The organism is Scytonema sp. UIC 10036, assembly GCF_009725235.1.
In genome coordinates this window covers 57672-173014 of record NZ_WJFC01000001.1, presented here as the reverse complement: position 1 = coordinate 173014, position 115343 = coordinate 57672, and the positions used below count along the sequence as shown (strand labels likewise).

Annotated in this window: 108 protein-coding genes and 3 pseudogenes (2 of these 111 cut by a window edge); 57 read left to right on the top strand and 54 right to left on the bottom strand. The window is 41.4% G+C overall.

Features of this window, described 5'->3' with window-relative positions; translation table 11 throughout:
• Nucleotides 1–2811: the 3' portion of a translocation/assembly module TamB domain-containing protein gene (locus F7734_RS00825; RefSeq protein WP_155742934.1), read on the top strand. 2745 nt of this gene lie to the left of the window's left edge; the window shows 2811 of its 5556 coding nt (coding positions 2746–5556); its start codon lies beyond the left edge, outside the window; its stop codon occupies nucleotides 2809–2811.
• Between the two features lie 155 nt (nucleotides 2812–2966).
• Here the strand turns inward: F7734_RS00825 and F7734_RS00820 are convergent, their stop codons facing one another.
• The 3 genes from F7734_RS00820 to F7734_RS00810 all read right to left on the bottom strand — a co-directional run bounded on the left by F7734_RS00820 (nucleotide 2967) and on the right by F7734_RS00810 (nucleotide 4832).
• Nucleotides 2967–3512 carry a hypothetical protein gene (locus tag F7734_RS00820; protein WP_155742933.1) on the bottom strand — a complete coding sequence of 182 codons (546 nt, stop codon included), beginning with the start codon at nucleotides 3510–3512 and terminating at the stop codon, nucleotides 2967–2969.
• A gap of 637 nt (nucleotides 3513–4149) precedes the next feature.
• Nucleotides 4150–4599, bottom strand: a complete 450-nt coding sequence (locus tag F7734_RS00815; RefSeq protein WP_166481655.1) for an HNH endonuclease signature motif containing protein — start codon at nucleotides 4597–4599, stop codon at nucleotides 4150–4152.
• Between the two features lie 2 nt (nucleotides 4600–4601).
• Entirely contained in the window at nucleotides 4602–4832 is a 231-nt protein-coding gene (locus F7734_RS00810; RefSeq protein ID WP_155742932.1) for a hypothetical protein, read from the bottom strand.
• Between the two features lie 232 nt (nucleotides 4833–5064).
• On the opposite strand from F7734_RS00810, the pseudogene F7734_RS00805 reads away from it, so the two are divergent.
• Nucleotides 5065–5250, top strand: a pseudogene (locus F7734_RS00805) (CHAT domain-containing protein); the annotation flags it as partial.
• A 435-nt stretch (nucleotides 5251–5685) separates the two neighbouring features.
• On the opposite strand, the gene F7734_RS00800 reads toward F7734_RS00805, so the two are convergent.
• Genes F7734_RS00800 through F7734_RS00790 form a run of 3 tightly spaced genes read right to left on the bottom strand, consistent with a single transcriptional unit; the run spans nucleotide 5686 to nucleotide 6786 of the window.
• Nucleotides 5686–5865 (bottom strand): hypothetical protein, encoded by a 180-nt coding sequence (locus F7734_RS00800; RefSeq protein WP_155742931.1) that lies wholly within the window; start codon nucleotides 5863–5865, stop codon nucleotides 5686–5688.
• A 50-nt stretch (nucleotides 5866–5915) separates the two neighbouring features.
• The gene (locus tag F7734_RS00795; RefSeq protein WP_243146600.1) at nucleotides 5916–6245 is read right to left on the bottom strand and encodes a type II toxin-antitoxin system antitoxin SocA domain-containing protein; all 330 of its coding nucleotides are present in this window, start codon (nucleotides 6243–6245) and stop codon (nucleotides 5916–5918) included.
• Nucleotides 6238–6786, bottom strand: a complete 549-nt coding sequence (locus F7734_RS00790) for a dihydrofolate reductase family protein (protein WP_155742930.1) — start codon at nucleotides 6784–6786, stop codon at nucleotides 6238–6240. Before F7734_RS00790 ends, F7734_RS00795 begins: the two co-directional genes overlap by 8 nt.
• Nucleotides 6787–7128: 342 nt before the next feature.
• Between F7734_RS00790 and F7734_RS00785 the strand changes: the two genes are divergently transcribed.
• On the top strand, nucleotides 7129–7512 hold the full coding sequence (locus tag F7734_RS00785; RefSeq protein ID WP_207713964.1) for an SH3 domain-containing protein: 384 nt from the start codon (nucleotides 7129–7131) through the stop codon (nucleotides 7510–7512).
• Nucleotides 7513–7720: 208 nt separating this feature from the next.
• Here F7734_RS00785 and mutS read toward each other — a convergent pair whose 3' ends face one another.
• Together mutS and F7734_RS00775 are read right to left on the bottom strand one after the other, a co-directional pair.
• Nucleotides 7721–10396 carry a DNA mismatch repair protein MutS gene (gene mutS / locus F7734_RS00780; RefSeq protein WP_155742929.1) on the bottom strand — a complete coding sequence of 892 codons (2676 nt, stop codon included), beginning with the start codon at nucleotides 10394–10396 and terminating at the stop codon, nucleotides 7721–7723.
• 221 nt (nucleotides 10397–10617) lie between these two features.
• On the bottom strand, nucleotides 10618–10902 hold the full coding sequence (locus tag F7734_RS00775; RefSeq protein ID WP_155742928.1) for an acyl-CoA dehydrogenase family protein: 285 nt from the start codon (nucleotides 10900–10902) through the stop codon (nucleotides 10618–10620).
• A 266-nt stretch (nucleotides 10903–11168) separates the two neighbouring features.
• Here F7734_RS00775 and F7734_RS00770 point away from each other — a divergent pair, with 266 nt between their 5' ends.
• Entirely contained in the window at nucleotides 11169–11780 is a 612-nt protein-coding gene (locus tag F7734_RS00770; RefSeq protein ID WP_155742927.1) for a hypothetical protein, read from the top strand.
• Between the two features lie 218 nt (nucleotides 11781–11998).
• Here the strand turns inward: F7734_RS00770 and F7734_RS00760 are convergent, their stop codons facing one another.
• Nucleotides 11999–12550 carry a cyclic nucleotide-binding domain-containing protein gene (locus tag F7734_RS00760; RefSeq protein WP_347566104.1) on the bottom strand — a complete coding sequence of 184 codons (552 nt, stop codon included), beginning with the start codon at nucleotides 12548–12550 and terminating at the stop codon, nucleotides 11999–12001.
• A 25-nt stretch (nucleotides 12551–12575) separates the two neighbouring features.
• On the opposite strand from F7734_RS00760, the gene F7734_RS00755 reads away from it, so the two are divergent.
• Complete coding sequence (locus tag F7734_RS00755; protein WP_155742924.1) at nucleotides 12576–12962, top strand: hypothetical protein; 387 nt, start codon at nucleotides 12576–12578, stop codon at nucleotides 12960–12962.
• Between the two features lie 128 nt (nucleotides 12963–13090).
• Here the strand turns inward: F7734_RS00755 and F7734_RS00750 are convergent, their stop codons facing one another.
• From F7734_RS00750 to F7734_RS00730, 5 genes are all read right to left on the bottom strand, one after another.
• The gene (locus tag F7734_RS00750; protein ID WP_155742923.1) at nucleotides 13091–13237 is read right to left on the bottom strand and encodes a hypothetical protein; all 147 of its coding nucleotides are present in this window, start codon (nucleotides 13235–13237) and stop codon (nucleotides 13091–13093) included.
• Nucleotides 13238–13385: 148 nt separating this feature from the next.
• Complete coding sequence (locus F7734_RS00745) at nucleotides 13386–14558, bottom strand: AAA family ATPase (RefSeq protein WP_155742922.1); 1173 nt, start codon at nucleotides 14556–14558, stop codon at nucleotides 13386–13388.
• Between the two features lie 30 nt (nucleotides 14559–14588).
• Entirely contained in the window at nucleotides 14589–15707 is a 1119-nt protein-coding gene (locus tag F7734_RS00740; protein ID WP_155742921.1) for an AI-2E family transporter, read from the bottom strand.
• Nucleotides 15708–15766: 59 nt separating this feature from the next.
• Nucleotides 15767–16213, bottom strand: a complete 447-nt coding sequence (locus tag F7734_RS00735) for an NUDIX hydrolase (protein ID WP_155742920.1) — start codon at nucleotides 16211–16213, stop codon at nucleotides 15767–15769.
• 124 nt (nucleotides 16214–16337) lie between these two features.
• Nucleotides 16338–16745, bottom strand: coding sequence for a hypothetical protein (locus F7734_RS00730; protein ID WP_155742919.1), 408 nt, complete (start codon nucleotides 16743–16745; stop codon nucleotides 16338–16340).
• A gap of 292 nt (nucleotides 16746–17037) precedes the next feature.
• Here F7734_RS00730 and folD point away from each other — a divergent pair, with 292 nt between their 5' ends.
• The 3 genes from folD (at nucleotide 17038) to F7734_RS00715 (ending at nucleotide 19569) form a co-directional block, all read left to right on the top strand.
• Nucleotides 17038–17916: a bifunctional methylenetetrahydrofolate dehydrogenase/methenyltetrahydrofolate cyclohydrolase FolD gene (gene folD / locus F7734_RS00725; protein ID WP_155743037.1), complete on the top strand. Its 879-nt coding sequence runs from the start codon at nucleotides 17038–17040 to the stop codon at nucleotides 17914–17916.
• 151 nt (nucleotides 17917–18067) lie between these two features.
• Nucleotides 18068–18994 (top strand): geranylgeranyl diphosphate synthase CrtE, encoded by a 927-nt coding sequence (gene crtE / locus F7734_RS00720; protein ID WP_155742917.1) that lies wholly within the window; start codon nucleotides 18068–18070, stop codon nucleotides 18992–18994.
• 101 nt (nucleotides 18995–19095) lie between these two features.
• A complete protein-coding gene (locus F7734_RS00715) occupies nucleotides 19096–19569 on the top strand; it encodes a divergent PAP2 family protein (RefSeq protein ID WP_155742915.1) in 474 nt (157 codons plus the stop codon).
• A gap of 107 nt (nucleotides 19570–19676) precedes the next feature.
• Here the strand turns inward: F7734_RS00715 and F7734_RS00710 are convergent, their stop codons facing one another.
• The 6 genes from F7734_RS00710 to F7734_RS00685 form a co-directional block, all read right to left on the bottom strand.
• The gene (locus F7734_RS00710; RefSeq protein WP_155742913.1) at nucleotides 19677–20339 is read right to left on the bottom strand and encodes a hypothetical protein; all 663 of its coding nucleotides are present in this window, start codon (nucleotides 20337–20339) and stop codon (nucleotides 19677–19679) included.
• 59 nt (nucleotides 20340–20398) lie between these two features.
• Nucleotides 20399–20728 (bottom strand): MgPME-cyclase complex family protein, encoded by a 330-nt coding sequence (locus F7734_RS00705; RefSeq protein WP_155742911.1) that lies wholly within the window; start codon nucleotides 20726–20728, stop codon nucleotides 20399–20401.
• 36 nt (nucleotides 20729–20764) lie between these two features.
• Complete coding sequence (locus F7734_RS00700) at nucleotides 20765–21427, bottom strand: SnoaL-like polyketide cyclase (RefSeq protein ID WP_155742909.1); 663 nt, start codon at nucleotides 21425–21427, stop codon at nucleotides 20765–20767.
• Nucleotides 21428–21567: 140 nt separating this feature from the next.
• Entirely contained in the window at nucleotides 21568–22287 is a 720-nt protein-coding gene (locus tag F7734_RS00695; protein WP_155742908.1) for a pyridoxine 5'-phosphate synthase, read from the bottom strand.
• 37 nt (nucleotides 22288–22324) lie between these two features.
• On the bottom strand, nucleotides 22325–22780 hold the full coding sequence (locus tag F7734_RS00690) for a hypothetical protein (RefSeq protein ID WP_207713963.1): 456 nt from the start codon (nucleotides 22778–22780) through the stop codon (nucleotides 22325–22327).
• A 259-nt stretch (nucleotides 22781–23039) separates the two neighbouring features.
• Nucleotides 23040–23357 (bottom strand): hypothetical protein, encoded by a 318-nt coding sequence (locus F7734_RS00685; protein WP_155742906.1) that lies wholly within the window; start codon nucleotides 23355–23357, stop codon nucleotides 23040–23042.
• Nucleotides 23358–23645: 288 nt separating this feature from the next.
• On the opposite strand from F7734_RS00685, the gene F7734_RS00680 reads away from it, so the two are divergent.
• The 3 genes from F7734_RS00680 (at nucleotide 23646) to F7734_RS00670 (ending at nucleotide 24714) form a co-directional block, all read left to right on the top strand.
• Nucleotides 23646–23783: a hypothetical protein gene (locus F7734_RS00680; protein ID WP_207713962.1), complete on the top strand. Its 138-nt coding sequence runs from the start codon at nucleotides 23646–23648 to the stop codon at nucleotides 23781–23783.
• Nucleotides 23780–24202 (top strand): hypothetical protein, encoded by a 423-nt coding sequence (locus F7734_RS00675; protein WP_155742902.1) that lies wholly within the window; start codon nucleotides 23780–23782, stop codon nucleotides 24200–24202. The genes F7734_RS00680 and F7734_RS00675 overlap by 4 nt, the downstream gene beginning before the upstream one ends.
• 200 nt (nucleotides 24203–24402) lie before the next feature.
• Complete coding sequence (locus F7734_RS00670) at nucleotides 24403–24714, top strand: hypothetical protein (RefSeq protein ID WP_155742900.1); 312 nt, start codon at nucleotides 24403–24405, stop codon at nucleotides 24712–24714.
• 300 nt (nucleotides 24715–25014) lie between these two features.
• Here the strand turns inward: F7734_RS00670 and F7734_RS00665 are convergent, their stop codons facing one another.
• Nucleotides 25015–26484, bottom strand: a complete 1470-nt coding sequence (locus F7734_RS00665; RefSeq protein ID WP_155742898.1) for a mechanosensitive ion channel domain-containing protein — start codon at nucleotides 26482–26484, stop codon at nucleotides 25015–25017.
• A gap of 271 nt (nucleotides 26485–26755) precedes the next feature.
• Between F7734_RS00665 and F7734_RS00660 the strand changes: the two genes are divergently transcribed.
• The 3 genes from F7734_RS00660 (at nucleotide 26756) to F7734_RS00650 (ending at nucleotide 32554) form a co-directional block, all read left to right on the top strand.
• Nucleotides 26756–27268 (top strand): chemotaxis protein CheW, encoded by a 513-nt coding sequence (locus tag F7734_RS00660; protein WP_155742897.1) that lies wholly within the window; start codon nucleotides 26756–26758, stop codon nucleotides 27266–27268.
• Nucleotides 27269–27570: 302 nt separating this feature from the next.
• Nucleotides 27571–30855, top strand: a complete 3285-nt coding sequence (locus tag F7734_RS00655; RefSeq protein WP_155742895.1) for a cyclic nucleotide-binding domain-containing protein — start codon at nucleotides 27571–27573, stop codon at nucleotides 30853–30855.
• Nucleotides 30856–30880: 25 nt separating this feature from the next.
• Nucleotides 30881–32554, top strand: coding sequence for an FAD-binding oxidoreductase (locus F7734_RS00650; RefSeq protein ID WP_155742893.1), 1674 nt, complete (start codon nucleotides 30881–30883; stop codon nucleotides 32552–32554).
• A 426-nt stretch (nucleotides 32555–32980) separates the two neighbouring features.
• Here F7734_RS00650 and panD read toward each other — a convergent pair whose 3' ends face one another.
• The 8 genes from panD to F7734_RS00610 form a co-directional block, all read right to left on the bottom strand.
• Nucleotides 32981–33424, bottom strand: coding sequence for an aspartate 1-decarboxylase (gene panD, locus F7734_RS00645; RefSeq protein WP_155742892.1), 444 nt, complete (start codon nucleotides 33422–33424; stop codon nucleotides 32981–32983).
• A gap of 18 nt (nucleotides 33425–33442) precedes the next feature.
• Nucleotides 33443–35905: a non-ribosomal peptide synthetase gene (locus F7734_RS00640; protein ID WP_155742890.1), complete on the bottom strand. Its 2463-nt coding sequence runs from the start codon at nucleotides 35903–35905 to the stop codon at nucleotides 33443–33445.
• Nucleotides 35906–36026: 121 nt separating this feature from the next.
• A complete protein-coding gene (locus F7734_RS00635; RefSeq protein WP_155742888.1) occupies nucleotides 36027–36509 on the bottom strand; it encodes a hypothetical protein in 483 nt (160 codons plus the stop codon).
• A 98-nt stretch (nucleotides 36510–36607) separates the two neighbouring features.
• Nucleotides 36608–37798 (bottom strand): multidrug effflux MFS transporter, encoded by a 1191-nt coding sequence (locus F7734_RS00630; RefSeq protein WP_155742887.1) that lies wholly within the window; start codon nucleotides 37796–37798, stop codon nucleotides 36608–36610.
• Entirely contained in the window at nucleotides 37788–39167 is a 1380-nt protein-coding gene (locus tag F7734_RS00625; RefSeq protein ID WP_155742885.1) for an aminotransferase class I/II-fold pyridoxal phosphate-dependent enzyme, read from the bottom strand. Before F7734_RS00625 ends, F7734_RS00630 begins: the two co-directional genes overlap by 11 nt.
• A gap of 189 nt (nucleotides 39168–39356) precedes the next feature.
• Nucleotides 39357–40463, bottom strand: coding sequence for a hypothetical protein (locus tag F7734_RS00620; protein ID WP_155742884.1), 1107 nt, complete (start codon nucleotides 40461–40463; stop codon nucleotides 39357–39359).
• Nucleotides 40464–41322: 859 nt separating this feature from the next.
• Nucleotides 41323–42081 (bottom strand): MBL fold metallo-hydrolase, encoded by a 759-nt coding sequence (locus F7734_RS00615; RefSeq protein WP_155742882.1) that lies wholly within the window; start codon nucleotides 42079–42081, stop codon nucleotides 41323–41325.
• Nucleotides 42082–42109: 28 nt separating this feature from the next.
• Entirely contained in the window at nucleotides 42110–43606 is a 1497-nt protein-coding gene (locus F7734_RS00610; protein ID WP_155742881.1) for an adenylate/guanylate cyclase domain-containing protein, read from the bottom strand.
• 500 nt (nucleotides 43607–44106) lie between these two features.
• Here F7734_RS00610 and F7734_RS00605 point away from each other — a divergent pair, with 500 nt between their 5' ends.
• The 4 genes from F7734_RS00605 (at nucleotide 44107) to iscB (ending at nucleotide 49215) form a co-directional block, all read left to right on the top strand.
• On the top strand, nucleotides 44107–45765 hold the full coding sequence (locus F7734_RS00605; protein ID WP_155742879.1) for an urea transporter: 1659 nt from the start codon (nucleotides 44107–44109) through the stop codon (nucleotides 45763–45765).
• Between the two features lie 54 nt (nucleotides 45766–45819).
• Complete coding sequence (locus F7734_RS00600) at nucleotides 45820–47301, top strand: bifunctional UDP-sugar hydrolase/5'-nucleotidase (RefSeq protein ID WP_155742877.1); 1482 nt, start codon at nucleotides 45820–45822, stop codon at nucleotides 47299–47301.
• Between the two features lie 46 nt (nucleotides 47302–47347).
• Complete coding sequence (locus F7734_RS00595; protein ID WP_155742876.1) at nucleotides 47348–48343, top strand: nucleoside hydrolase; 996 nt, start codon at nucleotides 47348–47350, stop codon at nucleotides 48341–48343.
• A 380-nt stretch (nucleotides 48344–48723) separates the two neighbouring features.
• Nucleotides 48724–49215, top strand: a complete 492-nt coding sequence (gene iscB / locus F7734_RS00590; protein WP_155742874.1) for an RNA-guided endonuclease IscB — start codon at nucleotides 48724–48726, stop codon at nucleotides 49213–49215.
• Between the two features lie 430 nt (nucleotides 49216–49645).
• Here iscB and F7734_RS00585 read toward each other — a convergent pair whose 3' ends face one another.
• Genes F7734_RS00585 through F7734_RS00565 form a run of 5 tightly spaced genes read right to left on the bottom strand, consistent with a single transcriptional unit; the run spans nucleotide 49646 to nucleotide 57395 of the window.
• The gene (locus tag F7734_RS00585) at nucleotides 49646–50668 is read right to left on the bottom strand and encodes a chemotaxis response regulator protein-glutamate methylesterase (protein ID WP_155742873.1); all 1023 of its coding nucleotides are present in this window, start codon (nucleotides 50666–50668) and stop codon (nucleotides 49646–49648) included.
• A 29-nt stretch (nucleotides 50669–50697) separates the two neighbouring features.
• The gene (locus F7734_RS00580) at nucleotides 50698–53595 is read right to left on the bottom strand and encodes a hybrid sensor histidine kinase/response regulator (RefSeq protein ID WP_243146598.1); all 2898 of its coding nucleotides are present in this window, start codon (nucleotides 53593–53595) and stop codon (nucleotides 50698–50700) included.
• A gap of 21 nt (nucleotides 53596–53616) precedes the next feature.
• On the bottom strand, nucleotides 53617–54318 hold the full coding sequence (locus F7734_RS00575) for a chemotaxis protein CheW (RefSeq protein ID WP_243146597.1): 702 nt from the start codon (nucleotides 54316–54318) through the stop codon (nucleotides 53617–53619).
• 16 nt (nucleotides 54319–54334) lie between these two features.
• Entirely contained in the window at nucleotides 54335–56098 is a 1764-nt protein-coding gene (locus tag F7734_RS00570; protein ID WP_155742871.1) for a methyl-accepting chemotaxis protein, read from the bottom strand.
• Nucleotides 56099–56129: 31 nt separating this feature from the next.
• Nucleotides 56130–57395, bottom strand: coding sequence for a protein-glutamate O-methyltransferase CheR (locus F7734_RS00565; RefSeq protein ID WP_155742869.1), 1266 nt, complete (start codon nucleotides 57393–57395; stop codon nucleotides 56130–56132).
• Between the two features lie 813 nt (nucleotides 57396–58208).
• Between F7734_RS00565 and F7734_RS00560 the strand changes: the two genes are divergently transcribed.
• Together F7734_RS00560 and F7734_RS00555 are read left to right on the top strand one after the other, a co-directional pair.
• The gene (locus F7734_RS00560) at nucleotides 58209–58823 is read left to right on the top strand and encodes a hypothetical protein (protein WP_155742867.1); all 615 of its coding nucleotides are present in this window, start codon (nucleotides 58209–58211) and stop codon (nucleotides 58821–58823) included.
• A 405-nt stretch (nucleotides 58824–59228) separates the two neighbouring features.
• Nucleotides 59229–59660 carry a nuclease A inhibitor family protein gene (locus tag F7734_RS00555; protein ID WP_155742866.1) on the top strand — a complete coding sequence of 144 codons (432 nt, stop codon included), beginning with the start codon at nucleotides 59229–59231 and terminating at the stop codon, nucleotides 59658–59660.
• Here the strand turns inward: F7734_RS00555 and F7734_RS00550 are convergent, their stop codons facing one another.
• Complete coding sequence (locus tag F7734_RS00550; protein WP_155742864.1) at nucleotides 59661–60506, bottom strand: DNA/RNA non-specific endonuclease; 846 nt, start codon at nucleotides 60504–60506, stop codon at nucleotides 59661–59663.
• 281 nt (nucleotides 60507–60787) lie between these two features.
• Between F7734_RS00550 and F7734_RS00545 the strand changes: the two genes are divergently transcribed.
• Both F7734_RS00545 and F7734_RS00535 read left to right on the top strand, forming a co-directional pair.
• A complete protein-coding gene (locus F7734_RS00545; RefSeq protein ID WP_347566103.1) occupies nucleotides 60788–61087 on the top strand; it encodes a hypothetical protein in 300 nt (99 codons plus the stop codon).
• 515 nt (nucleotides 61088–61602) lie between these two features.
• Nucleotides 61603–61785, top strand: a complete 183-nt coding sequence (locus F7734_RS00535) for a hypothetical protein (RefSeq protein ID WP_243146596.1) — start codon at nucleotides 61603–61605, stop codon at nucleotides 61783–61785.
• A 290-nt stretch (nucleotides 61786–62075) separates the two neighbouring features.
• Here F7734_RS00535 and F7734_RS00530 read toward each other — a convergent pair whose 3' ends face one another.
• Nucleotides 62076–63068, bottom strand: a complete 993-nt coding sequence (locus F7734_RS00530; RefSeq protein WP_155742862.1) for a DUF932 domain-containing protein — start codon at nucleotides 63066–63068, stop codon at nucleotides 62076–62078.
• Nucleotides 63069–63538: 470 nt separating this feature from the next.
• On the opposite strand from F7734_RS00530, the gene F7734_RS00525 reads away from it, so the two are divergent.
• The 6 genes from F7734_RS00525 to F7734_RS61620 all read left to right on the top strand — a co-directional run bounded on the left by F7734_RS00525 (nucleotide 63539) and on the right by F7734_RS61620 (nucleotide 67915).
• On the top strand, nucleotides 63539–64249 hold the full coding sequence (locus tag F7734_RS00525) for a response regulator transcription factor (RefSeq protein WP_166481654.1): 711 nt from the start codon (nucleotides 63539–63541) through the stop codon (nucleotides 64247–64249).
• 12 nt (nucleotides 64250–64261) lie between these two features.
• Nucleotides 64262–66223 (top strand): CHASE2 domain-containing protein, encoded by a 1962-nt coding sequence (locus F7734_RS00520; protein WP_155742861.1) that lies wholly within the window; start codon nucleotides 64262–64264, stop codon nucleotides 66221–66223.
• Complete coding sequence (locus F7734_RS00515; RefSeq protein WP_155742859.1) at nucleotides 66220–66969, top strand: DUF928 domain-containing protein; 750 nt, start codon at nucleotides 66220–66222, stop codon at nucleotides 66967–66969. Before F7734_RS00520 ends, F7734_RS00515 begins: the two co-directional genes overlap by 4 nt.
• A gap of 278 nt (nucleotides 66970–67247) precedes the next feature.
• A complete protein-coding gene (locus F7734_RS00510) occupies nucleotides 67248–67481 on the top strand; it encodes a hypothetical protein (protein ID WP_155742857.1) in 234 nt (77 codons plus the stop codon).
• Nucleotides 67469–67711: a hypothetical protein gene (locus tag F7734_RS61625; RefSeq protein ID WP_207713961.1), complete on the top strand. Its 243-nt coding sequence runs from the start codon at nucleotides 67469–67471 to the stop codon at nucleotides 67709–67711. The genes F7734_RS00510 and F7734_RS61625 overlap by 13 nt, the downstream gene beginning before the upstream one ends.
• 9 nt (nucleotides 67712–67720) lie before the next feature.
• Entirely contained in the window at nucleotides 67721–67915 is a 195-nt protein-coding gene (locus F7734_RS61620; RefSeq protein WP_347566102.1) for a PIN domain-containing protein, read from the top strand.
• A 29-nt stretch (nucleotides 67916–67944) separates the two neighbouring features.
• Here the strand turns inward: F7734_RS61620 and F7734_RS00500 are convergent, their stop codons facing one another.
• Entirely contained in the window at nucleotides 67945–70662 is a 2718-nt protein-coding gene (locus tag F7734_RS00500) for a CHAT domain-containing protein (RefSeq protein WP_166481653.1), read from the bottom strand.
• A gap of 547 nt (nucleotides 70663–71209) precedes the next feature.
• Here F7734_RS00500 and F7734_RS00495 point away from each other — a divergent pair.
• The 6 genes from F7734_RS00495 (at nucleotide 71210) to F7734_RS00470 (ending at nucleotide 80361) form a co-directional block, all read left to right on the top strand.
• Nucleotides 71210–71437 (top strand): hypothetical protein, encoded by a 228-nt coding sequence (locus F7734_RS00495; RefSeq protein WP_155742856.1) that lies wholly within the window; start codon nucleotides 71210–71212, stop codon nucleotides 71435–71437.
• Between the two features lie 75 nt (nucleotides 71438–71512).
• The gene (locus tag F7734_RS00490) at nucleotides 71513–77701 is read left to right on the top strand and encodes a filamentous hemagglutinin N-terminal domain-containing protein (protein WP_155742854.1); all 6189 of its coding nucleotides are present in this window, start codon (nucleotides 71513–71515) and stop codon (nucleotides 77699–77701) included.
• 406 nt (nucleotides 77702–78107) lie between these two features.
• Nucleotides 78108–78254: a hypothetical protein gene (locus F7734_RS00485; protein ID WP_155742852.1), complete on the top strand. Its 147-nt coding sequence runs from the start codon at nucleotides 78108–78110 to the stop codon at nucleotides 78252–78254.
• A gap of 119 nt (nucleotides 78255–78373) precedes the next feature.
• A complete protein-coding gene (locus F7734_RS00480; RefSeq protein ID WP_155742850.1) occupies nucleotides 78374–79426 on the top strand; it encodes a metal-dependent hydrolase in 1053 nt (350 codons plus the stop codon).
• A gap of 195 nt (nucleotides 79427–79621) precedes the next feature.
• Nucleotides 79622–79867 carry a UPF0175 family protein gene (locus F7734_RS00475; protein WP_155742849.1) on the top strand — a complete coding sequence of 82 codons (246 nt, stop codon included), beginning with the start codon at nucleotides 79622–79624 and terminating at the stop codon, nucleotides 79865–79867.
• Nucleotides 79864–80361 carry a DUF3368 domain-containing protein gene (locus F7734_RS00470; protein ID WP_166481652.1) on the top strand — a complete coding sequence of 166 codons (498 nt, stop codon included), beginning with the start codon at nucleotides 79864–79866 and terminating at the stop codon, nucleotides 80359–80361. Before F7734_RS00475 ends, F7734_RS00470 begins: the two co-directional genes overlap by 4 nt.
• A gap of 213 nt (nucleotides 80362–80574) precedes the next feature.
• Here F7734_RS00470 and F7734_RS00465 read toward each other — a convergent pair whose 3' ends face one another.
• Nucleotides 80575–81288, bottom strand: coding sequence for a filamentous hemagglutinin N-terminal domain-containing protein (locus F7734_RS00465; protein ID WP_155742847.1), 714 nt, complete (start codon nucleotides 81286–81288; stop codon nucleotides 80575–80577).
• Nucleotides 81289–81775: 487 nt separating this feature from the next.
• On the opposite strand from F7734_RS00465, the gene F7734_RS00460 reads away from it, so the two are divergent.
• From F7734_RS00460 to F7734_RS00445, 4 genes and pseudogenes are all read left to right on the top strand, one after another.
• Complete coding sequence (locus F7734_RS00460) at nucleotides 81776–82093, top strand: hypothetical protein (RefSeq protein WP_155742846.1); 318 nt, start codon at nucleotides 81776–81778, stop codon at nucleotides 82091–82093.
• 207 nt (nucleotides 82094–82300) lie between these two features.
• On the top strand, nucleotides 82301–83185 hold the full coding sequence (locus F7734_RS00455; RefSeq protein ID WP_155742844.1) for a Uma2 family endonuclease: 885 nt from the start codon (nucleotides 82301–82303) through the stop codon (nucleotides 83183–83185).
• A 54-nt stretch (nucleotides 83186–83239) separates the two neighbouring features.
• Nucleotides 83240–83635: pseudogene (locus F7734_RS00450) on the top strand (Uma2 family endonuclease); the annotation flags it as partial.
• Between the two features lie 718 nt (nucleotides 83636–84353).
• Nucleotides 84354–86987, top strand: coding sequence for an ABC transporter substrate-binding protein (locus F7734_RS00445; RefSeq protein WP_166481651.1), 2634 nt, complete (start codon nucleotides 84354–84356; stop codon nucleotides 86985–86987).
• A 2-nt stretch (nucleotides 86988–86989) separates the two neighbouring features.
• Here F7734_RS00445 and F7734_RS00440 read toward each other — a convergent pair whose 3' ends face one another.
• Together F7734_RS00440 and F7734_RS00435 are read right to left on the bottom strand one after the other, a co-directional pair.
• Nucleotides 86990–88144: a DUF1822 family protein gene (locus tag F7734_RS00440; protein WP_155742841.1), complete on the bottom strand. Its 1155-nt coding sequence runs from the start codon at nucleotides 88142–88144 to the stop codon at nucleotides 86990–86992.
• 30 nt (nucleotides 88145–88174) lie between these two features.
• Nucleotides 88175–88993 carry a hypothetical protein gene (locus tag F7734_RS00435; RefSeq protein WP_155742839.1) on the bottom strand — a complete coding sequence of 273 codons (819 nt, stop codon included), beginning with the start codon at nucleotides 88991–88993 and terminating at the stop codon, nucleotides 88175–88177.
• 541 nt (nucleotides 88994–89534) lie between these two features.
• On the opposite strand from F7734_RS00435, the gene aroF reads away from it, so the two are divergent.
• The 15 genes and pseudogenes from aroF to F7734_RS61610 all read left to right on the top strand — a co-directional run.
• Nucleotides 89535–90629 (top strand): 3-deoxy-7-phosphoheptulonate synthase, encoded by a 1095-nt coding sequence (gene aroF, locus F7734_RS00430; RefSeq protein WP_155742838.1) that lies wholly within the window; start codon nucleotides 89535–89537, stop codon nucleotides 90627–90629.
• A 95-nt stretch (nucleotides 90630–90724) separates the two neighbouring features.
• A complete protein-coding gene (locus tag F7734_RS00425; protein WP_243146595.1) occupies nucleotides 90725–92422 on the top strand; it encodes an aromatic amino acid ammonia-lyase in 1698 nt (565 codons plus the stop codon).
• 119 nt (nucleotides 92423–92541) lie between these two features.
• Nucleotides 92542–94065, top strand: coding sequence for a long-chain fatty acid--CoA ligase (locus F7734_RS00420; RefSeq protein ID WP_155742834.1), 1524 nt, complete (start codon nucleotides 92542–92544; stop codon nucleotides 94063–94065).
• A gap of 121 nt (nucleotides 94066–94186) precedes the next feature.
• Nucleotides 94187–95971: a thiamine pyrophosphate-binding protein gene (locus F7734_RS00415; protein ID WP_155742833.1), complete on the top strand. Its 1785-nt coding sequence runs from the start codon at nucleotides 94187–94189 to the stop codon at nucleotides 95969–95971.
• A gap of 11 nt (nucleotides 95972–95982) precedes the next feature.
• A complete protein-coding gene (locus F7734_RS00410; protein WP_155742831.1) occupies nucleotides 95983–97125 on the top strand; it encodes a 3-oxoacyl-ACP synthase III family protein in 1143 nt (380 codons plus the stop codon).
• Between the two features lie 201 nt (nucleotides 97126–97326).
• Nucleotides 97327–98388: a DUF5602 domain-containing protein gene (locus tag F7734_RS00405; protein WP_155742829.1), complete on the top strand. Its 1062-nt coding sequence runs from the start codon at nucleotides 97327–97329 to the stop codon at nucleotides 98386–98388.
• 114 nt (nucleotides 98389–98502) lie between these two features.
• Entirely contained in the window at nucleotides 98503–99165 is a 663-nt protein-coding gene (locus tag F7734_RS00400; protein WP_155742828.1) for a PEP-CTERM sorting domain-containing protein, read from the top strand.
• Nucleotides 99166–99287: 122 nt separating this feature from the next.
• Nucleotides 99288–99929, top strand: a complete 642-nt coding sequence (locus tag F7734_RS00395) for a PEP-CTERM sorting domain-containing protein (RefSeq protein ID WP_155742826.1) — start codon at nucleotides 99288–99290, stop codon at nucleotides 99927–99929.
• A 63-nt stretch (nucleotides 99930–99992) separates the two neighbouring features.
• Nucleotides 99993–100622: a PEP-CTERM sorting domain-containing protein gene (locus F7734_RS00390; protein WP_155742825.1), complete on the top strand. Its 630-nt coding sequence runs from the start codon at nucleotides 99993–99995 to the stop codon at nucleotides 100620–100622.
• 228 nt (nucleotides 100623–100850) lie between these two features.
• A complete protein-coding gene (locus tag F7734_RS00385; RefSeq protein ID WP_155742823.1) occupies nucleotides 100851–101993 on the top strand; it encodes a prephenate dehydrogenase/arogenate dehydrogenase family protein in 1143 nt (380 codons plus the stop codon).
• 3 nt (nucleotides 101994–101996) lie between these two features.
• The gene (locus tag F7734_RS00380) at nucleotides 101997–103283 is read left to right on the top strand and encodes a glycosyltransferase family 4 protein (protein WP_155742822.1); all 1287 of its coding nucleotides are present in this window, start codon (nucleotides 101997–101999) and stop codon (nucleotides 103281–103283) included.
• Nucleotides 103284–103606: 323 nt separating this feature from the next.
• Nucleotides 103607–103819: a type II toxin-antitoxin system Phd/YefM family antitoxin gene (locus F7734_RS00375; RefSeq protein WP_155742820.1), complete on the top strand. Its 213-nt coding sequence runs from the start codon at nucleotides 103607–103609 to the stop codon at nucleotides 103817–103819.
• The gene (locus tag F7734_RS00370) at nucleotides 103820–104077 is read left to right on the top strand and encodes a type II toxin-antitoxin system RelE/ParE family toxin (RefSeq protein WP_155742818.1); all 258 of its coding nucleotides are present in this window, start codon (nucleotides 103820–103822) and stop codon (nucleotides 104075–104077) included. It begins immediately after the preceding gene.
• 28 nt (nucleotides 104078–104105) lie between these two features.
• A complete protein-coding gene (locus F7734_RS61615; protein WP_207713960.1) occupies nucleotides 104106–104321 on the top strand; it encodes a hypothetical protein in 216 nt (71 codons plus the stop codon).
• Nucleotides 104240–104422: pseudogene (locus F7734_RS61610) on the top strand (type II toxin-antitoxin system HigB family toxin); the annotation flags it as partial. The gene F7734_RS61615 and the pseudogene F7734_RS61610, both read left to right, overlap by 82 nt.
• Nucleotides 104423–104516: 94 nt before the next feature.
• Here F7734_RS61610 and F7734_RS00360 read toward each other — a convergent pair.
• The 11 genes from F7734_RS00360 to F7734_RS00310 all read right to left on the bottom strand — a co-directional run bounded on the left by F7734_RS00360 (nucleotide 104517) and on the right by F7734_RS00310 (nucleotide 110600).
• On the bottom strand, nucleotides 104517–104684 hold the full coding sequence (locus tag F7734_RS00360; RefSeq protein ID WP_166481647.1) for a hypothetical protein: 168 nt from the start codon (nucleotides 104682–104684) through the stop codon (nucleotides 104517–104519).
• A complete protein-coding gene (locus F7734_RS00355; RefSeq protein ID WP_155742817.1) occupies nucleotides 104681–104947 on the bottom strand; it encodes a hypothetical protein in 267 nt (88 codons plus the stop codon). The genes F7734_RS00360 and F7734_RS00355 overlap by 4 nt, the downstream gene beginning before the upstream one ends.
• A gap of 49 nt (nucleotides 104948–104996) precedes the next feature.
• On the bottom strand, nucleotides 104997–105194 hold the full coding sequence (locus F7734_RS00350; RefSeq protein WP_155742815.1) for a hypothetical protein: 198 nt from the start codon (nucleotides 105192–105194) through the stop codon (nucleotides 104997–104999).
• A gap of 123 nt (nucleotides 105195–105317) precedes the next feature.
• Nucleotides 105318–105647 (bottom strand): hypothetical protein, encoded by a 330-nt coding sequence (locus F7734_RS00345; protein WP_155742814.1) that lies wholly within the window; start codon nucleotides 105645–105647, stop codon nucleotides 105318–105320.
• 3 nt (nucleotides 105648–105650) lie between these two features.
• Nucleotides 105651–105962 carry a putative toxin-antitoxin system toxin component, PIN family gene (locus tag F7734_RS00340; RefSeq protein ID WP_347566101.1) on the bottom strand — a complete coding sequence of 104 codons (312 nt, stop codon included), beginning with the start codon at nucleotides 105960–105962 and terminating at the stop codon, nucleotides 105651–105653.
• A 97-nt stretch (nucleotides 105963–106059) separates the two neighbouring features.
• Nucleotides 106060–106299 carry a hypothetical protein gene (locus F7734_RS00335; protein ID WP_155742812.1) on the bottom strand — a complete coding sequence of 80 codons (240 nt, stop codon included), beginning with the start codon at nucleotides 106297–106299 and terminating at the stop codon, nucleotides 106060–106062.
• Nucleotides 106300–106431: 132 nt separating this feature from the next.
• On the bottom strand, nucleotides 106432–106650 hold the full coding sequence (locus F7734_RS61605) for an addiction module protein (protein ID WP_166481665.1): 219 nt from the start codon (nucleotides 106648–106650) through the stop codon (nucleotides 106432–106434).
• A 33-nt stretch (nucleotides 106651–106683) separates the two neighbouring features.
• Entirely contained in the window at nucleotides 106684–107340 is a 657-nt protein-coding gene (locus F7734_RS00325) for a Uma2 family endonuclease (protein ID WP_155742810.1), read from the bottom strand.
• Between the two features lie 106 nt (nucleotides 107341–107446).
• Complete coding sequence (locus F7734_RS00320) at nucleotides 107447–107773, bottom strand: hypothetical protein (RefSeq protein WP_243146594.1); 327 nt, start codon at nucleotides 107771–107773, stop codon at nucleotides 107447–107449.
• Nucleotides 107774–108023: 250 nt separating this feature from the next.
• Nucleotides 108024–109808 (bottom strand): hypothetical protein, encoded by a 1785-nt coding sequence (locus tag F7734_RS00315; protein ID WP_155742808.1) that lies wholly within the window; start codon nucleotides 109806–109808, stop codon nucleotides 108024–108026.
• Nucleotides 109809–110294: 486 nt separating this feature from the next.
• Complete coding sequence (locus F7734_RS00310) at nucleotides 110295–110600, bottom strand: hypothetical protein (protein WP_155742806.1); 306 nt, start codon at nucleotides 110598–110600, stop codon at nucleotides 110295–110297.
• A gap of 141 nt (nucleotides 110601–110741) precedes the next feature.
• On the opposite strand from F7734_RS00310, the gene F7734_RS00305 reads away from it, so the two are divergent.
• Entirely contained in the window at nucleotides 110742–111482 is a 741-nt protein-coding gene (locus F7734_RS00305) for a vanadium-dependent haloperoxidase (protein WP_243146593.1), read from the top strand.
• Nucleotides 111483–111920: 438 nt separating this feature from the next.
• On the opposite strand, the gene F7734_RS00300 is transcribed toward F7734_RS00305, so the two are convergent.
• On the bottom strand, nucleotides 111921–112178 hold the full coding sequence (locus tag F7734_RS00300) for a UPF0175 family protein (protein WP_347566108.1): 258 nt from the start codon (nucleotides 112176–112178) through the stop codon (nucleotides 111921–111923).
• A gap of 115 nt (nucleotides 112179–112293) precedes the next feature.
• Between F7734_RS00300 and F7734_RS00295 the strand changes: the two genes are divergently transcribed.
• Nucleotides 112294–112860, top strand: a complete 567-nt coding sequence (locus F7734_RS00295; RefSeq protein ID WP_155743032.1) for a Uma2 family endonuclease — start codon at nucleotides 112294–112296, stop codon at nucleotides 112858–112860.
• Nucleotides 112861–113013: 153 nt separating this feature from the next.
• Here F7734_RS00295 and F7734_RS00290 read toward each other — a convergent pair whose 3' ends face one another.
• Nucleotides 113014–113331, bottom strand: coding sequence for a hypothetical protein (locus F7734_RS00290; protein WP_155742803.1), 318 nt, complete (start codon nucleotides 113329–113331; stop codon nucleotides 113014–113016).
• Nucleotides 113332–113836: 505 nt separating this feature from the next.
• Between F7734_RS00290 and F7734_RS00285 the strand changes: the two genes are divergently transcribed.
• Both F7734_RS00285 and F7734_RS64990 read left to right on the top strand, forming a co-directional pair.
• Nucleotides 113837–114364, top strand: a complete 528-nt coding sequence (locus tag F7734_RS00285; protein ID WP_155742801.1) for an S-layer family protein — start codon at nucleotides 113837–113839, stop codon at nucleotides 114362–114364.
• 60 nt (nucleotides 114365–114424) lie between these two features.
• Nucleotides 114425–114556, top strand: coding sequence for a hypothetical protein (locus F7734_RS64990; protein WP_279239639.1), 132 nt, complete (start codon nucleotides 114425–114427; stop codon nucleotides 114554–114556).
• 238 nt (nucleotides 114557–114794) lie between these two features.
• Here F7734_RS64990 and F7734_RS00280 read toward each other — a convergent pair whose 3' ends face one another.
• Nucleotides 114795–115343 carry the 3' portion of a dihydrofolate reductase family protein gene (locus F7734_RS00280; protein WP_155742799.1) on the bottom strand. Its footprint extends 132 nt past the window's final position, so the window shows 549 of its 681 coding nt (coding positions 133–681); its start codon lies off the right edge, out of view; it ends in the stop codon at nucleotides 114795–114797.

Sequence of the window (115343 nt, the reverse complement as noted above, 5' to 3'; positions counted from 1 at the left end):
AAGGTGAATCGTTTGGCGTTTGACCCTGTGTTAGCTGGGAGAGTTAATTTTCAGGGAGGACAAGGTGGAGAACTACAACTTGCAGGTCAGCAAGACCAAATTGCAGTGACCTTGAATTCAAATTATCGCCCATCATCATTTCTTGTTCGTCTAAATAACGCTGTCGCAACAGGGAGAACGGAGGGAGAGGCTCTCCTCGTTAACGTCCAAAGTTTTCCTGTTGCTCTTTTGGAAGGGTTTGTCCCCAACAATAATTTCAATTTAAAACCTCTATCTGGGGAGATATCTGGAGATTTAGCAGTTGACTTAGAGGAGTTTGCTGTTGTAGGAGACGTGGCGATCGCTAAACCTCAAGCGGGTAGAGTGGCTGCAGATTCGTTTCAAGGAAGCATTAGTTATGCCAATGGAACGGCTTCTTTAAACAACGGACAATTAAGAATAGGTGACAGTGTTATAGCTGTAAGCGGTAATGTAGAAACAGGCAATAATCCTAAATTCCAAGCACAAGCTAGTTTTGAGCAACTTAACATCCAAAGAGTCTTACAAGCAGCTAATATTTTTGGTTTCCAAGACTTTGCTTCTGGATTGCAAACTCCGGAATTTGCAGGGGCAGAAGTTCTTCAAACAACACCTGTGGAGTTGCCTAACGCAGATTTATTAACACAATTAGAATATTTTGCGAAAATTGAAGCTCGAATAGCACAACAGGCGCAAGAGCGTCAAGAAACTCAAACTTTGCCCACTCTTGCAGAATTACAAGGTGCTTTGAACGGAAAAGTTGAGGTGGCTGGTTCTTTACAGTCAGGATTGAATGCTAGTTTCAATTTTCAGGGTGCTAACTGGCTGTGGGGTGAGTATAAATTAGAACAAATTATTGCCCAAGGCACCTTTGCAGATGGAGTCGTGACACTAGTACCAGTGCGCGTGGATTTGGGTGAAGGTTTGTTGGCTTTTACAGGACAGTTAGGAACCGAAGAACTATCGGGGCAATTGCGTGTTTCTGACTTTCCTCTATCATTATTGCAGTCATTTATACAACAAAATCAAGTAGATGTTACAGGTCAAGTAGATGCGATCGCAACTCTAGCAGGTACTTTAAAAGACCCCAGTGCTATAGGAGAAGTGACGCTAGAAAATGCAACTTTAAACCAGCAACCAGTGCAAACAGCACAACTCAGCTTTAACTATGACAATGCACGTTTGAATTTTGCCAGTACCTTATTGGTTACAGGAACACAACCGCTTGAAGCACAAGGGAGCGTACCGATTCCTTTGCCTTTTGCTTCCGTACAACCAGAGAGCAACCTCATTGACGTTACAGCTAACGTTCAAGATGGAGGCTTAGCACTATTAAACGCGTTTACCGATGTAGTCAGTTGGGTAGACGGTCAAGGACAAGTCAATGTAAAAATTGGGGGTACTTTAGACCAACCAACTCTTACAGGAACTGCTACAGTAAATGATGCCACTTTTCAAGCCCAAGCCCTACAAGATCCATTAACTGGTGTGACAGGAACACTAGAATTTAATGGCAATAGGGTAGATGTCCTAGGCATTCAAGGGCAGTACAATCAAGGAAATTTGACAGCTGAGGGGAGTATTCCGATTTTTACAAGCCAACAGAGCACCACACCGCAAGCAGCAACAAATCCCCTCACCGTATCTCTGGAAAATTTGAATTTGAGCGTTCAAAATCTCTATCAAGGCGGTGTCAGTGGTAATGCTGTTATTAGGGGAAGTGTTTTGAACCCCGACATCAGTGGTAAGATTGTGTTAAGTGATGGTCAAGTCAGGATTGGACAACAAGCTGCTGGTAATACTCCACAAGGAGGTCGTACAAAAAGTAATGCAGTCTCAGCCACCACAACAGCTCAAAATACAGATGGTTCAAAAGGTTCTGCTGCACCCGCACTTACCGATTCTCCTATCGAGTTTACCAATTTACGGCTTGTTTTAGGCGATGATGTTCGGATCACCACGCAACCCCTTTTTGGTAATTTTATACCTTCCGCAGCAGATCCAACACAATCTATATTCAGCTTTGTCGCTGAGGGAGGCCTCAATATCAATGGCACTTTAGCAAAACCCATACCTAAAGGAACCATTCGTCTCACTGGTGGACAGGTTAATTTATTTACAACTCAGTTTACCTTAGTGCGAGGTTACGAACACACAGCACAATTTACTCCCAGTCGAGGACTCGACCCAACTCTAGATGTTCGGATGGTAGCTTTTGTACCAGAAGCAAGTGGAAGTAGGATTTTAACTTCTCCTGTCATTTCTTCGGAGATTAGTGACGTTCCTTCAACAAGTATTGGAACTTTAAGAACGGTACGCGTTCAAGCAAGAGTAGAAGGACCAGCCAGTCAATTAGCTGATAATTTGCAATTAACAAGCGAACCCCGTCGCAGCGAACCAGAAATTATTGCTTTATTGGGTGGATCGATTATTAATTCATTGGGTGGATCGGATCCAGCTTTGGGACTTGCTACTTTTGCAGGTTCTACAGTGTTGGGGGGATTGCAAGGAAGTATTAGTGCGTTAGGACAAGCGATCGGATTTAGTGAATTTCGCATATTTCCCACAAATGTTGCTAACGAAGCATCAAGAGCTTCTGTATTGGGTTTAGCTGCAGAAGGTGTATTCGATATTAATAGAAGTTTCTCTGTTTCCCTCTCTAGAGTTTTCTTAACAAATGAACCTTTCCGTTACAACGTGCTTTACCGAGTCAATGACAACACCCTCGTGCGAGGTTCCACAGATTTAGAAGATGAAAGTCGATTGGAATTTGAGTATGAAACACGATTTTAAATCCAATACCCGTGAATGAAATTCTCAAGCCACGTAGGTTGGGTTGAGGAAGGAAACCCAACATTTACAAGCATTTGTTGGATTTGCCCAACCTACAAAAATTCGAGAGCCCTTAGTGCTGTACTTTATTTACTTACAATCTGTTGTATATTCGTTTATACAGTAATTGCTTGGCTTTCATTTACCTGATACATAACTTGTTTGCGTATTTCTTCGGCTGCTGATAACGCGATCGCCTGCCAATCTGACTCAGTTAACAAGACTTTGAGGAGCGATCGCAGGACTTCGCTATTCCTGATAAATTCCTCACCATACAAATCATCTTGTAGTAAAACCGCTTGCAGACGTTGTTCAGCTTCTTGAGTGGGAGATTGTAAACGTTGTTTAATGTGTATTCTTGCAGTTGTAGTAGCAATTTTTGTACCGATACCTAAGTTCCATGTTTCAATTAAAAGACGTGCTTCAAGATTGAGGGAGACACGCAAAGTTGTTAAACGACCAAATAAAGTAGAGTTAAGCATTAATTTTGGCATAGCATTACCCCAATCTAAACCTGCACCAATCGTGTCAACTTCTGCTTCATCTTCAATTTGTACGGCTCTTTCAAGAGAACCTTCACCAAAAAGTAGTTCCATAGCCCTTTGAGGGGTAATAGCATCGTCGTCAAAAAGTGTAGTATCCGAATTTTGTACCTGGCTCATAGCTTCTCCTCAATTTTATTTTGATAATTCTCTGTAAACACTGGAACATCCGATCAAGTTTTTTTTGATAGCGAAGCCCTACACTAACAGTAAGGCTTCATTATTTCACTAAAAAACCGGGAGTCTTGTTGCTATTCTAAGTTTGATGTCGAGGAGATTCCCGTAACATGACTTCAGTTAAATCTTTCAATGCTGTTTGTTGTAATGCTTCAAACGAAAATTTTTATCATTTGAAGAAAGTCTTCATAAGTTCAATAACCATCGCAGAAGTCTCTATTAATCGGAAGTAAGAGACCCCTACTTCTATAAGTAGTTTGTTTCAGTATAGATTTAAATCCTATACTGAAACATTCACAAACAAGTTATGAAGTTAAGTGTAAAGTTTTTTATCTAACACTTGATATAAGCTGAAGAAATTGTATAAAGGCTAGGAATAATTTACTAATCAGATAATACTGGGGATAAGTGCTTAATTTGTCACCTATACTATGCGCCCAAAAAAGCTTACTCTGGGTATTGTTGCTCTTGGAAGTGCTGTTTCAACTGCTTTTGCGTTGAATTTTCCAGCACCGTTTTTTACGCAATTTTTACTTGTCATGAAAAAAGTTAGGAAACAATATAACCAGTCAAGTTTTTATTAATCTTGACATGGATCGTCAATAGGTGGATGCCAACCTGCTCTTATCCAAAGAAAACGAGCATTTAGAATAAAACCATCATCATGGTCTCGATCGTTAAAATCAAAACGACTACAAGTTGCACGACCTATAGAAGTGGTTCCAAGAATTTCTAACCCATTTTTTGACCATACAAAATGCTCAGACCAATTTTGGTTCCTAGGATTAAATAATGGAACTTCTGTTTGTGTTTCTGGATCTATTCCAGTTGTAAAGTTATACCGTCTTTGATTACAACGATGACAAGCTAAAGCTAGATTATTAATATCATCTGAACCTCCTAAAGATAGAGGAATGATATGGTCTATAGTAAAGGGAGTTGCGTTCGAGCGTTCTGGTGAGTGGCAATACTCACACAAGTACTTTGCTCTTTTACGGACTTGTAAGCGAATAAAATTATTGATAGCCACAGTTAAGAAGCAAGTTTAGCATTGATAAAACTGAAAATTTTCTCTAATTCTAATAAACCAGCTAATTCTGCTTGTTCATCAGGATTTAGTAAACGTTCTTTATTCTTTTCTAATAGTTCTTCTAAACGAATTTGTAATTCTTCGCTAAAGGAAAAAGGACGAAACTGATCGGCAAGATTCAGTTTTATTCCATCTGGTAACCAAGACGAAGGCTGCTTCATTAATTCTTTCATAAGAATCTCCTTAATTGAGCATTTGAGTCAATAGGGTGGCTAGGTTTCATGTTTGAAATGTTTAGAAAATTGACAAGAGACAGATTTATGATTGGTAGACTTTAAGTCAAGAAGAATGATGGTATGAAGTGGTGAACATTATCTGGTTGAACAAATTACATACCAATTATCTATTATACTCATTTTTTTCTTAAAAATCTAGAAGCGATCGCTACAACAAGCCCCTAACAGTTTACTAACTGCAAGCGAAATCTTTGACCTGAAGTTAAACGCCGAGTTAGTTGTTTTAAGTGCTTGCAATACGGGAGTCGGGAGAATTACAGGTGACGGGGCGATTGGTTTATCGCGTTCTCTGATTAGTGCAGGTGTCCCCAGTGTGATTGTTTCTCTGTGGTCGATACCCGATGCTCCCACCGCATCACTGAGATTATTATCATAGGGCATCCAATAAAGAAGTATCCAATCGTACATCTGCTGTTTTTTTTGTAATAAAGCTACAGAATGATTTAAATGTAACCAATTGAATTGTAAGAAAAATGAAGTACTATACAATAACCCATTTTGAATAATTTTTCTCCTTCTTATGCTGAAAATTTTTGGTAGTTTCTTATTCATTATTACCTTAATGAAAGAATTTAGAGATTTTAAATACTATTTGCTTCTTACCTATGAGTACCTCTTGCTACCATATAATACTTGCTACAAAAGCGCAAGTTATAGTCGTGCAAAGTATATTTAGGATGCGAATTACGGTTTAAATGTGTAGCGTTCATTAAGATAAATGACTGAAAGCTGTAGTGATTCAGGTTGTTCAGACTCAAAGTGCATGATTGTTGAAGTAGGGCAGTAAAACTTAATTTTCTAGGTTACTCACCTCACTTACATGGGTATCTTGTTGTCTTCCATTGGTAACAACAGGACTTACGCAACTGTCATCAGCGATGAGGCGGCGTTGCCGCACCAAGCTCCCAGCAACTAGACGATAAACATAGGAATCGCCGGACGTTTTAGTTGCTGGATTAAATAAATCCATAGTTTACTTGTATTACTTTTAACTGTAAATCGTAGGATGCAAACTCATATTCAGCACCCTGAAGGTTTTTTCATGTTAAGAGTTTGCTTATTATATTTTGAAAAATCAATATCGTCAGGAATAGGAATTGCACCTGAAGCATAATGTTTGTATGCGCGATATAATTCAGGCACAACTGGGCCATGTGTCCACGCCTCTATAGGTTCAGCAAATAGAGGTTCGTCATACAACGCCAAGTGAAATCCTTGAGCGTAGTAGACTAATTTTTGAAGCTTAAGATTAGAAATCAAATCCCCAGCTTCTTCGTCAGTTTGAGCTAGAAAATATTTTGCAACATCATGACAGCTAAGCATTCGTGTTTGCTTCCATATTTTATTCATAATTTAACTTATAGGTTAATAGCAATACCCCAGTTTGGTAAGTTTTGGAATTAATTAAGGACAAATTAATTGATTTGTTGCTCTTTCCAAAAAGTTTTATGCCGCTACCAAGGATAATAGGATAAAGTTTGATGATGAGTTCATCAATGAGTTCGTTGTCTAACAGAAAACCTGCAAATGTTCCACCTCCACACAAATAAATATCTGTGCCATCGGCTTCTTTTAATTGCTTGATAACTTCTAGTTCGTTATGAGCGATGATTTTGACTTGCTCATCTGGTTCTGTATCGAATCTTAAGGTCTTTGAAAATACATAATTCTTCATATGAGGATATGCAGGTTCTCCTGGCTTTTTGCCGTATTGATAACCAAACTCATATGTTGCTTTACCCATGACTGTAGTATCGTATGCCTTGAGGCTTTCAAAGTATTCTGTTACGTGTTCTCCCTCTGCAAACTTTAAGAAGCCATCAATTGAACCATCTTCATGAGCAATATAACTATCAAGAGTTGTACCTACGTGATAAACAAGTTTTCTCATTTTGGTTTTTCTTTCAGTGATTTTTCATTATAGATTGTTTAATAGTTACTGACTCAAATCACTGATAAAAAAAGGTACACTTAGCTGCACTTAACAGCTATAGCGATCGCACGTGGGTTTAGGTATTTCTTTGGCTAAAGTCACTTTCTCATCCACCAAAACTTCATAATTAGGTTGAATCGGGCTGAATAGCGAAGTTGGAAAGCATTATCTTCGTATCTCTAACTTCACTAAATTTTTAAAAGCTTTTTCTGGAATAACTAAAGGTTGTGGAGTAGAACATAAATAGAGATAAAAAATTCCTCCAAAATCTCAAATTATTAATTAGGAGAAAAAATAGAAATGATTCAGCGTGTTTTTTCAGGCAGAACTCAATTAGTTGCCTTGAGTGGACTAATTGCAACTTTGATAGTATCAGCACTTCCAGCATCTGCACAACAATCAAGAATTGCTCGGTCTGAGATGTCTTTTTGCATGGCAACCTTGATTGGACAAGAGTATGGCTCGCGAATTAATTTGCGTTCCGGACCTGGAACAGATTTTCCAGAGAAAGGTTACGGACTTGTAGGCGATCGCGTTCACATTCTTAGAAAAGCAGGTGGCATCCCTCAAGACTTAGCAGCCGTGGAACGCCGAGGATCTGTTTGGTATAGAGTTGGCTTTCCAAAAAGTGGGGCGCGTGGTTGGGTTCGTGAAGATTTTATATCCCCTGAATGTTCCAATTAATAATGTTGAACGCACCACCAACCAAATCAATAGATTATTGTTGGGGATTCTTACACTATGAAGCACTCAGTCCCCACAATGTCCCCAGCGTTATCGGCGTTCGCGATGTATTCGTGGAACTTCTGTCCTCGAATACTAAGTGAGAAGGTTTTGTCACCTATTAACGAGCAATACCAATATCTAGCGGCGATTACAAAAAAGGCAGGTTTTATTCCAAATTTTGCAAACCTAGTGCAATCTTACTGTGCTTTTCAATCTGTCCCATAACTTGTCTTGCTCGTTGAATAACTACTTTTGGTAAACCTGCCAATCTTCCTGCTTCAATACCATAAGATTTATCAGCACCTCCAGGCTGAACTTGGTGCAAAAAGATAATTTGGTCTGGTAATTCTTTGACAGTGACCTGATAATTAGCAACATTCGGTAACAACGAAGCTAATTCGTTCAATTCATGGTAATGTGTCGCAAAAATAGTTCGCGAGCGAATTTCTGTTGCTAAATACTCTGCGACAGCCCAAGCAATAGAAAGACCATCAAAAGTCGCTGTTCCCCTACCAATTTCATCTAACAGCACTAATGATTTTGATGTGGCATGGTTGAGAATATTTGCTGTCTCATTCATCTCCACCATAAAAGTAGATTGACCCGTTGCCAAATCATCTACCGCACCTACACGAGTGAAAATGCGATCGCACACTCCCAATTGCGCTTCCCGTGCTGGTACAAAGCTTCCTATTTGTGCCATCAGTTGAATTAATCCCACCTGTCTGAGATAACAACTTTTACCACTTGCATTTGGTCCAGTAAGGATAACTAAATCTGGTTTGTCATTAGTCAAGTGTCCTTTGTCATTAGTCAAGTGTCCTTTGTCATTAGTTATTTGTCCTTTGTCATTGGTCAAGTGTTCTTGGTCATTTACAGATGACGAATGACCAATGACTAATGATTCTTGCCCTAAAAAAGTAGAATTAGGCACAAAGAAACCTGGAGGCAAAGACTGTTCCACCACAGGATGACGCCCATCAATAATTGTAATTTCTCGCCCTTCCACCATAGACGGCCGACAATAACCCTGATAGATTGCCAACTCAGCCAATCCACACAATACATCTGCTGCTGCGACTGCACGGGAAATATTGCGAATGACTTCCGCCTCCCTACCTACCTCCTCTCGCAAAGCAACAAAAATTTCGTATTCTAACTGGTTCAAATCATCTCGTGCTGTTAGAATTCTAGCTTCCCGTTCCTTTAATTCAGGAGTGATATAGCGTTCTTCATTAACCAGCGTTTGCTTGCGGATGTAATTCGATGGTACTTGGTCAGCTTTTGCACGAGAAATCCCAATAAAGTAACCAAAAGTTTTATTAAATCCCACCTTTAAATTGGCAATTCCCGTTCTTGCTCTTTCATCCACTTCCAAATTAGCAATCCATTTCTGGTCATCTTCAACAGTGGCACGTCGTTCATCTAATTGAGCATCAACTCCAGAACGAATCAATCCCCCTTCTTTAATATGTAAAGGCGGTGACTCTACTATATAAAGGCGAATTTTTTGTGCTAACTCTTCCATTCCTGATGGCACTTTTTGCAAAGCTTTCAGGAAGGGAGAACGAGCCACAGAAACCAAATTTGCTATTTGAGGCAAACGAGATAGGGAATCGGCTAAAGCTAATAAATCTCTTGCATTGGCAGTACCAGAACCAGCACGTCCTGTCAGTCGTTCTATATCATAAATTTGACGCAATAACTGTCGCAGGTCTTGACGCAGGGAATTGTTATCAACAAGTTCTTGAATCGTGTCTTGTCTGGCTCGAATACCTTTAATATCAAGCAGTGGTTGCAACAACCATCGCCGTAAAGCACGACTACCCATTGGTGTAGAAGTTTTATCCAACGCCCAAAGCAGAGAACCAATAAAAGTGCCATCACGTACAGTTTGGGTTATTTCTAGGTTCCGCCGTGTTTGATGGTCAATAATCAGAAAGTCGGTGAGAGTGTAAGTCCGTAGCGTTTGTAGGGGGATAGAGTTTTCTTTCTGTGTATCTTCCAAATATTCCAGCAGCCCACCAGCCGCACGCACGGCTAGTGCAAGGTGTTCGCAACCCAATCCTTCCAAAGAACGGAGTTTGAACTTTTGTAACAATCTTGCTCTGGCTTCATTTTGGGAGAAGGGGAATTGCGATCGCAAGCTATAACAAAAAGATGGAGGCAAACATTCTGGCAAATGTTCCGAGCGCTCTCCCGGACGCAATAAACTTCCTAAATCCGGGGCGTTAGTGGGAACAAGTACCTCAGCAGGCTGCAAGCGCATGAGTTCCTGTGTCAAAAGTTCTAGATTACTACCTTGAGTGGTTAGGAATTCACCTGTAGAAATATCTGCATAAGCCAAACCCCAATAATCACCTGCAATAACCACAGCCGCCAAGTAGTTATTCCGGCTTGACTTGAGCATTCCTTCTTCCAATAACGTACCGGGGGTCAGAATGCGCGTCACTTCACGACGAACTAAACCTACCGCTTCCGAAGCATCTTCTACCTGGTCGCAAATAACAACAGCATAGCCCTTTTCTACCAACTGAGTTGTGTACCGTTCCCATGCATGATGCGGTACACCCGTCATGCGTACCCTACCAACCTCTCCTCCGTGTTTGCTAGTTAGAACCAGTTCCAGTTCTCTGGATACAACAATAGCGTCTTGAAAAAATGTTTCAAAAAAATCTCCTACCCGATACAGCAGTAGAGCATGAGGATACTTTTCCTTCACCTCCACATAGTGCTGGTACATCTTGCTGAGTTTGCTGCGGTCTACCATACGGTAGTCGCCGATTGGCTCATTCGGGTTACTCGGTTCAGTTGTTTGGGGTGTCGAGTGAGAAGCGGTCATGAATATCTACCAATACACAAGGCTGCCTGCCAATATCCGATGATAACGTGATGTTGGAGTTACTCACAAATTGTTTACGGTTTGTTAAGTACTTCAATTAGCATCCTCTATGTACTTGTTAACTTTTAGGCATTACTTGAACTATGACAACCTAAGTAGCTTGCAACATTTCTGCTGCTCTATCGGCGAGCAAAACTGCTGCCTCTAACTGCATCCAAAATTCACCATAGTGATGCAGAACGTAAGGGTCTTGAAGTGGCGATTGATAATGAACTAACAATAGATGTGTGATTGCCAAACAGTTGACCGAGCGATCCATCAGCTTTGGAAATTTTGCGAATCAGTCTAAAGATTTTCACCCAAGAAGTTTCTTCTAGTCCCCCATAAATGGTGGGAATCACTAGGTTGAGTAAACCACTTTGGCGCAACTGCTCAATCTCATGAATGGGACGCGTGCTACCGTTGCGATCGCATGGCAGCGCCGCCTCCCCCGGCTTATCGCGCACTGCACGCGCACTTTTTGAGATCCAAACGATGTCGCTTTCTTGCCGAACGATTTGATATTATAGTGATTCTCACTTGAATGAAGTACAGATTTATCTGTTACGGGCTGCGTGCATCTGCGGTTCCATAACTTTTTTATGTATTGCACCCAATTGAAAAGCGGTATATTTGTCCAAAGGGGCTTTGTCTAAGTTCTATTAAAATAGGAAATAGGATTGCTATATACGTTCAGTAAACCAAAAATACTCTTCAGAATCAAACAAAAATTATGGCTTATTCAGACTTCAACGATTTACCTAGTGTAATCAATCAATTTCAACTAGAGTTAATTCAAGAAACACCACATTTATTTTCAGATGCTCCCCCAATACAACCCAGCAATTTACTTAATGAAATTCTCAGAAGAAACGCGACAAGAGTTGTTCTAGAATTGAGAAGTGAAAAAGAAAAAAGCGAACGAGTCATCAGTCCCATATTAACAGAACTGCAAGAAATTTCCAGTACCCCTATTAACGTGTTTTCAGGAGAAACGTTTAATGTAGACAAATCAAGTGGTTTAACCGGTGTGTGCGACTTCTTAATATCAAAAAGTCCGATCAGTATTACAATCGTTAAACCCGTAATAACCGTAGTTGAAGCCAAAAAGTCAGATCTAGCTTTAGGCTTACCTCAATGTATTGCTGAAATGGTGGCTGCCAATAAGTTTAATAAAGATATGCAACCAGTTTTTGGTGTAGTTACTACAGCAACACAGTGGACTTTTTTGAGTCTAAGAAATAATGCAGTCACCATTGACCCAACCATATATTTGTTTCCACCTGTAGATAAAATTTTAGGAATCTTGGTGGCAATGGTAACTAGTACAAATGATGAAGCTTAGAAAAACGATTCACCCTTATGTACAGAGCGATCGCTTTCAGAAGCGCTGATTTTACTGGTGCTAACTTAAAAGGTGCAAACTTCAGCTATGCCCTAGCTGGATTGCAAAAGTAGTTAAAATGATTGTGTGATTAATGAGAGTGGAAAGTTCGAGCACATGAAAACAAATTGATTAAACGCAACATGAGTGCTAGTTACCCTCGTCGCAAACTTTACATCTTATGACAATATTTTCAACCGCCTAAGCATCCAGTTAAATCTAGCACCGCCTAGGGTGAGGTTATCCATAACAGCAGAGTCAATTTCGTCATCATATTTACAGTTTTGCGATAACCTCTGCCCTATGCGGTAAGTACCTCTGCCATATCCGAGGTGACTAATTAACCCTTGAAGCCTAGCAGAAAGCAACATTGCGATCGCACGGTAAAACCGAGACGCAAAATTTAAGTCTTGTTGGAGCCTGACTAGGAGTTTTTGGCAGGGTAAGGCTAGAACGAGTGAATTTTCTTGTGCTTTCACCGCTGTTGCAGAGGGGCTGATATTGAGAAAAGACATTTCACCGAGTACCTCACCCGTGGAGAAGTTAGCAATTTCTTGCTCTAAGTCATTGTCATCCTCAAGAGCAGCAAAAATGCTAGCCAATGCACTCTCTTGATTTCTCTTAATTGTTGCACTAAGAGTCCCATCAAGAACAATATATAAGTTATCGGCATAGCTTTGTTGTCGAATCAGTACACTGCCAGAGGATACTTGCTGTTGAATGGATAGCACCGGAGGATTTAGAAAAGGAGGACACATGACCAACGCAGGACAACCACCAACCACTGAGGAACGACTCAGCCGCCTAGAAACTCTGTTTGCCAACGTTGGCGAAACAGTGCTAGCCCAGAATGATGCCATTGCTGCTATGAGTGCTAACATCAACGGTCAAAGTAACACCATTGACGTTCTTGTCGCTAACATCCAGCAACTTACCGAGAATGTAGCCGCAGTCAACCAAAGAGTAGACGCACTGACTATCAATGTTGTTGAAGTAACCAACCGTGTAGATTCTTTAGCAGCCGAAGCAGCCCAAGACCGACAGCAAGCAGCTATCGATCGCCAGGAATTCCGTACCGAGATTAGGCAGATTTGGGAATATTTGCGCGACAGGAACGGTGGTAGCAGTCCACCTACAAGTTAGCGCTAATCAGCGCTAACTTCCAAATGCTTTGTTTGGGTTCGAAATAATAGCTCTTTGGGGGCGATCGCTAGTTCTAGGGCTGGACTTCAACCGATGGGCTGATAGAGTCAGCCAATAAATAGCTTTTTTTAAATCGTGCGTAAAGTAACTTTGCCAGTTCCCAAATCAGTGAGGTACGTTGGTAGGGGCGCAAGGCATTGCGCCCCTACAATTGGGTTTGCTACAGGCAAATGAGAACTGCTATTCTCGCGCTCTACACTGGTTCTTTCGTACATAGCGTGCTAAATTTTCATTAAAATCTACAAGTATGCTTGTATTTACAAGGCTTACAGGCACTTATAATTTCAATTTTAACAAGGAGTAACATTTTGAAACTAATAATAGCTGTAAGCTAAGCCCAGCAATAGTTTTAAGCTTATTTTTCTACAATTTTAGCACGCTAAGTACGCAAGAGCCCCAATTTTTTAACTTCTCTGGTTCAAGACGATGTAAATGAGTTCCTTTATCATCTCTTTCACAAACCAACACCGATTCCGGTGGAATTGCAGAAACTAAAGCATCAGAATGAGTTGTGACAATCAGTTGTGTTCTTTGAGATGCTTCAATAAGCATCTCAGCAATTGTAGGTAGAATATCTGGATGCAGACCTATTTCTGGTTCTTCAATACAGATAAGAGGTGGTGGAGTTGGATCGAGAAGTAAAGCCATTAAAAATAAATACCGTAATGTTCCATCAGATAAACGATTTGCGGGAATTGGTTGAGTCAGTCCTTCCTCACGGATAAATATTTGTACTGTACCACCATATATTTTTATACTAATCTCTTCTACGGCATTATAAAATTTTTTCAGTTTATCAATAATTTTTCTACTTCCTAACTGATGTTGTAAATTATTTAGAACAAGTCCCAAATTACTTCCATCTTCTAAAACAGGATGTTCGGGTAAATCAACTTTTTGAGGACTCCTTAATTCACTAGAACGACCTGTTAGTAATTCACGATATAAGCAGATTTTTGAAAATTGTTTTTGAAGATATCCTATCTCAGGGTATTTACGTGGTTCTTGTAATTGAGATAATATTGATTGGTTGTTGCTGAATGACACACCAGTTCCTTGATTATACCATTTTTCGTCATCCGATTTTGGTGCTATCCTCCTAGTCATTAAAATTGGTTCATCTATACCAAAGCGATAGTAAAAAAAACTTTCATCTCTGATATTATTATTAATAGATGCACTGGCAATGGCTTCATCAAGCAACTCAAGTTTTTGTCCAACTATAGTAAAGTTTAACCAATATCGTAATGATTCGATATCTTGATGTTTGTTAATAATCGCTTCTATTTTTGCCGAGGAACTATTCTTATCACCTTTCCAAAAAAACTCACTAATACCTCCTCCTTGACGAAATGGAACTAGTAGGTCTGTAGGTGTAGCCTTTAAAATGTTCAGTGCTTCAATCAAATTCGATTTACCAGATGCATTAGAACCAATTAATACATTCAATGGTTGTAATTCAATTTCTTCTGCTTCACTTCCATAAGATAAGAGGTTTTCCAATCGCAAGCTGTGGATAAATCTTTTACCTTCCATCTGCATCCCCTCGATTATTTATCATCTAAATTATCGCTCCAAAACTACATTTGCCGATTTTCCAGACGGCACGCCGTCACTTGAGACGTTCTCAGTAAGTGGATCTCTAAAGCCTCCATTACGCCAGCTATCTACTACATCTTTGATAAAACTAGCTATGGGTATAGCAACCAACAAACCTAATAATCCTCCAAGTTTTGCGCCTACCAATAAGGAAATAACAACCCAAACAGGGTTCAAGCCTGTCAAATTCCCTAAAATTCGAGGAGCTACAAAATTAGTATTAATTTGATCCACAAGTACAGCAACAGCTAAAACTTCTACCCCCAACCAAAAATTTTGCAATCCAATTAATAGGCTGACTATTGCAATCCCTATACCCGTACCAAAAGGAAAGAGGGAGAAAAACCCAATTCCAATTCCAAAAAGTAAAGCTAGGGGAATTCGCAGTGCCAAAAAGATGAGTATGAGTATCACTGCTAGCAATGCACCTAAGATTGCTTGACCAATAAAATAATTTTGGAAATCTTCACGTAATAATTGCCTGACTGGTGAGCTAATGTAAGGAGGAAACCACTGAAAAATTCCATCCCAAAGTTTTTCTCCATTAAGTATTAAATAGATGGTGATAACGACTGTCAGCAGTACATTAACTAAACTACCAATCGTATCCACTGCAAAACCAAGGATTTGACCTGTTAATGACTGAAGTTGGTTGGAAAATCTATCTAACAGTTGAGTGACTAAATTACTTAAATTAACCGGGAGTTCTTGGGTTGCGGCTTGGGTAGCAATCCAGGTTTGAAAGGCTTGAATTTGTTGTGTTCCAGAATCAATCCAATTGGGCAAAAAATTCACTAGTTCGTTGAGCTGTTCCAGAATCAAGGGAACTAAGGTAACAGCCAAAGCCCCAACAATTATTACAGCTAACAGCAGAACACTGACAATAGCAAAGTTACGATTTATGCCTTGTTTTTGGAAAAACCGAATTGGATAATCTAAAACAAAAGCTAGCAAGAGGGCGGCAACAAGAATGCTGACTAGGGGTTGGAAGTACTGTACAACCTGAAGCAACACCCAAGCGTTGAGGATCGCGAGGGGAAACGCTAAGCCCAGACTTAACCATTGTGGTAGTTTGTTTGTATTCATTAATGATTTGCTAATGGCTAATGGCTAATGGCTAATGGCTAATGGCTAATGGGTGTTAATTATTCAGCATTAGCGATCGCCATAGGTTTTTTCTTTATAAAATCTAACAGAATACGTTGATGGACTGCTCCTATTGGTCTAACTTCTCCTGCAACTGCTGAGTAGCAACTCCCTTGCTGAACGTATTCTGGCGCTACTAAACCCATGTCCCAACCTTCATTCAGAACTAATCGATCTAATTCTACTAATAGCGGTGCATGGAAAACGTGACGAAGGGCTATTTCATCAGAATAGCAGCCGAACTTGGAAAAGGTTGGTGGTAAAGTGTAACCTATTTCTTCTAAAATTTCTCGCTGTACTGCTTCCTCTGGGGTTTCGCCCGGTTCCATATGTCCGCCAAAAAACGCCCAGTGTCCCGGATAGAGAAGATTGGGTTTGTTATCCCGCAATTGCATGAGAAATTTATTTTCTCGGTAGAGTATCGCGATCGCAACTTGTACTTGCATGGTTAGTTGTTGGTTGTTGGTTGTTGGTTGTTAGTGGTTAGTTGTTGGTTGTTGGTTGTTGGTAGCTACTAACCACTAACCACTAACCAATAACCACTAACCACTAACCAATAACAAATTATACTTACTCTTCCTCTAAATACACTTCTCCGTACTCTTTCCCTGCAATGAGGATAGACTGGTAGCGTATTTTACCTTTAAAAACCACTTTATCTCCCTCTTTTATACCAGTTTCATTGCTAATTACCCACACTTTACCTGTAGAGTCGTTAATTTGATATGCTAGCCGCTTTAACAATGAGACTCGTTTCTCGACTTTTCCTTGTATGTAGACTGTCGCATCATCCTCTTTTTGTGGTTTGATTTCCTGAATGGGGGTAATATTGGCTCCTATTGTGTTCCAGCCATACCGACTCAAATTCGTGCAACTGAACACCCCTGTCAGAAGGAGAACTGTCAATCCCAAGCGTAAGGATAAAACTATGCCGTGCTGATACAAAAACAATATATTTAAATTTTTCATTTTTTGCATAATCAATACCTGTCCTTGCCAATTTTGGCATCAGGGATCGGCTAGTGACAATTTATATCTTGGGGCAATGGGCAATGGGCATGGGGAATTGAATAGCTTTCAACAATGCCCGATGCCCGATGACCAATTCCCAATCCAGCTATTGTTACATTTCTTTACAGAGTTGGTTTTATCTTTGCCTACCTACTTACAAGCAATCTGAGAAGATATTGAATGTGGTGTTTAAGCGCGAATGCGAATTGTGCATTATATGGCAATGCCACTGCGTAGCGTTCTTCTTCTAAGAATCGTGATGGATACAAAAACAGCCAAACTTCTTGATGGTAAAGCTAAGGCAGAAAAAATTCAGCAAGAGCTTTCTGCTGTCATTAAAGAAGCTCAACCCAAAATAGGACGCCCGCCCGGATTGGCAGTGCTGATGGTGGGTGATAATCCGGCATCAGCAGCGTATGTACGTGGAAAGGAACGCGCCTGTAAGAAGATTGGTATTGCGTCTTTTGGTAGGCATTTTCCTACAGAAACGACTGAAACTGAACTGGAGGAAGTTATTGCTGCACTCAACGATTCGGAGCAAGTGGATGGTATTCTTATACAACTGCCTCTCCCCAATCACTTGAATGCCCAGCACTTATTGTATCAAATTGCTCCAGATAAAGATGCTGACGGCTTGCATCCCGTAAACTTGGGACGGCTGGTGCGGGGTGAAACGGGTTTACGCAGTTGCACTCCTGCTGGCATCATGAGTTTACTGGAAGAATATAAAATTCCCGTACAAGGTAAGCAAGCAGTGGTAGTGGGACGCAGCATTCTAGTGGGTAAACCTTTGGCTTTAATGCTACTGGAAGCAGATGCTACCGTGACAGTCGCTCATTCGCGATCGCAAAATTTACCTGCCATCGCAAAGAATGCTGATATTCTAGTTGCAGCAGTAGGTCGTCCAGAATTCATTACTGCTGACATGGTAAAACCGGGTGCTGTTGTGGTAGACGTAGGGATCAATCGCGTGACAGACTCAAGTGGTAACAGTCGCCTTGTAGGTGATGTTCACTTTGAAGGAGTTGCTGGAGTTGCGGAATTTCTCACACCAGTTCCTGGCGGCGTAGGTCTAATGACTGTAGCTATGTTGATGCAAAATACTGTCAACAGCTACAGGCAAAATTTACAAAATTAGTCATTAGTCCTTTGTCATTAGTCATTTGTTCTTGGTCATTTACAAACAACAAATGACACTTGACGAATGACTAATGACACTTAACGAATGACAAATGACGCTTTCCCGTAAAATTGTTACGTAGACAACGGAACATCAAGGATAATTAAGGATGGTAGCAGCAGATAATATTCAGACAACTGCACAGGAAGGTAAATTTGACCTGTTAGCTTATCTCAAAGAGAAAAAACAGCTTTGTGATGAAGCTTTGGATAAGGCTGTACCCGTGCGTTATCCAGAAAAAATATATGAAGCCATGCGCTATTCCCTACTTGCTGGTGGGAAGCGCTTGCGCCCAATTCTATGTCTGACTACCAATGAGATGCTTGGTGGTACTATTGAAATGGCTCTGCCGACTGCCGTTGCTGTGGAGATGATCCACACGATGTCGTTAATTCACGACGATTTACCCGCAATGGATAACGACGACTATCGACGCGGTAAGCTGACTAACCATAAAGTGTATGGCGAGGATATTGCGATTTTAGCTGGAGACGGTTTACTCGCCTATGCTTTTGAGCATGTTGCAGACCAAACTCAAAACGTTCCTGGAGAACGGGTGTTAAGGGTTATTGCTCGATTGGGTCAAGCAACTGGAGCAACTGGATTAGTAGGCGGTCAAGTGCTTGATTTGGAATCGGAGGGTAAAACGGATACTCCTCTGGAAACATTAAATTTTATTCACAGCCACAAGACGGGTGCTCTTTTGGAAGCTTGTGTCGTTTGTGGTGGGATTTTGGCAGGAGCAACAGCAGAAGAAGAGCAACGCCTATCTCGCTATTCCCAAAATATTGGGCTGGCTTTTCAAATTATCGATGACATTCTAGATATCACTGCGACGGCTGAGCAATTAGGGAAAACGGCTGGCAAAGACCTAAAAGCTAATAAAGTTACATATCCCAGCCTTTGGGGAATAGAAGAATCTCGCGCAAAAGCTCAACAACTGATTGAAGAGGCTTGTGCTGAACTGGAACCTTTTGGCGCAAAAGCACAAGCATTGATTGCGATCGCACACTTTATAATAACACGCGATCGCTAGATAATGAAAATGAATGATGAAAGACGACTTTACAAGTCACCATTTATCATTCATATTTCTTTTCATAATTCATAATTCATAATTCATAATTCATAAATACTATGCAAGACATAAGTGACATTTTAGAAAACCGAGTGCTGTTCGTAGCTCTAATATCTAGTTTGATTGCTCAAGGGCTGAAGTTGGTTATTGAGTTAGTGAAAAATCGCAAACTTAACATCAATGTTCTTGTAACTACAGGAGGAATGCCGAGCGCTCATTCAGCTTTGGTTACAGCCCTAGCAGCTGGTATCGGACAAACTTTAGGTTGGGCTTCTTCCGAATTCGCAGTTGCCGTTGTTTTTGCCATCATTGTCATGTACGATGCAGCCGGAGTGAGACAAGCTGCAGGCAAGCAAGCTCGCATCCTCAATCAAATGATTGATGAATTATTTCACGAACACCCCAATTTTAACGGCGATCGACTCAAGGAATTGTTGGGACATACACCCGTTCAAGTTATAGCCGGTTCAGCGTTAGGTATAACCATATCATGGTTAGCTAGGTCTACCGGCGTACTAGTTGTTAATCCTTAATCAGTGACAAGGGGGACAAGGGGGACAAGGGAGACAAGGGAGACAAGGGAGACAAGGGAGACAAGGGAGAATAATTCATAACAAACGACAAATGACAAATGACAAATTTACTGCAAGCGTACAGCTGAGCGTAACAGCAACACTTTTCGACTATCTACCAGTACAGCAGAAAAGCCTTGTTCGCTTAGCTTTTGTAATGTAGTGTATGCATCTTTTTGATTACTTGTGTAAACAGCTAATAAGTAAGGACGTTGTCCGTAGGTAGCAAAACCTACATCTCTTCCTACCACTTCCTGGACTTGATTGGCAACTTCTGGGCGGTTATAGTAATCAACTAATACAGCATAACCCTCTCCCAATTGTTGGGGTTTATAGCTGACGCTTTGGTTATCGTTTCGAGATGGTGCGCCATCTGCTGGTCGAGTTGTGATGATAGCAGATAGCCCGACAACGGTGCTGATGTACCTAGCCCAGCGATTAGCATCGTCTATGTTGCGAAATCCACCTATCCGCGTTACTACCGTATCTTTTAAATACCTGCAAGTGATTGTCTTAAGTTCTCCTGGTAATGCACTACGCAACTGATTTTGATTACTTGATGTGGGACTAATGACCAATAAAAGATATTCACCAGCACCGGGAGATTGACAGATCGGTAAATTTTGTGACTGAGCAATGGCGGCATCTACACCAGCAATCAAGCCGCTAAATGCTAGCAATAAACTACTGATTAAAGATTTTGTAAATGTCCGGGCAATAGCTTGATACATGATTTTATTCTTTTTTTCTAATTTATAGTGTAAAGACGCGCCATAGCGCGTCTCTACATTTAGGATACGGTAACAACAGATGCTAAAGCATCAGGGATTTCTGGGGAAGGAGCTTGAAATTCGCCAGTGATGACGTACTCCAATCGTAGTTTCAACCAGGTAATAAATTGGGAATCAGTAGAAATAATTGCCACTGCGGGTTGGGGACATTTTGCCTTGATTGCTGCCATTTGAGGCGCTTCTAGAAAAGCTGGTTGCTTAACCACCCAAAAATCTATTTCTTTTTCTTGTTCGTGATAATGACGGGTGCGTTCTTTGAGAACTTCCTCCATGGGTTCTTCTTCAAGTAAAAATCGTTGACTTGCCAACACGTAATAGTATTTTTGCATTTTTCGTCTTCTCGCGATCGCAGTTAATCATGAATACTAAGTCGTTGTTTGTTTTTTAGCAACAGTTAACTTTTTCAGAAACTGACTGTTGTCAAAATAGTGTTCCACCGAAAGAATTTTTAAATCATCAGTGACACGGGCTACGCTCATACCGACTATCTCCACTGTCTCCCCTGTTGACGCATAATCTTTGTATGAACCGCTAAAAGTTCCCCAATGCCGCCATTTAAATGTTACGTTGGGGGGACCGGAGAAAACCTCTAAGACTTCCCACAAAAATCCTTTAGGAAATGCCGTGCGGAAGAGTTTACCCGATGATTCAAAAGTTTCTTCCGAAGCTTTGTAATGTTCTGTATCCGGCATAAATAGATTATAAGTGCCTGCCTTTATCACATCTGATGCTGTGTATTCTGCACCTCCATTGCTACTCATGCGGAAGTGCTCGTTGACAACAGATAACCACTGAGAGGGGTTTGTCTTGAAAGAGGCTTCCATCTCAAAAGTTCTCACCAAATTTTGAACAATCGCTTCGAGCGAACCTTCAATATGCTTGGCTTTGCTTTCTTTTGCAAGCCCTTCTTCAGACTCAGAGTAATCTGGTGGAGTTTGAGAACGCCATTCAGCGTTACCACTATTTGCGATGACTGTGTCTCTGTCCTGTACCCAAAGAGGAAGGTTGTTAGATTGTTCCGCGTTCATAGAAGTTTAAATTCCGATTTAACTTGTGAAATACGAACAAGTTTTTGGATTTTCGCATTGACAACCCCTCTATTTCAGTTATCAGTTGTCAGTTGTCAGTTGTCATTGGTCACTGGTCACTGGTCACTGTTCACTGTTCACTATTCCCCTCGCATGGCTAGTTTCATTTCACGGACTGCTCTTTCCATACCTACTAACACAGCGCGACTGACAATGGTATGCCCGATGTTGAGTTCTTCCATACCAGGAAAAGTAGCAACTGGGAAGACATTCCAATAAGTTAGCCCGTGACCGGCATTCACTCGCAATCCTGCTTGTATTGCTTGCTCGCACCCTTTAGCCAGGAATGTTAACTCCTGTTGACGAGTTGTTTCATTTTTAGCTTCAGCGTATCGCCCAGTATGAAGTTCAATAAACTGTGCTTGAATCTTGACAGAAGCTTCAATTTGTGATGGTTCCGCATCGATAAACAAACTGACTGGAATACCAGCGCTTTGCAATTTATCGACAACTGCTTCCATTCTATCAATTTGACCAACGATATCCAGCCCACCTTCTGTGGTGACTTCCTCCCGCTTTTCTGGAACGAGAGTGACATAATCGGGTTTAATATCTAGGGCAATAGCAACCATTTCATCTGTAGCTGCCATTTCCAAGTTGAGATGAGTTCTTACTGTTTGACGCAATAAGCGCACATCTCGTTCTTGAATATGCCGTCTGTCTTCGCGCAGATGCACGGTAATGCCATCTGCACCCCCTAATTCTGCGAGTACCGCCGCAGCTACGGGGTCTGGTTCCACTGTCCGCCGCGCTTGTCGAATGGTGGCAATGTGGTCTATGTTTACACCAAGTGTAGCCAACCTGAGTCTCCCTGTTTACAATCCTCAGGTCTTGATTTTACTGGAAATTGTGATTTGTGGTTTTATCAATATGCTCAACTAAGGCATTCAGCCTTCGCATCAACCGCAAGCGCAGCCAAGGGCGCAATAAAAAATTACTTGTGATGAATCTTTGTTGCAAACGCTGTAACTGATTAATCTCTGTAGCAATGTATTCTTCATCTGCTGTCCATTTATTCAACAGATAAAATACCTGGTCTTCTGGTGTTAAGGAAGAGGTGATTTGTTCGAGTAACTGATTTGTCGATGCTGTTAAAGCTTCTATTTCGAGGGGTGGATAATTTAACCTAGTACGACACCAAATCACAATCCGTTGTACCTGCCAAAGATCTGGTTTTAAACCCATTTCCTCTAATTGAAGACAGACTTCCTCTAAAATTTGATGCGCTTGATTAATCTTACTGATGTCATTGCTGTCTGTGCCTTGATAGTAAGTAAATATGCCTTCTAACATACGTATTTGTACTTCAATTAGATGGGAATCGGTAGACTTGAAGACTTGTTTAATATGCTGGAGTAAATCGCTTGCAGTTTTCAGGTCGAGGTTGCTTAACTGCCATTGAAAGGCTAAGGCGCGATCTTCAAACCAAGTTAGATAATTAGGGGATTGAGTTGAGATGTGCTGGTTTGGGCGTACACTACTCCCAAAGCTACGGGAGATGCAGCAATAAGAGTAATGCTTAAGCAATCAAAAATTTTTCTGATACTCATGGCTATTTCTCCTGTACAGTTGCGGTTTTCTGTAATTCTTTATAGAGTTGTAAATATTTCATATCTGCTTGTTTGAGTTGCGCCTCTGGCTGCTGGAAAACCCAACGTACCAAGGACTCTTCGTAAATTTTTATTACCTGTACCATCCGTTCATCTTTGCTAAGGAAGGGTTCATTCTGAAAAAATTGTTGAGATGCTTTTAGCGCTGCCTCATCGTTTTGTACTTGCTTCGCTGCCAGAATTGTTTGATAAGCATTCTCTCGCTCTGCAAAAGTCGTTTTTTCTCGGAGTGCGATATAACCAGTCGTAACTATCAGCACGCTTGCAACTACCCCTCAAGCAGTCACTCTGATTTTCGGTTGTCAAGGTTCAGACTACAAACATTCCATACCCGTGCGAAAGTGTCACGAGCACGCAGTGTTGTCGTGGGCTAAAATCTTTGTGTGGAGAGCGTTTTAGTTGTCTTTTCCCTCCACACTTGCTATAGTATTAGCAAGTACTAGCAAGTATCAACCCCTGCCAAAAAAAACTTCATGGGGTGATAATTACTGATAAGGGATAGCACTTATATGTACTTGCTAGTAATGCCAAGCAAAAAGCCAAAGTTAATGATTTATCTAGATCAAGAGAAACTTAATTTTCTTAAGGGATGGGCGGAGTCAGAACATCGCTCTGTCAATAACTTAATAACAATGCTGCTTGACCAAGCCATCACAGCCAAGCAGGGAGATAAGGAGGATAAATGACCAACGCAGGACAACCGCCAAGCATTGATGAACGACTCAGCCGCCTAGAAACTCTGTTTGCCAACGTAGGCGAAAAAGTTGTAGAACATGATGCCACTATTGCTGCCATGAGTGCTAACATCAACGGTCAAAGTAACACCATTGACGTTCTGGTTGCTAACATCCAGCAGCTCACCGAGAATGTAGCTGCAGTCAATACAAGAGTAGATACACTAACTGTTAGCGTTAATACTATTGCGGCACGAGTAGATTCTTTAGCAGCTGAAGCAGCACAGGATCGGCAGCAAGCAGCCATTGACCGCCAAGCTTTTCAGCAACAGGCAGAACGCGATCGGCAAGAATTCCGAACCGAGATTCGACAGATTTGGCAGTACTTGCGCGACAGAAACGGTGGTAGCAGCCCGCCAGCTGCTAGTTGATGGGAATTGTAAAGCTGTCAATTTTTATTCCGCAAAATTTGACAGCACATAACCCGAAATCGTATTGAGATGCACCAAAAGTCCCCATGCGGTTGGTAACTATTCATAGTTATGAACCAGTAGACCAGGCAGCTTGGGTATGAAGTCGCAATTGCAGGTCAGAACGAGCTTTAAGATAGTAAAAAACAGCACCTTTGAATATGAATAAAGAAATAGTAAGAGCAGTAAATGAACAACAAGTATTAAACGCAGTAAATAAACTGGTTCCCTCGCTCCAAAGTGTTGAATCGGCGATTCAAAGACCCCTGTCACTTGGAGAAAAACAGATCGTTTCGCGAGCTTTTGAATGTCAAAGGATAGGCATTCATTGGTTCATAAAACTTGAATGGCACTCGAAATACAAAATTCCAGCTAGCAAAGAAATAGCTAAATTAATAAAACCAAGGGGTGAGCTATTACAACAAATTTTTTCATTGTGTAAAAATGTACACTGCATACCCCAGATGGCTTGAGAAAATTTTCAAAAATGCATAAAAATAGAGTTGTCATCAGGAGAGGTAATCAAAGGCGTTCAAAAGAATCAAATTGACAGTTTCTTTGCGAATCAACTCCAGATTTATCTCTCGATAATTCCGAAGCGCAAAGCGCACGCTGCGTGATGCCGCAGACTATGCCCGCAAGAGCTATTTGAGCCGGAAGACGCTGTATGGATTGGCGATGTTGGTTTGCTCCCAAGTGCAACCAAACAAGGAAATCGCCAACCAAAATGTCTAATTAAACGAATTCTGTTCGTTGGAAGCTCATGTTAAAATTTAAATTTTGAAAAGGTTTTTTAACCGCTTCCTTACCCAATCCAAAGGATTTTGGTCATCTTCTGTGGTATCAACTAAACCCATGTCTCGTAGCTGTTGTTGACGCTCTGCAAGTTCTTCTTGATTTTTTGCTAACTCTTCTACAATTTGCTCATATAACTCTGGATTATCTCTTAAGAGTTTTTGAAAACCGTTTTGGTTAATGACAAATAATACTGTCTCTTCTATTGCTCTAATTGAAGCAGTACGAGGAATTCCTAGCATCAAAGAAATTTCCCCAAAAAATTTCCCAGCTTGTAGGTTGGTGAGATGTTTGTTAATTTTTTCTACATACACCTCTACAGCACCTGAAAGAATTATGTAGAAGGCATCTCCTGGGTCATTTTCACGAAACAAAACCTCCGATGTTCGCAAGCGTTGTCGGTATCCATTTTCTATCAATTGCCGTAATTCTGGGTCAGAAAAGTTTCCAAAGTACTTTATCTGACGCAGTAAATTACTGAGAGAGAACTGTTTTTGAGTTGATAATGCAACGGGCGATTTTTGGTTATTTTTCTCTTGATTACTATCTGTATTTTGAAGCAATAAGTACGGATCTGTTATAGATAAGCTAATTCCTTGTTGACGGAAATTATACTCGATTTCAAAATTCAAAGAACTTTTAATAACTTCTCTTTCATTGGGTCGGTCAATCCAAACCAAAAGTTCAAATTTAAAACAATTCTCCCCAAATTCTACAAACAAAACTTTAGGATTTGGATGACTAAGAACTGCTGATTCCATGTATGCAGCGTTTAATAGAGCTTCTGTGACTGCCAAAGGATCGCTATCATCTGGAACTCGTACAGGTATTCTCAAACAACAACTTGAACTTTCATAGCTCCAGTTAACAACTTTGTTATCAATCATGTCACTATTTGGAACAATGACAGATGAATTATCAAGAGTTTTGATGATGGTAGACCGAATAGAAATGGCTTTGACTGTTCCACTTAAACCATCTAATTCAACATAGTCTCCTACCTTGACAGGTCGGTCTAATAAGAGTGTGAGACCGCTCACAAAGTTAGTTGTCAAATCCTGGATACCGAAGCCAATGCCTACTCCCAAACCACCTGCTAAAACGACCAAAGAGCCGAGATTAAAGCCAATACTTTGCAGAACAATAATGATGCCCAAGCCAACTGACAAATAACGAACAACAACAGCGATCGCCTCCCGGTTACCTTCGTCCATTCCCACTTTAATGAGTAGTCTATTTTTGAGAAAATTACTGAGAGTGCGAGAAAGGAAAATAACTAATACGACCGCCAGAATGAAGACAATAATTGACTGAAAGGATACACTACTATCGCCAATTTTAAATAATGTCAATTTCCACAACTTTAATAATTCTGTCCATAGTGCTTGGACAAGGACAACTATTGTTACTAGTTGATTGTGGCTGGAAATTTGCTCATTTTGTATCAAAATATACCTCTAATTGTGACTTCAACGTTTTTTAAGGCTACGGTAAGGCTTTGCCTATAAAATGAATAACGTACATAAGTTAGGAACTGATACAATGCTTCACTAGGCAATCAAAAGTATCAAACTAAGCATAAACACAAGTATAATAAGATTGATTGTTTAAGTTAATATCTATCTCATAAAAAATCCCAATTTGCGGAAAGCTTGGAAATTGACACGGAAAGCAAATCCACTCTTGACCATCACTAAATGCAACTGATTATCTGAATCTATGTTAATGTTACTTTTCTATATCAAAAATGACCGTTATGCCTTGGAAAGTAAGCGTGTTGTAGAGGTAGTGCCTAAAGTAGTACTGAAAACTCTACATCATGCGCCTGATTATATCGCTGGTGTATTTAACTACCGGAATCGTCTTGTACCAGTGATTGATTTATGCCGTTTAATTCATGGTACTCCTTGCCGTCCTCTATTCAGTAGTAGGATTATCTTGGTGAATTACGACTGCAACGATAATTCTCTTACGGAAAGCCGCTATCATACACAGACGCAAGAGGCGAATGCCTCTCAACCATCGCATATTTTAGGATTGATGGCAGAGCGAGTAACCGACACATTCCGCAAGCAAGAAACTGAGGTTTTTGTGACAGGAATCAAAGTTGATACTGCTCCCTATTTGGGAGAAATGATTAATGATGCACAAGGAATGATTCAATGCCTTCAGTTGGATAACATTTTGCCAGAACGAGAGCGAATCCTGTTACCTCAACAGCAGAGTTATTAACTAAAAAAGTACCCAGAACTCAGTAATCAAAATGAAAAAACCATATTTGAGTATAAATTGCTTCTCTTCGGTCGCTGCGGGCAGTAGAATTGTAAATTTTATCACTACAAGACCCTGTTGTCAGAAATTTACTTTTTATAAAAAAATAACAAAAAAGAGAAGAACTAGAGAAAAAGTGTATATTTTATAATGATCGCTCAAAGATTATTTGAGTCAAGCAGTTCAGTAACTTTGATTTTTACTGTATATATATAAGCTCACATATGTGTTTTCACAACAATTATCATCAGGATTAGGTTGACATGTTTCACCGCGTGCCAGAAAAACGGATGCATTTTGTGAGATGGCTGCTTGTTAGTGGCTGGCTTTTACTCATTGTTTCGTTATTCTACGACCCGATTTCGCCCTACCTAACACAGCCTACGACGGAATGGAGCATTTTTCGTCTTAATCCGGATTTGTTAGATCCGGTGCAATGCAAACAGGTTGCGACAGTACAAGGAAAGTGTGTTGATGTCAAACCTTTTGCTATTGGGGCAAAAATCTTCTGGGGAATTGTGATCCCTTGCGGTGTCATGATTCTGTTAGTTTTTGGTCATGAAACATGGCGACGCATTTGCCCGTTGTCTTTTCTATCACAAATTTCTAGGGCATTAGGAAAGCAACGTCAACGCAAAATTACCAATCCCCGTACAGGAGCGGTGCGCTATGAACTGGCTAAGGTATCAAAAGATTCTTGGCTGGGACGCAATCATTTATACTTCCAATTTGGATTTCTCTGCATTGGTCTTTGCTTGAGAATTCTCTTCATTAACTCAGAACGTTTGTTTTTGGGGTCTTTTGTGCTCCTCACCATCCTATCAGCCATATTAATAGGTTACCTATTTTCTGGTAAAACTTGGTGTCAGTATATCTGTCCTATGGGTCCGGTGCAGATGGTATACAACGGACCAAGAGGATTGTTTGGAAGTGAGGCACACCAAGGACAGAAACAGATTATCACTCAATCTATGTGTCGGGCAGCGGACAAAGAAGGTAAAGAGAAAAGTATCTGTGTGAGCTGCCAATCTCCTTGTATGGACATTGATGCAGAACGATCTTATTGGGAAGTTTTCAACAAGCCAGGTCGCCGATTTGTTCAGTACGGCTATGTAGGATTAGTCGTTGGATTTTATCTCTATTACTTCCTGTACTCCGGCACTTTAGATTACTACTACTCTGGAGTTTGGAGTCACGAAGAAAATCAGTTAGCAACTCTTTTCGCTCCGGGATTTTACATTTTTGGTCAGTCAATTCCTATTCCTAAATTGCTTGCTGTTCCGCTCACGATAGGGGCTTTTGTAACAGTTAGCTATTTCTTATTTTCCAGGATAGAAAAGGCTTATAAGGCTCATCGGCAACGCATTAATAAACCTCTGAGTCAACAACAAGTACAACACATAATTTTTTCAATTAGCACGTTTCTAGTCTTTAACATTTACTTTTTGTTTGCTGGGCGACCGATACTCAAACAGCTACCAACTTTTGTTGAGCTAGGATTTAACGCTTTGGTCATCCTTGTCAGTACAGTGTGGCTTTATAGAACGATTGCTCGTAGCGCAGAAACCTATTCACGAGAAAGCCTTGCTGAAAGTCTGCGTCGTCAGTTGAGCAAACTCACGGTTGACTTCTCCAAATTCTTAGAAGGTCGAACAATGGAGGAACTCAAACCTGATGAGGTTTATGTTCTTGCCAAAGTACTGCCCAGTTTTAGTAAAGAATCCAGTTTTCAAGTCTACAAAGGGTTACTAAGGGAAGAATTGGAACAAGGAAATATTGACCCTGCCAATAGCTTGGAAGGACTCAAGCAAATTCGCCTGGAACTGGGGATTAAGGACGAAGAACATTATAATATCCTCACAGAACTGGGAGTGGAAAACCCAGATTTGCTCGACCCAAGCAAGCGAAGAAGCCGGGAAAACCAATTACGGATTGAAAATTATCGCCAAGCCCTAGAACTGCAACTTCTGGACTTGATGGAGATGGGTGTTCCTCTGCGTCAAGCACTCCAACGCAGAGAAAAGCAAATTCAAGCTTTGAAGCAGGAGTACGGAATTACGGCGGAGGAACAAGCACAAATCTTGGGACAGATAACTGATGAAAACAGTGCTATTCTCCGCAAGGCAGAAATGCTGTTAGAGCAGTTAAAGCAACTAACTGTCCGTGACCAAATACTGAGCAATTTGGTTCCTAACCCCTCTGCACCTGTGTATATTTTGCTGCGATTGGTTGCCATTCATAATAAAGAACAAATTGTCACCAAGCAACTGCTGAATATTCTAGAAGTTTTGGGAGATGCACCTGAAGCTGTGAAAATTGCCAGTGCGATGGGAGTACTCGCAGACAATGTCTTGCCAAAAATATTTCAAGAATCTACTGAGACTAACCAGTGGCAAAAACGACTCAGTGCGAAGGCGATCGCCATACTACAATCAGATGAGTTAGAACCAGCAACCCTTGATACTCAAGCACAGATGGTTGATGACGAAATACCAACTCAGATCTTCATTGCTGGACAACCGATACCAAAAGTCACATCAGCAAAACGTCAGACTTCTGTGATTGAAGTCCTCAAGGAACTTCTGCAAGAGCTAGAGCCACTTGTCCAAGCAGCAGCACTTCATGCACTTGCTCAACTCGATCCTCAACAAAGTCGGCAATATGCACATCAGTTACTCAATTCGACGAAGCCCGGAGATTGGCTGGTAAAGGAAACAGCAGAAAATATTTTGGGTCTTTCCAACGCACAAGCGCCCACTTTGGTGCAAACTTTAATCGTCCAGGTGATGGTAGGAGACACAAAAGAACAGCTTTTCTTCCAGCAACCAGCTATCCAAATAGGACGAAGCGTGACAAATAACATCATCTTGCCAAATCCGAAAGTCTCCCAACAGCACGCCATTCTTCACCTTGACGAGCAAGGAGCCAGCTTGACTGTGCTCAAAAGTGCTTATGGTTTGCGGATTCATGACAAACGCGTGCAAAACAGTACAGTACGGCTTAATCAGGGAGATGTGATTCGGTTTAGTCAAGCGGAGGAACCTTCGATAACCGTCAATTGGAAAAAGCAAGCGTCGATACAGTCCGTCGCACCCTCTGAAAGGTTAAGCACTCTAGAAAAGCTATTTTTGTTATTTGAGACCAGCCTCCTGAGAACTGTCAAGCCGGAAGCACTTATTGAATTGGCTCGTCAGGCAGAGATTCGAGTTTATACTCAGGGTGAAATGATGTGCAAGGCAGGAGAACCATCCAATGAACTACTCCTGTTAATTGATGGTGAAGCTGATGTCACGGTTTTGCGAGGGGAGAGTGAGGTTGTTATCAATATGGTTCGGACAGGTGAAACCATCGGTGAGATGGGAGTCCTCAGCCGCCAGCCACGTTCAGCAAACGTAGTCGCTAAAGCCGAGAGAAATCGAGCATTGATGATTGAGACTAAGGATTTTGAGACAGTGTTACGTAACGATCCTGAAGTGTCGAGGAGCCTTTTGCTCAACACAATTGGTCGCCTGCAAAGGCTAACAACAAAAGTTACGTCTCAGTCTTAATTATATAAAGTTGGAAAATAAGGCAATGCTCAAACTCAAGCTTTTCAACTCAAAAGCACCCACAGAGGGCAAAGAGCTAGAAATAAACCCAGAAATGCTGATCAATGGTGAGTGTTTCATTGGGCGATCGCGCAATTGTGGTATCGTTCTCCCCAGTTCTGAGGTGAGTCGCATTCATGGAAGTTTGCGCCGTGAGCAAGAACAATATTACTTTAGTGACCTTGCCAGCCTTGGTGGTTCTCGAATTAATGATGAAGTGGCAAATGTCAACCAAAAGTATCTCCTCAAAAATAATGACATTATTCGGATTGGTGAATTTATCCTTACAGTTGAAGCAACTTCATCAAATGGACACCACCTCACGCAAACCGAGGAAGTTCAAACTCAACCTTCAACTCAGAAGAAATCAGCAAACATCACCATCTCTGTTCCCCATCAACAAGTTGAGTCTACCCGTCACCCTAGTGAGTATATGCCGGTTGCACTTGTACCACCAGACCAGATGAGTCGATGGATGAAAGGGGATGTGATGGTTCGCTGTGTGGCGGTGATTGACGAAACCCATGATGTCAAAACTTTTCGCTTTGCTGCTGAAGCATCGTTGTTATTTACCTACCAACCAGGTCAGTTTATAACCCTAAATTTGGAAATCAATGGCAAGCCAGTCAAACGCTCTTACTCAATTTCTTCCACCCCTTCACGACCCCACACTCTGGAAATTACAGTTAAGCGTGTCCCATCCCCACCAGATGCTCCTGATATTTCACCAGGATTAGTGTCCAACTGGTTGCACGACAACTTAAGAGTCGGTCATGAAATCAAAATCAGCGGTCCGTTGGGAAAATTCACTTGTTTTGCCAATCCTTCCGAGAAAATGTTGATGATTTCCGCAGGAAGTGGCATAACGCCAATGATGTCTATGTCACGCTGGGTTTTGGATACTGCTGCTGATTGTGATATCATCTTTTTTCATTGCGCTCGCAGTCCCCGCGATATTATTTTCCGCCAGGAATTGGAGTTGATGTCTTCGCACAATCCTAAGTTTCGTCTAGCTTTCTCCATCACTCGACCAGAACCTGGTCAACCTTGGTGGGGCTTTACTGGGAGACTCAACGAACAATTGCTATATGCGATCGATCCAGACTTTTGGCAGCGTACAGTTTACGTCTGTGGTCCCAATTCCTTTATGCAAGGTGTCAAAACCATGCTGGAGCAAATCGGTTTCCCGATGCAAAACTACTACGAAGAAAGTTTTGGCGGAGCGAAAAAAGCAAAATTGCCGCCATCATCAACCCCAGTGTCCCCTGCTGCAAATCCTCCCATTGCTCCTACTGTTGCTCCTCCCCCATCCGTTGAACCAGTTGCCGAGGTAACGCCAACAGTAGCACAACCAGTAGTTTCAACCGTAGTTGCGGCAAAATTGCAGACAGCAGGTTCTGTAATTTTGGTCTTTTCCAAATCAGGTAAAGAAATCACCTATGGAGGAGAAGAGCCGATTTTGGATATAGCAGAGGAAGAAGGAGTCAATCTTGATAGTAGCTGTCGCAGCGGAGTTTGTGGCACCTGTAAAATTCGGAAGCTACAAGGCGAGGTAAAGTATACAGGAGAGCCTGAGGCACTTGATGAGAGCGAGCAAGAAGAAGGGTATATTTTGACTTGCATTGCTTACCCAACAGGGAAAGTTCTCATCGACGCTTAGGACTCATTTTTGATGATGTATCATAGGACTTACGCACCGTACAAATTGGCTGTTATGTGCATTAAAGATATTTGGTGGTCTCAGAGTGTTGGCGATACGGCTTCAGCCGTTAGCGAAGCTATCGCGCTTGTGCTGGCTCGCCAGTCCAAACACAAACAAGCTAGGACTTGCACATTGACAAAATCAATATGATATGCTTTTAGAATGAGACGATTTTCTCCAAGTTGTTCAGATCAAGGAATTGAGCCGCTAAATTATCAATAATAAAAGAGCGGACGACTTCTATCTAATGGTGAAGCTCTCATGCTTTAAAAATACACTATTTTACGATCGCACCTGCGGAATGTGGGATGTATACTTGTATTATGGTTAATTTCCCGGACATGATACGATCGCAAATAATCTGCTGTTTTTCGGAAGAAAATTTCAGGAATGGGTTGTTGCTGTTATTTGAGTTACCTCGGCATGAAATAGGAGTTTACTCTGACAGGGTTCTAAAATCTGAGAGAAAAACTTTTTGCAGCGATTGTGTTCATCGGCAATCACCACTCGCGCCTCATGTCCGGTGCGGAATACCTCAGCGCGATCGCGTTCTTCATAGGCTGCAATAATCACAAAATCTCCTGGCATACACAAATGTGCAGCTGCACCATTAAGACAAATGACACCACTTCCAGGCTTTCCTGGCAACACGTAGGTTGACAAGCGGTTGCCATTGCTAACATTCCAAATTTCCACCTCCTGCAAAGGCAGAATTCTTACCTTATCAATTAATTCACTGTCAATGGTGACACTGCCTACATAATTAACATTTGCATCCGTTACACGTACTTGATGTAGCTTGGCGTGCAGCAGTCTAATTCTAGCCATGATTTTTTACTGTATATGTCAATTGAATGATAGTTTTTCAAGCACTTTTTCAAACAGCACTGCTTCTTTATAAGGGGCAGGAACATTAGAAAAAACTCGCTTACCCTCAAACTCAAAAGACTCGTACTGCACGGCATATTTTCGTTGATATTCCAACTCTTGAGCAATATAAGTCGTAACCAGATGCGTACAAGTTGTCACAGCACGCTTATAGTTTAAACTTACCGCTACTTCAAGTATCTTCTTTTCCAAAGCTAAGGCAATAGCAGCACCGTTTGAATGGAAAGACGTACCTGACATAAATACATGGACAATTTCTCCTACTTTCACCTCCCCATAATTTTTGATGTACAGCTGCTCTAAAGAATTCAATAGTGCAAAAATTGGATTCAAGAACTCAGGGATCTCAAATTCCCCCGCCTGGGATCTAGCAAAATCTTCACTCAAACAAAATCCTACAACATTTCCAGAAAGCCGATGGAACGCAACGAAGGATAAATTCTCCAAGAGGCAGTTTCTACAAATTTGTTCAGAAAAGACATTGAACTGTTCTTTCTGAAGACCCAAACTGACTCCCAAGGGTTCTCTTAAGGTGAAGGATTCGCTGACTAATGCCACAGTCTGTTCTAAATATTGCTTCTCGAACGGAACAATTTCAACATCACTCAAATGCACCTCAACCAGTGTCCAAGGCTTTCTCTGTTTGTATTTGTCGAAAAGCTTTGCTAAAGATGCGAGGGACGGCTCATTGACAAAGTTGGAAAGGGGAATGTATACCCCAAATTCCTGCTTTAGTTTTTCCAGCAAGGATACAACGGACAAAGAGTCCCCACCTAGGTGAAAGAAATTATCGTCTTTGCTAATAGGAGAAACATGAAACATCTGCTGCCAAATGTCTGCTAGCAACTTTTCTGTTTCGGTTTGAGGATGCTTTTTTGAATCAATAACCCTGAATCTCCACCCACTCATGCCAGACAAAGCTTGGCGATCAACTTTACCATTGGGAGTTAGGGGTAGTTCATCTACAGCAACGAGTCTCATTGGCACCATGTAGTGGGGGAGCTTGGCGAGGGCGTACTGTTTTATCGCATCCAAATTAACTGTAGAAGGAACAACAAATGCCGTTAAATGTTTTGTTTCTGGTGTCTCCTCGTTTTCCTGAAAGATAACGGTGACATTAGATATTTCTGGGTGGAACTGCGCCAAGACCTTTTCAATTTCCTCAAGTTCTACTCTAAATCCCCGAATTTTTACCTGATTGTCAACCCGACCTATATAATATAGTACGCCATTATTGTCTGTGGTTACTAGGTCTCCTGTTTTAAAAAGAATACTATTACCAGACCAAGGATTGGGGATGAATCGAGCTTTGGTTTCTTGAGGCTTGTTGTGGTATCCGCGTGCTAGCACGATACCTCCTATCCACAGTTCGCCTACCTCACCTGGGCGAACTGGCTGTAAATTTTCATCCAAGATATGAATCTCGGCATTGAGGATGGGTTGACCAATTGGCACATCCCGTTCTAACTTTCTTATATCCCCCGCAAACTCAGCCCAAGTGACGTCACCTGCGACCTCGGTACTTCCGTAAAGATTCAGCAAAATCCCATGAGGCACGCTTGCTCTGAATTTCTGCAACAGATTTCGCGTCAGTCGCTCTCCGCTGACCGTCCAAATTTTGAGAGCAGGGAGGGCTTCTCCCAAATCTGGACGAGTCTTGAGCAGCGCTTGTAGTAAGGAAGGTACGAGGATGATGCGAGTCACTTTGGCTTCGTGAAGGAAACCAATTATTTCTTGAGGATTGGCACTGGAGGAGTGGGGAAGAATGACGACTTTTAATCCTTTGAGCAATGCCCCAAAAATCTCCCAAACCGAGTCCACAAAGTTGAGGGTGGTTTTGTGACAGCACACTTCGTTAGAGGTAAAAGGGTACTGATTCCACATCCAAATGCAGCGATTAACAGTGGCTCGGTGAATTCCACAAACGCCTTTGGGGATGCCAGTACTGCCGGAGGTGTACAAAATGTACATTAAGGCATCGGGAGTAACGGCAACGTCTGGGTTGCTGCTGTCTTGTTTCGATAGAGATTTGTTGTCTACCAGGAGAATCTCCTCCTCAAAGAAGGGAAGAGTATTTAGAAGTGACTTTTCTGTTATCAGAACTTCACAACCAGAATCTTCAATAATGTACTGTTTTCTAACTTCTGGGAAGTCTGGATCTACAGGAACGTAAGCGCCACCTGCTTTTAAGATTCCCAGAATGGCGACCACTGCTTCTGGCGAGCGTCGCAGGCAGATGCCTACTGGAGTTTCTAACCCTACTCCAAGAAATCGCAGTGCGTTTGCTAGCTGGTTCGCTTGCTCGTTTACTACTGAGTAGGTGAGCTTTCTGTCCCCCATTACAAGGGCGATTTTTTCGGGGGTTTTGGCAGCCTGTTCTTGGAAGAGATGGTGAATGCACTGGTTCGATAGACTATCCATCTTTTGTAGATTTTTCTACCATAAAGCTTAAATAAGTAAACATCTCCGGTAAGAAATGTAGAGACGTTTTATCGAATATCTCTACATTTTTTTCGCAGATGTCTAGTGGTGAAAAATAGGTTTAGTAAGGCTTACCTTCCGGGTAGAGTAACTCAATTTCTTGTTGTCGCAACTTTTTAATTTGAACAACTGACTGTTCGATCTGGTTAACTACATCCTCAGAAACATTGAGTTGTTTAGCTAATTTAAGAAGAGTTTCACGTTCCGCACTATTATATTCACCATCAGCACTAGCTGCCTGAATTGCATCGCGGATAAGCGCACGACCTGCATATTTAATATCTAATGTTGGATCAGCAGCGAGCAAACTATTCAAATCATCGTTGCCGGAATATTTATGCAATTCTTCAATTACAGATTCTGACGCTCCTCCTGCGGCGGCGAAACCAACAATCCAGTTACGCTCTTTTTCTGATATCATACCATCACCATTAGCAACAACAAAAAGTGCCTTGAAATAATTCCGAACTACTTCTGGTGAGACGGGTTGAGTAAAACCATAAAACTCTTGAGCTATCCAGCTATCCCCAAGATTATTGCTCATGATGTTTTTACAAAAAATACGCACTAATTAGTTATTATACAGGGTAAGGGTATCTAAATTTCTAGGTGATGATACAGATTGAACAAAAGCAAGGATATTTATTTGTGAAATTGTAGTTGAATATATGTAGCAAGTGCAGCGAGCGCAAATAATGCCATTACCTCAGACATAACATTAACGGTATGTCCATCAAAGAAAAATCCAACCAGGAAACTTGCCAACGAACCGCCCAACATGTCCAGAAATCCTATTACGGCGGCAGCACTACCAGCCATATCTTCTACTGAGTGAAGTGCATAATGGATAGCATTGGGCGCGATGAGTCCATAACAAAAGGTATTAATGATGAGTAGAGGTAATAGTGTGAGTAACTGAGCAGCACCCGTTACCGAAACTAATACAAGTGCAATAGCTGAGGTAGCAGCAATTACTAACCCAAAGCCCAGTAATCGTGCTGATGATACACCACGAGTGTTCAATACTCCACTTAGGAAAGACCCAGCTAAAATACTAATAGCAGTTGAGGCAAACAGCAATCCATAAGTTGTTGTTGAGATATCCAGAACATTGAGCATTACAAGTGATGAACCTGCAACGTAGGCAAACATACATCCAAAACTGAGCGCATTGACAAGAGCATATCCAATGCAAACTCGGTTACTCAGAACACGCAGATAATTTCCGATCAGCCGATGTGGTTTGAGAGCATTGATATCCCGACGTTTAATTGACTCGTCAAATCCGATCGCAATAGTCAGCATAAGTATCAGTCCTACTACAGCTAATATCACATAGATAGCTCGCCAGTTAGCGATCGCCAATACTCCCCCACCAATTGTTGGTGCGATTATTGGTGCTATGTTGATCGTTAGGTTAATGTAGGAGAGTTGGGTGCCAGCAGTAGCACCTTCAAACAGATCGTGAACCATTGCCAACATCAGCGTCATACCAGCACCAGCACCAGCACCCTGAAAAAACCGCCAAGCCACGAGGGCATTAATTGATGGGGCGATCGCACAAGCAGTACTGGCAAATGCAAAGAGTCCGCAGCCTGTTAGTAAGATGGGTTTGCGCCCGTAGCGATCAGAGAGTGGACCAAAGACTAGTTGCGATGTAGCATAGCCAGCCATAAATAAACTGAGTGTTAGTCCTACAGCCGCAGGAGAGGCATTTAGTGAAGTGCCAATCGATGGAAATGCTGGTAGTCCCATATCTATTGATAGCGGTAGCAATGCAGCCAGCACACCAAGGATTACGGTAAAGCCTACGGAGTTAGGTTTAAACTGCATATAGTATTGACACAGCCCCTATCACTACCTTTGTCGTTACTGAGTCAAGTGTTTGCCAAATTCGGTCTAGCCAATCTAGATGTTCGGGTTTCATCAAACAAGAACGCAGACAGGTAATAGAGTCCTGATCCCAATTGATTTCTTCCCCAGTCTCTAAAAATAACTCTTTGGGCAGATTAGTTATGGCTAGGTGGAGATTCTCCTCTGCCGCCGCTTTAAAAATCTCCTTTGCCAGTCGTGAAGATTCACTTGCACTTTGAGATTTTACCACCCAAACAACAATGTCCAGTTGCGGCGGGGACTGTATCAGAAATCGCGAATCATTTTGCAGCTTTTCAAAAAGAGTTAGTGCTGCCTTTCGCGACTTACTTAAAGAAGCAGCAAACTGACCGCCTGGAATTAGAGGTAATAACCGTTGAGTTGCCCAGAGTGCGACTGCTGCTGAACCCGGTCTGGAACATTCCAGGCTAATTTCACCTAAATGCAGTTTCTCAGAACTAAAATAGGTGTACGGTGAATCATGTTTATAAAGCTTCCCAACCGAGGGGTCTTTGAAGAGAATGCAGCCACAGCCGTAAGGTTGGAGTCCATGTTTGTGCGGATCAACAACAATGGAATCAACCTGTTTGAGACAGTCAAAAGCGGCTCTGGTTTCGGCATCAAGATTATCTACTAAAATAAAATAACCGCCGTAGGCGGTATCTGCATGAATCCGGAACCCGTACTGAGACTGTAGTTCAAGAATCTCAGGCAGAGGATCGATGGCGCCAGTTCCCGTCGTTCCAAGAGTGACAACAACTGTCCCAATATCATCTTCTTGTAGAAGTTTTTTCAGGGCTGCTACATCCATCCGGGCGCGACTGTCACAGGGAACGGATTGGAAAGGAAGGCGAAGCACACCACAGATTCTTGAATGGGTGTAGTGTGCCTGATTAGAAGCCACAACTTTTTTGTTTGGTTGTAAATTTCCTGCAACCCATAAGCCCTCTAAATTCGCCATTGTCCCACCACTGCACAAATGTCCTAAATGGGTTTCCCAACCAAACATTTTGGCAATTTCTGCAACCGCTTCTCTTTCCATTGCCGAACTTGCTCGTCCACCATCAAGGGCGTGATTGTTGGGATTGATCCAAAGGGATAGGGTGTATGCAAGACGGGCAATTTCTGTGGGAGGTTTGAGCATTTGCCCAACGTAGAAAGGATGAGGATAGGGATAATTGTCTTGCATCCACTCTGCGACATCCAACAGCACGGTTCGCAGGGCATCTAGGTTAGGAGAGCGATCGACTTTTGGTAGGTTGTGAAAACCTTCTTCTAGTCGTGCTAGTGCTTCTTGAAGTAATCCCAAACTCTCTTTTTCTAATATCATTTGTTGGCATCCTGTTATGAATTTATACAGATTTTATCAGCGTTTAAATGCCAGAATCAGTTCATAAGTTTATTTCTTGTAAAATTTAAGGAATATTCACCATTCGAGATTGGGAGGATGTTGAGTTTTTTTTCTTTTCTTCCAAGATTGAATCATTTGTAGAGACGTTTTAGCTCTCAGAGTCTGATTTCAGGGACATTCACCCGTTACCCAACCCTGTGGATCGAGTATTTTACTTCGGCTCTTTTCAAATTTTTTCAAACTTTTGATGGCAGCACTACTTTCAGAAGCAGCTATCAAAGACCCTATTTCGCTTCCTCCAAATTTTGCACAAATACTCTTGTGTCCATCAGATATTCCTCGTTGATAAGCTCGGACAAATTTTTCGTGTTCGGCTGCGAGGATGCTAGGTAGAGTTTTCATGATGGGCAAAAGCTTCTTCTTACAAATGACATTAATAAGATAATCATGCTCCCACATCATTAACCCACTTAAATTCTCTGACTGAACTAACGACTGGAGATTACCAGTAGTCATAGTAGGGCGAATTTCACTTTCATATTTCTCTCTAGTAAAGTTTCCAGTTAGTTTCATAGCTGCTCCCGATGCGTACATAAGTGCAGTAGCTGTTTCAAACTCAGTTTTTGCTTGGTCTAGTTGGCCGTTACTAATGGCAGTAACCAAGCGATTTAAACTCAAAATTAACGCTTGGCTAAACACTAAAAATACCCAATGTCCTTTCTTCCATACCTGAAGAGGAGAAAGAATTGGTTTTGTTGCGATATTTAAATTGGGATGATAATTAGTTGAAGTATGGTGGAGATTGTAAATATTCTTAATTGAATTATCTTCTTCTAATCCAAACGTTTTTATTAAGAGAAGAGCATAAGTTTTAAATCCAGATTTAACAGAGACTTTGTTAGAATTAAAAGGAAGACGTGTACTGATTTCTAAAAAACCTAAGTAAGCTCTCAACAGGCTGGTAACTATTAACTTAGCAGGTTCTTCGGCTTTTACGTGCTGGACTTCCATATAGCGGTCAAACTCTTGAACTTGCAGCCACTTCAGGTTAGTGCCAGTTGAGAACTCTTCCGATAGGGGAATGACTTCCACTGGGGTGAGTTGCTGCAAGGCGGTGTTGATAGTATTAGCCTGCAAAGATTCCTCACCAGACAAAGCCTGTTGAAATTGCGTTATTGTTTGATGTACCTGAATGGTAATGGGCTGACTTAATGGGTAGGTGTTGAGTAAATCCTGGGGTGGGAGCAAACAAAGATCTTCTAAACTGAGAGGCATAGAAACGCTTGTGTTTAAAGGAAAGATTACTTTATATATATAAATACCAAGTAAAGTTTTTTTTGGTAATTGCACTGCTTTCTAAGTTTATAGCGGTTCTAGGTGCAATACAATAACCACAATGTTGGAACCAACCAATAATGTCACTGGTAGAGGGGTGTGGTCAAAAGTGGTTGGTGTTGGGGGTAGCTTGAGGTAGTGCTTTTCAAACAAGATCCGGAGAATAAAGTTATAGTATTATGTCGGTATTTTCTACATGGTACGTAATATACGAGCACAAAGTATTCTAGTTCTCGTCTAAGTAGCAAAATTTTTTGCAAGGCATACGCACGAACACGTCATGTACGAGTACTAAATATTTTCTCGGTAGCGGGTTTTTCGGGGGTTATTCTGAACATATGTAAGCCGTCAATACAGACACTGCTTTATTACTGTAATTTAAAATACATTTAGATGAGCAGCACTAACACTTATTTTTAAGCAGTCCGCCAAAACACGCGCAAAACTTCAATCTGGACTTTAGACTAAAGGTGAGCGATCGCGCCGTTGAGTCAACTTGGAGAAAATCGTCTCATTCTAAAAGCATATCATATTGATTTTGTCAATGTGCAAGTCCTAGCTTGTTTGTGTTTGGACTGGCGAGCCAGCACAAGCGCGATAGCTTCGCTAACGGCTGAAGCCGTATCGCCAACACTCTGAGACCACCAAATATCGTTATGCACATAACAGCCAATTTGTACAGTGCGTAAGTCCTATATCAATAACTATGATACAAAATAGAGGGTGTATGAACGCTCCGATCGCGTCTCTACAGGATTGATCTGTATCGTGATTAACGTGAAATGGTATGACTCATCATTCAAAAATCAAAAGTCTGACCTCGTTTCACAAAACCATGAAATCCATCTTTTCTGGCGTCAGGAAGTACACCTGGTTGATAACCATACAACCAGATTTTATTTTTTATCTTGTCTGGTAAAGTCACTAGTTGTTCGTAATGAGCGTGAACCGTACTCGGAAATTTTGCTGTTTCACAATCGTGGAAAATCATATCTGCTCGCTCATACAATTCTCCATTTTCTTCTAGAGCCAGTTGAGTATCTGTGGTTAAAAAGACTTTCGTTCCGTTGATTTCAAAAAATAGTCCATAACTTGGCATCAAAAAATATCCATTATCAATATGTATAACTCTCACCGTATGAAACTTTATTCCTCCCCAAGTAAAATTTTCATGACGAGGAATTATATTTACGTTAAAAAAGGAGTTTAAATCTGTCACATCCCCTTGAACAGATCTCATTCCGCCAGATAAACTTCTTTCCCAAATTTCACCTGCTAAATCTTTACTCAAATAAAGATTGGGCTTTTGGCAGCGTGGATCAAATTTTGTACTAAACCCAATGTATTCTAATCCTCCTATATGATCGGAATGCAAATGGCTAATATAAACATCAGTAATATCTAGATATGATAATTCAACTGCGTGTAATGAAAATCGAATATCTGAACCGCAATCAATTAAAAGTTTCTTCTCTTGGTCAGTTAAAAGTATATTTGATTGAAAATTGTCTGCTCCTACGGTAAAAGCTGAACCTGAACCTAAAAAGATTAATTTCATAAGAGTTATCAAGTATTAATGGTCTAAATTATTTCAGTGATTGATACAGTTTATCAAGCCCTGCTTTTATAGATGGAGGCATGGTCGTAAAACCAATATAAAAACTTCCTGGCTCTGCTGATTCTACCAAAACTTTAGCATAAATATCACCACTACCTTCTATTAAAGTGGAAGGTGTTAAGAAGTTCAGCTTGAGATTGCTGAGTGGCAATGGGATTCCGTTAGTAGCACCTGGAATTGTACGCACAAGTGCTCTATTGGCAGAAAGCTTGACTAAACTTCCCTTCGAAAAGTTATCATTAATATGCTTTCCATCCAAAATTGTATATTGTATTGAGATTTCTTCAGTAAGGGGAATGAAGACTTCTTCTTCTTTCATCAAGAAAAGATTATATTCTCCACCAATACCACCGACTTCATAGATGGTAATGGGCTGCTTAACTCCTTTTGGTGTCACTTGCCTTTCCCCATCAATTTTTACTAATTGTCCTACTTCTTTATAAGTCGATTCGGAAATGAAAATTTGACCACCTAGTGTGTAAGATTCAATGCGATAAGTAAGATTCACTTGGCTACCAACAATACCATATTTAGTACGTTTATCTGAGCCAATATTTCCTACAACGACTTCACCAGTGTTGATCCCAATTCCCATTTCTAGTTTTGGTAAACCCCACTCTGCCATTTGTTCATTGACTGCTCCCATTGCCAATTGCATATCTACCGCACAGGCGATCGCACGAGTCGCATCGTCTTCTCTGGGAGTGGGCGCACCAAACAGAACCAAAATCCCATCACCCATAAATTCATCAATTGTTCCTTTGTGTTTGGTAATAACTTCCGCCATGTGATGCAGATAGAAGTTGAGAACTTTCACCACTTCTTCAGGTGATAATCGTTCTGCTGTGGCTGTAAATCCTCTTAAATCAGAAGTAAATATAGTGATTTTCCGTCTCTCTCCACCCAGTTTCAATCCTTCAGGACTTTCTAACAAGCTGGCGACAACTTCATCACTGAGATAACGTCCAAAAACTTGACGAATGAGTTCATTAGATTTCTCTAATTTTTTAGAATAATTTTGGATCGCTTTATAAGCTTCATTTCGTTGTAATAAGTTGATATAACCTTTGGCATGGTAACGAATGCGAGCAATCAGTTCAACTTTATCGGGCAATTTGACCAAGTAATCATTCGCACCCAAAGCAAAAGCTTCTGCCTTAACTTTTGCATCCTCTTTTGAAGAAAGGACAATCATTGGCACATTACGAATCGCCTTATTAGCACGAAAGAACCGCAACAAAAGTAAGCCATCAATGTCAGGCATAACTAAATCTTGCAGAATGACTTTTGGCGAAACCTCTATCGCTTTAGGAATAGCAACTGCTGGATCGCTACAGTAGTGAAAAATAATATCTTCTTCATCAGCTAACATCCGGCGTACCGCTTCACCAATCATGGGTTGATCGTCGATCAGGAGAACAGTAATTGCGTATTCTGTGAAAAAAGATGATGTGTTGTTAGCCATTTTTCTGCTTTTAACTTTTATACGAAGTTGCTAAAGATAGTATCATTCGATGGAAGATAAAAGAATGCCATCAACTATGCCACGCTCGAGAATTCAAATTGTACCGTACTTGGAGTACGCAGAATTGACTCGTCGCTACCGACGGTGTTGAAGAAGAGTTCACATTTGTACGTTTGATGCGTTGGCTATTCCCTGAAAAGCAAAGCACGCATATTGTCAAGCGCGATTAAGACAAGACTACCAGAAGAGTTATTAAGGAAATTATAGATCTGTTGCCAAAGTTTTAATGTGTTTGCCCTAAGTGAAGAGAGTAAGAATTAAATTCACAAAAAAATGTAAATAAATGTTGTTGCTTTGATTTAATATGCTGAAATAGCAAATAATTATATTGATCTTTAAAAAAGTATTTATTTGTCCTGATGTTGCATATTTTCGGAGCGGGCAATGATAAATTTAGGTTTTCGAGGTTCGCTCTGTGCAAATGGTGAGTTAGTAGTTTTATGAACAACAACCATACTCCGACTATTGAAGGCGGCGAACCGCTACCGTTGCATGAACTGATACACCACATTCTAGAATCTAAGACAACAGCCACTGAGAGATTGTTTTATGGAATCCCGGTTTTGGGAACCATGCAGCTGCTCAACCAACGGCTTGCCAATCAGCCCGGTTTGAATTTTTTCAATGCAACCTTGCGCGGCATCGGACAGGCGATTTTTGTTAACAATCCCATGAGTGGGCTGCTGATTATCATTGCCATGTTCATCCAGTCTCCCTGGTTGGGGATTATGAGTTTGATAGGAACTTCCTCTGCAACATTAACAGCGATCGCTCTCAAATTGAATCCTAGCGCGATTCAAAATGGCATCTTTGGTTTGAATGGGCTGTTTGTTGGGGCAACATTGGCGTTTTTCGGGCTGTTTGGTGGCAAAGGAGTCTGGAATCCTAGTTGGATCATCGCAGCAATTGTGCTTTCTGCTCTATCAACCATCGTCTTGCAGACGGTAGGAACATGGTTTGCCACCCGCTTCCGAGTTGCTCCACTGGGCATTGCTTTTCATGTAGTCTTATATACGTTCCTGCTCTTGATTGCGATTGTGCCTCAACCCTTCTTTCATTTGGGTTCGCCTCCCCCCCTTCCTTCTCCTGTTTCACTGGATTTTTGGCGAGTGGCTCAATCTCTCCCAGTGAGTCTTGGGCAAGTCTTTTTCGTAGATAATCTAATTTCTATCCTTCTGGTTTTCTTAGCTGTTTTCATTGCTACTCCCATCGGAGCAATGGTGGGATTGCTGGGTTGTGTCATGTACCTGCTGGCAGGTTTACTGGTGGGAGCCAGACCGGCTCAACTGTACAGCGGTTTTTTGGGCTATAACGCCGTTTTTACCGCAATGGCGATCGGGGGAATATTTTACGCTCCAAACACCTTGAGTATTTCGCTGGGTGCAGCCTGTGCGTTCCTAGCATCGATCGCTAGTCTGCTGTTGGTACCTGTATTCTCTGTGGTTCGGTTACCGATTCTGGCTTTGCCCTTTGCCGTTGTGACGATCGCGTGTTTGCTGATCGTGCAGCGAGCGCTTCCCTCGTTGTTTCCAGTCTCGCTTTATACAGTTGCCACCCCCGAAGAACACCGACAGCGATTCCTGGTGGCTCGCGACATCATCACCCGATTTCGCAAACAACTGACGGCTGCGATCAAGGGGGAGCGTCATAACGTCCTATTTGAACAAGCGTCTCCTGAAATTAAAGGCAACCTTCGCTATATCTTTGATGCCATCGATCGCGATCGCAATGGTGAACTCTCAACTCACGAATTAGCGGCACATCTGCAATCAGCAGGAAAAGGCTTCCAGGAGGGTGAGTTGACGTATCTATTCAAATCGATAGATCGCGATGGCAGTGGAGAAATCGATTTTGAAGAGTTTAGCGAATTAATGCTGCGTCACCGCCGTCTCATGTCGAGGTACACCGAATTTGTCACGTATTTTCTACCGCTTGATGCTGACGAAGATGAATTCATCAGCACCAAGGAAATGAATACGGCGCTAGCGAGTGTGGGAGAACCGCCTTTATCTAATGATGAAATTGCGTTTCTGCGCGAGCGCACAGGCGGTGAGCCGTTGACTTGGAATCGGTTTATTGAAGTGCTGCTAGTGACTTGAACCCACATTTCCCTGACTACAAAACTCAACAATTCTATTCAGAGGTAAAAGATTATGACATTCACCGAACGGTTTAAAAGTTTCACGATTTTGCATTCAAATGATATGCACGGAGACTTTCTGGCAGAAGCTACAGGTGTAGCAGAAGGTCATGTTATTGGTGGAATGGCGCTACTTTCCGGCTATATCAATAAGGTGCGCCAGGAAGAGAAAAACGTGCTTTTTGTCATTTCTGGTGACATGCTCCAAGGCTCTACGATTGATGTGGAGTATAAAGGTCTTTCAACCATAGAAATTATGAATTACCTGGCTCCAGACGTAGTGACTCTAGGGAATCATGAACTAGATTATGGGTTCCCTCACTTACTTTTCCTGGAAAAGATGGCAAATTTTCCGATTGTGAATGCCAACTTATATATCAAAAAGTACAACAAGCGCTTAATGAATCCCTATCTTATCCTCAATGTCGATGGATTCGACATTATGTTCATCGGGATTATTACTGAAGAAGCTTTGAAAACATTAAAACGTGATAGAAGTATTGGTACATTCGTAAGTCTTGAAGATGCCGCCTCAGAAGTTGGTAAGATTTGCAACGCCTACAAAAATGACGACATTGACCTGACAATTATCCTGACCCACATTGGTTTTGAAGAAGATAAAAAACTAGCAGCAATGCTAAACCCGGAATGGGGTGTGGATCTGATCATTGGCGGACATTCCCATACATTTTTAGAACAACCTGCCCAAGTTAATAACATTCTAATTGCCCAAGCTGGAGTTGGCACAGACCAAATTGGACGCTTTGATGTTGTAGTGGATGACGATACTAACAGCATCGTTGAATGGAAGTGGCAACTCCTCCCTGTGGATAGTAATTTGGCTCCGCCAGATCCCGAAATCGAAAAGCTGATTGCTACCTTCAAAGAAGATGTAGATCGTAAATACAATCGACTGATTGGACGACTAGCCCGTAAACTGACTCATCCTAGGCGTGAAGAAGAAACTGAATTGGGTAACTTATTTGCTGATATTTTTGCCCAACTAGATAAGTTAGATGTAGTTTTTGTAGCCAGTGGTGCAATCCGGGGAACAGAATTAGGACCGCTAGTAACATTGAGCGATCTCAAACAAATCTTTCCTTACGAAGATCCTATGCATAAATATAGGGTTACAGGCGTATATCTCACCAAAATATTCGCACACATTATGAGATTAGAAAACAGAATACCCGGTGAAAGTGAGTATCTTCAGGTTAGTAAAGCTGTTAAGGCCGTTTATAGAGACACTGAAGAAAAGCTTGAATCTTTAAGCATTAATGGACAACCTGTACAAGACGACCAACACTACACCATCTGTATGGATGGCTATCGTTTCCAAAATTCAGAGCATATTCTAGGCATAACCCATGAAGAATTAACAAAATTAGCGACTCCAAAGGTAGTCACAACATCTTGCCAGGATGTCATTGAAGAATACTTTAGTCATCATCAAAATCTTGACAGCCATATCGAAGGAAGATTTGTCTACAAGTAAAGGTTTTAAATCGCCTTCAGATAAGTTCCATGGAGTAGCAATTAGCATGATAGTCCTTCAAAACCAGCCCGTACCAGTAATAATAGATACAGACGGCGGTGTTGATGATGCCCTAGCTCTGATTATGGCATTGAATTCACCTAAATTAGACCTAAAAGCAATTACCGTTGTAGCTGGCAATATTAACGTAGATCAAGCTGCTAATAATGTGTTGCGCGTAGTGAGTATTGTTGAACCCGATACTTCGCTCATTGTTGCCAAAGGCTGTGAAAAACCACTTGTGAAACCTCCGTTCAATGCAGCAGGAATTCATGGTGCAGATGGTTTGGGTGAGTTGGAGCAATTTAAGGAAGCGGATGGTACACCGCGCTACCCCAAACTTACTACTAAGCCATCTACAGAGAATGCTATTAATTTGCTTCTCAAGGCAGCTCAAGAGTACGATAATCTGACCATTATTGCTTTAGGACCGCTTACGAATGTAGCAACAGCAATTCAGAAAGATGCCACAACCATGAAAAAAATAGGGCGGATTATCATCATGGGTGGGGCTGTTACTGTACCCGGAAATATTACAGCAGCAGCTGAATTTAACTTTTTTGTAGATCCCGATGCGGCTCAAGTCGTGATGGAGTCGGGAATTCCTTTGACTTTGGTTGGTTTAGATGTGGCGATGAAAGCCCCTCTACCACGCCAAGTTGTTGAAGATAATTTACAGCGTCGTCCTTCAAAAGTCACCCAGTTTATTGCCGACTGCACGGGAATTTATATGGCTTTCTATCGTGACAACGAAGGCTTTTATGGGTGTTATTTACACGATCCCTTGGCGATGGCGGTTGCAATAGATCCCAGTTTGGTAACTACAGAATCGCTGCATATGATGGTTGAAATTCAGGGACGATTTACTACTGGAATGTCACTAGCCGATCGACGCGATCGCAAAGATGAGAAAACTAACCCTCCCAACGTAGAGGCTTGCTTAGATGTAGATACCGAACGCTTTTTACGCTTGTTCGATCAACTCGTCTGGAGTGATATGTAAGTAAACACCTTTCCACTGTTTTCTACAACTAGTGACGACTCCACACACTTCCGCTTTGCGGTAAGTGTGGGCTTCTTAAGAAATTAAGAAGTTCGTCATTAGCTTCAGTAATCCGTTACGCAAGGGTTACTATGTTTATTCAAAATATATAGGTACTTCAGAATGCAGAGAGTAGCGTCTCGATCCCTAGTTCTGAACACCCTTACGGGTTCGCCAGTCCCCAGGGCGCGGGAAACCCGCCTGCAGGGCTGGCTCACTACGGTTGGTGATTAAACATTCCTACGGAGAGAGGGAAAGTGTTGCCAGCATAAAACTTGGATAAACATTGGCGACGGGAACCACGCTGCAAAGCGATTACCTGTTTATTAGGAATACAAATCATGAAAGTCTACGTTGTCAACAAATATGGTAAACCATTAATGCCGACCTCTCCCCGTAAAGCTCGGTTGCTTTTGAAGGAAGGAAAAGCCAAAATTTCTAGTCGCGATCCATTTACCATCTCTTTAATTTATGGTTCTAGTGGTTATACTCAAGCAGGAAATTTGGGGATTGATGCTGGCTATCAAAATATAGGCTATAGCGTAGTAAACGAAAAAGAAGAATTGATTGGTGGCGAAGTTTGGATGTTAAAAGGTATGTCCGAAAGGATGACAGAACGGAAAAAATATCGTTGCCAACGTCGAAATAGAAAAAGATATCGCGCACCAAGATTTGACAATCGTAGGCGTAAAGATAATTGGTTAGCTCCGAGTATTCAGCACAAACTAGATACTCATCACAAAATTATTGACAAAATAAAAAGTGTAGTTCCAGTCAAAGAAGTTACGATTGAGGTGGCTAGTTTTGACATTCAGGCACTGGCGTTAAATTAAAAAACTATCCTGGTGTTAAAAATAAGGTGGTTAACGTTAACAAAGTTAATCCTGTTAAAAGGAGATCTGGTTTGTGTGTTATCGCGTTGTAATTGGTGAGCAACGCGGTCATGAGGGTTTCCCTCATAAAGCGATTGCGTTCGCGAAGCGTGTGCCTTGCACATACCCGAAGGGCGATTCCTCATCCATCTTTGCCACCGCCATTTCCTATGCAGGGGAAACCACCAAGACCGGAATGGCTCCTCAAAGCCAAGGGCAAGCCCTTCGGGTTCAGCAGTCGCCTCGTGAAGTGAAACCCTCTTGCAGCGCTGCTTCACCTCCGAGCAAAGATGGAATCGTCATCGCCCCAAAATTCATGAGGACAGTTGCGTGCGGGGGTTCCCCCCGTTGAGCAACCTGTCCGTATTGACTGAGAATACAGCAATAGTCACTAAAAGATTGGGCGCAATAATTGCTTTTCACAAGCTTTTGCGATCGCCTCAATTGGTAAAATCTCCACTGCGGCTTTCAACTCCACCGCTGCTTTTGGCATACCATAAACTACGGATGTCGCTTGGTCTTGAGCGATAGTATACCAACCCGCAGAACGCAAAGATAGTAGTCCTTGAGCTCCATCTCTTCCCATACCAGTTAATAGGACTGCGACTCCCTTTCTGGTCCAGTGCTGAGCTACACTCTTAAAAAAGACGTCCACAGATGGACGGTAAGGATAATCGCGTGGTTCTTTAGTATACCTGAGACTCAAGTTTGGTTGTAAGATGAGGTGGTCATTGGTAGCAGCAATCAAAACTTGCCCAACTTGTATCTGGGAACCAACTTGAGCCAGCTTAACTGGCAATCGTGACTGAGTGTTTAACCATTCAGCTAAGCCAGAGGTAAACTGTTCATCGACGTGCTGCACAATCACCACAGCAGCTGAGAAATTTGCTGGTAACCCAGAAAGAATAACTGCAAGGGCTTGGGGACCGCCAGTAGAAGAACCAATGACAATCAAGGGTGGGGTAAACTTGGATGGGAAACTTCCACGCTCTCGAATTCGCCTAGATGGCTTGCTCGTTTTCCCAATAAGTTTGCCTATGGTCGCAATTTTTTCTAAAATCCCTGCACCACCTTCGATTTGTCCACTATGGCCTAAAATAGGTGCGTGTACGGCATCTAATGCACCATACCCCATCGCTTCAAAAACTTTGGATGTATCCCCATTGACAGTAGCTGTGAGCAACAAAATCGCGCATGGAGAATTGTTCATAATTTGGCGCGTAACCTCTACCCCATCCATGACTGGCATAAGCAAATCTATCAAAATCAAGTCAGGGGTATCTGCTGCACATTTTGTCACTGCTTGGGTGCCATTACAAGCAATCCAAGCAACTTTATAGTCTGGAACTTCTGCCAAGACTAACTCTAGCGCTTCTACTACGTTTGGCATATCATTAACAATAGCTATTCTCATAAACATGACTCGGGAAAATTATTCAAAATTCAAAGCGATTCGCCAATTAGGTCAATGACGGCATTTATTAAACTATTATCCTGAAAACTGCTCTTGGTTAAGTAATAATTAGCGCCAACTTCCAAACCACGAATTCGATCTTCTGGACGGTCTTTATAAGAAACAATAATCACAGGTACGGACTTCAAATTGGGATGATTTTTTATCCGGCTCGTCAGTTCTAACCCATTCATTCTGGGCATATCAATGTCACTGAGAACCAAGTCATATGAATTTGTCCTGACAGCATTCCAACCATCCATTCCATCTACAGTGACTTCAACTTCATAACCATTATTTTCTAGCAACTGCCGTTCCATTTCACGTACAGTAATGGAATCATCTACTACAAGAATCCGTTTGCGTGGTTTAGTGATGCCGCTACCAGTTATTTTGTTAATTTTGTTTATTAAACCGACATTCAGCAATTTGTCAATCGAGCGTAGCAAATCTTCAACATCGACAATAAGAACAGGAGAACCATCATCCATCAGTGCAACAGCACTAATATCTGGTACCTTTCCCAAGCAGGGAACTAAAGGTTTCACAACCAAATCCCGCTCTCCGAGAAATTTATCGACTACCAAGCCATAACGACTCAAGCGATCGCTAATAATAATGCATGGTAATTCTTCTGAGTGGACATCATAATTTTCCAATTCTAACACTTCATGAGCCGCCACCAATCCTATATTGTGCTCATCCAAAACAAAATACTGGCGATTTTCCACAACGGAAATAGAAGCGGGATGAATCATGACAATCCGGTCAATGCGCGTGAGCGGAAAAGCATAAGGTTCCCCTGATATTTCCACCAACAGCGTGCGAATCACAGACAAAGTCAAAGGTAATTGTAAGTGAAAACTCATGCCCTTTCCGAACTGAGATACCGCTCGCACGATCCCTCCTACTTCCTGCACCATGCTTTGAACAACATCCAAACCAACACCGCGACCAGAAACCTCAGTCACTGCTTGTGCTGTGGAAAAACCTGGCAGAAATAAAAACTCCATCAATTCGGGTTCGGTTAACTGCTCCGCCATGTCAGCAGAGACCATACCCTTACTGACAATTTTTTGGCGCAGGCGCTCTAAATCTATCCCACGACCATCATCGGAGACTGTAATTGACAACATTCCAGCTCGATGAGCAGCTTCCAATCGCACTGTCCCTTCAGGAGGTTTCTTCACAGCCAACCGTTCTTCAGGTAACTCAAGACCGTGATCGATAGAGTTACGCAAAATATGGGTGAGGGGAGCCTCTAACTTTTCTAAAATATCCCGATCTACTGGTGTTGATTTGCCGATAATTTCAAATTTCACTTGCTTTCCCAGGCGTCTGGCTAAATCCCGCATCATTCGAGGAAACCCCTGAGCACCATCTGCAAATGGACGCATATTACTGGCAATAACTTCCCGATAGAGACGATCTGAAAGATTCCCAGAACGACGAGCAAATAATTCCAGTTCATTCAAGCGCTCAGATAGAATTTGGCGACATTCGTTTGCCTTTACCTTTGAAGTCGAGAGCGAGTTAGCAGCACGCTCATTCAGGTTTTCCCCAACTAGGGATTCCTGTAGTTTTTCCAGAAGGTTAGATAGTTCAACTTGGGTTTTCTTAAGCCTTAGCAAGGAACTGGCAAACGGTTGTAGCCAGTTTGCTTCTACGAGAGATTCTCCAGCGAGTCCCATAATGCGATTGAGGTTATCCGCGCTGACTCGCACCACTCGGTCTGCTGATTTCGCTTTTTGAATTTCTGCAATATCTTTGGGCGATATGGATGTGGATGTGGTCGTTGGGGCTGGTGTTTTGGGAGATGAGGTAATGGTGGATGAGAGAGCAGGGGGAGCAGGGGAAGCAGGGGAAGATGAGGAAGAGACTTCTAATTTTGAATTTTGAATTTTGAATTTTGAATTGTCTTTTCCCCTTGTCTCCTTGTCCTCAGTTTTCTGCGTTGGAATAGTAGAGATGGCTGCGACTAGGGTTTCAATTTCTGCTTGATGTTGAACTGACCAATTTTCTATATCGGTTTCAGGGACTTGCGCGATGCGTAGGAGCACATTAATGCCTTCGAGACAATTATCAATGTGCGAACCGACTGGGGATTTTCCTTCCTTAGCAGCGATGAAGTAATGCTCAATAGCGTGAGAAACTCGAAAGGCGGCATCGATCTGAACAATCCGGGAAGCCCCACTAAGCGTATGAGCAGCCTTTATCAAATGTTCTAACTGTTCTCTAGTATAATCAATCTCCGGGTTATTTTTGCGTTCTAGTAAACTTTCTTTCAGTATTGCTGATTGACTGACCACTTCCTGCCGGAATAAATCCAACATGGAAAAATCCTCATCGTCTGGCAATTTGAGATTTTGGATTTCCACCGCAGACTCTGTAGAGGAGGACACTTGAGTACTTTGGGAACCAAAAATGTGCGAAGTGTCTCTTGTTACAGAATCATTCTCAATAGGTGTTTCTTGATTCGGTGTTAAGATAGCACAGAGGGCTGTTATTAAACTTTCAATTTCCTCTTTATTGGCGGCTAGCCAGTTACCTACCTCGCTCTCATTAAGTTGAGAGAGGCGCTCAATCATATCAACCCCTTGCAGTAGCACATCGACTCGATCCGCCAAGTCTATTGTAATTGCTCCTTGCTGTGCAGCGACAAAGCAATCTTCCATAACATGGGCTATTCTCACGGCAGCATCAAGTTGCACTGTACGAGCAGCACCCTTGATAGAATGGGATGCACGCATCAAACTTTCAAGTTCTGTGCTAACGTTGGGGTTACTTTCCAGGGCTAAGAGATTATCGTTTAATATTGTTGCTTGGGCTTCCACCTCCATGCGGAATAAATCCAGCATGGAGAAATTGCTCATATCGTGATTAGCCATAAGTCATTTTATAAAAATTTACTATAAAACTTTTTTACTGAGGGCATAAAATAATAATTCATCATCTAGGTAACTAACCTTTTGATTTTTCCAGTTAAATAGCCCTTGTGTATAATTTTCTGGCATTTTGGATAAGGTCGCAGGCACGTTTCCTAGTTCCATCGCGTGGATGCGGTGCATACCATATATTTCATCAACAGGAAACACCCAACGATTGCCAAATTTCTCCACAACGACCATTCTTTCATAGATGACAGGGCTGGTTTTTTGGCGATCGCCATCTGAATTTTCTATTCCCAGGAACTCTTGAAGCGAGATACAAATCTGAACTTCACCTCGAAGATTCACCAGCCCCAAAAATATATTGTTGCTGCGATGTGGAAGGGTGTGAATAGTAGATCTCGGCATCACTTCTTTGATTAATTGCGTCGATAGTGCCAGCCATTCTTGTCCCACTCGAAAGATGCCCACTGTTATCGTTTCAATAGAGACGATTCGATTACCTACCTCTAGAGATTTTTCCTGAGAGATTAGATTCGTCCACTCATCTATATATGCTTGTGGCGCTTCACGTTCTAATAAACTGCGCCCTGCTAAGGAATAGACTGGACAGTTTTGGCAACGAATATAGGTTTTTAGTTCGGGACAAGAACGATCGCCTGCAATACCGATCTGATTCCAGCAATTGAGCACTTTTGAATTGGGAACTCCTTCCATATGCATCTGTTAGTTCCTAGAACTAGACTTTAAAGCGAGAAACTTCTTGACGTAAGCCATGTGATGCTTCGTTCAATTGCCCAATGGCAATGTTAATCCCACGCAGTGAATCAGCGGTTTGTAAGGAAGCTTCACTGAGCTGTACCATCGCTTCACTGATTTGCTGAGCACTTTCTGACTGAGCTTCCATACCCTCACTTACCATTTGAAAACGTGGAGTCAGAACTTGCACTTGCTCAATAATTGAACCGATTTGCATGCTGATATTCTGAACACCTTCAACACCATGTTCGACTTCTTTTGTGAACTTATCCATTTCCATCACCCCAGTCGAAACCGCTGATTGCATTTCTTTGACCATGCTCTCGATATCCAAGGTGGCGACGGCTGTCTGATCGGCTAAGCGACGAATTTCTCTGGCGACAACAGCAAAACCCATACCATACTCTCCGGCTTTTTCGGCTTCTATCGCCGCGTTGAGAGAAAGCAGATTGGTTTGGTCGGCCACTTTCGTGATGGTTGTGACAATACTATTAATATTGTTCGCTTTTTCGCTGATGACTCCCAGTTTCCCAGAAATCCCACTCGTAGCACCTGCTAACTTACGCATCGTTGCTTCCATGCGAGAGAGGTCTTTTTGAGAGTCATCTGCAGCCGCAGCAGTGACTTGCGAGGTTTCAGCAACTTCATCCATTGTTTTCACAAGTTTCCCAGAAGTTGTGGCAATTTGCTTCGCTGTGGCTACAACCTCGTTTGTAGAAGCAACTTGCTCCGCCACGGTTGCTTCCAATTGTTTGCCTGAGGCAGCTATTTGAGTGGCTGAGGTGGTAATCTGAACTCCAGACTGCTGCACTTGATGAATTAACGAATTTAGATTTTGACTCATGGCGCGGAAAGCGGTGAGTAATTTTCCAATTTCATCCTCCTCCTCGGTGACTTCGACTTGAGTGGTGAGATCGCCTATCGAGATGCGTTCTGCTACTCCCACAACTCCGGCAATTTTGGCACCCAATGGAAGAGCGATCGTATTACTAAAGTACTTACCAAAAATCACTGCTACGACTGGACCAACTAGTAAACCGCCTAATATCCAGAATGTGGATTGTCTCACATCAGCAGCAGCTGATTGCCGAGCATCTGCTGCCAAATTCTCGTTATATGTTAAGAGTGCTAGCAGTGCATCTGTGGCTTCCTTAAAAGTAGGGACTTTCTTCGCTATTGTTTGCTCATTCATCTTATCAAGCACTTCAACTGCTGCTTGGGCGGCTGCGAATTCTGGTGAATTAGCTTTCCCTTTGGTCAATAAATTAATCTGTACTTGCCGAGGATTGAGGATACCAAGCCTCTCAAATGCTTGATTCAGCTGTTGATATTCCTGCTCGCCTTCCTTCCATTTATTCCATAGTGGCAGAAATGTTTTATATAATTCATCTTGTTCTGGATCGCGAGTCAGTTTTTCGTATTCGCTAAACCCTTCGTTGATTTGCTTCCAAGCATTTTTAATTCTGATTGAATCATTTTGCCTTGTTTCCGGACTGGTTGCTGGATTGAGCTGTGACCTTTCTGAGGACTGAATCTGAGTCTGACCTTCCTTGATTTTCCATAAATTCACTACGCTGGGAAAAGCATCATTTCCCAGTGTGTGGATGTGGGTGCTTAGCCGGTTAGTCGCTATCCAGCCAATTATTGACACAATTAATACGATTAACCCCATGAATAAGAATGCGAAGAACAGACGTCCTTCTAAACTCTTGTTTTTTTTATTGAAAGGTAGGAGTTGATTCATGGTTAATTTAAATGAGCAAATTTTCTATTAATTATAAATTTTTTTGCAGTCTTTGAATTCGCTGTCGGATAACGTCTGCATTGGCAATATCTCCACGACGTTCTTTAAGTAGGACTAGATGGATAAGTGCTTCATAATGATTTGGTTCTAAATAAATCGCTTTTTGAAAGCATTGTTCAGCCTGTTGTTCGTTTCCTTGTATTCGACATAGTTGTCCTAACAGAAGATAAGCATCTGCGCTGGTTGGTTCTTCATGCAAATAGATTTCACATAAGTTAATAGCTTCATGTAACTGTCCTCGCTCCGCCAGAGTTTGGGCAGTTTTGAGGGTAGAGGTTGGGACATTTGTAGAATCATGACTCTTTGTCTTATTTAAGGAGATGGTTTCCGCTTCTTTTGGTTTCTTCAAAATTTCTGTTGAAGTGATTGACACGTCTAGTTTCGGGTTGAATTTAGGCTCTTTTTTATTTGTTAATTTTCTTTCATACTTTAACTCCTGATTTTTATCCTCCTGCTTTTGATAGACAAAAGCAAGAGGGTGTCGCATAGTCACAAATTTGGGGGTTAATAATTGTGTTTCAGAATGTCCAACCAAGAGCAATCCATTATCTACTAATAAACGTTCCAAAGCTTGGAATGTTTTTTTTTGTGCTAAATTATTAAAATAAATTAATACATTGCGACAAAAAATTACATCATAAGGAACTTTCTCTATAAGAAAAGAGGGGTCAAGTAGATTACCGTGTATGAAGTTAACGGTATTTTTTATGGAGTCGTACAACTGATATTGCTCTCCAACTTGGGTAAAATAGCGATCCCGTATCTCTTTGTTGTTACCTCGAAAGGAATTTCTGCTATAAATAGCAAGGCTTGCTTTGGTGAGTGACTTTTTACTGATGTCAACAGCATCAATAGAAAAATTTTTGGTAGCTAACCCCGCTTCAGTCAGTGCGATCGCGATCGAGTATGGTTCTTCACCTGTTGAACATGGTATACTCAAGACACGCATGACTCGATCGCGATGGTTTGGCAACCATTCAGACATGACATAGCGGCTTAAAAATACAAAAGGTTCTCTGTCCCGAAAAAACCACGTCTCTGGCACGACTACCATTTCAATCAATTGTTCTAGTTCCTGAGTTGATGTTTGCAATCGTGCCAGGTAATCTGTTATGTCAGTCAAACCACAATTTACCATGCATTGAGAAATTGCTCTCTTAATGGTGACAGAGCCAAGGGTACTCGGATCTAAGCCTATCTTCTGTTTCAGTAAATTCTCAATTGATAACTGAGTCATGATTCAGCTTGTCTAAACGAGCTAAGCCAAAAATACTATTTTTTCACGAATTATATTTTATCGTACTTTTGTCAATATAGACTTCACGATCTCCGGGTTTTAGAAGTAGCAGGGTAAGAGCATCTCAATTAGGCAAACCAGCATAACACAAGCAATATGCAACAATGAAAATCTATCTATGATTTCCCCATCATTGGGAGAATAAAGATACTTTGACAAGTTCCAAAGTTGGTCATTTAAAATACATTTTGACAAATTGTAATATTTCCGGTTTCTCATGAGGTTTTAAGTATTAAGATTTAAGATAACATCGTAGGTGTGGCGAAGCCGCATGAACCCACACTTCCCGCAAGAAGATTACCTAAACAGTAGCTAAACAGTAGGGTGGGCAGTGCCCACAAGCGCCCTGTCAAGGTGGATAAAAACTTCGGGAAATTGATAGCTCTCCCTCCTCTTAGCTCTGCGTACTCTGCACCTTTGTGGTTAAATAAATAACTTTTGAACCGCAGAGTACGCAGAGTACGCAGAGAGAAAACAAGAGAAATCGCCACCTGAATCAAAATTTTATGAGTCACCTTGACAGGGCGCTTCTGTGCCCACCCTACAAAGATCGGTAATTTTAGAGCGTTTCGGGAGTAGTACTACAACAAGAGATCGAATTTGGTGCGATTCGCTATCGCACACCCTGGCTATATCAGTTTTTGAGGTTCGTCTTTTTCTTGAATCAGGGTCTAAAACATTCATTGCTTCGTAAAAGTCTCGTTGTAGTATTAGGATGTCTGATTAATCAAGAACAGATTCAGTTAAAGAGTTATGAGTCGTCCGCGTATTCTTCAACCCGGTCAAAGCTATACATTTAGTAAATATTTTGAGTTGCCATTCTCTCCAGAGGATATTCTTGCAGAACTAGGATGTTCCTATGAAAGACAAAAATTGCAGTTGCCTAAATCGGAATGGGACTTGAACAGAACTGAAGGATTGGGTCTGATTATTGAACGGAATATAAGGCGCGTTAAGCTATTAAGCGAGGATGCACGGAAACAGGCTATAATCGCACCAATTCTTTTTGAAGTTTGTGAAATAACAGAAACTCAGTTGAATATTGAATATCCTGTTAGCGTTAATGATTACTTGAAAGGTAGTTTCGATTACTATATTAATAGAGGTAGAGGATTATTGGTGATTGAAGCTAAGCAATCCGATTTAAGTAGAGGTTTTACACAATTAGCTGTAGAGTTAATAGCGCTAGACCAATGGACGACTTCAGATACTCCGATTTTATTTGGAGCAGTCACAACTGGTGAAGATTGGCGATTTGGTATATACAAACGTCAAGAAAAACAGGTGATTGAAGATTTTAAGCTATACCGAGTTCCAGAAGAATTAACAGAATTAGCCAGCATATTGGTTGGTATTTTAAAGGGTTAGATTGGTTAGTTATATCCCCGGCTTCTTGAAGGATACTGTTGGCGAACCATCAGTCCGATCCCTCACCTCGTTCCCAGGCTCCGCCTGGGAATGCCTTATGGGAGGCTCCGCCTCCCAACGACATCTGATACTTATAAAAAACCTAGACTGCTGACAAAATGGTATTAGTAGTCAACAGGGTCTGCACTGTTATCCGAATATGATTGCGATCGCTAACTCAGTAAAATCAGGCGCTAACGCTTCCAGTTCTGCAGCAAATTTATCAGCTACACAAACTCTAGTAAGGAACGAGGGTCTTGAGTATAATTCGTATCAGTATTATGGATGAGCGCTGCTTGGATAAGAATTTTTGTAGGTTGGGAGCTGACAACAGACAAAATATAGTAAGGTAGTTTTTGTGAATGTATGAGCAAGTCGCCAAGAATTTCCGGTCAAGAACACTCAGGTTTGATTAACGTTCTAAAACAAGCATCAGATGGCTTGTTGTTTATGAGCGAGTCTGAGTATCCTTTTGAAGTCTTTCTTTGGGATGATTCCGCAGAAAAGGATATTACGCCTGAGTTGGTTATTCAAAAAATAGGGCTTCCTTTAGATACGCCTGTTGAGATTGTTGAACTTGACTCTTTTTTTCAAGTTGCGATCGCAGAACAAGACTGGCATAGTTCAGAAGACAAAAAGACTGTCAAGAAGTTTCAAAATCTTGTCAAAATCTTGAAGGAAAACCTTAACAACATCAAAGTGATGCGTTTTGGAACTATCAATATTGATGTTTATATCATAGGTAAAACAGCGAACGAACGTTTAGCAGGGCTGTCTACAAAAGTAGTAGAAACTTAGTTATTTCTTGCGCGTTCTGCTCTTTAATTTTAGATCTGTTACTTGAGCAATTTTAGATTCTACAATATTTTGTGTAGAAGGATTAACATGAGATAGAAAATCATAACCTGTCTCTTTTTCAATAGCATCAACACTTGTTAAAAACTCAGTCCAATCAGCATCGCGATTTCCATTTATATTAGGAGTATCAACAGCAATAATTCTTGTAAATTCATTAATGCTATTTACACTTTCATTAGGTGGTGTCACTACAATAATTTTAAATATTCTAGCGGGAATAGAAACTTTTCCTTGAGCAATAGTTCCTTTCTCACCGTAAACTCCTGATATGATATGCAACTCATTACCTTGATTAGCTAGAGTTCTCTCATAATCTTCCAGACGCGCCCAGTAACCTTGATTGTTATCAGGTGCTTGGGGAATGATATTTGTCATTAAAAAAGTAGCAGCATTATTTTCAGGATTATTGCTGCGATCTGCAGAAGGTACCATGTGTCCTTTGTCAAAACCGCTTTTCGTGTAATCGTTGGGAGCGACATGGTACCAACCTTCCGGAAGGGTATCATCAGGACGAAAATTATTAGACCGTGGTGCTTCGCCCAACCAGGACTGATTTAATTCCCAACTGACCCAGTTTGGAATTCCTTTATCTCTATTGTATGAAAGTACATATTGAGGTTTTTCTATTAAATAATTATTGGGGTCAGTTTTACTGGCGTTACTTGGATTGCCAAATGCTAAGTGAGGGTTAGTAGCAACCTGTTTTGGAAAAAGAATTGTACATCCGACAGTCAGTGTCAGGAGAAGTGTAATGAGCAAAATAAGAAATTTTTTGGAGGCAAACATTCGTTTATGCGAAACTTTAGAAAACTGTGAACCTTAACCGGAAGATGAAAATATTCTAAACTCCAGTATACTAGGATTTGCTCGTAATGGCAGGGGTGGCGATATCACCCTAAATACTCCCGCTTTCTTTGTATTCTTTAACCTACAATACTTTCCAAACCATATTTTAGAGAAGTCGAAATTTTGAACTGGTGAATTTAAAACAAGTAATTTACATATCGTAACAACCTTCACAGTCGCCTCCGGTTTATTGTAGTTAGAGCAAGCGACTTTAGGGGCTAATGAGAGTAGTGCATCTCAATAAGTGGGGTTGGTGCTGGAAGTTAGGGCTAGGAATTATTTTAGTCGCTAACTGTTGCGATCGCGATTGGGGACAGATTACAACTGATACAACGTTAGGTGCTGAAAATTCAGTTGTGGTACGCGATATTTTAAGCCGAGGAATCAATAGCGATCGCATTGATGGTGGAGCAGTTCGCGGTGCAAACCTCTTCCACAGCTTCCAGGAGTTTAATATCCGTGAAGACAAGCAGTTTATTTCACCAATCCGGCTGGAATTGAGAACATTTTCAGCCGCGTAACGGGAGCAAACCGATATGAAATTCTGGGAAAACTCGGTGTTTTGAGTAATTGACAATGTACGATCTACCAAGTGACAATTTACACCGAGCCGAGCGACCAGACGAACTTGTTGCAATCGCGTTGCACAAATGTAAGAGGCTGAGGCTTTGGATTGAGAGATTAAAATAGAGTTAGTAAAGGTAGGGTTTACTTTGGAGGCAGTTCTGTGATGACTTTACAAGAAATTATTAATTCCATTGAAAGTTTACCATAAGAAGAGCGAGAGTATTTATTTGAGTTTCTTTGCCAGCAACGAATTGAAAATCGGCGGGTTGAAATTTTGGCTAATGCTCGGGAAGTGATGCAGGCTTTTAAGGATGGGACAGATCATAGGGGAAGCGTTGATGATTTGATCGCCGATCTACTAGGAGATGATGATGGAAGTTGTCTGGAGTAGTGGATTTAAGCGGTCTTTTAGGAAGATTACAATAAAAACCCGCAATGAAAGAATCAAATTGTTCAGGTATTAAGGATTTTGGCAAACGATCCATTTACACCGTCTTTGAAGTCTCATAAGTTAACAGGAGACTTAGAGGGGTTGTGGTCTTGTTCTGTTGCTTATGATTGTAGAATTATCTTTAATTCCTCTGAGGATGAAAATTTGTTAGAAATGGTTATTTTATTGATTGACATTGGTAGTTATGATGAAGTTTATTAAATGGTAGAATAGGGGCTGAAGCTTTTAATTTAGAGATGAAAATACAGTTAGCAAAGGTAGGGTTTACTTTAGAGAAAATTCTCTGATGACTTTCCAAGAAATTATTCATTACATTGAAAGGTTACCTACAGAACAACGGGACTACTTGTTTGAGTTTCTTCGTAAAAAAGGAGGAATCTAACGAGTATCTTGTTTGAGCGTTGGAATAACGCCACATAATGCACCTGCGATCGCTTTCTTACTTTTCCCAGATACCCGACTTCGCTACTTTGCAAAAGTCGGGTATCTTGCTAGCAACAAGTGGCTTCACATCTACGCACTTTTAAAACGTCGTACACACGAGTTTTATGAGCATTACGAACCATGTCTAAAGCGACTTGATGTGCTTTGACACGCAGTTGAGCATTAGCACCGAACCAAGTAGATTCTAATCTCTCTGCATCTGATGTCCCTCTTTGACGATCTAACCATTGAGTGATAGCGTTGTAAGCATCCCAAAGAGTCTTGCCTTGATTCCCAATTCCATTCTCAAAGTTAGCCAGAAGTTGATTCCAATCAGGATGCATTCTAGGACTGGGAATGCCTAAAACCGCTCCCGTGTATGTTGCAAATAGTTCGCTGTTGAGTTCCTGATTTGCCATTGCTTGGTACTCTTCAACGCTGAAATGAAACTCCCGCTTTGTTAAGTTAACTAAATCCTGTACTTTAGCCAGTTGAGCTTGGAGATCGATAGTATGGGGGATACAAATTGCCTTCTTCTTCCATAAATCTCCAAAGCGATGTGCAGCAGCTCCACTGAGAGTATTCCAGCAGACGACACGAATTGGAGTAAATTGAATCCATACAGCTGATGAGCCATCATGAGAGTTGTGCAATAACAAGTAGGGGCGCACCCAGTCTCCAGGGAGAATAGCGGCTTCAGTAGAAACGATTTTTGCCAGAACCCAAACTCTCTTACCTTGCTGAAGACTACCAGCCGCTTCCAGTTCTACACCCCCTTTTTCAATCAATGGGTCAAACCACCGGAAAGCATCCTGATTTTGCAGGGGTACGTAGTCGTACTTAACTGTTCCTAGAATGTGGCGATCGCTATCTCGAATCAGGTTTTTGTGCAAAACTTCTTGTTCTTCTGTGAGTCGATATATTGGCTCTTCCATCACCCGCCAATTGAGTCCCGCTTGGACTATTGCTTCTGAGGTAGTAGGTGGTTTATTTAAAACTGTTCCCAAACCGTGCCATGCAGCTTTGGCTACGAAAAATCCAGACTCAAATTGGTGTGCCATATGCAAACCTCCAAGCGAATACATTATTGTAACACTTGTGTATCTAAAAAAAATGACTCCTTAGCACGAGCGGTAAACTTACAGCGCTTTGCTTCTGAATGAGGTTCACCCCCCTTTCATCCCCCCGATACCTTGGGGGGACAGAGGGGGGTAATTTTTGTACCTCACCAAGTTGAAATCTACTGTACGTTATTAATTTCTGCAAAGTTAATTAACATACTTTGGTGAGCACAATAGTGTGCAGTTTTCTGCCTGGACTGCTTTTTATTCCTTCATTACAATCAGAAGCACGTATTGCAAAAAAGCTGTTAGTTGTTAGTGGATAGTGGTTAGTTGTTAGTAGCTACATCGCTCCTAATGTCCGGATTTGACCACTATCCACTATCCACTATCCACTATCCACTATCTACTATCCACTATCCACTATCTACTATCCACTATCCACTATCCACTATCCACTATCCACTAAAATGATGACAACAAATTTGAAAGATTTAATGATGAGCCAAAATTTAGCACAGCGAGCAAAGTTAAAACTTCTTGTCATCGATGACCACCAGTTAATTTTAGGTGGAACTCTTGATATATTGCGCCAACAGTACCCAACTGCTGAGTTCCTCACAGCTAAAACTGCACAAGATGCTGTTAAGCAGTTATCAAACTCTCAGCCCGATCTCGTTGTTGTAGATCTTTCTATTCCGGAACAACCAGGGATGACAGCCCAAATTGATACAGGTTTGCAACTCCTGCAAAACTTAATGAAAAATTATCCCAATCTTAATCTTATGGTGCAAAGCAGTTACGTTAAGGCTTTAGCACGAATTAGACACGAGATAGATAATCATCAAGCAGGGTTTACAGTCGCTGATAAAGGGCTTTCCGAACAGGAGATGCTAACCAGAATACATCTTGCTATTGAGGGAGGAACCCATACAAGGGATTTAGGAAGAAAAATAGAAGTAAAACCAGAGTGGTTAGAGCTTCTGAGGTTAGCTTTTGAAGAAGGATTAACAGATAGAGCGATCGCAGATAGGATGGTTGTTGCTGAACGCACGGTACGTAATTACTGGACTAAAGTCCAAGACGTTTTAGGTGTTTATCCTGAAGATTGCAAGAAAGATGGCAAGAATATCAGAATTGAAACTGAAATTAGGGCTAGAGAAGAAGGTTTGATTGACTAGGTTATTAATAGTATGCAGCGAGATATTTGGAGGCTCTTAAAAGAGAAATGTACTATTTTGCGTTTGGGAAAACGGTTGGGATTAGTTGTTGTTTTATTGGTCATAATAGCTCGTCTGAGTGGTTGGCTGCAATTCTTAGAATGGGGAATTTTTGATATCTTTCTGAGTTGGCGCTCCTATGAATCGGTAGAGGAAAAAATTTTGATAGTTGGCATTAATGAAGCTGATATCGAAAGTGTAGGAAAATACCCAATACCGGATGGAGAAATTACTGAAATTATCAAAAAATTGCAGGCTTACAAACCGATAGCAATTGGACTTGATATTGCAAGAAACGTACCCGTAGAACCCGGTCGTAAGGAACTCGTCGAGCTTGCAAGGCAAAGCAAAAACTTCATTGGTATTGAGAAAATATTCCTACCCGATCGGTTTTCTTCAATACCAAATTTACCCTCTGAACGAATTGGATTTTCGGATATTATTCCCGATAAAGATACTAAATACAGGCGCATTCTCCTTGGCGCACCAAATCCTTTAGACTCTAATGACTATAAATTTTCTTTTTCTCTGCGTTTAGCAGAAGCTTATTTATCTCAGAAAGATATTCCTCTTAAAAATGGAATATCTGACAGCCACACTATGAGATTTGCTGCTACTGAACTTCCTCGCTTTTTACCCAACTTTGGCGGGTATGTGGGAACTGATGCAGGAGGGGTTCAAGTTCTGCTCAATTTTCGCAATGGAACAGAACTATTTAGAATAGTATCACTTAACGATATCAAAACGGAAAATTTTCAACCCGATTGGATACGCGATCGCATTGTCATGATTGGTATGACAGCGATTAGTGCTGGTGACTTGTTTAATACCTCAGCAATTTCTGGATTGAAATTGCACGGACAGATTTATGGAGTCGAATTTCATGCTCATGCTGTCAGTCAAATTATTAATGCTGTTTTGGGATCGCGACCACTTATAAAAACTTGGTCAGAGGAGTGGGAATATATATGGATACTAGGTTGGGGTTCCATTACCATTGGTTTAAGTTTGATGATTAAATCCCCGTGGCGCAACCTGTTTGCTGTTAGTTTAAGTAGTAGTGCTTTGATTGCAATAAGCTATTATACATTGCTTATTTGGGGTTTGTGGATACCTGTAGCGCCAGTCTTATTAATTTTAGGAATAAATTTTTTGCTGAGTGCTTGCTATCAGTATGAGCAATCTTTAAAAGCTCAAATTGTGATACGACAACACACCATTGAGATGGCATTCACAGAAATCCACAATGGACCATTACAAACCTTAGCCGCGCTGTTAAGGAATGTACAAAATCACGAGCTATCTAAAGAAGAATTACTAACTAATTTAAAAAATTTGAATTTAGAAATCAGAGATATTGGTGAATATTTAACACGACAAACTCTTAATCTAGAAGAAAGCCTCCGTTTGGGAAGTGGCTTAAAAATAAATTTAAAGCGTCCAATTCATGAACTTTTCTATGAAGTTTACAGTAGTACTATTGAACGAAATCTTCCCTACTTTCAAACTCTCAAAGTTAAAGTTCGCTCCTTTGACCCTTTAGAAGAGCAATTTTTAACTATTGAACGCAAGCGAGAACTTTGTCAATTTCTTGAAGAAGCTTTATGCAATGTTGGAAAACACGCTGAGGGAGTCACGCGTTTATCTGCTACAGGAACAAAACAACAAGGATGGTATAGTCTAAAAATTAGAGATAATGGATTGGGTATCCGTTCCAACTATGAAAGCAAAGGAACCAAAGACAGTAAAAATTTGGCAAAACAACTAGGAGGATATTTTAACCGAGAGCGTGCGACGCCTAAAGGAACTGTGTGTGAGTTAACTTGGCCTTTTGCAGGTACTAGGAGTTGGATTTCAACAATGAAATCTAGGCTGAAGGCATATTTTCAGAGAAAATTGAAATTTTTAACAAAAAATTTACAACGCAGCTTATGAAAAAACAACTTTTAAACCCCTGGCTAGTAAGTGGCTGTATCCTAAGTATATCTTTAACAACGGCTTCCTTAGCCATAGCGCGTTACGTACCCCCTCGCAGTCAAAAGCCTCCTAGTGACTATACTCGAACAGGAGGTGGAAGGGGATGTCCGCAAGATAAAATACCCTTAACAATACTTGCACCTAAAAAACACATTGGAGAAACAACTTCTCGTTACCCCACATTCGCTTGGTTTGTATCTAATTCTTATCCAGTAGAGTTCCAAATTTTTGAGTTTGATGCTAAAAATGAACCATCAAAATCAATCGGTCAACCAGTATTAGTGTCAAGTTCTTCAGGTATTAACAAATACTCCTTACCAGAAAATCAACCAGGATTAACTGTAGGGCAAAAATACCTTTTGCAAACTGTTATCAATTGTCAGCAGGAATATTTAGTAGAAAGAGCAGAGTTTACGGTAGTAGAAATGCCCTCTTCCCTGTCAAAACAACTTTCCATAACAAAAGACGGAACCAAAAAAGCAGACTTATATGCTGAAGCCGGTTTATGGTATGACGCCTTCGATGAAGCTCTTAAACTTTCTCACGAGAAAAAACCAGCAAAGATAGTTTCAACCCTCCTACAAGATTTAGCAACATTAGAAGAACCAGATGCAACAAAGACATTAACAGATGTTCAACGTCAAGAAATGCAAAAACGTAGCGATCGCTTAAGGCAAATTTCTAATAGTAGCCCAACACATTAAATGTGAGGGGCATTGAAACTTTGTCCCACCTCGTTCCCACCTCGTTCCCAGCCTCAGGCTGGGAATGCCTAAGTAGAGGCTCCGCCTCCTAAATGGCGCAAGAGAGCCTGCTGTGCTGAATTCACAAGCCTTGGTACCGGATCGAGACAGTACCGATCGTAATAAATTGCGATCGATACGGGCTACGCGATACTGAAGTTGGCTTGTTGTCAGAAGATGCTCGTTTAGGATAGCGTAGAAAGAGTATTTTCACCAATAGTTATTAACGAGGAAAAACTATGCTTAGTGAAATCAGGCAAAAGGCAATTGTCAAGCCCGGAGGTGTAGTAGAAATCTCGTCGCCAGAACTGCCATTAGGCGCAACTGTGGAAGTTATTGTACTTTTAGAATCACCTCCAAAGAAACCAGAACAATCTTTGACTAGCTTTATTGGAACTGCTAGAGGTAACTTTGCTACACCACAAGAAGTCGATCGGTTTATTCGCAACGAACGGGATACATGGGAATCATAGATGCTATTCAAGGTAACAAAGTTTATCTTGATACAAATATCTTGATTTATGCTTTAGAAGGATATCCAGCATATCTTCAAGATTTGACTCAGCTATTCCAAAGAATTACTCAAGGCGATTTGATTGCTGTCACAAGTGAACTGTCACTGGTTGAGGCATTGGTAAAACCTTTTCAGAATCAGAACTTAACACAACAACAGATATACAAACAATTTATCACTAACTCCTAGAATTTATCGGTGATTCCTGTTTCTCGTGATATTTTAATTGAAGCTGCACAACTCCGTGCCAATGTCAACATTAAATTACCTGATGCCATCCATGCAGCAACAGCAATCTTAACTCAGTGTTCGACTTTCATAACCAATGACCAACGCTTTCAAAGTGTCCTTAGCATATCAGTGGTTTTGCTCTCTCAAATTTCTTCTCCTTAAAGCAGAGCCTTTTGAGTCAGGAGTATTAATCAAAGCCAATTTCCAATCATAATAAATGGTGCCCAGAAAGCAGGATTATCATACTGATCGTTGATATCTTCTATTTTTTTAGCTTGAATTAATTTTCGCTGGGCTGTACTTAAAGCTTTGGCTTTACTCATTCCTGATTTTAAACCACCATAAAACTCTGTAATCAACTTTAACGTCGATTCATCTGAAACGGACCAAAGGGTTGCTAAAGCGCTTCTCACTCCAGCTTGTACAGCAACACCAGCTAAACCAAGAGCAGCGCGTTCATCACCCAAAGCCGTTTGACAAGCAGTTAATGCTAGCAATTCTACTGCGCGAGATCCACCATTTACTTGACGGAGCGAAGTTTCTAATTCATTAATAGTGAGCTTGTTGTTATTTCCAGTGACTATAAAGGTATCTTCTGGAATTGTACCAAACTGAGCATGTGTAGCAATGTGAACGATTGGATAAACCGTTTTGTTAAGTTCTTGATTCAATTTCTCACGATTAAATTCTTCATTGATCAGCGGTTTATTCTTGGGAAATCGCTCTTTCAATGTATCAATTTCTGAGCGAACATTAGGTAACTCTAAGTATATATTTCCATCAACTTCTACTTGTTTGGTTAAACCCAAAATCAAAGCACGCTCTTCTTGTCGATTCAGAGCTTTAGGTGCGGTTAATTTCAAACTAGGAGTATTGGCAAGATCGTAATCTTCTACCAGGAATTTCTTCTGTTCCTTGTCATAGAGGGCTGCCATTGGAACAGTACGCAAGATTCCATCTTGGACGAAAACCAGTGTTTTTATTTGTTCTTTGTCCAAATTATCTTTAAAAGGAAGAATAAACCAGTCATACAGCTTTTGTGCGTGTGTTCTGTCATATGGAATTGGATTTTTAACTCCTTCTTTGAGACCTTGGCGAAATTTTTGGATTTCTTCTATGACATTTTCACGGCTCTCTTTTATCCACTCAAGCTGACTTTCTCCACTTGGTAAACTAAGCAGAATAGCAATGTTGTTTTCTAGAAAAATAGAACTAAAGACTGCGGTATTACTTCCTAATAATTCATCTACATTTTTTTCACTAGTAATCGTCAATATACAGTCATTACCAAAGAAGTTTTGTAATTCTGCTAGTCTTAAAGAATCAATAGTTTCAAGTGCATTTTTTAATTGAATTTTACGAGTTTCAATATTAAGAGCTTCTAATGAAGCTTCTTCTAGCCTTAATTGAGCTAACTCAAGATAAAGAGGCTTAATAATATCTTGAAAATCAAATTGTAAATCCCGTTCTGCTAGAAGAATATCACTGCGAATTTTTTCTAAAAGAGTGTATGCTCTTTCGTAAGATGGTAATGCTTCTGACTCTTTTTTCTGGGCTTTCAATATGCGTCCGGTTTGCCACTCCCATAAATAAGTGCTATCTCTAGCTTGCAACTTTTGGTCTGCTGACCACAATGCTTTTTGAGTAAAATCTAAAGCTTGCTTGTATTCTTTACGACATTCGTGATAATGACCGAGCGAGCCAAAGGCAAAAGACTCAGAACGAGAATCTTGCAAAGTTTGAGAAGTTTTTACTGCATTGAGGAGTAGCGAGTTGACTTGTGAATCTGATAGTCTTCTCTTTAAAGAGGTTTTTGAAGAGCATAGAATTAATGACAATGATGCATCTTTTGAACTTTCAGGTAAATTAGCTAAATCTATTGCAGCATAGATTTTATTACGAGAATTCGGTAATTTATCGATCAGATTTAAAGCTTCTTGTATGTGAATCTCAGATTGGGAGTTTTCCCGTGTTGTTTTTAAAGACGCGGAGGTCAAATTTTGCTCATCTTGACGACGGTAATCAAGTTGAATTAAATTCAGCAGTACTTGCATTTGTGTAACTTTGTCATCTTGCTGGCGGGCAAAGCCGAGGCTAGATTGAAAGGAGTTCCATGCTTTTGTATAATAAGCGATCGCATTTTTCTGAAACTCATCACTCTTGGGGATCTTTAATTGTTTTGCAGAATCAGCACGGATCTTCTCCCGTTGTGCCTTGTTAAAGTAAGCATTACCCAGACTATTGAGTATTTTTGATTTATAAGCTGGTTCGGTAATTTTGTCTGCTTGCTCTAAATACTTAATTGCGGCGTCATACTTACCCCTGAGACGGTAAGCTTCTCCCAAACTTCCAAGTGCAGCAACTTCACCAAGTTTATCTTTTTGCTGGCGGGCAATTTGTAAAGCACTTCCTGGCAAACAATTGGATTCTCCTTGCGGCTTTGTGTCAGATTTTGATTGCGCGTCAGATACACCACACAATAAAGCGATCGCTTTCCCTGATTGTCCCAAATTACTATAAGTTTGTGCCTGTTCGGTCAACATTCGCCCGTATTGTTGCGCTTGTCCGGAGTTGCGGTAATAATTTGCAATTTTTTCCCAATAGCTGAGTGCTTCTTCACTATCTCCCAACTGCTGATAGGCTCTTGCCAAGTTCTCACTGACAATTGCTTCGTTGTTGTGATTGTTGCTTTGTTTGTAGAAATTTAAAGCTGTTTGCCAGGGTGCGATCGCACCTCGAAAGTCTCCTGCTTTGTATCGCTCAATACCTTGCTGCACGAGTTGGCTAGCGTCAGGAGTTTGAGCAATGATTCTTTCAATTTGAGCAAAAGATAAGCAAAAGACGAGACTAATAAGAAATAGCGTCCCCAGGAATCGACCTTGAGTAGACTTGCGATACGGATTTAACACAGGCTTACTCCAGCAGTAAATGACATATAAATTACCAGCTTTTTCTGTGTTGACAACTAATTAGCAAAATTTTTTTGCAAAACACTGGTGGCTGCAAGATCCCCAACCCCTCACCTCGTTCACCTCGTTCCCAGCCTCAGGCTGGGAATGCCTTCAAGCGAGGCTCCGCCTCCTGTATTGATTTGCCATGCTCCACAGCAGCCCAGGAGCGAGGTGTATTATCTGTAAAAGTAAGTTGTTAAGAATCTGACCAATACACAACTAAAGCTTAATAAAGTCTTAAAAGTTTAACAAGAATAAGTCCTGCACAAAGAGTTGCAGTTTTCTGCAACAGATGTCACAAAATTCTGCAATCTAGTGTGCAGAAGTTAGCAAATCTACAGGCAGAAATAGTGAATGATTTTTCCAACCAATTTTTTTATGATGCTCATTAAATATTAATTTTTGTCCTTTAAAGCTAAAATCTTTGATTTGTTCCATCTTGATAGAGTTAGCGCCAACTTTACGCTACTTGCAAGTGGAGCAAGAATTCAGCAGATTCTCAAAGATGGCTAATTTAATGAACCGCAGAGGACGCAGAAAACACAGAGTTAATGAACTGAGAATACAGGTAGTATTAGATACCTGTCTCAGAACTACCTCTCCCACTGCTTCCTTGAGCTATCCAAGAGTACCAACGTGCCGCATAGGGTTTGCCCGGTGGCACGTTGCAGGCGATCGTTTCAAATCCTCAATGCAGATTTCCTTTTTTAAGGAACAAAGAAGACAGGATTGACAAAACTCAGTGAAAATGAAAACCTATTTTCTATAGTCAGAGATTAAACACTGGCTACTACCAACGGAGAGCGCGATGTTTGGGATACCTATGCGTGTAAACTTGTTCCAAGGTTTGGGAATAGCTTTTATTGGTACATTTGTCCCATTTACAAATTGCGCCTTGGCTCAAATTACCCCAGACGACACTTTACCAAATAATTCTATCATCAACATCAATGGCAATACCTTCAATATAACAGGTGGAACACAAGCAGGCGGTAATTTGTTCCACAGTTTCAAAGATTTCTCTGTCCCTACTGGTAGTGAAGCTTTCTTTAACAATACGGTTGACATTCAAAACATCATTAGTCGGGTAACAGGTGGGTCAGTTTCTAATATTGATGGGTCGATCCGCACCTTAGGAACAACTAATCTGTTGCTGATTAATCCAAATGGCATTGTTTTTGGACCCAATGCTCAATTAAATGTTGACGGCTCTTTCTTAGCAAGTACGGCTAGTAATCTGAAATTTGTAGATGGCTTTGAGTTTAGGACAGACGGTACCCAAACAACACCATTGCTGACTATAAGTGTTCCAAGGGGTCTGCAATTTGGGGCAAATCCAGGAAAGATCCAAGTCATTGGCGATGGTCAAGGGACAAGGTTAACAAGTGATTTGATTGATACAGCAAATGCGCTGCGGTTAGGAGCAAATCAAACTCTGGCATTGGTTGGTGGTGATTTAGAACTCTTGGGTGGAACCCTAAAGAGTACAGGCGGGCGGATTGAATTGGGTAGTGTGGGGTCAGAGAGCTTGGTTGGTCTCGTGTCGGTTGCGAACGGGTGGACTTTGGATTATGGTGGTGTGCAAAATTTTCGAGATATCCAACTCTTACAACAAGCAACTGTAGATGCAAGTGGAATCGGGGGTGGAAATGTCCGCGTACAAGGCAGACGAATCTCCCTGAAACAAGGGTCTCAAATTGAAGCGAGTACTTTGGGGTTTCAGTCGGGAGGAACCTTGGAAGTCACGGGTATTGAATCGATTCAGCTCGATGGTTCAGGAGCCACTTATCCAACAATGCTAGCTGCTCAAGTCTATAAAGGCGCAAATGGCAATGGGGGGAACATTATTCTCACCACTGGCTCAGTTTCCTTAACTAATGGTGCTCAACTCAATACTAGTATCTTTGGACAAGGGGATGCAGGTAGTATATTGGTGCAAGCAAAGGATTCTGTATCTGTTGCTGGTAACAGTTACATCTTGAGCAATGTGGAAAATGGAGCAGTGGGCAAAAGTGGTGACGTTAACATCAATGGGGCAACACTGTCCCTCCAGGATGGCGCTCAACTAGGAACCTTTGTTCGTGACGCATCTTCCAACCAGACTGGCGGACAAGCTGAGGCAGGAAATGTCAACGTCAATGTCACAGGCGCGGTGACGATTACTGGGGCTAAGAATGGAGCTAGTGGTATTTTCAGCTATTTGGGAAATGGAACAATTGGTAAAGGGGGAAACATTAATGTCACATCTGGCTCAGTTTCGTTAACTGATGGCGCTCGACTAAGTACTAGCACTTTTGGACAAGGGGATGCAGGCAGTGTGTTGGTGCAAGCAAAGGATTCTGTATCTGTTGTTGGTAACAGCAGTGGTATTTTCAGCAATGTGGAAAATGGAGCAGTGGGCAAAGGTGGCGACATCAATATCAGTGCGGCAACACTGTCCCTCAAGGATGGCGCTCAACTAGGAACCTTTGTTCGTGGAGCATTTTCCAACCAGACTGGCGGACAAGGTCAAGCAGGGAATGTCAACGTGAATGTCACAGGAGGGGTGACGATTGCTGGGGTAAAGAATGGAGTTCGCAGTGGTATTTTCAGCTTTTTGGGAAGTGCGGCGATTGGTAAAGGGGGAAACATTAATCTCACATCAGGCTCAGTTTTCTTAACTGATGGTGCTCAACTTCTTGCCAGCACTTTTGGAAAAGGGGATGCAGGCAGTGTGCTGGTGCAAGCAAAGGATTCTGTGTCTGTTGTTGGTAACAGTTATATCTTCAGCAGATTGGGAATTGGGGCGATTGGTAAAGGGGGAAACATTAATGTGACATCAAGCTCAGTTTCCTTAACTGATGGCGCTCAATTGAGTGCCAGCACCTCTGGTCAGGGGGATGCAGGTAGTATATTGGTGCAAGCAAAGGATTCTGTGTTTGTTGCTGGTAACAGTTACATCTTCAGCGATGTGGAATCACAGGGTGTAGGCAAAGGTGGCGACATCAACATCAATGCGGCGACACTGTCCCTCAAGGATGGCGCTCAACTGGTAACCAGTGTTCGTGAAGCATCTTCCAACCAACCACCCAGACAAGCTGAGGCGGGAAATGTCAACGTCAATGTCACAGGAGCGGTGACGATTGCTGGGGTGAAGGACGGATTATTTAGTGGTATTTTTAGCGATTTGAGAAGTGGGGCAATTGGTAAAGGAGGAAACATTAATCTCACATCAGGCTCAGTTTCCCTAACTGATGGCGCTCAATTGAGTGCCAGCACCGCTGGAAAAGGGGATGCAGGCAGTGTGTTGGTGCAAGCAAAGGATTCTGTGTCTGCTGCTAAAAGTACCATCTTCAGCACTGTAGAAAATGGAGCAGTGGGCAAAGGTGGCGACGTCAACATCAGTGCGGCAACACTGTCCCTGAAGGATGGCGCTCAACTGTCAACCGGTGTTCGTGAAGCATCTTCCAACCAGAGTGCCGGACAAGGTCAGGCGGGTAATGTTAACGTCAATGTCACAGGAGCAGTGACGATTGCTGGGGTGAACAAAGGAGCTAGTGGTATTTTCAGTGATTTGGGAAGTGGGGCGATTGGTAAAGGGGGAAACATTAATGTGACATCAGGCTCAGTTTCCTTAACCGATGGTGCTCTATTGAGTACCAGCACCGCTGGAAAAGGGAATGCAGGTAGTATATTGGTGCAAGCAAAGGATTCTGTGTCTGTTGTTGGTAACAGTTACATTTTCAGCACTGTGGGCAATGGCGCAGTGGGCAAAGGTGGCGACATCAACATCAGTGCGGCAACACTGTCCCTCAAGGATGGCGCTCAAGTAGGAACCTTTGTTCGTGACGCATCTTCCCACCAGCCACCCAGACAAGCTGAGGCGGGGAATGTCAACGTGAATGTCACAGGAGCGGTAACGATTGCTGGGAGGAAGAATGGATTCCCTAGTGGTATTTCCAGCGATTTGGGAAGTGGGGCGATTGGTAAAGGGGGAAATATTAATGTCGCATCAGGCTCAGTTTCCTTAACCGATGGTGCTCTATTGAGTGCCAGTACCTCTGGACAAGGAGATGCAGGTAGTATATTGGTACAAGCAAAGGATTATGTGTCTGCTGCTGACAGTAACATCTTCAGCACTGTAGAAAATGGAGCAGTGGGCAAAGGTGGCGACATCAACATCAGTGCGGCAACACTGTCCCTTAAGGATAGCGCTCAACTGGGAACCAGTGTTCGTGCAGCATCTTCCAACCAGAGTGCCGGACAAGGTCAGGCAGGCAATGTCAACGTCAATGTCACAGGCGCGGTGACGATTGCTGGAGTGAAGAACGGATTCTCTAGTGGTATTTTCAGCTCTTTGGGACGTGGGGCGATTGGTAACGGGGGAAACATTAATGTCACATCAGGCTCAGTTACCTTAACTAATGGTGCTCAATTGAGTGCCAGCACTTCTGGAAAAGGGGATGCAGGCAGTGTGTTGGTGCAAGCAAAGGATTTTGTGTCTATTGCTGGTAACAGTTACATCTTGAGCAGATTGGGAAGTGGGGCGATTGGTAAAGGGGGAAACATTAATGTGACATCAGGCTCAGTTTCTTTAACTGATGGCGCTCAATTGATTGCTAGTACCTCTGGACAAGGGGATGCAGGTAGTATATTGGTGCAAGCAAAGGATTCTGTGTCTGTTGTTGGTAACAGTTACATCTTCAGCACTGTGGAATCACAGGGTGTGGGCAAGGGTGGCGACGTCAACATCACTGCGGCAACACTGTCCCTTAAGGATGGCGCTCAACTGGGAACCAGTGTTCGTGAAGCATCTTCCAACCAGACTGCCGGACAGGGTCAGGCGGGGAATGTCAACGTCAATGTCACAGGCGCGGTGACGATTGCTGGGGAAAAGGATGGAGCTAGTGGTATTTTCAGCTTTTTGGGAAATGGAGCAATTGGTAAAGGGGGAAACATTAATGTGAGATCTGACTCAGTTTCCTTAACTGATGGTGCTCAATTGAGTGCTAGCACTAATGGACAAGGGGATGCAGGCAGTGTGTTGGTGCAAGCAAAGGATTCTGTGTCTGTTGCTGGTAACAGTTACATCTTGAGCGATGTGGGAAATGGAGCAGTGGGCAAAGGTGGCGACATCAACATCAGTGCGGCAACACTGTCCCTCAAGAATGGTGCTCAACTGGCAACCAGTGTTAGTGAAGCATTTTCCAACGAGAGTGCCGGACAGGGTCAGGCGGGGAATGTCAACGTCAATGTCACAGGAGCAGTGACGATTGCTGGGGGAACGAATGGATCTAGTGGTATTTTCAGCTCTTTGGGAAGTGGAGCGATTGGTCAAGGAGGAAACATTAATCTCACATCAGGCTCAGTTTCTTTAACTGATGGTGCTCAACTTCTTGCCAGCACCTTTGGTCAGGGGGATGCAGGCAGTGTGTTGGTGCAAGCAAAGGATTTTGTGTCTGTTGCTGGTAACAGTTACATCTTCAGTACTGTAGAAAATGGAGCAGTGGGCAAAGGTGGCGACATCAACATCAGTGCGGCAACACTGTCCCTCAAGGATGGCGCTCAACTGGGAACCAGTGTTCGTGAAGCATCTTCTCAGCAGACTGCCGGACAGGGTCAGGCAGGGAATGTCAACGTGAATGTCACAGGCGCGGTGATGATTGCTGGGGCGAAGAACGGACCTAGTGGTATTTTCAGCTCTTTGGGAAGTGAGGCAATTGGTAAAGCGGGAAACATTAATGTCACATCAGGCTCAGTTTCCTTAACTGATGGTGCTCTCTTAAGTGCCAGCACTTCTGGAAAAGGGAATGCAGGTAGTATATTGGTACAAGCAAAGGATTCTGTGTCTGTTGTTGACAGTAACATCTTCAGCACTGTAGAAAATGGATCGGTGGGCAACGGTGGCGACGTCAACATCAGGGCGGCAACACTGTCCCTCAAGGATAGCGCTCAACTGGGAACCTTTGTTCGTGGAGCATCTTCCAATCAGACTGGCGGACAAGGTCAGGGGGGGAATGTCAACGTCAATGTCACAGGCGCGGTGACGATTGCTGGGAAGAAGGACGGTTCTAGTAGTGGTATTTTCAGCAATTTGGGAAGTGGGGCGATTGGTAAAGGGGGAAACATTAATGTCACATCAGGCTCAGTTTCCTTAACTGATGGCGCTCGACTAAATGCCAGCACCTCTGGAAAAGGGGATGCAGGAAAAATTCAAATCAACGCTACAGATTATGTAAATGTTTCTGGCTCCAGTGCGATCGCAAATCCTGAAGCTGCCAGTGGCTTGTTTGTTCGTTCTCTCAGTTCAGGAGCAGCAGGCGACATTGAAGTGACCGCACCCCAAATTCGTTTAGACAATAGCGCGACGTTCATTGCTGAATCTGCATCAGGTAACGGCGGCAATATCACACTACAAGTCAGAGACTTACTGCTTCTACGCCGTGGAAGTCAAATCTCTACGACTGCAGGAACTGCACGGCTGGGTGGTGATGGCGGTAACATCAGCATCAACTCGAAGTATATCATCGCTATTCCAGAAGAAGATAGCGATATCACTGCTAATGCTTTTCAAGGTAGAGGTGGTAACGTTCAAATAAATTCTCAAGGTATCTTTGGAATCGAGTCACGTCCACGGCGAACTGAGAAAAGTGATATTACAGCCAGTTCTGACTTAGGCGTTGCAGGTGCTGTTAATCTCATTGCACCTGACAACAACGCTATTGTAAATAGTCTCAGTGAGTTGCCACAAACTCCCATTGATACAAATGCATTGATTGCCAATAGTTGCATTGCCCGCGATCGCCAAATTAAAGGTAGCTTTATAATTACGGGTTCTGGTGGTTTACCCAACCGCCCTGGCGATGTTTCAATTTCAACTTATTCCACAGGTGATGTGCGTGGTGTTATCAGAGATAGTGCATCACATTTGTGGCAAAAGGGTGACCCGATTGTGGAACCGCAAGGCGTGTATAAGTTGCCTTCAGGGCAATTAGTTTTGAGCCGCGAGTGTCGTTAGGGAGTCACACAAAGGGATTTAAAATCTGTACTTTGTTATTTATCAACTGATTATGTTGCATACAGCAAATTCCAACCTAGTGAGGTACAAAAATTACCCCCCTCTGTCCCCCCTTACCAAGGGGGGATGAAAGGGGGGTGTACCTCATTAGACTGAGAAAGGCTATATCTTCAGAATAAATGATGGAACAGCCACTTTGTAAAGCTGTTGCTAAGGCGATGAATATAGTGTTAATAATAATATCTTTTATACCGTATATACACAGTTGACCATTCCAACAATCGCCTTTATTAGCTTGCTTCCCAAGCCAAAGCTTTACCTAGCAAGCAGAGTTTTTACTATACTACTTAATTAATATTTAGGTAACAATAATATTGAAAAACATAAGTATAAAAAAAGCGATCGCATGGTCAATAAACAAAACTTTTCTGGAGAGCCAGAAGATTTAAAAATTTCCATAGGAGAATTGCAAACAAAATATGGCATTGGGTATCAGTCGCTGCGTGCTTGTATGGACTATTCCGGCATCACAATGAATGAAGGTGCTAGATAGAGCTTACCTCGACGTAGAGCAGGTGGTACACATAGACGGACTGCAAGAAGAGATCAAAATGAATAGATGTAAGAAAGACTACCCAACAGGGCTTTACCCAAGGAGGACAAGCATCGTATATGATGGGGATTACTCACTTAGTCATTAGTGCCACAGCAACAAGTCTTTTGCTTCAAACAGCTGATGCAAGATTAATTGTGATTGGTGCAGCTGCGTCGCTTCTTCCAGACATAGACACCTGCACCAGTTATGCAGGTCGCATATTTTCCCCAGTTTCACGTTTCCTACGGCAGAGGCTTCGTCACAGGGGTGCCACTCACAGCTTGTATGGATCTAGTATACTAGCTATATTTTCATATCCAATAGTTGTACTAACTCCTGTGGCTGTGGATTTCATTCATGCATTGAATATCGGCTATTTCTTTGGCTACTTTGCTGATATCTTCACCGTTTCTGGCTGTCAATTATTCTGGCCTTCAAAAGTGAGAGTTGGATGGCCGGAAAACCGAGAATTCAGACTCAAAACAAACAGCCCAGCTGAGTCTGCTCTGGTGATAATGCTGTTAATTATTCTGATGTTTAGCCTTACCGTCAACTCTAGTGGTGGCATGATGACATACTATAATAGGTTGGTTGGCAGTATCTCCGGGGTTGAACAGCTTTACAATCAGCATGGGTGGGCTCATCTCATAATTACCCATATCGAAGGGTTTCGTTCAAGCGATCGCACAAAAGTTGTGGGGAATTTTTTGCTAGTTGAGTCACACAGTCAGGGGTTCCTGGTCTTGTCTAAGGATGGTAAAGTTTACAAAGCAGGCACCGAGCCAGATAGTCAGATTATTACTGAGCGAATTACTGCCGATGTTGGTCAGATTGCCATTACTAATATTGAGTCATTAACTTTGGATGACGAAAACTTAAAAGAATCTTTAGCTCGTTTCTATCGCCCTAGAACGCTAATGTTTGTTAGTGGTAAGTTAAAAATTGATGACCCAGAAGACATAGAACTGATCCCTGACCTTCACCAATTCCCTTTTATTCAACTCAATGGATCGTCAGTCAAGCTGGAAACTGCGCCCCTTGACTTTGTTGCCCAAAAACTGGGTAATCAGTTCGCCACAGGTCAATTATTGATAAGGAGCATTGCCATAAATGAGACGCTTAAAATCTAGTAGTCTTTCTCGTGGCTGTTCACAGTTACAGAGCCTACGCGGAGTTCTGATAAGGAGTATATTGAAAGGGAGAAACCTGATAGCGAGCAAGAACATTTGCGTCTTTGTGTGAGTTTTATTTAGGGTCTATAAGCGGACATGATATCAGTTCCTGCTAAAACGCCTACAATAAGAGTGATAAAGAGGAATTTAATCATGAGCATCATTATCCCTGATGAGATTTTAACTATAACCCGCATGACTGAGGCGGAAATGAGGCAGGAAATTGCAGTCATGCTATTTCAGAAGGAAAAGCTTACCCTCGCTCAAGCGAGTCGGTTTGCTCTGATGAACCGGATTGCGTTTCAGCACTTACTGGCAAGTCGTCAAATTTCAGTGCATTATGATGTAGAAGATTTCCAAGAGGACATTAAGAATTTGCGGGAGATGGGCAGACTGTGATCGTTGTCAGCGATACTTCACCTATCAATAATCTCGCTGCAATCAACCAACTTCATCTTCTGCAACAACTTTACGGCACGGTACTTATCCCTGAAGCTGTCTATCAAGAACTGACCGATCCTGACTTTCCCGTAGCAGGAGCAATGGAAGTACAAACCTTTGATTGGATCGTCACCCATTCAGTAGCCAATCGCACAGTGGTAGAAGCACTCAGGAATGAACTCGATCTTGGTGAGGCTGAGGCGATCGCTCTGGCAATTGAATTCAAAGCATCTCAAGTTCTAGTTGATGAACGTCGTGGTCGTATTGTTGCTGCTAGACTTAATCTCCGATATACGGGAGTGTTGGGTATCTTGGTTGAAGCGAAAAGTCAAGGGCTGATTGCTGAGGTGAAACCCTTGCTAGATGCTTTAATTAACGAAGCAGGATTTTGGGTGGCGACACCTTTGTACAACAGTGTTCTACAGCTTGTTAATGAAAACGACTCACTGTAATGTTCAACGTGCAACGCCAGAAGTATGCTGAGTGTCACAAAAGGGATCTTCCTTACTTAGTGGGCTAAATTCTTGTGGAAATTAGCCTGTAATCCTTACTGGGCTTTCATTACAGTCATTATTGATATCAATTCAGCATTAAGGATAAAATACGTGACTATAAGCGACTGTAAGCCTTGATTTTAAAGGAAAGTTATCGACTGTAATTGAAAATTAGCCCACTAAGTACGGAAGAGCCCCTTCTTTGAGGATAATGTCTCCACCTACAAGCCCTAGAGTTTTCCCTGGTTCGACTTTCAAACCAGGTGGTAGATTGAAAAAATCGGCAAGAAAATAAAAGATGCCATAGCCTGATTCATTGACGATCGCTTTAGGACTTTCTCCAAATTGCAAACCAAGAGGAACACCTATAGACAGCAAGGGGGCATTTTGTGGTGCAGTTGCATTAAATTCCTTTCCATCTGCAAACTTTAGGCTACTGGCTGTACTTGCCAGAAATGAACCACCAATATTTAAACGAGCATTGTTACCAAAGATGATACCGTTGGGATTGATTAGAAATAGGTTCGCGTTACCGTTTGCTTCAATTAAACCATCAATATTGGAGACAGATCCACCCGTAATTCGACTGAAGATATTTTGAATATCCGTCCCATTGAAGAAGTAAGCCTCGTTTCCTGTGGGAACAGAAAACTCACTAAAGCTATGGAATAAGTTACTTCCTGCTTGAGTTCCGCCCCCAATAAGTCTGATATTGCCAATGCGAGTGACTTGAGAGTTATTAGGTAGGGTGTCATCCGGAGTGATTTGAGCACTAGTAGGCATTTGTTGAAATGCGATCGCTCCTATGCCCATCGTAACGCCAATTATTTGTCTTACCCAGCAATGACAATCATACTCTCTTCCTAATAACTGATGTAGCAACATTGTACCTCACGTAGCTTTTCTATTTTTTCAGTCTCATAACCTAATCAACCATCAAAATATCACGCTCCAGCTTTCTAGAGAATGCATAAAAGTGTATCTTTAAAAAGAGGGGCTTTGCGTAAGCCCTGGTAAAATCATTTTTTTCTAAATATAAAAAAATCTACAACAACTTCACACAACAGTACTTATCTCTAAAGTATACTCTTTTCTGTAAGATATATTGCCGTTTTCTGCATATAACCTTAGAATATTTTGCATTTCAGCATACACGAAAAGTGAATGAATTGTTCAAGCGTTTTTTTTAAGCTATAAATAACAAGAACAGTTCATAGCTTGACCAATATAGCAGTTCTATCTAATTTATGAAACTGCAAAAGATAAGAGACAAAACAGAAATGGGGTAATTTATCCATCAATTAGGATTGCTATAAAAATCTATTAACTATTTTTCCGATTTGTATCTATCAATTTACGCGAGGAATTCATCGTGAACGCAGTTAAAAGTGAAAAATATTCATTTCCTAATCGTTCTCACGGTTTTCTTAAACAACTGGTTTTTACAGTATCTACTGTTAGCATTTTATCTTCAATATTTTGTGTAAAACATGATATTAATGTAAGAATAAAAACCACAACAGTCTCTGGTGAAAAAATTTGTATAATTTGGGCAAAAATGAACGAAAACATCAAACCAAATTTGCTCAAAGAGAATCAACTGAGCAATTATTTGGATAACTCACAATTACAACCCAAAAGAGGGAAATTTAAAGATTCTTTTCAAAAAGAAAAATTGCAGATGGTGTAACTTACCACGTAAAAGAGAGCAATAAGACGTAACCGTTCAGGGGGGTAAAAGTGCGATACAAGGGAGCGTAACGGCTAGTGCGATGCGCTGAAATCAGTTTTTAAAGCAGTAAAAAGTGTTGTTAGGCAAACTATTAGTCATAATGAACGTATCTGCTCTACATTGCGAGCAGCAGATTTTCTTGACTAGTAGATCTCTGATTACATCATGACATCTCCAACTCGCTTTATTCATCAATTTCAACAACCAGTTCCTGTAGATGAAACACTACCGACAATGTACGATCTACCAAGTGACAATCCAGAGGAACCCGGTTTGCCAGACGAATTTCACTTATTTCAGCCATTGCTATTAATGTTAACTTTTATACCACCAAACTGGAACCCAGAACTAGTTTACAGTGCGATTGACCTGAATCTCTACTACGATGTGGAGCATACTCTGTGGTATAAACGTCCCGATTGGTTTGGTGTGGTGGGAGTTCAAAGGTTATATCAAGGGCAAGATTTACGTTTAAGTTATGTGACTTGGCAAGAAAAAGTCAATCCCACTGTCGTAGTTGAGTTGTTATCTCCCGGTACGGAAGACGAAGATTTGGGAGAAACTGAAAGTGAGCCAAATAAACCGCCTACCAAGTGGTTCGTGTATGAAAAGATTTTACAGGTTCCTTATTATGTAATCTTTAGTCGTTATACAAATGAACTTCAAGGATTTCGCTTGGTAGATGGTGAGTATCAAGCAATGAATTTGACGGATGGACGCTTGCTGATGCCAGAGATCGGTTTAAGTTTGGGAGTGTGGGAGGGGACATTTCGAGGGATGCCACGATTATGGTTGCGATGGCTGACTTTGAATGGTGAATTAATCCCCCATCCTTCAGAAGAAGCAATTGCTGCCAAACAAGAAACACAACAAGTTAAACAAGAAATACAACAAGCCAAACAAGAAATACAACAAGCCAAACAAGAAACACAACAAGCCAAACAAGACGCACAACAAGCTCAACAAGAAGCAGATGAAGCAAAAAGAAGAGCAGAAAAATTAGCAGAACGCTTGCGCCAATTGGGCATAGATTTAGATGAAGTGGAGTAACAATTTGATAGCGATTCGGCAGTATAGTCGTAATCGCTCACTTATCGCTTCACTAGTGAACCTGGCAAACCTACTACTAAGTGGTTCGTGTATGAACGAATTTTACAGGTTCCTTATTATGTTATCTTTAATCGTTATACCAATGAACTTCAAGGATTTCACTTGGTAGATGGGGAGTATCAATCCATGAATTTGACGGATGGACCCTTGTTGATGCCAGAGATAGGTTTAAGTTTGGGATTGTGGGAAGGTTCATTTCACGGGATTAGGCGATTATGGTTGCGATGGTTGACTATAGAAGGTGAATTAATACCTGTACTCTTCACAGAAGCAATTGCTGCCAAACAAGAAACACAACAAGCTCAACAAGAGGCAGTTAAAGCGAAAAGAAGAGTAGAACAATTAGCAGAACGTTTGCGCCAATTGGGCATAAATCCAGATGAAATATAACAGTTTTCTCTAAAAGTAAGATACATTGCAGTTTTCAGCACCTACCATTGGAAAATTCTGCATTTCAGCATACACGAAAAGTGAATGAATTGTTTAAGCAAGTTTGTTAAGCTATGAATAGCAAGAATAGTTCATACCCTAAAAAAGCTACCTAGAACGCTGACGTTTGTTAGTGGTAAGTAAAAAGTTGATGGCCCAGAAAACATACGGCTTACCCTTGACCCTGCCCTGACCAATCCCCCATTACCCGGCTTCATAAATCGTCAATCAACCAGGAAACTGCGCTCTTGAGTTTGTTGCCTAAAAAGTGGGTAATCACTTCGACGTAGGTCAATGACTCATTAGGAGCGTTACCATAAAAGGGAACTTTAAAATCAAGTGGTTTGTCTCATAAGTTCTGATGGGTAAATTTGCTCAAATCCCTGACTTCCCATGAGTTGTCGGGGGTATTGTAACATTGACTACTGTATGGGTACTCTATTCCTTAGAAGTCATCCAATTCTGTTCCAGTGGTGCGAGGCTCTGCCTTTCTTCTTGTAAATTTTCTAGTTTTTATTCAGTGATAAATAATATACTAAAGAAGCGAATATAGAAACCCGACTTGATTCTTACTACGTATATTGAGAATTAAGCCTTTGTACGGTAAGATTTTAGCCAACCGGGGTTTTCAAAAATCAAATAGGAATCTTATAACAGTTTAAAAATAAACTAAATGTTTATGACTAAAGTAGTTATATTTAATATCGATAGTGGTGATTTTGAGCAAGGTTTTCCTGTTACTCTGCGAATTGGTAAAGAAGGTGAAAATGTTTACAGGGAGGAAGAAGGATATTTCCCACCATCGCCTGAAATTCTCACGCTTTCTCGAAATTTTCAAGAAAATTACAATAATCTAGAATCGGTACAAAGGGCTATTTTAGTCGATCCTGCTCAGATTACCAATGTCTCCAGTCCAGAAGAGTGCAGGCTAGCAGCTCGCTCGCTTGAAAACCATCTTAAAAAGTGGTTTCAGCATCCTTCTGTTGCACAATTACGTATATATGTGGAAGAGGAAGTCAGCAAAACTGAATCGGCTCATATCATATTCCAGACTAATAATGAAATACTCAAAAAACTACCTTGGCATCTATGGGAGTTATTTAAAAATCGTCGCAGAGCATGGTTCTCTCTAGGTGCCCGATTCGCTCCACCATCTAAACCGCTCAAAAGACCTGTTAAAATTTTGGCAATCTTGGGTAGTGATGAAAGAATTAACGTTCGCATTGATGAAAATCTCTTAAATAGTTTACCAGGAGCAAAAGTAACACCATTAAGAAATCCAACACAAAACCAATTGTGTGAAATTTTATGGGAAAACTCTTGGGATATTCTATGTTTTTCAGGGCATAGTTACAGTCAGGATGGAGGAAGAGATGGTGTCGTTCAACTTAGCAATATAGACAGTCCCGCTCTAAGTAACTTGAGAAATGCCTTTACGCAAGCTATTGAAAATGGGTTAAAGTTAGCTATTTTTAACTCTTGCGATGGTTTGGGATTGGCGAATCAATTAGCGGAACTGAGAATTCCCCAAGTGATTGTCATGCGGGAACCTGTACCGGATGAAGTAGCACAAAAATTTTTACGAGAATTCTTACATCTATTTTCCCAAGGTGAGCGGTTTTATCTAGCAGTGCGACAAGCACAAGAGAAATTGCAGTTTATTGAAAATCAATACCCTTGCGCTTCCTGGCTACCTGTAATTTGCCAGAACCCAGCAGAACCATCGCCACTTTGGCCTGAAACGATTATTGATAAAATCAAACGTAGAAGTCTGAAGTTTTGGCGCACTCGCAAGCTAGCAAGTTTTGTAATTTTGGCGATTATAAGCTTACCACTAGCTACTCTAATAGCGTTGAATTTGCAAAATAAAGGAGAAATTATTCCCCCACCAATATCTACATCAAAATCGATACAGAATTCTTCAAATATTGATAAATTCTTCAGTCGGGGAGACAAAATTTTGATTAAAAGCAAGATGAATTCCGAAAAGGAAAGAGGAAAAAATGCCTTTGCAACCGGAGATTGGAATTTGGCTATTAATCATTTTCTAAACTCTATCCGTCTAGATACAAACGATCCAGAAACCCTAATTTATTTAAATAATGCCATTGCAAAGAAGAAGGGGAATCAACTGGCTATCGCAGTCACTGTTCCCATTGGAGAATCTCTTGATTCTACTTATGTTGCTCAAGAAATTTTGCGTGGAGTTGCCCATGCCCAAAGCCAATTAAATTGTGGCAGTGTTGATAATATAGCAACTGCCATTCAGAATAACCAACCTTCAATTTGTATGGGCGGTAGTAATAACAAACCATTGCTTGTTGAAATAGTAGATGACAAAAATAACTCTGAATTTGCTACACAGATTGCTCAAACGCTGGTGAGCGATCGCAACAAGAAAGATATTTTAGCAGTTATCGGTCACTATAGAAGCGAAACGACTATCGCAGCAGTGAACAATGGGTATAACAATAAAATTCTTGTCATTTCTCCCACAAGCACGTCTACTAAACTCGATAGATTGCCATATAAAGTTTTACGAACTGTTATTAGTGATAGCATTTCCGTTCAGAATCTCTATCAATATGTTAATAAAAAATTAAACTCACAATCTATCAGAGCAGTGGTTGCTTACGATGAAGGAGAAGCTTTTAGTGATTCTGTAAAAGATGCATTTCAAAAGGAACTGCTGACTTTGCCACATCAGCAAGATATTCCTAAATATAACCTAAGAAACTATAGCGTACAAGAAATTTTGAAGAAAGTACAACAAGAAAAAGCAAATGTGATACTATTAGCTCCTTCTGGAACCAATGAGAATTTGCAGAAAGCATTAGAATTAGTGAAGGAAGTTGCCAATCTTCAAAGTAATTCTGAATTGATACTATTGGGTGCAAGTACTATGTACAGACCAGGAACAACCAGTCCAGAATTTGGAAAAGCATCAGAAAAAAGCAAACTTGTAGTTGCAACCCCTTGGCATAGAAACGGATCTCTTTTTGAACAAAACGCTAAAAAGCTTTGGGGAAAACAATCAGAAGTTAATTGGGTGACGGCAATGACATATGATGCAACTCAAGCAATTATCGAAAGTTTAAACAGGACAAATACACCCGATCGCAAGCAGCTAATGGCAAACCTATTCTCCAATGTTGGAAATTTTTCAGCAGAAGGTGCTACAGCAAAAGTGCAATTTACGGCAGAAGGTAACCGCGTATTTAATAATCGGCGTGACGAGCGCCTGGGAGTGTTAGTGAAAGTTCAATGTGACGGTTCTTCCTGTAATTTTGTTGACGAGAACAGTCAGCCCTAAAGTTAAACAACAAAAAACTCCAAAACACTAGCATCACCCAAAGTAAACCTGACACTAAACCTGTCTCCTATATCTGCACTAAATTTCAATTGGATATAATTGTCCTCACTGCGAGCTTGAACTTGAGAAAACGTATGACCAGCTTCATCCAACCCAATTAATTTGAGACCAACGGGTAGAAAAGAGTGACCCCCCATTGGGTAAACGCGTAGAAGTATTGCTCTCCTACCATCAAGTTTTGGCAAAACAGCAACCATAAGTGCAACTGGATAACCTCCAAGTTGCATCCCTAAATCCATTATTCTTCTGACACCAGTAACGGGATGGTTCGGTTTTATCTGCCATAGAAGCTCGATCGCTCTCCAGCGAATTTCTTCATCCTGAGTTGATTGTATAAGTTGGCTAAGTGCTACGCTGGGTTCTACTTCTGCAAGAGAAATTTTCCTTGAGTGGTTGGCATCTCGCTGACTGGCATACAACTGTTCTATTAAACGCTTAATACTGTTAGTATCAAAGTCAACCCTTGCTGATGCTATTTTACGAAACCCAAAAGTCATACTAGATGTTTGATGAGTCAAAAATTCTTCTACAGCTTGCCAACCAGCTTCAAAAATATTGTCTAACCAGTTTTCCAGATTCACAATTTTTGGTAATTCTGAAGTTTGTAGTAACTGTTGTCTTTTTTGACTTAAATAATCCGGAAATACTTCAAGCGAATACAACTGACTCAAGGGTATAATTCCTCGATCTACCTCTAATTGGGGTACAAATCCTAGCAGTGTCGCTTGTTTTAGAGATTGAGTTAGCTGCACAGCTACATAACCAATTCGCTCATCCCAAGCCTCAGATGGAACTTTCAGAACCTCAGCATCTGGTAACACGGGACGACACTCAAACTTACCCAAATCTTTAACATCTAAATCCGCTACATCCATAAATTTCTGTACCAGTGGATTGCGACTATCATTATTTTCCCAATCGGTTTCAAACCCCATACATCGAAAATAATGTTCCACTGCGTAGACTGCCAAAGTATTGAGATAAACTTGTTTGGCTTTCTCCAGTTGGTTATGGTGTTTGCTGTATTTTTGAGCCAGAGAATGTGCTTCAAAAGAAAGCGGTACTGTAAAAGTCAAAGTTTCACTAGAGTTATTCATGCTTAATTCCTCCTATTTAATTTAAAACCTCTATAATTGTAAGTTTTCCTGAAAATATGTCTCTAGTTTCTTCAACTTTCGTTTAAAAAAACAGTCAAGTGTTGAATAGGGAATACTTAATTCTGTAGAAAGCTGTTGCATATTTTTACCTTCTACGTATATAGCTATAGCTATGTTCTGAAAACTAGCATGAGGTTTTCCTCTTACATGTGCAGTTTTAAAAATATTATCAGGATCGTTTATCAAAAGTTCTCTCAGGCGATCGCAATCAGAGCTTGAATTGTTTTTCCCATCTGCTCTATGATTCGATATCAAATTTTCGGCTATGAATTCTTCTAACTCATCTAAAGATAGGACTCGTTTCTCCTTATAATTATCATTATTTTTATTTTTACAACCGGGTATTAACCTGATGCCTTTCTTGGAATCTTTGTGGTAAACATCGCTGAATTTATTTTTTAATAAACCACAAATCCAATTAATAAATGACGACTTTTGCGATTGGTAATTGTCAATATGTCGGCTCATCGCAACTAAAGTTTCTTGGAGTGCTTCATTAAAAAGGTCTTCATAAAGACCATTTGGTAGACTCCAGTATCTGTTTCTGAGACTCTTTTTTAGTATACCAATTGTGGGTTGTTTCCAAATTTCTTGAATAAGCTTAGTCAACCCTCGCTGTCTCTGAGGACTCAGAGGTGTAGCTTGTTGAACTTCTATCGCTAGATGTTGCAATTTTTCACCAGACTGGGATTGAGCTTCGTCAAACCGTGATTTTAGCCGATCGCTCTGTGTCTGAGGATCGGGTTCTAGCTTATGAAACGGTAACTGTGGCTCTTCAAAGGTCGTCATATGAATCATCTGTGGTAATATATCAATTTTTGTGCTTAATATATCCAGGGATACTTACTTCTGTTGAACCTCTATTTGCTTTTTCTGAAGGAGTGGCAAGGTTTTACGCAAAACCCTGACTTCTTAATATAACTTTACAATGCCCCTCAAAATATTAAGGACGGGCAAGATGCCCATCCTACGTTAAAAAAAAATTACGGAATTTGCGTAAAACCTCTAAGCTTTTTTGGAATGATATTGTGAGACGGCAAGCGTCAGATATGCGGATAACTTACTCGTTACATCCGTTATATCATCTATTGCTAACAGATTAACCATGCAGTTTTCTGCAATCAGACATACACAATTAAGCAATCACCCAAGATAAATTATGCACTCAAACTGGCAGAAACAGTAAATGAACAACCTTGTTTGTTTCTGTATTCTCTAAATTGAAGCAACAGTTAACGACTTTAAAGAGACGAACTTCTTAAGTATAGATCGCGTACCAAACTCAATTTGATGGAGAAGTTACTCGTAAAAGCAAAGGAGATTTGTAACAATGATTATAGTTATGAAACCAGGAACAACAGAAGGAGAAATCGATCGCATTAGCAAAGAAGTGCGTCATTGGAATGTAATACCGGAAAAATTGCAAGGTACACACAAAGTTGTACTTGGTTTGATAGGTGATACAACAGAACTAGATCCGGGACAAGTACAAAATTTGAGCCACTATATTGAACAAGTTCTTCGGATAAAAAAGCCATTTAAACGAGCTTCTTTGGAATTTCGCAATGGCGAATATAGTGAAGTGGTTGTACCAACACCCAATGGAACAGTTATCTTTGGTAAAAACCATCCTTTAGTCATCGTTGCTGGACCCTGTTCTGTAGAAAACGAAGCAATGATTGTCGAAACCGCTCGGAGAGTCAAAGCCGCAGGAGCGCAATTTTTACGCGGAGGAGCTTATAAACCCCGTACCTCACCTTATGCTTTCCAAGGACATGGTGAAAGTGCTCTATCGCTATTAGCTCTAGCTCGTGAAGTCACAGGTTTGGGGATCATCACCGAAGTTATGGATACCACTGACCTAGAAAAAGTTGCCTCTGTTGCAGATATCATCCAAATTGGTGCTCGCAATATGCAAAATTTTTCCCTATTGAAAAAAGCAGGTGCAACAGGTAAGCCCGTGCTCCTGAAACGAGGATTATCAGCCACAATTGAAGAATGGTTGATGGCTGCTGAATATATTTTGGCTGTAGGCAATCCCAATGTCATTTTATGCGAACGAGGTATCCGCAGCTTTGACCAAAAATACACCCGCAACGTCTTAGATATCTCTGCAATTCCAGTCTTGCGATCGCTAACTCACTTACCCATTATGGTCGATCCCAGCCACGCTACTGGTAAATCAGAATTTGTACCAACTATGACGAAAGCTGCGATCGCTGCCGATACTGATTCCTTAATGCTGGAAGTCCATCCAAATCCAAGCAAAGCACTTTCAGACGGTCCTCAATCTCTCACCATTGAAGCTTTCGAGAGATTAATGCTAGATATCAACGTTTTCAGCAAATTCCTCGGTCGCGCCACACAAAACTATAACAAAGCCACAATAGCAAAGACCAAAGCTTCGCCCAGCGTCCTCGTATAAATCGCAATACCAATTCTCTACCAAACAAATTACAAACTGCTCGGAATTCATCCGCCTTCACTGCGAGTTCCTTCTTAATACCGAACTTAATGAACATGGAAAAAACATCTCTGCGTACAAACACAACTGCTCGTTTTGCGCCATCCTTATTTCAATATTCCGACAAAACTGTAGTCGTAGGCGATCGCAACCTCACAATAGACGAAGTAGCCAGCGTCGCACGTCAGGGCGCACTAGTAAGCATCACCGACAATAAAGAAACCTTGCACAACGTACAAGCATCCTGTGACTACATCCGCAATGCAGTAGAATCGAACCAACCAATTTACGGCGTCACAAGTGGTTTCGGTGGCATGGCAAATGTTGTTATTCCCCCCGATTGTGCCGACTTGCTTCAAAATAATCTTATATGGTATCACAAAACTGGAGCAGGAAAAAGATTACCACTTGCTGATGTCCGTGCAGCCATGCTTTTACGTGCGAACTCCCACCTGCACGGTGCATCTGGCATTCGCCTGGAACTCATTCGCCGCATGGAAAAGTTTTTAAATGCTGGTGTGACACCCCACGTCTACGAATTTGGTTCAATTGGTGCCAGTGGTGATTTAGTGCCATTATCTTACATTACCGGAGCCTTGGTTGGTTTGGATTCTTGTTACACCGTTGACTTTAACGGTGAAGACATGGACGCGCCAACAGCTCTCGCCAAATTGGGTTTGAACAAGTTACAACTCCTTCCTAAAGAAGGGTTGGCAATGATGAACGGTACCTCAGTCATGACAGCGATCGCATCTCTTTGCGTGTACGACAGCAAAACTCTCCTATCATTAGCAATGGCAGCCCATGCCCTAGCTATCCAAGCTATGAACGGTACCAACCAATCATTCCACCCATACATCCACAAACTCAAACCCCATTCGGGGCAAAAATGGGCAGCAGCTCAAATGCTTGCTCTCCTTGCAGGCTCCAAATTAATTCGCAATGAGTTAGATGGTTCCCACGACTATCGCGGCGAACAACCCATTCAAGATCGTTATTCCCTGCGTTGTTTGCCTCAGTACATGGGACCAATTTTCGATGGGATCGAGCAGATTCAAAAACAAATTGAGGTAGAACTGAACTCCGTCACCGACAACCCCCTCATTGATGTTGCCAATCAAGCAAGTTATCATGGCGGCAATTTCCTGGGTCAGTATGTTGGCGTAGCAATGGACCAATTGCGTTATTATATCGGTTTACTTGCCAAACATCTAGATGTACAGATAGCCTATTTAGTGGCACCAGAGTTTAACAACGGGCTACCTGCCTCCTTAGTTGGCAACCGAGAACGTAACGTCAACATGGGGTTAAAAGGTCTGCAAATATCTGGTAACTCCATTATGCCCCTGCTAACCTTCTATGGAAATTCCATTGCTGACAGATTTCCTTCCCACGCCGAACAATTTAACCAAAATATTAACAGCCAAGGTTTTGCCTCTGCAAACCTAGCACGTTGTTCGGTAAATATCTTTCAACAATACATGGCGATCGCGCTCATATTTGGGATACAAGCAGTTGATTTACGGACTTATACAGTTGCCAACCATTATGACGCCCGTACCACTCTATCATCTGCAACCAGAGATTTATATATAGCGGTGCGCGATGTTATTGGACAAAAACCTTCCTCAGAGCGTCCTTTAATTTGGAACGACAACGAACACCCGTTAGACAAATACATAGCCCAAATAGCAGATGATATCGCAACTGGTGGGCAAATTGTCGCTGCAATCAACAATATTGCTTCCATCTGAAACAGAGTCATTTATGCAGAAACCGTAAAACCCCTCCTCATTGCTCTTTCCTCTGCGTTCTCTGTGTCCTCTGCGGTTCAAAAAAGTCAAATTCACATATCAGAGTGCAATATATCCTTATGAATATAGCGCATCATGTAGAACGAGGTCATTTACTATTTCCAGACAAAATCGCCATAATTTTTGAAGACAAATCTTATACATACAAGCAACTTGATGAACTCGCCAATCGAGTCGCAAATGGCTTGCAAAAACTGGGAATCAAAACAGGCGATCGCGTCGCTCTATTCCTACCAAATATTCCAGAATTCATCTTTTCATATCTTGGTATTCTCAAAATTGGAGCAATTGTTGTCTCAATTAACGTCATGCTCAAAAGTGCAGAAGTCAGTTACATTCTTAACGACTGTTCTGCTAAAGCCATCATCACAACAGAGCAACAAAGTCAAGAGTTACAAGTTGCTAACTTACCCAAACTGCAACATATTTTGATAGCAGAAGGCAACCCTAGCAAGGGAATGAGGTTAGCACAACTTATCAAAAATTCTTCCCCCATAGCATATGCTATGGAATTGGAAAGAGATTCCGCAGCTTGCATTGTCTATACTTCAGGAACTACGGGTTTCCCCAAAGGCGCTACCCTTTCCCACGGCAACATCATTTCTAATATGTATTCCCAGAATCGTTGTTGTGGAATGCGATCGGATGACCGATTGCTGTTGTATTTACCATTGTTTCATTGCTTTGGTCAAAATGCGATACTGAATGCAGCCTTGAACGTGTGTTCAACCATCATCTTGCAACGAAGATTTGACTTGCAACAAGTCTTAACTGCAATTAACACACATCAAATTACAATGTTTTTTGGTGTGCCAACAATCTTTATCAAACTGTTGCAAGCAGAAATCTCTCATGATAACTTTAAAAGCATACATTTTTACTTCTCAGCCGCAGCACCTTTGCCAGTAGAAGTCGCAGATAGATGGCAAGAAAAATTTGGGTTTGTTATTCATCAAGGATATGGTTTAACCGAAACGTCACCCTGTGCCAGCTACAACCACGATCTAAAATACAAACCCGGTTCAATTGGCACTCCCATTGAAAATGTCGAAATGAAAATTGTCAATGGTGATGGCTGTCAACTCAAACCGGGGGAATTGGGAGAAATCATTATTCGCGGACCTAATGTTATGCTTGGTTATTGGAATCGCTTTTTGGAAACAGCCCAAATCATCAAAGACGGTTGGTTCCATACAGGAGATATTGGTTACATGGATGGAGATGGCTACTTCTATATCGTAGATCGCTTAAAAGACATGATCAATACCTCTGGATTTAAGGTTTATCCCACGGAAGTTGAAAATGTTTTTTATCAACATCCTGCGATCGCAGAAGTCGCTGTTTATGGAGTTCCCGACTCAATTAAAGGAGAAATAGTCGCAGCCAATGTTGTCCTTAAGGCTGGGTACTCAATGACTGAAGAACAAATTCTTGAGTTCTGCTATCAGAACATGGCTGCTTACAAAGTTCCCCGTGCAATTCACATCGTAAATGTAATTCCCAAAAATCCTACAGGCAAAGTTCTCAAGCGAGTTTTACGCGAGCAATCAGTTCGGCAATTGTCATTGGTCATTAGTCATTAGTCATTAGTCATTGGTCAAGTGTCATTGGTCATTAGTCTCAATCCAAAATCCAAAATCTAAAATCCAAAATCTAAAATCCAAAATCTAAAATCCAAAATCTAAAATCCAAAATCATTTTGCTATGCATCAGACAAACATTTCACAAAAATATTCTAGTGGGTCTTCTATTTTCTCACCACCAACAGACGCCGAGCAATTACCTTCCCAGGGAGAGCATACTCAGTTAGAATCAAACAAACTGACGGTTGCAGAAGCTATTGTCGAAATACTAGCCAATTTGGGAGTACGCCATGCTTTTGGTATTTCCGGTGGTGGGATTGGACCGATGTGGGCAACTTTGAGCCGTAGCGAGATTGAAGTCCTTCACTTTCGCCATGAATCAGGTGCAGCTTTTGCTGCTACTGAAGCATACTTTGCTAGTGGTCGTCCTGTTGTAGTATTCGTTACAACAGGACCTGGTATCACTAATGCTCTGACAGGTCTTTTGGCAGCACGTGGGGATGGCGCAAAAGTTATTCTCTTATCCGCTGCAACTCCGTCTGGAAATCGCGGTCGGTGGGCTTGTCAAGAAACGAGTGCTTACACAATGCCTACTTCTGATTTATTTACTTCTGGTAATCTTTTTAACTATGCTACAACTATTGAGTCTGGTGATGAAATTCCAGAAATTTATAGCAGGTTAGCTCGGGGCTTGGGACAGCCAGGAACTTTTGTTGCCCACATCAGTATTCCAACTCCAATTCAAACAACGCCCATAACAATACAGTTACCAAAGCAAGTCTTTCATCAATCGGTTCCCACTGCTAGCTCTGATGCGATCGCTGAATGCGTGCGGCTGCTCTCAGAAGAACCTTTTGGTATTTGGGTTGGTTTTGGTGCGCGACATGCGGCGAAAGAGATCCGTTTGCTGGCTGAAAAAACAGGAGCAGGGGTGATGTGTTCTCCTCGCGGTAAAGGTATCTTTCCAGAGGATCATCCACAATTTGTTGGTGTGACGGGTTTTAGCGGACATGAAACTGTTCTTTCGTATATGCACCAAATACGTCCCCGCCGCCTACTTGTGTTGGGAACGCGATTGGGAGAGCCGACTTCTTTTTGGAATCCGACAATGGTGCCTGCTGAGGGATTTATACACGTAGATATTGACTCCCAAGTCCCTGGAAATGCGTATCCTTTAGCACAAACATTCTCTGTTCACTCAGAGGTTACAGAGTTTTTAAAAGAGTTGTTAAAACATTTTCCAGAACATCCTAACTGGTCACAAACTTTACCGCTACCTCATCCTGAGTTTACGGTCACAACTCCACGCATACATGGTTTAGTAAGACCTAATGTGTTAATGGATACTATTCAACGCTTGATAGTAGAACAAAGCAATGCAATAGTGATGGCTGAAGCTGGTAATTCCTTTGCTTGGGCAACTAACTTGTTGAGATTTACACAAGCTGGGCGCTACCGGATCAGCACTGGTGTAGGGGCTATGGGTCAGGCTGTTGCTGGGGTAGTTGGTGCTGCTTTAGCACGGTGTGGTAAAGCCGTTGCTATTGTTGGCGATGGAGCCATGCTGATGAATAACGAAGTCAGCACGGCTGTAAGGTTCCAAATTCCTGCAGTCTGGATTGTACTCAATGACGGACGTTACAATATGTGCAATCAAGGAATGGCAATGCAGGGCTTTAAAGGTATTGATACTGAAATTCCCTGTGTCGATTTTGCCATGCTTGCTAAGGCTATGGGAGCTGATGGGATTCGTGTAAATACTGAGGAAGCTTTGGAGGTAGCAATAGAAAAAGCACTCTTATCATCTCTTCCCTTTGTTGTTGATGTCAGAATCGACTCACACCGACTTGCACCTATTGGGGGTCGGATTCGCAATCTGATTGCCCAAGGTGCAACAGAATTATAAGGAGAATAATCATGAAATTCGATGCAGTAGGTATTCGTGCGATCGCAGTTAGCTTTCCCAGTATCATCCGTACTAACGATTACTACCGAGAGAATTACCCGGAGTTAGTGAGTTTCGCGGAACAAAAAACCTTAGCAAAACTCTTTGTACCCGATAACTCCACTAGCAACAACAATGAAGATATTTGGTCGCAGGAAGTCGCACCTTATATGTCCGATCCCTTCCGTGGAACTGTTGAGCGGAGGGTTGTGAGTCCAGATGAAACTTCTTTGACGCTGGAGTACCGCGCTGCTGTGGATGCTCTTGAAGCCGCAAAGCTTTCCCCCGATGATATCGATCTCATGCTTGTCACTTCCTTATTTCCCGAACAAGTCACTCCCGGTAATGCTGCTTTTCTTGCAGGGAAATTGGGGCTGAAAGGTGCAGCATGGAATATTGAGTCAACTTGCACAAGTGCTTTGGTTTCATTGCAAACAGCTTGTTCTTTGGTGAGAACGGGAGAGTATCGTAACGTGCTGGTAGTCGTTTCAACTACCTACTCTCGTTATACTGATGAGAATGATACTTTAGCATTTTTATCGGGTGATGGTGCAGGTGCATTTGTTGTCGGTGCGCTCAAACCAAACCAAGGAATCCTCGGTACCAAAATTGCCAATACCTCTGCAACTTGCGGTGCTTTCTACAATGAATTTACTACCGATGAGCAAGGGAATATTAAAATGTTCATCCGAGGTGGTAAAGGCGCAAGCAAGATGTTCAACGAGACGACTGTGCAGTTCATTCGCCTGTGCTGCCATGGTGCGATCGCAGCTGCTAATGTGACCTTAGATGAAATCAACTTCTTTGCTTTCAATACACCCAGTGCATGGTATTCACGAGTTTGTACGCGTGCCTTAGGCATCGATCCAGAACGCACAATTAACCTGAATCCCCTTTATGCCAACATTGGACCGACATTTCCCGTTGCCAATCTTTACCATGCCGCAAAAGCAGGTAAAATCCAAGAAAACGACTTGGTTTTAGTTTACACAATGGGTTCATCGTCTAATGCTGGTGCAAGTGTTATGCGCTGGGGCGATGTTGCGTTGGGACCTGCACCTGCTTCATCTGTGAGTCTTTCTCAACACGACGATAAAGTTCTTATTGTTCGTTAGTACAAGAAGGCAAAAGTAAAAAGACTCAGGAAAGGACGCAAAGCAAGAAACACTTTAGCACCGATAAATTAATCTCAAAAATTTGATTTCTTTGTAAAGACGCGCTTTTTAGAGCGTCTTTACAGAGCCTTAACCTGCCCCTTGTCGGTTTTTTTGGAAACTAATAGTTGCATTTTATCTATAAAAAGTATGAGGAGAAATGTGAGAAAGTTTTTAATAGCGTTTACTGTAGCTCTTGTAGTTTCTTTATTGCCCTTAACTACAACCTTTGGCCATGTTGGACATAAAGAACATTCCTCTAAGCACAAAGTTGATGACAATCTTGCAGGTCAACATGAGTACAAACCAACACAGAAAGAAAACAGAGAAGATTTTTCACAACATAAAGTTGATAGCCACGAAAATTTTTCAAATCAAATCAAGGGCGAGTCGATACAAATGGGCAATGGAGAACTTTGGTCGTGGCTAGAAACGGATGAGAGCGGAAAACCCTCAGCAATTGGGCTTTCATTTACAGCATCAGCGTTGTATGATTTGCCAACGGAAGAGTCTCCAGGTGGCATACCACACGCAGACGGACAAGATCCATCTTTTGAGTACGAGCTACGCTTGCCTGAAGAAGCTTCAACAACTGCTTTTAAACATATTGTTGTCAATTGGAATCCATCAGGTCACCATCCAGATGAATTGTTTGGCGTTCCACATTTTGATTTTCATTTTTACAACATTACTCCAGAGGAACGCTATCAAATTTCAGCCCAAAATCCAACCGTCTTTGACGTTCCAGATAAAGCATATTGGGCTAGCGATTATCAACCAGCAGTCGCCCCTCCTGAATTAGCTGCAGTAGGAGTCACAGGTAGTGAAACAGATCGAATGGGCTTGCATTGGTACGATCCTACATCTTCTCCTTATAACGGAGAACTTCCCTTTACTGAAACTTTCTTTTACGGCTCTTATGATAAAAAGTTTACTTTTTGGGAGCCAATGGTAAATAAAAATTACCTAGATATGCAACCAAATATGACTAAGAATATCAAAGTGCCAAATGCGTATGCAGAAAGCGGCTATTATCCAACACAGTATAGCATTACTTACGACCAAAATAGCGGTATATACAGTGTTGCTTTAAAAGGATTGACATACCGTGAAGCGACTCGTGTACCTGAACCAAGTTCTACATTTGGTTTATTAAGCCTCACAGTTATTATAGCGGGTTCTATGTTGCAATTTGGTCAAAAAAGTAGAAGGGTTAGTAGTTAGTAGTAAATAGTTACACTAACCCTTCCCCCTAAGATGAGAAACCCGTCTACAGAGCGCTTACTCACCACTAACGACTAACCATCAACTACTAACAATTTTACGGACACAACAAAAATGGCTTTTCTGAAGAAATTTTCTCTCACTGCTGTAAGTAGCCTTGCCACATTTTTAGCTCTATCAAATGTGAGTATAAATCCGGCTGAAGCTGCTTTATTTAAATTCAGCTTTGAGGGAGATGGAGCGAACGGTTATTTTATTTTTGATGATTCAGCGCAGAAAATTGAACCGATTGGTTCTGGTTATCTCGGCGAGTATGACGGTTCAGTTCAAGAATATGCTGTAAATTTTTACGGGCAAATAGTGGAACAGGGATTTAAGGGCTTGCAGAAAGATATACATGATGAAGCAAGAACTATTGTTTATCTTGCACGCCCGGAGAATATTGGCTTTGATGGTTCTTCTCTTGATGACTTTATTCTTTACGTGCCTCCTGCTTCTCGCGGACAACAATATGGATTATCACTTCGTTTTAGTTATCCAGAAGGAACATTCTCAAACTCTATCGATCAGCCAAAAACTCTTCCCAATACAGCAAGAGTAAGAGCATATCCATATTGGGATTTTCCTAATACGACGGGGAACTATACCTTTGACGGAATCGTGAGAACCCGATTAGAGAAGATTCCTGAACCAGCATCTGTGGTTGGATTATTAGTACTGAGCGTTGGTTTTATTTTCCACCGCTGTCGTCAGTCTCGTCAAATACAGGTGCAGTAGCTAAATTTACTATCGCGATTTTGTAAGGTTCTTGACTTCTTCAAAAAGTCGAGAATCTAACCAGTACATTCTCAAAACTCAGTAACTGCGTTTGTAAACAACCTTTCTTAGAAATAACTCCAATGGTTCTACTGAATAAATTATCGTCACTTGCTTTAACCAGTACTTTAACATTTCTCGCTTTAGCAGCTTCTAGCGTAAATTCGGCTGAAGCGGCTTTATTTAAATTCAGCTTTACTAGCGAGGAAGCAAATGGTTACTTTATTTACGATGACTCAATTCAAGGTACTGTGCTTTCTCCAAATTCCACTGCCTATTATGGTGCAGTTCGTGAATACCAAATTAACTCTGGTAACGGAGTTTTTGAGGGAACAAATGCTGCTGCCATTGTCTTTTTACCACGTCAAGAAGATGGTATTTTAGCACCTGAAACTGATGATTTTCTTTTGCAGGAGAGCGCGGTTGAAAGAGAACCGCAGTCTGAGTTTGCTTTAGTAAGCTATTTTCATTACCCAAAAGGAACTTTCAGTGGTTCTACTGAAATTAGGACGAGTGTCCCAAGTACCGCACAAGCTGAAATTTTTCCAAATGTTGATTTTCCCAATACTCTGGGTGAGGTAGTATTTAGAGGAAATGTTCAAACTCGGATTGAGAGAGTTCCTGAGCCAGCATTAATATTTGCGTTGTTGGGGGTAAGCGTTTGGTTTCTTGTCAGTCGTCGCCAATGTAAAGACGCAAAATTTCGGATCTCTACAAACCTATAGAACTGCTTTCTTTTACCATCCATTTTCATTGAGTAACTTAGTTTTTTGGAAAAAATAAACACAATGCCTAGGTTAAACAAATTATCAATAGCTGCTGTTAACAGTGCTGCAACGCTTTTAGCTCTAGTAGCTTTTAGTACAAATTCCGCTCAAGCTGCTCTATTCAAATTCAGCTTTACCAGCGAGGAAGCAAACGGTTACTTTATTTATGACGATTCAATTCCAGGTGACTCTCCGCTTTCTCCGAATTCTACTGCGTATAATGGCGCGGTTCGTGAATACAAAATTGATGTGAAGGAAAAGGGGGTTTTTGAGGGAACAAATGCTACTACAATCATTTTTTTACCACGCAGAGAGGATGGTATTGAAGCACCTGAAACTGACGATTTTCTCTTAGAAGAGCGTGCTGTCGATCGCGAACCTCAGTCTCCATACGCTTTGGTTGTTTATTTTCACTATCCAAAGGGTACCTTTGGCGAGTCTACTAATATACCGACAGCTATTCCAGATATTGCATTCGCTGAAATTTTCCCAAATGTGGACTTTCCTAATACTATAGGCGAAGCCGCTTATAGAGGAAACGTTCAAACTCGTATTGAAAGGGTGCCCGAACCAGCATTAATCTCTGCATTGTTGGGAATAGGCGCTTGGTTTACCCTTCGCCGCTCTCGATATAAATCATTACCTGTGTAGTATCATGTTCGGCTAATGACTTATAAATTAATTAGTTTGTAGTTGCGATGCATGCGCTGTTCGCGTAGCGTGGCGTCAGCCATAGCGCAACTACAAACGTAATATGTTAACCAAACATGATATAAAACACCCTGCGTCTTCTGCGTCTGGAGCGGTTTTTTGAATTGACCGCAGAGGACACAGAGAACAAAAGGAGTCATGAGTTTAACAAAATCTTTGAGAGGACTTATGTTTCAACAGAAGCTCACAGAAATCGACCAACAATTGATCGATTTACTTAGCAAACGAATAGCAGCCTTAGCAGAATCAACACCTATTTCCACAGAAGAACAATTTACCAATGTTACACTGTCTCTAGCTAAAGCTAGTGTTCCAGAATCGATTTGGAAAAACCTTGTCATAAGTACTACGGCTGCTGTTAACAATCCATCTTCACCTGTAACTGAGCTTCCGCCACGACGGGTCACTCTTATTGGTGGACGAGGTATGATGGGGCGGTTCTTCTCGCAACGATTATCCGCCGCAGGGCATCATGTTAGTATTCTCGAACAAGATGGCTGGGAACAAGCAGAGCCGTTGTTAGGTAAAGCAAATTTAGTATTGGTTTGTGTTCCTATTGAATTTACAATAGAGGTCATCCGCAAAGCTGTTAAGTACCTTGCACCAACCACTGCTCTGGCTGATATCGCTAGTATTAAAGCTCCAATAGTGCAAGCAATGCTTGAGTATCATAGCGGACCTGTCATGGGCTTACACCCAATGTTTGGTCCTGGGGTGAAATCGTTCTTGTCTCAAAATGTAGTGGTTTGTCCAGGTCGAGAAGTTGAGGCATTTCAGTGGCTTGTGGATTTGATTGAGAATGATGGTGGCAAACTGATTGTATGTCCACCAGAAGAACACGACGAAATCATGGTTGCTATTCAGGCAATACGCAATTTTACTACCTTTGGTCTTGGTGTGTTCTTAGCTGAAGAAGGGATCGATATCCGCCGTAGTTTAGATTTTTCTAGCCCAATTTTCCGTCTGGAAATCGGTTTAATTAGTCGCTTGTTGTCTCAGTCTGCTCCCATGATAGTAGATATTATGCTTGCTACACCACAACGACGTGATGCTATTTGCAGATTGGCAAATACGTTTCAGAAATTAGCACAATTTGTGATGCAATGCGATCGCGATACTTTAATCCATGAGTTCAAGACAGCGCACAGTTGTTTGGCAGAAGATATTAACTGCACTTTAGAAGAAAGTACTCACGTTATTGATGCTCTCAGTACATTATTGGCAGCTAAAGAGGTTGGACAGAAATATAAACATCCATCTTTTAATAGTTGGCAAAGCCAAACAAGGTATTCTCCACAAATGGACAAATAGATTATGAACATTTTGATTTATTCTTATAATTATTATCCAGAGCCTATTGGAATTGCTCCTTTAATGACAGAACTTGCAGAAGGGCTTGTCAAACGAGGTTACCAAGTGCGAGTGATTACGGGAATGCCTAATTATCCGCAACGCGAGATATACGAAGGGTATCGAAATAAGTGGTATGTTACAGAATATAAAAATGGCGTTACTATCCAACGCAGTTACTTGCGAATCAAGTCCAAACCCAACCTTATAGATAGGCTTTTACTGGAACTAAGCTTCATTTTCACCAGTTTGCCACAAGCCTTAAACGGTTGGCGTCCTGATGTAATTCTTTTGACGGTTCCACCGTTGCTCGTGTCTTTACCAGCTGCTCTACTAGGTTGGTTTTATAACTGCCCAGTTGTCCTAAATGTACAAGATATTTTGCTAGAAGCAGCTATATGTACTGGGCTTATTAAAAACAAATGGATGATTGGTGCTTTGAAAGCTATAGAAAAATTTGCATATCGAACAGCACAAGCTATTAGCGTTATTGCGGATGGATTTGTAGAAAATTTAGTCCGTAAAGAAGTACCCGAAGAGAAAATTGTTTGCATTCCCAACTGGGTGAATGTTAATTTTATCTATCCGTTACCCAAGAAGAATAACGCTTTTCGATCTGCCCATCAACTAGAGGGTAAATTTGTTGTATTGTACTCTGGTAATATAGCCCTAACCCAAGATTTAGAAACAGTCGTACAAGCAGCAGTTTCCTTGCGCTACATTCGAGAAATCGTCTTTGTCATTGCAGGCGAATCAAAAGCATTGCAAAAATTACAAGAATATTGTCAAACTTGTGGAGCAGATAATGTTGTGCTTTTACCACTTATAGAACGAGAAAAATTACCCGAAATGCTAGCGGCGGCGGATGTAGGGTTAGTGGTACAAAAGCGCAACGTAGTTTCTTTCAATATGCCGTCCAAAATACCACTGTTACTGGCGAGTGGTCGTCCCATAGTAGCATCAGTTCCAGAATCTGGGACGGCGGCGCAAGTTGTGTATAAGAGTGGCGGCGGTTTGGTTGTTGCACCAGAGTCACCACAAGCCCTTGCAACAGCAGTGTTGGATTTGTATGAAAACCGAGCTTTGGCTGCCAAGCTGAGCCAAAAGGGGAGGCAATTTGCTGTTGAAAACTATTCCTTTGAGCGTGCGATCGCGCAGTATGAAGAGTTATTTTCTAATGTAGTTAATAACCGAGCATCTACACCTGTTGAACAGCAACAGCCTTCTTTTGTTGTGCAAGGTTTGGAGTGAGCGATCGTGTTTGTGTGGTAAGAAATCGCTGTATATGCAAGTTCCAGAATGCGATCGCGCAATTGGGGTGGTTCAATCACTTCCATTTGCGTGCCAAATCCCAACACGTAAGAACAAGCCTCTGCTTCCAAGTCAAAGAAGAGGCACCTTTGCAGGGAGCGGGGAGTTGAGGGGAAACCCCACAAATAAATGCATGGTTCGGTCAACACGTACTTTAACTTTATATTGGGGTAGATTAGCTTGGAACTCAATTTCTTGCTAGAGTGGTAAGGTAGAAGTGCAACTTTAAAATTATTCTATAAAGAATATTATTTAATTAAACAATGAACGCTACACAGTTATCACAGAAAGTACAGTTTGTCGTAAATGCGGAAGGAAAGAAGTCTGCCGTACTCCTTAGTTTAGAAGATTGGGAACAACTGTTGACTCTTCTAGAAGACTTAGAAGATGCCGAAGAAATTCGTCAAGCACGGGAACAAAAGGGTGAGGCTATTTCTTGGGAGCAAGCTAAAGCGGAATTGGGTATAGAGGTATAAGTGTATACAGTTCAAATTCTCCCCAAAGCAATGAAAGACCTCGCCGATATACCCAGGGACTATACTCGACTAATCGCCCAACACACTAATGATTTAGGTCAGAATCTACGCCCACCAGATGCCAAGAAACTCAAGGGCGATTCAGGGTATTCTCAAAGAGTAGGAGTCTATCGCATCCTCTATGACATAGATGATGATGCTCAGATTGTTACTATTTACCGCATCAAGCACCGTCGGAAGCTTATCGATGAATTTTAGAAGGTGAGATTCGCACGTTTGACTTTTCGTGCCTGAAGTTTTGCTCAAGCTGCTTCTTGACCAGGTTTCGGTGGTATTGTGGCAATCTGGGCAATTCGTTCGCGATTGCGCTCTTCCCAATACTGCCGAATTTCTTCTGCCTGTTGTAGAACAATCTGATAAGATGTCCGTAAAATTTACCTGGATGCTGAAGCGGTTGGAAATTTTACTGTCTTTAATATTAAAGGCAATGACTATCGTCTGATTGTTGGTATCGATTATGAGAACCAAGTAATTTACTACAAATATTTTCTAACACACGCCGAATACGATAAAGGAAAGTGGAAAAATGATCCTTACTTTTGATCGAAGCACTTATCGCAATTTGTTGGCTGAAGTGGTTCCTGTTGCAATTGACACAGAGGAAGAGTACGAAAGGATTTTGAAAGTAGTAGAACAACTAACCTTTAAAATAAGCGTTTTCTCGATCTTTTAGCTTTTTCACCCCGTTTGGGCGGGGTTCTGTGGCTAGTTCATCAATCTTTATTTGTATGCGTTCCTGAAGGCTTTCCGATAACTTTCTGAATTGTTTTGACGCTGCATTGGAAAATTCTATTTTATAACTCACGCTACGTCCCTTTTCATTTCTTTTTTAAGTTTTTCCCAAGGAACTGTTCCATTTATTTTGATATCTTCCATTGCTAAGTCATAGTCTATAAGATATTTTTCTTCCTCTAAAAGTTCTAGAACTTCTTCTAAAATGTTGTCTGGTACTATGTCTAAATGAGCATAAATCAGTTGAAGTAGTTCTTGTCTATTAATTGTAGTTTCCATCTTTACACCTCTTGTAATTACTATTTTTACACTTTTAGCATAGCTTTCTACTGTCATACTATCCTTTTACTACCTTTTTTATTTTATCTTGTATCAGCTATATACGTTAGCGAAACTTACCAAAGGGATCGCTGTGGTTATCCCCTGTGACTACTGACACTCTCGACTCATCACCAATTGACCATTTGAGAGTCGATAGTCCTGTCATCGCAAGCATTGCTTGCACGATCTGGTTCAATTGACGCACTGTTTTTGATTTGACATGAGGTTGTAGGCATTGTAAAAGTGCTAGAATTTCTAACATGGGCTTTTGTTGCTTTCTGAGTTGTCGTTGTGGTAAACAACAACTCTACTACTATTGCCCTCTTCTTTTTTCAGGTTTTCTCATTTCACCTAGTACGACAACGAGACTTTGAAGAAGGGATCTTTAGACCCCTTCTTCACCACCAATATTCGCACGCCCATTTCGATTCTCCACCCACAACTGGCATACCCCTTCACTGTTTGCGATCGCACGCCCATTTCGATTCTCCACCCACAACTGGCATACCCCTTCGTCAAAGTCTCGTTGTCGTACTAAACTTCTTGCATTCTTTAACTTCACTTCACTACCACCACCTCTCTTCACAATTGGCAAAGGTATTGTAGTGAATTCCGCAATTCTACTAATTTTCGTGACAGCATTTATGGCGATCGCCGATAAATTTGTCTGTTCAGTTCGTGCGATCGCTCTGCAAGCTACTGTAAACTGATACACATATCATTCCCTCGTATCACAAACCAATTTCTTAAATAGAGACACTGAAATAATTGTAGTCTTCACTAATGCTTCAGCTTCAGTAAAGTCTCTATCTCCTGTAATCAAAAAATCTGCTTCTGATGCAACTGCATGTGCAAGAAACTTGGCATCCTTGTAATCTCGTGGAAAATCAATCTCAATATTAACATCAATGAGTGTTGTTACAGCATCAAGAATATTAAACCATCTCTCTTTTTGCTCCTGGGTTAACTTCAGACGGCTTCGACTCAAAACCTCCTTATATTCCACTAAAATTTTGTTGACACTATCCACTCATAATTTGGATTAGTCACAATAAATAAAATAACTGCTTCTGGATTTTTTCCTATTATTGCAGCAGAAACTAAAATATTCGTATCAATAATTACTTTCATTCTCCCTGACGGTAAGCTTCAATTTCTGCTGCGATCTCTTCGTCTGTTAGAGGGCGATCGGCGTGTAATGCTTGTGTGTCCTTTAATAGCTCTCGTAATTGTGATGCCAAAACTACTCTTTCATTGCTTTGAGCCAAGATAATCACCTCCACTCGTTCTCCTGGCTGAAAGGGTAGATCGGACAAAATAACAGATTTGGGGTCTTCAATAGTAATATATTTTTTATAAGCATTCATGGTTTTTCACTGCCTTATCTTAAGTTAGATTTATAAAGGTTACAGAACAAACGCCTAACTACAATTCTACTAATTTTCGCAATCGCGAAGCGCAAGCCGTACCCGTCTTATCGCATTTAACTCAATTTATGATTATTGAGAACATTCGCGATTCAAGACAAGCAGGCCTAATCTTTGCTTGACTTCTCCCCATGTAGAACCAGAGGTAGGTTCTTGCTGATACCTTTCTAGGCGTCGATCAAGTTCTTGCTGCTGTGCATCGGTTAAAGGAAGCGTATTAGTTTTTTCATCCACTCCAGCTAATAATTGTCCACCATTAGTTAGAGATAATGAACCGGCAGTGATATCGATATTACCACCATTGCCTACTTTATATCAGTGAATTTATGCTTCGGCAGTTCCAGGTTTCACAGCCAAATCAAAAACCTGTTGTGCAGTCAAATTAAAATCAGGGAATGTAGGAGAGACAATTACATCATTTCCTCTAAAGGTTGTTTTTACGTATTCCCCGTCAACTAGCTGGTATACAAAGACAGTGGATTGTTTAGGATAGCCAATAAATTCACGCCCTCCCCAAGCAGCATAATCTACAATCCAAAATTCGGGAATACCCATAATTTCATAATCGCGACGTTTGTCGTGGTAATCGTCTTGCCAGTTGGTACTAACAACCTCTACTATTAACTTAACCGAAGTAGCTTTTTCAATAACTGACTCACTTTCCCACCGCGTCTCAGCACCGATAGTGTCTTCATCCAAAACAATGATGTCCGGTTCGTACCCAGACTTGTCGCGCAAAGGCCTAACGATTGATTCTCTAGGAATAAACCAAATATCGGTTTTACCCATTTTATCAATGACTGTAAGTAATTTCCCGCCAAGAGAACCTGTTAACTTTGAATGCTTCCCCCTAGGTTTAGGCATCTCGACAATTACTCCATCATACAATTCGTACCGGACTTCCGAGTCAATAGGATACCATTCGATAAACTCATCGAAGGTGTATAATTTTGTTTCGGTTTGTGTTTGGGCTTGGGTCATAACTTACTACCTCCATATATATTCGACTTTACCATTGAATATTTAATTCGGTGCAAAACCAGCCCGATGGGGTCAAGACACGCTAAAAATAGTGTTGTTGGTGTTTTCAAGATAGTCTTTCCTTCAAGCTAAGTAACCTATGTTTATTTATTTCCAGAATTTTCCGAGCAAAATTACTTGTATTGGTGGAGATACGAGAACAATTAATGCGATTAAAAATCTTTAATACATTTGCGTTTGAAATATTTTCAAGTTGCGCTAACCATACACAAGCAGCTTCGGGATAGCTGTGAGCAACGAGTGAGAACACATCAAAAGTTTTAAGAGTCTTTTTATCATCAATATTACCATAAAATGCTGAGAAACATTTATTTGCGTAAGCCTGAACTGAGCGTTTCTGTTTTTGCTCGTTAATCGTTGCATTAATACACACGTTTGGAAAAGAAAATGCAAAACTAGCTTATTAGTTAGCAGAGCAGATAAACTTTACGAAGAAGCAGAAAACCTAGAACTTATTATTTCAGAATTGGAGCAAAAATGAAAACGATTGAAGATTTAAGAACTCGTATTAAAGAACTCAGTAAGCAAGCTGTTGAGCTTAGACTAAAAGCATTGATTCGAGAGTGTTCTTGATAAACTTACTCTCTTAATTTCCACATTTTGTTAAACTCTATGCAACTTCATCAACCCTTATCTTTCGATTTTTTGAGATAAGCTTTTGCCCAAGCATACCGTTCGCTATCTTTTTTGAGTAGGTATGCGGCTGCAGTGTGTCTTTTTTCTTCATCTTTTGTATTCCTAACTACTCGCTTGATTTCATCATCGATATCTTCAGTTTTAGCACCCCTTTGGATTGCTTCTCTAAACCAATAATCTCCATTTGGATAGTCACCTTTGTCATAGGCAATAGCTCCCATTAATGTGTAAGGCTGATAACTGAGCGCATGATATTGCATAGCTTTTTTTGCACAACTTTCAGCATCAAATAATTTATCAAGATCTCTGAATGCCGCACCTCTAGTGACTAAAATTGCTGATTTGAGAGTATTGTCTTTTATTTGGTTTAAGTCTAAGTTAGTTAACTGTAAAGCTTGCTCGGATTTGTTTGCCTTACGCCAATAACTACTGGCAGTTGGAATATGCCATTTATTTCCCGATCGCTGAAATTCTTGGACATAAAATTCTGCTTCTAGGCTGTAATATTTCAGAGCAACCTTTCCGTCACGAGATAATAAATCTTGTTCTACAAGGTTAAAAAATAGTAGGGGCTCTAATCTTTCGTTTCTCTCCAGTTTTAGTAGAATCTGATAAAATGGCTCTAGTGTTAATTTATTCGTAAAATCTATTAAACCATACTTTTTCTTAAGCATGATAAAGTGCCGTTTTTGAAAAAGAGTAATAATATTTTCACAGCCATTATTTTTCAGCCATTGAATTTCTGATTCGTTGAGAGTCTCTCCTGATTCTATTTTAGCCTTCAAAGTGTAAGCGTATTTTTGATTCGCGATCGCGATTGTTTCAGTCAGTTTACGATTTTTCATAAAGTTAAGATCTTGTTCGCTTAACTTACTGTCTAACTCAAGTCTTTTGAGAACTTTATACAGGTGGCTTTTAGGAGAGCAATCCTCATATCCTGTAGCTTTATACTTAACTTTTAAGGCAGCAAATTCTCGTGTTTTTTCCAACTCTTGAGCAATAGCAATTGTTTCGCTTAGCCCTTGCTGTTCCAACCATTGAATTTCTGATTCACTTAAATTATTTCTTGCATCGATTTTCTGTAGGATTGGATACAAGGGACTCAACAACGAGCGCTCGGAATGTTTTTTTGCTTGATATTTATCTATTAACTGAGCAAATATATTCTTTTTTTCTGACTCTTGTAGTTTAAAAATATTTGCGGTTTCCAAGAGTTTGTTATCTAAGAGAAAGTTATATTCAAAATCATTCAAAAGTTCTGCTAACTCTAACTTTTTCAAGATTTGATATAGAGGACTATCAGGATAAGAGTTTTGATATTGAGTAGCTTTGTACTTAGATTTAAGTTGAGTGAATTGCTGAATATCTTGAGCGATCGCATTTGTCTGAGATAGACCGTTTGAAGTTAGCCAATGAACTTCCCCAGACGTAAGTAATTGTCCTGATTCAATTTTACAAAGTATGAAATATAAAGGACTATCTTGCCAGGAAACACTATGATTTGTAGCTTTATACTTGGCTTTTAATTGTGAGAATTCTACGCCTAAATTGACAAAATCCCTTAATTTATCTTCTTGTTCTTGGCATATAAATCCAAGCTTCTGCTCTCTTAACCATTCAGTGTCTAATAGATTGAGTTTAATCCCCAAGTCAACTTTTCTAAGTATAAGATACAGAGGACTAGTGGGTGATACATCTTGATATTGAGTTGCTTGGTATTTAGTTTTGAGGGTAGTAAAGTGTTTAATCCGGTTTTGGTCATCTTTAGGCATATTGATGGTATCCGCTATAGCACTGACAAAAATGTGTTATTAACTACTATAGCAACACTTATAAAAAAGGGCGAGTTCAACACCCCCTCGCCCTTATCTCCCTAAATGGTAAATTAATACCCGTACCCACCGAAGAAGCAATTGCTGCCAAACAAGAAGCAACTGAAGCGAAAAGAAGAGCAGAACAATTAGCACGCTTACATAAATTAAGTATAAATCTGGATGAAGTCATCGGTAATCAGTAACCTTGCCAAATTTTTACTGATAATCGCTTCAGAGTGACGCAATTGTGGAATCTTATTCAATACTACAAGGGCTGAGAAGATTCTCCATTCAGACAAGCAAGGGATGCAGAGGGTACAGGAGAGGAAAAAAGGCTTAACCGACAAGTATTGATACCACTCCCAATCTGCGACTGTCTCAAGGCTGACATTGCGATCGTAAAATCTGATTTTTCAATTTTAGGTAGGAGTGCTGCGAAGTTAATTAATAGAAAGCATCTATATTGTGTCGGAAAGCGATCATGGCATGCTTACCCTGCTCCTCTTTCAATGCTGAAAGGATAGCATCAGATACTTCTAATGAAACAATGGTCTTGATTTCAATATTAGTGTTGTAGCCTGGTAAGTCTGACAAGCGTCTTCCGTGTCCGCCCTCACCTTGAACTTGACTAATAGTGTAGCCGCTTACACTATGGGTTTTCAGTAGTTTGACAATACGGTCTTTCAGCACCGTTTCCCCAATGATGGTGATTAAGACGGCGGGTTCGAGGGGAGAGACTAAGTTTGACATGGAGAACTCCAGAGAAGAGGTTTTAGCTTCTAAAGCTTAAGTTTTTCATAAAACAGGCGCTACGACTTGTACCCCTAAGACGTAAATTCGTCTTCTGAGTCGGTAGCATTAAATGTTAACAAGTTTAGTAAATACTCAGAATTGCTACCAAGCCGAGATTACGCAGGTCAAGTTAGAGAAGTGCAGCAACTTGGCGAAGCTCATTCCTCTCAAAGGACGCGAGAGCAAACAGAAATTGCTTTCTTCTGGGCAAATGACTTGAACGGTACTTCTAAACCACCCGGTCAGCTTTACACAATTACCCAAATTGTGGCTAAGCAAGAAGAAACCGTGCAAAGCCTACTTGAAACAGCACGCCTGTTTGCGCTTGTGAGCATTGCTATGGCTGACGCCGCCATTGTTGCTTGGTATGTGAAGTTTTTGTTCCCTCAAGAAAATGACAAGAACAATTTGATTCGCCTTTGGAGACCAGAAACAGCGATCCGTGAGGCTGATACCGACAAAAACCCCGATACAACACCCGACCGCCACTGGCAACCGCTTTCAGCAATGACTGATGGCACGCGTTTTTCACCTGCTTTCCCTGCCTATATCTCCGGTCACGCCACCTTTGGTGCTGCTCATGCAGCAATGATGCGGCTTTTCTTTGGAAGAGATTCTATCTCTTTCACTGCAACGACCGAAGATCCAAACGCTTTACGCGATGAGAATGGAGTTAAACTTACCCGTACTTTTACAAGCTTTACAGAAGCTGCACGGGAGAACGGTAGAAGCCGGATTTATCTTGGTGTTCACTACCAATGGGATGCCGAGGGTGGCTTTGAGTCGGGAACTAAAGTTGGTGAATTCGCTTTCAACAGATTAAGCAATTCAAGCAAATGATGACAACACCAGTCGAGGTAACGGAAGCAATCCTAGCCCTGTCAAGGTGACCGATCAAATTTTGATTCAGACGGCAATTCCTCATCTTTCTCCTCTGCGTACTCTGCGGTTCAAAAATTATTTATTAAACCGCAGAGGCGCAGAGGACACAGAGAAAAGAGTGAGGAAGAATCAGTAATAACGACCTACTTAATTTTGGTTCTAAAAAGTCAGTAAATGGTAAGCTATCTGCTCGTATGAACGCGCCATAACTTTTGCTGCTTCAATTGTCCGTCGGTCAACACCAATAGAATCGTTAGCAAGTTGATACCATTGGTGCATTCTGTCCTTCGCAATGGCATAAAATTAATAGTTCCCGGTAAGCCAAGGTTTGAACTTGCAGTAATATCATTTGTTTGGTTTGAAGGTAGCAGAGGGGTGAGGTGTCACAAATGACAATCATCGTTCGCTAAGCACACGTTCGAGGTTGTCTAAGTCTTGTACTAAGTCGGCTTCGGTGTAGTGAAGATAAGCACCGTGTTTTTTGAGAAAAGCATCGGTAGCGAGGTGGGAGGGCAGCTTTAGAATACGTTGAACTTCAGCTGCACTCAGAATTTTGAGGCGATATGCTTCGACAATAAGGGACTCCAGCACGCGGCGATTCAGGTTGCCAAGGCTAGCTTCGAGTGGATTGGCGAGTTCGTCGGGAAGTTCGATCGTAAGAACGCATATTCTAATATTTTCCTAATTTATTTTTATGTTACTTATTTCATACCAACAGAAAAATGAACAGATGGCTACAATATCAGTATTACTCAACAAAATAGTCCCTATGAGTCAAAGCATTGATGAACGAGTCCGTTGGACAACAAGAGACTTAGAGCTATTGCCCGATAACGGCAATCGTTACGAAATTATTGATGGAGAGCTATTTGTGACGAGAGCACCACATTGGGGACATCAAAAAGCTAGTGGAAACGCTTATGCTGAGCTAAGAGCTTGGTCGCTGTCAACGGGTTTGGGAGAGGCTGTACCCACTCCAGGACTCATTTTTACTGATGCAGATAATGTCATTCCTGATGTAGTCTGGGTGAGCAAGGAACGCCTCTCTATCTTACTTGACGATGCCGGACATTTAACAGGAGCGCCAGAACTGATTGTGGAAGTCCTCTCACCAGGTACGAACAACGAGCAGCGCGATCGCGAGACAAAACTAAAGCTATATACTTCTAGAGGAGTACAAGAATATTGGATTTTAGATTGGCGATTGCAACAAGTTGAGGTGTACCAAAGGGAAAAAGGTGTTTTGAGATTAGTCACAACGCTATTTGCTACAGATGAACTCACCTCACCCTTACTACCAAACTTTACCTGTTGTGTTGCACGGTTCTTTATTTAGTTCAAGCGATCGCCTTTTCGCCAGGGACGCGATATATTCTCAGTAGTGTTGAGTGTGGAAGGCCGTTTGCAGTCGTTGCAATAAAGGAACCAAAAGCGACTAATGAGGTCTTTCCAAGCTAAAAACAACGTTATGTTTTCCTGTCAAACTCGCTCAATTGAATTCATCGGTATTTACAAAAGAATTATCCATATTTTCTGAATCATCGGGCGTATATGTTGGCGTATTGCGATCGTCCAAGTTTTCCTCCGGATATGGAGTAGGCTCATCGCTACTAAAAGGTTCTTGCATATTATCTTCTATATAATATGCTTCTTGTGGTGGAATTGATAAAACTTCAACTTCTTCTGTCACAGATTCAGCATTTGCCTGAGTAGAAACTCCAAGAAGAAGCGGTAGAAGTGCTAGCGTTATTAAACTTAACAAGATATAGGTCTTAAATCTCAATTGAATTGGCAAAAACTTGTTCATAGCAGCCCGTGTAAATTTGTATTCTGATAAAATTTAATTAAAATGGGTATAGCCGCCCTATTTAATCGGTAAAAATTATCAACTGCCAAGACGCCAAGAGCGCCAAGACAAGAGAGAAAAGACAATTTTACAAATGATTTAGGATTGCTATGTTACGTATAACCATGGTTATTTACTGCCTTCGGGACAAAATTCAAAAATTTTAATAATCTTTTTCACTGTTAAGTTAACGAATCCCCTCATTCGCTTGTATGGCAAAGCCCAGTCACAATTGCTCGAGACTGGGCTTTCCAACAGTTAGGTGATTACAATTTGATTACGTGTGTGGTCTGGGCTAAATTATGTACTAGCCTGCTCTAGATTAACTTTGACGACTTTGCCATTCAGTTTGCTGAACTAGGTTTTTTCAGCGCCTCTAACCCTGAAGTTCCACAATTATTAACAATTCATCCTTCTGCTTTTCTGTTCAGTCAAATTTCAACTGGAAATATCATCAATAATTCTAATGCACCTGCAGGATTACTCCGCTTTTGATGACAGCGATATCCTAGCTTTTGCGCGTGATGGTAGAGGCGGCGATATCATTCTCAACACTAGAGCTTTCTTTGGCTCTAGCTATCAACCCGCACAAGAAGTTACTAATCCTCAAACCCTTGATGGTAACAACCGTGTGGATGTCAATGCCACTGGAGGCATCGCATCTGGAAACATTTCGACACCTGACGACAGTTCCATTCAAAACAGCCTCAGCGAACTCTCAGAAAATCCCATTGACACCAACGCGCTGATTGCCAATAGTTGCATTGCTCGTAGTCGTAGCAAACTTAAAAGTAGCTTCACCATCACGGGTTCTGGAGGCTTACCCAATCGTCCTAGGGATGTATTTATTTCATCCTATGCCACAGGTGAAGTGAGTCACGTACAAGATGGTAGCCAAGCGCGTTTATGGCAAAAGGGCGATCGTATTGTGGAACCATCTGGCGTGTATCGCTTGCCTTCTGGGAAACTTATTTTGAGTCGAGAATGTTCTTAAACTTTCTGTTACATGGACACGTAGAGACGGTGGTGGAAGTATTGGCTGGTGGTGCTGCGTTTGAAGTTGCGTGAGCGCGAACGGCTTCACCGCGTCCAAAGGACGGGACGAACGCAAGAGAACGACAATCAACAAAGTACCATCCCCCAAGGTCAATTCACCAGACGCTATATCAACGACAACCTAGATTAGTGAGTTGCGCTTCGGTGTGGCGTAACCACTCAGATCCCCGACAACTCTTGCGAAGTCGGGGATCTGGCAGCCCATCAAAATCAATATGGTGAGACACTACTTTACCAAAAACTGCGCTATGCGTGCGATCGCTCTTAGGTCAGCTGAGTAATGGTGGTTTTCTAACTTTGTCATGAGTCATGAAGTACTGTGCTATGCGATTGGGTGAGTGCTGCCTCAGGTTATTAGGTATTCTGCATCATTTCAGTGTGCGATAGTGCAGAAACAGATCGTTTCCTACCTGACGAGTTTCGATGAGTTCGAGGTGAGGAGCAGCACAAGGTACAAAACCCTCTCCCTCCACTGGACTTGGCGCATCCTGTCCTCCATAAATGACGGGCCAAATGGTCAACCACCAATCATCAATTCGCCCTGCTTGTATGAGAGCAGCTGTCAAAGACCCACCTCCCAAAGCAACGACCTTGCGGATACCCCGTTCTGCTATCAAGGCGTAGGCTCGATCCCAGTCCAGATCTGTATCTCCCAGAGCGATTACATCAGCCAGCTTGTGCAGGGTTGTTGCTTCAGTTTTGCGATCCATTGCAGCCCGTGTCGTAAATATCCATCGCTCAACGTCTTGAGTGAAAAAAGGCAGGTCGGGGGGTAGGTCTAAAGATCCCGAAACAACACAGGTAATGGGTTGGGGAGACTGACCCCGAACGTTACGTGCAGCCAGCAGTTCGGGATTGCTAATTGTGAAGGTCGTTCCCTCAGCTCGAATTGTCCCCGCCCCTACCAAAACTAAATC

What these genes read in the sequence shown, in the direction of transcription:
- F7734_RS00820 (WP_155742933.1), bottom strand. Translation starts at nt 3,512, where the DNA reads ATGAGCCAGGTACAAAATTCGGATACTACACTTTTTGACGACGATGCT.
- F7734_RS00810 (WP_155742932.1), bottom strand. Translation starts at nt 4,832, where the DNA reads ATGAAAGAATTAATGAAGCAGCCTTCGTCTTGGTTACCAGATGGAATA.
- F7734_RS00800 (WP_155742931.1), bottom strand. Translation starts at nt 5,865, where the DNA reads ATGGATTTATTTAATCCAGCAACTAAAACGTCCGGCGATTCCTATGTT.
- F7734_RS00795 (WP_243146600.1), bottom strand. Translation starts at nt 6,245, where the DNA reads ATGAATAAAATATGGAAGCAAACACGAATGCTTAGCTGTCATGATGTT.
- F7734_RS00790 (WP_155742930.1), bottom strand. Translation starts at nt 6,786, where the DNA reads ATGAGAAAACTTGTTTATCACGTAGGTACAACTCTTGATAGTTATATT.
- F7734_RS00785 (WP_207713964.1), top strand. Translation starts at nt 7,129, where the DNA reads ATGATTCAGCGTGTTTTTTCAGGCAGAACTCAATTAGTTGCCTTGAGT.
- mutS (WP_155742929.1), bottom strand. Translation starts at nt 10,396, where the DNA reads ATGACCGCTTCTCACTCGACACCCCAAACAACTGAACCGAGTAACCCG.
- F7734_RS00770 (WP_155742927.1), top strand. Translation starts at nt 11,169, where the DNA reads ATGGCTTATTCAGACTTCAACGATTTACCTAGTGTAATCAATCAATTT.
- F7734_RS00755 (WP_155742924.1), top strand. Translation starts at nt 12,576, where the DNA reads ATGACCAACGCAGGACAACCACCAACCACTGAGGAACGACTCAGCCGC.
- F7734_RS00750 (WP_155742923.1), bottom strand. Translation starts at nt 13,237, where the DNA reads ATGTACGAAAGAACCAGTGTAGAGCGCGAGAATAGCAGTTCTCATTTG.
- F7734_RS00745 (WP_155742922.1), bottom strand. Translation starts at nt 14,558, where the DNA reads ATGGAAGGTAAAAGATTTATCCACAGCTTGCGATTGGAAAACCTCTTA.
- F7734_RS00740 (WP_155742921.1), bottom strand. Translation starts at nt 15,707, where the DNA reads ATGAATACAAACAAACTACCACAATGGTTAAGTCTGGGCTTAGCGTTT.
- F7734_RS00735 (WP_155742920.1), bottom strand. Translation starts at nt 16,213, where the DNA reads ATGCAAGTACAAGTTGCGATCGCGATACTCTACCGAGAAAATAAATTT.
- F7734_RS00730 (WP_155742919.1), bottom strand. Translation starts at nt 16,745, where the DNA reads ATGCAAAAAATGAAAAATTTAAATATATTGTTTTTGTATCAGCACGGC.
- folD (WP_155743037.1), top strand. Translation starts at nt 17,038, where the DNA reads ATGGATACAAAAACAGCCAAACTTCTTGATGGTAAAGCTAAGGCAGAA.
- crtE (WP_155742917.1), top strand. Translation starts at nt 18,068, where the DNA reads ATGGTAGCAGCAGATAATATTCAGACAACTGCACAGGAAGGTAAATTT.
- F7734_RS00715 (WP_155742915.1), top strand. Translation starts at nt 19,096, where the DNA reads ATGCAAGACATAAGTGACATTTTAGAAAACCGAGTGCTGTTCGTAGCT.
- F7734_RS00710 (WP_155742913.1), bottom strand. Translation starts at nt 20,339, where the DNA reads ATGTATCAAGCTATTGCCCGGACATTTACAAAATCTTTAATCAGTAGT.
- F7734_RS00705 (WP_155742911.1), bottom strand. Translation starts at nt 20,728, where the DNA reads ATGCAAAAATACTATTACGTGTTGGCAAGTCAACGATTTTTACTTGAA.
- F7734_RS00700 (WP_155742909.1), bottom strand. Translation starts at nt 21,427, where the DNA reads ATGAACGCGGAACAATCTAACAACCTTCCTCTTTGGGTACAGGACAGA.
- F7734_RS00690 (WP_207713963.1), bottom strand. Translation starts at nt 22,780, where the DNA reads ATGTTAGAAGGCATATTTACTTACTATCAAGGCACAGACAGCAATGAC.
- F7734_RS00680 (WP_207713962.1), top strand. Translation starts at nt 23,646, where the DNA reads ATGATTTATCTAGATCAAGAGAAACTTAATTTTCTTAAGGGATGGGCG.
- F7734_RS00675 (WP_155742902.1), top strand. Translation starts at nt 23,780, where the DNA reads ATGACCAACGCAGGACAACCGCCAAGCATTGATGAACGACTCAGCCGC.
- F7734_RS00670 (WP_155742900.1), top strand. Translation starts at nt 24,403, where the DNA reads ATGAATAAAGAAATAGTAAGAGCAGTAAATGAACAACAAGTATTAAAC.
- F7734_RS00660 (WP_155742897.1), top strand. Translation starts at nt 26,756, where the DNA reads ATGTTAATGTTACTTTTCTATATCAAAAATGACCGTTATGCCTTGGAA.
- F7734_RS00655 (WP_155742895.1), top strand. Translation starts at nt 27,571, where the DNA reads ATGTTTCACCGCGTGCCAGAAAAACGGATGCATTTTGTGAGATGGCTG.
- F7734_RS00650 (WP_155742893.1), top strand. Translation starts at nt 30,881, where the DNA reads ATGCTCAAACTCAAGCTTTTCAACTCAAAAGCACCCACAGAGGGCAAA.
- panD (WP_155742892.1), bottom strand. Translation starts at nt 33,424, where the DNA reads ATGGCTAGAATTAGACTGCTGCACGCCAAGCTACATCAAGTACGTGTA.
- F7734_RS00640 (WP_155742890.1), bottom strand. Translation starts at nt 35,905, where the DNA reads ATGGATAGTCTATCGAACCAGTGCATTCACCATCTCTTCCAAGAACAG.
- F7734_RS00635 (WP_155742888.1), bottom strand. Translation starts at nt 36,509, where the DNA reads ATGAGCAATAATCTTGGGGATAGCTGGATAGCTCAAGAGTTTTATGGT.
- F7734_RS00630 (WP_155742887.1), bottom strand. Translation starts at nt 37,798, where the DNA reads ATGCAGTTTAAACCTAACTCCGTAGGCTTTACCGTAATCCTTGGTGTG.
- F7734_RS00625 (WP_155742885.1), bottom strand. Translation starts at nt 39,167, where the DNA reads ATGATATTAGAAAAAGAGAGTTTGGGATTACTTCAAGAAGCACTAGCA.
- F7734_RS00620 (WP_155742884.1), bottom strand. Translation starts at nt 40,463, where the DNA reads ATGCCTCTCAGTTTAGAAGATCTTTGTTTGCTCCCACCCCAGGATTTA.
- F7734_RS00615 (WP_155742882.1), bottom strand. Translation starts at nt 42,081, where the DNA reads ATGAAATTAATCTTTTTAGGTTCAGGTTCAGCTTTTACCGTAGGAGCA.
- F7734_RS00610 (WP_155742881.1), bottom strand. Translation starts at nt 43,606, where the DNA reads ATGGCTAACAACACATCATCTTTTTTCACAGAATACGCAATTACTGTT.
- F7734_RS00605 (WP_155742879.1), top strand. Translation starts at nt 44,107, where the DNA reads ATGAACAACAACCATACTCCGACTATTGAAGGCGGCGAACCGCTACCG.
- F7734_RS00600 (WP_155742877.1), top strand. Translation starts at nt 45,820, where the DNA reads ATGACATTCACCGAACGGTTTAAAAGTTTCACGATTTTGCATTCAAAT.
- F7734_RS00595 (WP_155742876.1), top strand. Translation starts at nt 47,348, where the DNA reads ATGATAGTCCTTCAAAACCAGCCCGTACCAGTAATAATAGATACAGAC.
- iscB (WP_155742874.1), top strand. Translation starts at nt 48,724, where the DNA reads ATGAAAGTCTACGTTGTCAACAAATATGGTAAACCATTAATGCCGACC.
- F7734_RS00585 (WP_155742873.1), bottom strand. Translation starts at nt 50,668, where the DNA reads ATGAGAATAGCTATTGTTAATGATATGCCAAACGTAGTAGAAGCGCTA.
- F7734_RS00580 (WP_243146598.1), bottom strand. Translation starts at nt 53,595, where the DNA reads ATGGCTAATCACGATATGAGCAATTTCTCCATGCTGGATTTATTCCGC.
- F7734_RS00575 (WP_243146597.1), bottom strand. Translation starts at nt 54,318, where the DNA reads ATGCATATGGAAGGAGTTCCCAATTCAAAAGTGCTCAATTGCTGGAAT.
- F7734_RS00570 (WP_155742871.1), bottom strand. Translation starts at nt 56,098, where the DNA reads ATGAATCAACTCCTACCTTTCAATAAAAAAAACAAGAGTTTAGAAGGA.
- F7734_RS00565 (WP_155742869.1), bottom strand. Translation starts at nt 57,395, where the DNA reads ATGACTCAGTTATCAATTGAGAATTTACTGAAACAGAAGATAGGCTTA.
- F7734_RS00560 (WP_155742867.1), top strand. Translation starts at nt 58,209, where the DNA reads ATGAGTCGTCCGCGTATTCTTCAACCCGGTCAAAGCTATACATTTAGT.
- F7734_RS00555 (WP_155742866.1), top strand. Translation starts at nt 59,229, where the DNA reads ATGAGCAAGTCGCCAAGAATTTCCGGTCAAGAACACTCAGGTTTGATT.
- F7734_RS00550 (WP_155742864.1), bottom strand. Translation starts at nt 60,506, where the DNA reads ATGTTTGCCTCCAAAAAATTTCTTATTTTGCTCATTACACTTCTCCTG.
- F7734_RS00545 (WP_347566103.1), top strand. Translation starts at nt 60,788, where the DNA reads ATGAGAGTAGTGCATCTCAATAAGTGGGGTTGGTGCTGGAAGTTAGGG.
- F7734_RS00530 (WP_155742862.1), bottom strand. Translation starts at nt 63,068, where the DNA reads ATGGCACACCAATTTGAGTCTGGATTTTTCGTAGCCAAAGCTGCATGG.
- F7734_RS00525 (WP_166481654.1), top strand. Translation starts at nt 63,539, where the DNA reads ATGATGACAACAAATTTGAAAGATTTAATGATGAGCCAAAATTTAGCA.
- F7734_RS00520 (WP_155742861.1), top strand. Translation starts at nt 64,262, where the DNA reads ATGCAGCGAGATATTTGGAGGCTCTTAAAAGAGAAATGTACTATTTTG.
- F7734_RS00515 (WP_155742859.1), top strand. Translation starts at nt 66,220, where the DNA reads ATGAAAAAACAACTTTTAAACCCCTGGCTAGTAAGTGGCTGTATCCTA.
- F7734_RS00510 (WP_155742857.1), top strand. Translation starts at nt 67,248, where the DNA reads ATGCTTAGTGAAATCAGGCAAAAGGCAATTGTCAAGCCCGGAGGTGTA.
- F7734_RS61625 (WP_207713961.1), top strand. Translation starts at nt 67,469, where the DNA reads ATGGGAATCATAGATGCTATTCAAGGTAACAAAGTTTATCTTGATACA.
- F7734_RS00495 (WP_155742856.1), top strand. Translation starts at nt 71,210, where the DNA reads ATGGCTAATTTAATGAACCGCAGAGGACGCAGAAAACACAGAGTTAAT.
- F7734_RS00490 (WP_155742854.1), top strand. Translation starts at nt 71,513, where the DNA reads ATGTTTGGGATACCTATGCGTGTAAACTTGTTCCAAGGTTTGGGAATA.
- F7734_RS00485 (WP_155742852.1), top strand. Translation starts at nt 78,108, where the DNA reads ATGGTCAATAAACAAAACTTTTCTGGAGAGCCAGAAGATTTAAAAATT.
- F7734_RS00480 (WP_155742850.1), top strand. Translation starts at nt 78,374, where the DNA reads ATGATGGGGATTACTCACTTAGTCATTAGTGCCACAGCAACAAGTCTT.
- F7734_RS00475 (WP_155742849.1), top strand. Translation starts at nt 79,622, where the DNA reads ATGAGCATCATTATCCCTGATGAGATTTTAACTATAACCCGCATGACT.
- F7734_RS00465 (WP_155742847.1), bottom strand. Translation starts at nt 81,288, where the DNA reads ATGTTGCTACATCAGTTATTAGGAAGAGAGTATGATTGTCATTGCTGG.
- F7734_RS00455 (WP_155742844.1), top strand. Translation starts at nt 82,301, where the DNA reads ATGACATCTCCAACTCGCTTTATTCATCAATTTCAACAACCAGTTCCT.
- F7734_RS00445 (WP_166481651.1), top strand. Translation starts at nt 84,354, where the DNA reads ATGACTAAAGTAGTTATATTTAATATCGATAGTGGTGATTTTGAGCAA.
- F7734_RS00440 (WP_155742841.1), bottom strand. Translation starts at nt 88,144, where the DNA reads ATGAATAACTCTAGTGAAACTTTGACTTTTACAGTACCGCTTTCTTTT.
- F7734_RS00435 (WP_155742839.1), bottom strand. Translation starts at nt 88,993, where the DNA reads ATGACGACCTTTGAAGAGCCACAGTTACCGTTTCATAAGCTAGAACCC.
- aroF (WP_155742838.1), top strand. Translation starts at nt 89,535, where the DNA reads ATGATTATAGTTATGAAACCAGGAACAACAGAAGGAGAAATCGATCGC.
- F7734_RS00425 (WP_243146595.1), top strand. Translation starts at nt 90,725, where the DNA reads ATGGAAAAAACATCTCTGCGTACAAACACAACTGCTCGTTTTGCGCCA.
- F7734_RS00420 (WP_155742834.1), top strand. Translation starts at nt 92,542, where the DNA reads ATGAATATAGCGCATCATGTAGAACGAGGTCATTTACTATTTCCAGAC.
- F7734_RS00415 (WP_155742833.1), top strand. Translation starts at nt 94,187, where the DNA reads ATGCATCAGACAAACATTTCACAAAAATATTCTAGTGGGTCTTCTATT.
- F7734_RS00410 (WP_155742831.1), top strand. Translation starts at nt 95,983, where the DNA reads ATGAAATTCGATGCAGTAGGTATTCGTGCGATCGCAGTTAGCTTTCCC.
- F7734_RS00400 (WP_155742828.1), top strand. Translation starts at nt 98,503, where the DNA reads ATGGCTTTTCTGAAGAAATTTTCTCTCACTGCTGTAAGTAGCCTTGCC.
- F7734_RS00395 (WP_155742826.1), top strand. Translation starts at nt 99,288, where the DNA reads ATGGTTCTACTGAATAAATTATCGTCACTTGCTTTAACCAGTACTTTA.
- F7734_RS00390 (WP_155742825.1), top strand. Translation starts at nt 99,993, where the DNA reads ATGCCTAGGTTAAACAAATTATCAATAGCTGCTGTTAACAGTGCTGCA.
- F7734_RS00385 (WP_155742823.1), top strand. Translation starts at nt 100,851, where the DNA reads ATGTTTCAACAGAAGCTCACAGAAATCGACCAACAATTGATCGATTTA.
- F7734_RS00380 (WP_155742822.1), top strand. Translation starts at nt 101,997, where the DNA reads ATGAACATTTTGATTTATTCTTATAATTATTATCCAGAGCCTATTGGA.
- F7734_RS00375 (WP_155742820.1), top strand. Translation starts at nt 103,607, where the DNA reads ATGAACGCTACACAGTTATCACAGAAAGTACAGTTTGTCGTAAATGCG.
- F7734_RS00355 (WP_155742817.1), bottom strand. Translation starts at nt 104,947, where the DNA reads ATGACAGTAGAAAGCTATGCTAAAAGTGTAAAAATAGTAATTACAAGA.
- F7734_RS00350 (WP_155742815.1), bottom strand. Translation starts at nt 105,194, where the DNA reads ATGTTAGAAATTCTAGCACTTTTACAATGCCTACAACCTCATGTCAAA.
- F7734_RS00335 (WP_155742812.1), bottom strand. Translation starts at nt 106,299, where the DNA reads ATGAATGCTTATAAAAAATATATTACTATTGAAGACCCCAAATCTGTT.
- F7734_RS00325 (WP_155742810.1), bottom strand. Translation starts at nt 107,340, where the DNA reads ATGACCCAAGCCCAAACACAAACCGAAACAAAATTATACACCTTCGAT.
- F7734_RS00315 (WP_155742808.1), bottom strand. Translation starts at nt 109,808, where the DNA reads ATGCCTAAAGATGACCAAAACCGGATTAAACACTTTACTACCCTCAAA.
- F7734_RS00310 (WP_155742806.1), bottom strand. Translation starts at nt 110,600, where the DNA reads ATGTCAAACTTAGTCTCTCCCCTCGAACCCGCCGTCTTAATCACCATC.
- F7734_RS00295 (WP_155743032.1), top strand. Translation starts at nt 112,294, where the DNA reads ATGAGTCAAAGCATTGATGAACGAGTCCGTTGGACAACAAGAGACTTA.
- F7734_RS00290 (WP_155742803.1), bottom strand. Translation starts at nt 113,331, where the DNA reads ATGAACAAGTTTTTGCCAATTCAATTGAGATTTAAGACCTATATCTTG.
- F7734_RS00285 (WP_155742801.1), top strand. Translation starts at nt 113,837, where the DNA reads ATGCACCTGCAGGATTACTCCGCTTTTGATGACAGCGATATCCTAGCT.